The following is a 115,343-nucleotide window of genomic DNA, read 5'->3' as shown; positions in this document are numbered from 1 at the left end:
AGATAACCACCCTGCCCGTCCGACTGCGCGACAGCCGCCTCTTCGTCTTCATCCGGGAACTCACCAGCAATGGCTTCCAGAACGTCGGTCGGCGTCACGACACCTTCGAAAGAGCCATGCTCATCGACGACGACTGCGATCTGGACAGGTGAATTACGCAACTGCTCCATAACGCGCAGCACGTTTGCATTTTCATGCACGACAAGCGGCTGCTTTACGATCTTGTCCCAGTCGACAGGCTTCTTGTCACCAATGTCGAGCAAAAGGTCCCGGACCAACGCCACACCGATGAACTCGTCCACCTGACGGCGCGCGACGATGACGCGAGAATGTGACAGCTCCCGAATGGCCGCATCAAGTTCTGCTTCGTCTTCATCGAGGTCAAGCCACTCGATCTCGTTGCGCGGCGACATGATGGAACGCACAGGTCGATCAGCCAGATCAAGAACGCCGCGGATCATTTCCTTTTCTTCCGGCAGGAAGACATCACTGGCCGCTGTCTGCTGGGCAATCACGTCAACCGTGTCGGAAAGCGGGCTTTCGCCGCGACTGCCACCGAGTAGACGCAGGACGGCACCCGCAGTGCGCTCTCGCAGATCGTTGGTCGTGACCAGCTTTTCGCGATTGTGTCGCGACATCTGGTTGGCCGCTTCGATCAACACCGAGAAGCCGATCGCCGCATAAAGATATCCCTTTGGAATATGGAAGCCGAAACCCTCCACGACCAGACTGAAACCGATCATCATCAGGAAGCCAAGACACAGGATGACAACGGTGGGGTGTTTGTTGACAAAATCCATCAGCGGCTTGGAAGCAAGCATCATCACGCCGATGGCGATAATGACAGCAATCATCATGACCGGCAGATGCTGAACCATGCCCACAGCCGTGATGACACTATCCAGCGAGAACACGGCATCAAGCACGACAATCTGAACGATCACCTGCCAGAACACAGCATGTACGACCTTGGAACTCTTAGGCCCATGATCACCCTCCAGCCGCTCATGCAGCTCCATCGTGCCCTTGGCAAGGAGAAACAGACCACCAATTAGCATGATGATGTCTCGGCCCGAGAAAGACATTCCCATCAGCGAAACCAATGGCTCACGGAGGGTGACGATCCAGGAAATCGACGCCAGCAACACCAGACGCATCAAAAGAGCCAGAGTAAGGCCGATAAGTCGCGCGCGATTACGTTGGTGTGGGGGCAGTTTGTCGGCCAGAATGGCAATAAAGACGAGATTGTCGATACCGAGAACAATCTCGAGCACCACCAATGTCACCAAACCTATCCAGGCATTGGGGTCGGCAATCCAGTCCATGGACCAGTCCATGATGTGTCGGCTCCTTTAAAGATCAGCAGAAATGGAAATTGGGAAATTCGTCGCAACAGCTTTGTGACCGGGCTGCATTTGTGCAGTCCAGTCTCTTCCGGGCGCAGTCTATCGGGAATTGTTCAATGCGCTGGAAGCCCGAACACCCCTCCGGGGAATTCGGACTTCGAGAAGACGAATCGTCAGAACTGTCGTCGGGCATAAAGCGCGATGAACCTTATATGAGGTGTCGCGAGGCCTGAATCCTCAGCCACACCGGTTGCCACATGGAACATATGGTCTGTTATTATGCAGACCGAAGCCTGTAGCACAAGAGGTCGATTATTCGGCTGGAGAGACCTGAACGCGGCGCTTACGCTCCCGACGTGGACGAGCTTTGAAAAAGCGCACACCGATAACCGTCGCAATGATGGTGACGATAGTGATTCCGATCACGAACCAGAACATGTGATCGCCATCCATTCTGGCGAAAACGCCTGCTCCACGACCTGCCAGCCAGCCCGGAAGGAACATCAGCGGAGCCCATACAAGCGCGGAGAGGACATTGGCTGTCTGGAAGCGCGTCTGATCCATAGACATCATACCGGCAACCATCGGCACGGTACAGCGCACGGGGCCGAAGAAACGACCAAGGAACACTGCAGAAAAACCATAGCGACGGAAGAGAAGGCGTGCACGCGCCACACCGCTGCGGTGCTTGTTGAGCGGCCACTTGTGAATAATATTGCGGCCCAGCCACCAGCCCAGGAAATAGGAGATGATATCGCCAATCACTGCGCCGATAATCGCACCGATTATAACGGGAATGGGTTCGATGATTCCGGCACCCACGAGGCCGCCAATAGCGATCATGATCGGCGTAGCTGGAATGAACATTCCTATAATGGCGAGAGATTCGCCGAAGGCGATAACGCCCACGATAGGCCCAGCCCATGCCCGATGATCGGAAATAAACTGTCCGAGATCGCCTATTATACTTTCCATTCCGTCCTCAAATGTCGCGAACCGGATTTTGAAACGATATGAGCCGTTTCTGTTTTCTTCGGCAAGGGCAACCCGGTGCATAAAGCGCCTTGCTCTGACAAATCTTAGGGGCGGCGCCGGTGTCCGTGACTTCAGAACCACTACCAACCGATCAAGTCTTTTATATGCCGTAGTTTCTCAGACAAGCATCAATAATTGATGACATGGCTGCGACATTTGCAGCGTGACTCTACTCCCTGAACGAAACCTCCCCACCGCACGTATTAGTCCAGCATCGGCGAATATGGAGCCGCAGGGTTCCGCTTACAACGCCGAAAACGTGAAAAAATGAATCAAATCAAGAATCTCTCATTTTTGATTCTCAAAAGAGCGACCAGAAAACACAACCAGAATGCACATACCCTGAAAAAGACACCGGTAACGCGCAGATATGGATTTTCGGAAGGCCCGCATTTCCGGGCTTTTTACGCAAGCTGTTATTTTTTTCAGAAATTTTGCAGTTGGAGGCTGGACAGGTGGAAAAGAGGCCGTTATAGAACCGCTCACTTCACCGGGGCCGCTGCCTCGGCAAAGCGAGTGGGTGATTAGCTCAGTTGGTAGAGCAGCTGACTCTTAATCAGCGGGTCGTAGGTTCGATCCCTACATCACCCACCATTTTCTCTTCTGAAAACAAACGCTTCCGCTGATAACTGATCCTGATGGATCAGAAAAATTCTTCTCGCCCGAACGAATATGTGTCTCAGTGCCTGCGGATGATTTTTCGCTTTGGAGAATGCTTCAGCTCTGGTTTGCTCATACACTCCCCAATACATTACCGATAATTAATTGGCATATTCATATGCGGTTCATCTAAAAAGACAGACATTACTCGCACGCCTTTTAGCGGCGCCCCTGTAAAGAGTAATGGAGTCAAATTGCCATGAAATCGAAGACCGCATTTATCGCTGTAATTGCAACATCTTTGCTTGCTGTACCCGCACTGGCACAAGAAAATAGCAGTGCAAATACTGATAAACCGGCAGCAGAGACGGCCGTTGCCCCAAACAAGGACATGAAGGGCAAGCGTGGCCCTGTCGACCTTGATAAATTCTCACGCATGGATGACCTCAAGGCCGCCGATACCGATGGCGACGGCGTACTTTCTCGCGCCGAAATCGAAGCACTGGCACTCAAGCGCATCGTGAGCCGGGCAGCTGACCGCATGGAGCGTCGCCTCGACGTCAATGGTGATGGCAAGGTTACGCTTGCGGAAGTGGAAAATCAGCGCAAGAAGGAATTCGCTGCACTGGATCGAAATGAGGATGGCAAAATCGATCGTAGCGAAATGCGCGCCGCGAAGATGCATCACCAAGCCAGAGGCTCTCACCACAAAGGTCCACATCATATGGGCAACCACAAAGGTGGTGAGCACAAAGGCTCGATGAAGGATCAGGCAGAGAAGCCACAGGAATAAAGCTGAAATAAAAAAAACCCGGGCTCAATGCCCGGGTTTTTCATACACCGATGTCAATTTAACCGTTCAAGAGCGGATGACACCCTTCTTGAAAATGATATTGCCATAAAGCCGCTTCTCACCGGTCCGAATGATCGCGAACGCATCGCGAGCGCGGTGATAAAAAGCAAATCTTTCAACTGGATCGACGGAAATCTTTCGCCCTTCAGCCTTTTCTATGACCGATTCAAATTCCTTGAAAATCGCCGGCGTTTCATTGGGCGCCTGCATGACGGCGGCTGGCTTGTCGACAAAATCGTCCAAAGGCAACAGCGACAACACAGCCTCGGCCATATCCGTTGCAGTGATCCCCGGAAAGTCCAGCACGTGGACACCAGAGGACTGCGCCGGATAATTGGCATCAACAATCACGAGATCGTCTCCGTGCCCCATATCGGCAAGAACCTCGAGCAGCGAGCCGGTCAGCAATGGATTGATATTCTTCAACATAAGACGTCAGTTCCTATAAAAATTCTGTCGCCTCACACTAAACAACTCGCTTTCAGAATCGCAAGGTCCAAGTGTTGGAAGGTGACCGGTCTTATCTCGTGGTCGGGTCCAGCTTGTCGCGTAGCCAATCACCCACAAAGCTGATCGACAGCGTCGTGAACATGATCACAAATGACGGCGCGAGCATGATCCACGGTGCGCGAGTGAGATATTCGCGACCATAACCAACCATATTACCAAGGCTGGTCATCGGCGGCTGCACACCGAGGCCCAGAAACGAGAGGCTGCTTTCAAGGAGAATAATCTCCGGGAATGTCAGCGTCATCGAGACGATTAGCGTTGAAGCAATGTTCGGGAGGATGTGTTTGAGATACACTCGCGACGGCGTAGCGCCGAGCTGGGTAACCGCTGCTGCATAACCCTGTGCATTCGCTGAGACAGCCAGCCCACGCGCGATACGGGCATAACGTTCCCAGCCGTAGAAGCCCATCAGGCAGGTCAGCAAAAGAAGCGAGCTTCCGAAAAATGCCAGCACGGCAAGAGACAAAATCAGGAATGGCAACGCCGCCTGAAAATCAGCCAGCATGACCACAACCTGCTCCACCGCGCCTCGAAAATAAGCTGCGAGAAAACCGAGTGTCGTCCCGAACACCGCTGAAATGATCGTCGCACCAAACGCGATGAGCAGCGAAATGCGAATGGATTCGATAAGGCGTGAAAGCACGTCACGTCCCAGCTCATCGGTACCCAGCCAATGCTGTGCGTTCCCCGGCAGTGCGAGGCGGTTTTTCAGGTCAAAGGCTGTGATGTTGTAGGGTTTTATCCAGTCCGCAGTCAGCGCAATCAGGATCATTGCGGCGATCCAGATAAAGCCGATGATAACCATCAGCGGAATGCTTTTACGGCTCTTTTTCGGTTGCGTGGAAACAGTGGCAGTATTGGCGGTCATATCCGTCATCGGTTCAGCCTCACGCCTTGCCCTGCGCCTGACGCAGACGCGGATCGAGATAACCATAGAGAAGATCAACAATGAAATTGGAGATCACCATCGTCGCGGCCACGAGAAGCAATATGCATTGCACGATAGCAAGATCGCGATTGGCTACCGAAACCACGAGCAGTCTGCCCACGCCTGGCCAAGAAAAGAGCGATTCAACCACCACCGCACCTGCAATCAGCGATCCGACCATAAATCCGACGATAGTGACAATCGGAATGGCCGCGTTAGGCAGTGCATGACGCCAGACAACATTTCGCCAGGACACACCTTTGGCGCTCGCCGTGCGAATATAGGGCTGCCCCAGAATCTCGATCATTGCGCTGCGGGAGAACCGCGCCAGAATGGCCGCGCCGCCGAGCCCCATGGTGATTATGGGTAGAATGGCATGCATCCAGCTGTCCTGCCCGCCCGAGGGCAACCAGCCCAACGAAACCGAGAACACCAGCACGAGCAACAAGCCAAGTACAAAACTCGGTAAAGTGAAGCCGATGACGGCAGTAGCCATGACAGCCCGGTCTATGAAGCTGTTGCGATGCAACGCAGCATAAATTCCGGCCGGAATGCCAAGCCCAAGTTTGATCAACAATGCCGGTATCGTAAGTTGAAGCGTCGCGGGAATGCGCTCGGTCACCAGTGCGATTGCAGATTGACCATCGCGCATCGATATCCCAAGATCGCCGCGCACAATAGCGCCGAAATAGCGCAAATATTGCTGCCAGAGCGGATCATCGAGCCCCCAGTTCTTCCGGAAGGCAGCTATCGCTTCCGGTGGCGCGTCCGGTCCCATGATGATCTGGGCCGGATCACCGGACATACGCAAAACGACGAAAGCGAATGTCACCACAAGAAGAATGGTCACAAATGCGCGAACCCCGCGAACCATCAAAAATCTAAGCATGAATATTGTCCGTCTGCAGGCTTCCTGCAAAATGGCAGGCCACTTTGCGTCCCGCTGGCATGTCGAGAAGTTCAGGTGTCTCGCTGCTGCAGCGCGGAGCCGCGAAACGGCAACGGGGGTGAAACGCACAGCCATTAGGTCGCGCGGCAGGGTTCGGCGGCTCTCCCTGCAGGATGATGCGATTACTGAGAGGAATTCCAACGACAGGGACACTGGACACCAGCGCCTGCGTGTAGGGGTGAAGCGGTTTGGCAAAAATCTCGTCCGAGGACGCCTCTTCGACGATCCGGCCCAGATACATGACCGCAACACGATCCGAAATATTGCGTACCACCTTCAGATCATGGCTGATGAAAACCATGGCGATGCCTTCGCGTTCCTGCAAATCGCGCAAAAGATTCACAACCTGCGCCTGAATGGAAACATCCAGCGCCGATACAGGTTCGTCGCAAACAATGAGTTGCGGCTTGCATGCGATGGCGCGTGCAATGACGACACGCTGGCGCTGCCCGCCTGAAAGCTCATGCGGATAGCGCGAAGCCTGATCGGGACGAAGGCCGACCGCTCGCATCAGCTCTGCAACACGCGCTTTCTGCTCAGCAGCGATTCCAATTCCGTGAATCTCCAGTGGCTCAGCAATCTGACGGCCAATCGGCAACCGTCGGTCCAAAGCTGCCAGAGGGTCCTGATAGACAAGCTGCATACGCGCCCGCAAAGCGCGCCAGCTTGCGGTTTTCTGGCGAGGTAGGGCTGAACCTTCAAACGTCACCTCTCCCTCGCTGGGATCTTCCAGACCGAGAAGCAGCCGCCCGGTCGTGGATTTACCCGAACCGGACTCGCCAACAATGCCCAGTGTTGTCGCCGGAGCGACCGATATGGAAAGCCCGTCGACCGCGCGCACCGCGACCGGTTTTGCGAACGGACCTTTGCGCGATGTGTAGGTTTTGACAAGGTCGCGAGCTTCGATGAGAGCGGCTGTCATTGTGCTATTGCCCTTGTGCTCGCCGGGGTTGAAATATGGCCGCCGATGGACGGCAGCAAATACGACGCGGCCGAATAGGGATGAAAACAGGCGACCATACGCCCCTCACCGGCATCGTCCTGCGGAACACCGAGTCTGGGGAGGCTTCGCGCGCAGAGATCATTCGCGCTCAAGCAGCGTGGCGAAAATGCGCAACCTTGCGGAAGCTTGCCCGGCTCAGGAACTGTGCCCTCAATGGGGATCAGACGATTGCGCCCGCTATCAAGGTTCGGAATGGAATCGAACAGGCCGTGCGTATAAGGATGGCGCGGAGCAGCAAAGAGTGCTTCGGTCCGGGCCTGTTCAACGATACGCCCGGCATACATGACGGAAACACGTTCGCAAATTTGCGACACTGCACCAAGATCATGGCTGATAAAGACCACAGCCATGCCGGTTTCCGCACGCAATGCAGCCAATAGATCAAGAATTTGAGCCTGAATCGTAGCATCAAGTGCTGTCGTGGGCTCATCCGCGATAAGGATATCAGGATTGCCCGCCAGCGCCATGGCAATCATCAAACGCTGGTTCTGGCCACCGGAAAATTCGTGCGGATAATTATCGATGCGGCGACGGGCATCGGGTATTCCCACCAGTTCCATCAATCGCAAAACTTCTGATCGGGCTGCAGGTCCTCTCAAATTGCGATGAAGCCGCACGGCCTCCTCAATCTGGCGCCCGACCCGAATAACCGGATTTAGGGAACTCGATGGATCCTGAAAGATCATCGCAATACGGCCACCCCGAACACCTTCGAGCGTGCTGCGCGATGCGGTCAGCAATTCTGTTCCTTCAAGGAGAACACTACCGGAGATCGACGCCTTTTTCGGCAAGAGACCGAGCGCTGCCAGCCAGGTGACAGACTTGCCGCAGCCGGACTCCCCGACTAATCCGACAGCTTCGCCTCGCTCAATCGAAAGGTCGATACCATGCAGAACCGGTACGCCATCAAAGGCCACTTTGAGATTGGAAATTTCGACCAGCGGCATCATGCAATCCTTCTGGTTCATTCACAGTCGCGGGGTTTGAAACCCCAAAGGAAAAGCGAGCCCGATTGAACCGGGCTCGCCTCTACAAATGGATCAGGCCCAGTTGTTTTTGCGGAAGTCCATCGCGAAAGCGGGCGCCGCCTTCCACTTCAATGACTTCGGCTTGGCGGTGAAAGTCGCGTTCTGGTGGAGGACGGTGTAGGCTGGATCTTCACGTTCGCAGATTTCCAGCATCCGCTTGAATGCTTCCTTGCGCTTGGCGTGATCCGTGCTCGTTTCCATAATGACGGAAAGCTTGTTCGCCTCCTCATTCGTCCATTCACCAACCTGTTGCTGCTGACCGTTCGGACCATGCTGGCTGACGATAGACGAAACCGGATCGTTGAACGGTGCGGAGTTGGACCAGTCGCGTACGGCACGCCCCGGGCTCTTCTCCAGAACCTGCTGCCAGTTTTCCTGCATCTGAATTTCGACGTTCAGCCCCACCTGGTTCCACATCTCCACAAGGATCTGCGCGGTTGGGGTCTGGTTCGTGTAGTAGTTGTTGAGCAGGCGGTAAGGGATGGCATCGCCCTTGTAACCGGCTTCCTTCAGAAGCTGCTTGGCGAGATCCGGGTTATATTCCGGAACACTCCAGCCCTGAACGAACATATCGCCATAGTAGTCCCACTGGAGACCAGCCGGAACGACCGTACGACCGGCCCACAACGAATCCACGATCGCCTGACGGTCGATCGCATGGGTAAATGCGCGACGCACCAACGGATTTTCCAGCTGCGGATGGAACTTGTCGAACACAGTTAGACGGTGGTTGAGGATCGTACCGCCCTGAACCTCGAAAGCGTCATTCTTTTCGATACCTTCGATCTGATCCGGTGGAATATCGCAGGCAAACTGATATTCGCCCGAGAGCAGACCATTGATGCGGGAGGCAACTTCCGGCACCTCGATGAAACGGATTTGCTTCAGCGGTGGGCGTCCACCCCAATATTCGTCGTGAGCTTCGAGCACCAACATGTTGTCCGGCTTGAACTCGACAACCTTGTAGGGCCCGGTGGTAACCGGCTTGCGCGCCCAGTCGAGATAGCTAGGCGACTCTTCCCAGCCACGACGACTCATAATCTGGCTGCCGTAACGGGAGATACGGCCTTCCATGGTGACGTCTGGCGTACCGTTCTTGAAGCGCACCGTGTATTTGTCGACAATTTCGACACCCAGCAAGGCTGGCCAGGAACGACGGGCCGTCGCTGGCACTTCAAGCGGCAGTTCCTTGCTTTCACGACCGAGCGGATTTTTCTCCGTGACGTAAATCGTCTTGCCTTCGGCTGGTTGCGTGTCGCCAAACATGCGCTCCTTGCCAAAAGTGAAGGCAACGTCTTCGGCGGTCATCTCATCGCCATTGTGGAACTTCACCCCCTGACGGAGCTTTAGCTCAACCGTCTTGTCATCGATGCGGGTCCATTCGGTCGCAAGACCAGGCACAGCCGAAAGACCGCCCAGCCAGTCGCGGTCGATCAACGCCTCCCAGATACTGGAAAAGAAAACGCGTTCGCCGACATTCGACTGTTCGCGAAGAACGTCGAGCGTGTTGCTGTTTGCCACCTTCTGCACAGCAATAGTGATCGATGGGCGATTGTCAGCCTGTGCGATTGCAAATCGCGGCAGGACGAGCGAACCGGCGGCACCGGCTGAAAGGCCAAGCATCCCGCGTCGGGTCAGATTGATCATTTGGTTGCTCCTGAGATCAATGGTTGCGCGTTGTCAGCCCTTGCGGGCCGGATCTGTAATGGGTCAGTGTCCGGTCGGCATGAGACAGCCGCCACGACAAAGCCTTCTGGGCGTAGTCGCGAACGAGAGCCGCATAAGCGGGGTCTTCAGCCAGGTTGTTGAATTCGTGCGGGTCCGCCTTCAAATCGAAGAACAGCGGCGGCAGGGCCGCAAAATGCACGTACTTGTAGTTTTCGTCCTCGATCACACAGAGGCTGCAATCATCCTGGGAGAGCTGTACCGAGTTCTGCGGCTGATCGTAGAAGACGTCGCGGAAATCGAACTCGTAATGCAATTCTGTGCGCCAGTCGGCGGGTTTCCCCTCACCCAGAAACGGCAGCAGCGAACGCCCGTCGCAAGCGCGCGGCGTTTCCCCGCCGAGCCATTCGAGGATGGTTGGCATGACATCGATGCTTTCGGAAAACCCATCTTCGATCTGGCCAGCGTGCCGGTTCTCTCCCGCATCCTTTATAACCAAAGGAATACGGAAACTTTCGTCGTTGTAGCCGATCTTGCCGAGCAGATGATGATCGCCGAGCTGCTCGCCATGGTCGCTGGTGAAGATGATTAGTGTGTCGTCCCACTGACCAGTTTCATCAAGGTAAGCGAAGACCCGCCCCAGACAATCGTCGATTTCCGTAATCAGGCCGCAATAGGTGGCGCGCATCTGGCGAATCTCGCCTTCGTCCAGCGTTGCGCCGGAGCCTTCCGCCCCATGGAAAAACGAACCACGCCTGATATGATCGATATAGTGCTTCATAAGCGGGTGCTGTGCCGCTTCGGCGTCCGGACTTTCCGCGCGAACCGGCGCAGGCATATCTTCGGCCTTGTACATCGCATGATAAGGCGCGGAAGCGACGAATGGCGGGTGCGGGCGGTAGTAACCGAGATGCAGGAAGAAGGGCTTGCCGTCCCTGCCCTTCAGATATGTCAGCGCACGTTCGGTGAAGAATGTAGAATCCGAGAATTCCTTCGGGATACGCGACGGTTTGTCGGTAGCACCGGGAACGGAATGCTCACCTTCTGGCAGCCAGATATCTTCCCGGTTCTCCGGCAGTTCAAAACCGTTCTGCGCCACCCAGCCGAAATATCCGTCCATATTGGGTTCGAATGCGCCCACTGAGCGAAACCCGTCCATGATATCGCCAAGAACCGTGAAACGCGGATCTCTTGGGGACGTCGAACGCGGGTCAGGCGTCGTCGTCGTGTAACCAATGAGCGCGGGATCATAGCCGATGGCGCGGAGGGCTTTGCCGAGGTTCAAATGGCGCTGATCAAGCGGAACAGTGTTCTGCACTGCCCGATGGTTCATCAGGTAAAGGCCAGTAAGCAGGCTTGCCCTTGCTGGTCCACATGGCACACAGGTTGTGACGTGGTTGCGGAAGGTCAAGCCTTCCCGGCAAAGGCGATCAAGATTGGGAGTTTTGAGGAAGGGGTCGCACCCCTCCGCCCGCATCAGGTGGGGGATAAAATCTGCTCGCCATTGATCAACGACGATAAGCAGGACATTTTTTCTGGTCATGTTGGCCTCGTTATTTCCGAGGCTTACTAGGACCCTTATATATCAAGGGCATGACCCTTGTGTAATGTTTTGGTGAAGCTCTGATTACAGAAACGCCGGCCAAAGGCCGGCGTTTCGCTCAGATCAGCGGAATAGTCGATCATTCCGCCTTGGCTTCGATATCGACCTTGTCGAGCAGCAAGGTCGGATCCTGCGATGCAGCTACCATTTCGAGAGCGCCAATGCCTTTTTCGGCTTTCGACTTGACAGTCAGCTCGAAAATATTCGGCTTAGCCAGGAACGTCGAAAACGCCGTCGCAACATCCTGCAACTGTGGCTGCTCCGCTGCCAGCTCTTGCAGAGCGGCTGCAGCCATCAGAGACATCGTGCCGCGTACTTCGTCTTCCGACATATCTTTTTCTTCGGCATAAATTTTGATCGCGTTGGCGATAATGCCCTTTTCCTCAACCTTCAGGTTTACCTGCTTGGCCTTGAGCCCGAGCAGAGCGACCTGCATCATCACCTTATCGCCAGAGAAGAATTCCTTCGTCAGGCCGCCCATCAAACCAGACATGGATACGGAACCCATATCCTTACCGCTGATCGAAATGTCCTTGATGATCAGATCCTGATTTGCCTCATCCCAGCTTGCTTCGAAGTTTGAAGACATGGTGAGACTATCATAGCCAAGCTTCCGAAGCTGCTGGTAGAATTCGTCATCAGCCTGTGTCGGCACTTTGATCGACATGTCTTCGTACGCGACGCGCACATCGGTCGGAATACCGTTGTAAGGCTTGTTGAGAGCGACTTCATAGCTCTTCATGGCAAACTGAATGCGTTCAGGCAGCGAAGGAACCGACGATTCTTCGGTTGCAGCCTGCTCTCCCTCATCCGCATTTTCCTCGCCTGCGTCCACATCTTCAGACTTTTCGTATGGCAGATCGGCGTCGATCCCCACTACCCGAAGCGTGCCGAATTCCGGAAGCATGGTCGTGAAAGGGAAGTTTTCAACTTCGTCCTCATTCAGCGCCGCAAACTTCTTCAAGGCTTCGACTGAAGTCGCCCAGGAGAAGCCCTTCAAGGAAGCTTCCTCCATCTTCATGTAGTCCTGACCTTCGGAGAAGGCCAAGCCTTTGATGGTCGCATCCATCTTCTGATTGTCGAAAGCAACTGCGACGCGTTCGATACCGCCCTTGCCTTTCGATGCATCAGTTGGCTCGATCTTCATGCCGAGCATTTCGACATCGCCCTTACCGATCGTGTCGAACAGGGAACTCAACTGAAGAATAAGCTCGCGCGTCTCTTCCTGTGAAAGTTCGTCCGCATTTTCGAGAGACTGGAGCTTCTCCAAGGTTTCGGTGAACGGTACGGCGGGCATACGAGCCGTGAAACCGTTGCTGCGAATCTCATCGTAGCTGAAGTTCGCATCCTTCGTCTTCATGACGATGTTCTTCGCCGAAAACGGGCCATAGACCGGCTTTGCTTCCTTATCGTCCGGGCCTGCCTTTTCGGTATAGAGGCGGGCGAGGAAGACACCATCAATGTCTTTGCCCTCTGCGGCACCCATGGTGCCTGTCATCTTGTCCGTGACTTTTTCGCCGTCTTCACCCGGCACTTGGATCGTGAAGTCGAAAATCGTGCCGCCCGCCGTATAACGAGCAACCTTACCGAGGTTGATATCTTCCAGCGCAACGTCTTTATAGACGATGTTCTGTTCGTTATTCGCGACTGTCTGGACAACCTTGATTTCCTGCGCAGTCAGGCGCTTTGCCGAGAAACGACCAACGCGTTCCGGCAGCGTCAGACCACTATTGCCGAAAGTATCCTTCAGCATGGCTGTATCGAAATTAGCGTCTTCGATTGCCACGCTTGGAATGGAAATCTTGTAGTTTCCGATCTCCGTATCAATGCCCGACGCATTCAACATGCCGGTCAGGAACAGAAACTTGGGGCGACCGTCAACCGAAGCGATACGAACGTTGGAGCCATCCTTCAACGGCAACGTCACGTCGCGCAGATGAATACGTCCGAGAAAGTCGGCTTCGACGGAAGATGCTTTGCCGCCACGCTTCTCAAGCTGCGACGTGATCGTCTTCTCAAGTGTGATCTTGTATCCGGTCAAACCGGCGGCAGCGATAGCGATTACCGCAACTGCCGCCCACAGCGCCTTGCGCCCACCCTTACGGGTTCCGTTCTTTGCCTGCTCCACGATGCTGGTCCTTTCAGCGCAAATTAAAACGGTGTCTGTGCAAGCCATTGCCAGAACGAATTCGCTGACGAAAGGGAGGTTTCGACATCGCGTAAATACGGCTGAAACAACTGCTTAAAACACACAGCCTGAATCGGTCAGGCAGACAGATGCTCTAACTACCTGAAATTGCAAGCGCAAGCAGGATCGTAAAAGTTCCTCACAATATTTTTGGGCTTTCTCAAGCAATACTCGAACACGGCAACACAAAAATCATTGGTAATTTCAACGAAATACCTTCCGCGCCATTTCAGCTATTGAACCGGTTACTATCCCGTTCATTCAAACACACAGATACTATCAAACGCTCAAAGCGGCTGATCGGGATGCGGAGATGAACCGTAAGCGCCCCAAATGGATTGATCGAAATTCACGATAGCGCCAGTCATCAAGCCGGATTCTTCCGAAGCCAAAAATACTATCGCGCGGGCAACTTCGACTGGTTCAATCAGCCTTCCGAAAGGCTGGCTCTTAGCCGCTTCATCCAGCCAGTTCTCCGGCGCATTGTGAAACTCGCGTTGGATACGGTCTTCGCCGTCTGATGCCATCCAGCCAATATTCAGGCTATTGATGCGAATACGATTGCGCAAAACCGAATAGGCTACGTTGCGGGTCAGTGTGTCCAACGCCCCCTTGGAAGCGCAATAGGCTGCAATGAAAGGCTGGCCGCCCATGGACGACATCGAAGAAATATTGACAATCGTTCCCTCGATCTTGTCGCGCCGGAACAGCTCTATCGCTTCTTGAATGAGGAAGAATGGCGCTCGTGTATTCACCGCAAACAAACGGTCGAACAATTCCGGGCTCGTATCCAGAATAGTGCCCCGATCCGTCAAACCAGCAGCGTTTACGAGAACGTCAAGCCTTCCAAAAACACGGTCGGCTTCCGAAACGATCCTGCGGCAGTCTTCCACCTTCTCAAGATCAGCCTGCACGAAGACCGCTTTGGCTCCGAGATTTGCTAACTGATCGACTTGCGCTAGCCCTTTTTCAACCGAACGCCCGCATATAACGAGACCTTTGGCGCCTCTCTCTGCAAACAGTTTCGCAGTTGCTGCGCCAAGCCCTTGCGTGCTTCCGGTAATGACGGCAACTTTGCCATTGAATTGTCCGTTCATTCTACGCTCCGAAAATCCCGGTCAGACCCGACCGCCCAGTTCAGCAGTCAGGTCGGCGAGTTCCTGCCCACCTGCCATGAGGCTTTGCAATTCGTCCATGTCCACATCGTTCTTCGTTCGCGTTCCAAGCGTTATCCCGCGATTGAGAACTGTGAATTTGTCACCGACCGCATGAGCATGACGGACATTGTGCGTAATGAAGATCACACCCAGCCCGCGTGAGCGCACCAGATTGATGTATTTGAGAACCATCGCCGTTTGCCGGACCCCCAGCGCGGAGGTCGGTTCATCGAGGATCAGCACTTTCGCGCCGAAGTAGACGGCGCGGGCAATCGCCACACACTGCCGCTCACCGCCGGAAAGCGTTCCGACAGCCTGCTGCGGGTCACGGACATCGATCCCGATCTTGCGCATCTCCTCACGCGTAACTTCTTCCGCCTGCTGCGTATCGAACCAGCGTATTGGGCCGATGCCCTTGGTCGGTTCCCGTCCCAGAAAGAAATTCCGCATGACCGACATTAGCGGGATCATCGCAAGATCCTGATAAACTGTCGCAATCCCATGATCGAGCGCATCGCGCGGACTGTTGAAGGTGACGGGCTTTCCTTCGACCAGAAAGTCGCCGCTGGTCGGCTTGTGCACGCCAGAAAGCGTCTTGATCAGCGTTGATTTACCGGCACCATTGTCGCCAAGCAGGCAATGGACCTGCCCCGGCTCGACACTCAGCGAGACGCCGTTCAACGCTATGACGGGGCCGAAATGTTTAACGAGATTGCGAACTTCGATGATGGGTGTCGTCATGGCAAATCTCCCTCTCAGCGCTCGCCGGTCGCACGCTTGCGAATGAAATTGTTGAAGAGCACCGCGATCAGAAGCATTCCTCCCAGGAAGACCAAATACCAGTCCTGATCGATCTGGGTATAGGTCAGCCCGATCAGAACCATGCCGAAGATGATCGCGCCGAAGAACGCACCAATTGCAGAACCATAACCGCCGGTCAGCAGACAGCCGCCAATGACTGCAGCGATAATCGCCTCGAACTCCTTCTGGAAGCCACGGCGCGCATCGGTTGAACCGGCATCCAGAACGGTAAGAATAGCCACCAATGCCGCAGCCATTGCCGTGCACATGAATAGCGTTGTCTTGACGCGACGGACAGGAACACCGGAATTGCGTGCAGCCAGAGCATCACCGCCGGCCGCGAAAATCCAGTTGCCAAAGCGTGTGCGTACCAGCACATAGGTTGCAATAAGTGCGATGGCGATGAACCACAGAACCTCGACCGGCACGCCTTTTACCGAAGGCTCACCATTGGGAAATTTGTCAATCAGATCGTTTTCAGCCATCCAGGCGAAAAGTCCCTGAAAAGCATCGCCGGAAAACAGGCCTGCCAGATAACTGCCCGCTACAGCTTCCTTCACGCCACGCAGCTGCGTAGCGCCACCTGTTGCCCATTTCAGCCCGACCAGCGACAGACCACGCAAAATGAACAGGAATGCGAGCGTCACAATAAATGATGGCAATCCAGTACGGATAACAATCTGCGCATTCACCATCCCCACGAAAGCGGCGAACAGCAGCGTGACGATGATGGCGACACCGAGCGGCACCTGCCAGACGACCAGAGCAGCGGCAAAGATCAGGCCTGCAAAAGCTACCATCGAGCCGATAGACAGGTCGAATTCACCACCGATCATAAGAAGCGCTGCGGCGACTGCCAGAATGCCGAGCTGCGAAGCAGGAGCCATGAAGTTCATGATGCCGGCAGCAGTAAACATCGCCGGATTGGCAACTGAAACGAAAAAGACCGTAATTAGGATCAGGCCGGATACCGCTCCTAATTCCGGTCGGCTCAGGAGCCGTTGCATTGGGCTCGCCGACTGAAGCCGCTCATCCTTCGATAGCGCCGCTGTGTTGGCCTTTTCATGGGGAAGTGGCTCACTCATGATCTTCTCCTGATGCATTCTGGGCACAGAGACCCGTTCCCGCCCATTTTCATGGGCGGGTTCGATATCAGATAGTCGAAACAATGCTTACCGGATGCCCTTGGCCGAAAGTTCCACGACCTGCTTGGCCTTGTCCTTGGTGATCAGGTTCGGGCCCGATGGAACATTACCGCCCGGCATCAAACCGTACTTTGCATTAAGCGCGAGGAACGAGACCGGAAGGTAGCCTTGCAGGAACTGCTGCTGGTCGATGGCGAAGTCCGCCTGTCCCTTTTCAACAGCTTCCAGGAAGCCAGCCGACATGTCGAACGTCGCAACGTGGATTCCGCTGCGACCGCTTTCGGCAGCGGCTTTCACAGCCGGTTCTCCTGCAAGTGTCGCATTGAGCGTCAGGATTGTGTCGACGGCAGCATCAGATGCCAGAGCAGCGCGAACCTTGGCTTCGTTTTCAGCAGGATCGGTCGATGTCGGCAGAACCGTTACATCACCAAAGCCCTCCTTGAAGCCTGCGCAGCGCTGATCGAGCGAGACGTTACCCACTTCCTGGTTGACGCAAATGCCCTTCTTGCCGCCAGCATTCTTCAATGCTTCGCCTGCTACCTTACCGGCATCGAACTCATCCTGACCGACATGCAGCAGAGCGCCAAGCTTCTTCGAGGCATCGGAACCGGAATTCATGGAAATGACGGGAATACCGGCTGCTACAGCACGCTGGATCGATGGTCCAAGCGCATCCGCATCTGGAATGGAAACCACAATACCCTGCGGCTTCTGATTGATCGCCGCATCGATAAGCTGGGCCATCTGCACCATGTCAAAGGTTTCCGGTGCACGATAATCGACCTTTGCGCCCGTATCCTTTGCCGCTTCGGCGACGCCGTTCTTGACGACAGACCAGAACGGATCCGATGCCTGACCGTGACTGACGACAACGATATTAATATCGGCCGCGTGGGCTGCGAAAGACGCAGCCAGCAACGCCACCCCGGCCACTGCCGATTTCAATAGAGATTGCATGTTCACTCCTCCCTTGTCCGGCACTCCCCGCCGGTTTGCGTTAACGCTTTACCTTCCGCCTGCTGTATTCCGGCGCTCCTCCAAGCGTTTTACCCGTGAATACATGCAGATCGTGGATCTTTTCAATAGAATGAAACATTCATAACAAATTCTCGTAGAATTATAATTCCATTTCTGGTAGCTCATGTCAATCGCATAAGCTGCCGACGATATGCTTATTTCCCAAAGGAGTTGCGCAGCACCAAACGCTTCGACCATCGTTTCTGGAGGAATGACAATGGCTGATAGAGCTGAGGTTGTGGTGGCGGGCTTGATCGGGTCCGGCTTCATGGGCAAGACGCACGCCCTTGCGCTCGCTAACGTCAATCGCGTTTTCGACCTACCTATCGATGTGCAGCTTCACACATTGGCCGATGTGAATTCTGAAACGGCGTCAAAAGCCGCAAAACAACTGGGATTTGCAAATGCCACTGGAGATTGGCGGGAATTGATCACCAACCCGGATATCAATCTCATCGACATCACGACGCCAAACCGGTTTCACAAGGAGATGGCGCTCGCCGCCATTGAAGCGGGCAAACACGTTTATTGCGAAAAGCCGCTTGCACCCACCGCTGCCGAGTGCCTCGAAATGACGCTCGCCGCAGAACGGCGAGGTGTTCAGACAGCCGTTGGGTTCAACTATCTGAAAAACCCTATGATAAAACTGGCCAAGGAAATCATCGACAGCGGAGAGCTAGGTGAAATTCGCAGTTTTCGCGGTATTCATGCCGAAGATTTCATGGCCGATGCCCGCATTCCGTGGACCTGGCGGCTCTATCCGGCAGGTGGGGGCGGAGCATTAGCCGATATCGGCAGTCACATCATTGCCGCCGCGCGCTATCTCGTTGGGCCGATAACAACGGTCATGGGAGACGCCGTCACCATCATCAATGAACGCCCAGATAGTTTGAACCTTTCGCAGATGAAACCCGTGGAAACAGACGATGTCTGCCGCGCTTTCGTGCGTTTTGAAAACGGGGCAACGGGCACAATCGAAGCGAGCTGGATCGCCAGCGGTCGCAAGATGCAGCACGACTTCGAAATTTCCGGATCGAAAGGCTCCCTCTTCTTTTCACAGGAACGCTTCAATGAGCTCGACCTGTTTCTCTTTTCCGACAAAAAAGGACAACAAGGCTTTCGCAAGATCTTTGCTGGCCCCGAACACGAACCCTATGGCGCATTTTGCGTAGCGGGCGGCCACCAGATCGGCTTCAACGATCTCAAGACGATCGAAGTTCGCGACTTCCTGTTGGCCATTGCGGGGCAGAAGACCAATCACGCCGACTTCCGCGAGGGTTACGAAGTCCAGAAGGCTGTAGAAACCATCTACGCCTCTTCCCGCGAGCATCGGTGGAAAAATGTCTAGTGGTCTGATTCCGACATTTGTATCCCTCGGATATGAGCGCTGAGCAAATGTCGGAATCAAAAAGACCACTAGTAACTTTATGAATCTAGTGGATTTTTCGAATTTGACGTTTGAAACGAAATTTATATCGGACGGGTATCAAACGTCAAATTCAATCCACTAGCCAATACGTGAGGTCGGATGGACGATGAACTCGCCATCCACCGTCATGATTTTCGCTCGAATACCATAGACGTCGTGCAGCAACTGTGGCGTGAGAACTTTCGTTGGCTCCCCATCTGCAACGATACGTCCCTTGTCGAGCAAAATAAGGCGCGTGCAATGCTGTGCCGCAAGGCTCAGCTCATGCAATGAGGCGACAACAGTCCTCCCCTCTTTTGCAAGTTCGGCAAAACTTTCCATCAATCCAAGCTGATGAGAAGGGTCGAGCCCGGCCACCGGCTCATCGGCGAGTATTACGGGCGTATCCTGCGCCAGAACGCGCGCAATCAGCACGCGTGCCCGTTCTCCGCCGGAAAGCTCGATCGCCGACCGTTCCCGAAATCGGGTAACATCCATACGCTGCATTGCGGTCTCGATGAGCATTTTATCCTGTGCGCTCATGCTCGCAAAAACCGGCTTCAAGGCGGAGCGTCCCAAAGAAACAAGCATCTCCACGGATACCGGCCACGCGACATCACGCTCCTGCGGCAGATAAGCGAGGTTCTGTGCTTTTGTCGAAGCGCTCATGTGGCGCACATCGCCTGTGTCGAGCGAAATTTCCCCGCTGGACCTCACAAGTCCCAAAATGGCGCGCAACAATGTCGTCTTGCCAGCACCGTTAGGTCCGATCAGTCCGATGAATTCACCACCATGCATATCGAAACTTGCCTCGCTGAGTACTGCCTTCCCGCCAAGCGTAACGGAAAGATTCTTTATCGAAAGCGATGTCATACGAGTTGCCTCCGATACTTGAACACAAGCCACAGAAAGAATGGTGCGCCAATGATTGCCGTCAGGACGCCCAGTTTCAGTTCACGTCCCGGCATGACGATGCGCACCAACACATCAGCAGCCAACAATAGGGCAGCCCCGCCGAAACCGCTGGCAACCAGCAATCGTGACGGACGTGCACCGACAAGCGGTCGCAGAAGATGAGGAACCACCAGTCCCACAAAACCGATTGCACCGGCAACAGCGGTGGAAGCACCCACGCAGGCCGCTGTGCCCAGCACGGCAAAAAGCTGCACACGAGCCAGATTGACGCCCATCGTTGCCGCAGCATCAGCCCCCAGTGTCAGACTGTCGAGTGATCGCCCGAGTGCCAGAAGCATCGCCCAGCCAACAAGGATGAATGGTGCGGCGAGAGCCACATGCGTCATCGATCTGTCGGCCAGTGAACCGAGCATCCAGAAGACGATCTCCATTGCAGCAAAGGGGTTAGGTGACAGGTTGAGCGCCAGCGCCGTCAATGCACCGGCGAGACTGGTCACCGCGACACCGGCCAATATGACCGCAAGCGTACCAGCATTGCGCCCCGCCAGAAGCTTGACGAGAAACACCGACACAAAGGCACCTGCAAGCGCGAGGAGCGGCAAAGCCAGCGGGAACAGAAGCGAGAGACCGCTATAAATAGCAATAACAGCACCGAATGACGCGGATGCACTCACACCAAGCAGGCCGGGTTCCGCAAGTGGATTGCGCAGGTAACCCTGCAAGGCAGCACCGGACAAACCAAGAGAAGCGCCGATGAGGAGCGCGAGCAGTGCCCGCGGCAGGCGGATTTCGCGCATGACCAGTACGATCATCTCGCTGTCATCGCCGAAAAGCGCCCTGAGGCTGTCGGTCATACCGATCGCAGCAGGCCCCGTCAGCAACGAAACGATGAAAAGCAAAGCCACAAGCATGGCCAGTCCGACGAGCAGAAGATAGAAGCGGTTCCGTTCAGTCACGCGCCGCCTCCGCAAGTTCTGCCACAGCTTCGACGCTGAATGGCCCACCGCAAACCGTCAGATTATCCGCTATCGTCACCGCCCTCGCCTGTTTTTCAAGCACTCGCAACGCCGGATGTTCGAAATTCTCGAAAGCCAGCGCAGGCGCGCGATCTCTTGAACTACGCACCAGAATATCCGGCTTCTCGAGCACCAGCTTTTCCAGCGGCAGCAGAGCTGAACCGCTGACCCCCGCCTTGTCGGCCAGATTATCAAGTCCGGCAAGACGCACAGCCTCATCGACCAGCGTTCCCCGACCGGATGTGTAACTGTTGGCATAATAAAGCGCGACTGTCTTGCGACGGGTCGGAGGTTGGATTGCCGCCAGAGCGGTTTTCATTTTGTCGATTTCCCGGTCGGCTTCCGCCTGTCTTCCAAGCACCTCACCCATGCGACGCAGATGATCTTCTATATCGCCGAACGTGCGGGCGGGCGCGAACTCTTCCACACGGATACCCAGTCTGCGCAACAGCTCAACCGTTGCTCTCGACGAGAATGTGCCCGCCAGCACGAGATCAGGTTTCATCAGAAAGACTTCTTCTGCCTGCGCATGGTTGACCGGAAGCTCCCAGGCTTTCACAGCCATGACGGATAGTTCCGGGTCCTGCGACAAGTAAGAAACCGATCGCAACTGGCCCTCATTAGCCAGCAACAATGCCAGCTGATCGGTGCATACATTAATGGAAACGACGTGATGGGGAATGTCCCCCGCGTCTGCCGAATTTCGAACGAATAGGGCCAGCCCCGCCGCGAGGCAGAAGCTGGTGATCCATTTTGCGGATGCCCTTTTCATTCTCTGTTCAGCCTCAGAAATTCCGGGTCAATCCGAGATTGATCGTGCGTCCCGGTGCAATATAGCCAGAGCTGGTCTGATAGTCCTTGTCAAAAATATTCTCGACCGAGAACTTCAACTGCGATTGCTTGTCGATGGAATAGAGCGCCACAAAATCAGCCGTCACATAATCTCCGAGTTTCTTGCTATTTGCAGCATCTGCATAACGCGAACCGCCATAGATCAGCCTTGCGGTCAGATCGAGCTTTTCAATCGGCGTGAAATTGACCTCAGCCGCAGCCTTGAAACGTTCGCGATAAGGAAGATCCTTATCCGTATCGTCATCGATTGGCTGCTTCAGGTCGATAGAACCTTTGACGCCCCAGCGATCATCAAAACGATGCGCCAATGTGGCTTCGAAACCCGTAACCTTCGCGCTGGCAACATTATAAGGCAGATAGGATGGTGCGGTGCTCATGATCGCATCGCGCAACCATGTCTGGTAGAAAGCCATATCAAGGCTTGTCGAAGCCGTAGCCTGCCAGTTCAAGCCGATTTCATATGATCGGGACTTTTCCGGCTGCAAATCAGGATTGGCGAAGCCCGGATAATAAAGCTCGTTGAAAGTCGGCGCCCGAAAACCCGTGGCATAGGATGACCGCAAAACAAGGTCCGGCAGAACTTCATAACTCGTACCGAGATTGTAGGTCACGACATCGCCGAACTGCCCATTATGGTCGTAACGCAGCCCGCCATCGAAGCGCAGCGCCTCATACTCCAGCGAATACTGACCAAATACAGCAGCCAGATCGCGGCTGGTTTCATCATAAGCAACGGTGGTGTTGATCTCCTCGCGATAGGCTTCCACACCGGCGGTCACGGTGTGGTTAACCGTGCCGGTGTCGAAACTCTTCTCGGTCGAGGCAAAAACGCCATAACGCTTGGTTTCAAACCGGTCCGAACCGCTCACGTCTTTTCGGAAGTTACGGCTGTTGTCGATACCGGTGCTGAATTCCAGCGTGGATGACCAATCCGCCGTATGATCAATGCGTGTTCCGATCTTGCCCGTAAATGCGGTACTATCGGCCTGGTTCGGTGACGGTGCCTTGGCATCATACTGATTGCGCCCTCGGCTGAGGAGACCGTCCGCATAAATTTTACCCCAGTCGAAATCCTTCGACAGGGCAAAGTTGAACGAGCCCTGCAAGAATCCATCGCGATCTGGTTCATGGCCATAGGCATCCGATGTGGTGAAGTCATATCCTTGCGTGCCGGTTATGGCCGCACCAAAGGCATAGTCGACACCGTCGTTGCTTCTTCCCTGTATGGTCCCGGAAGCATATCCACCCCATGGATGGCTGACACCGGTAGAAAGACTGCCGCACCACGAGCGCTCACCGCAGGCTCCGCCTTGCTTGGTGATGATATTGATCACCCCGCCCATGGCATCGGCACCGTATTGCGCAGAATGAGAACCCTTGGCAATTTCAACACGGTCGATGGAACTCAGAGGAATGTTCGCAAGCGCAGTTGCTCCGGTTGTCGCCGACGCTGTGCGCACACCATTGATGAGAACAACCGTCTGCTTGGAAGACATGCCACGCATGTAAATGTCCGACGACGAGCCCTGCCCGCCGTTCGTCTTTATGGAGATACCGCTATAGGACTTCAGCAACGATTGGAGATCGGGAGCAGCCGACCGTTCGATATCCGCTGAATCGATAACCGTTACAGATGAGGTCGAGCGCTGCAGCGAAGACGCGCGGCGCAATGGCGTAACCACGATTGTATCGAGGACGACACTGTCAGCACCGTTCGGCAGACTTTGAGCAAGCGTCGTGGACGGCAGCGCAAGAACGCTGGCCGATACCAATAAAACAGATGATTTCAAAAGATGCATTTTTCCCTCAACCCGCCGAACCGAAGAACGATACCGGCTTTTCCTCGCACCGCAGGTTGAAGTGATCGTGGCACTGAAGGCCCTTCTTCCCGACGGCAACATTTCAACAATGTCACCGCCACGGACAGCCGCGCCTGGACACACCCCGTATCCATGCATGGGTGACCGGATACGGCAGGTCTCCTGACTTCCGGGTCTTCGCTTCCCCTCCGCCTTCCCGATCGCACCTAATGCTTTCAGTGGCTTTTACCGCTCACACGGCTGTGGAGGATAGCTCTCCGGTTACAGTTGCGGGGGCAGTCGCGGCATCAACCAGAATGGCTTCACCGTGTTCCCTTTTCATCCGCCTGAACAGCGGAACCGTTTCCTGAGAATTGCGATAGCAACATGGTTAAGGATTCGCAACTCCGCTAAAGCACAATCCGGCACAGAAAACTGAATCACATTGGCAAGGAATGGATTCAGCCTCCTGATTTTAAAGAATTTTCCTATCGCAGGAACGCACGGAAACGCTGAAGCGCGAAGTAGAACAGCACAGAGCCAATGACGATCAGCGCCAGAAATTGCGGCCAGACGACACCGAGCCCTGCTCCGCGAAACAGGATCGATTGGGCCAATATGACGAAATGCGTATTCGGCGCTGCCAGCATGATTGTCTGGATGATTTCAGGCATGCTTTCGCGAGGTGTTGTCCCTCCCGAAAGCACCTGCAAAGGCAGAAGCACCAGCATGAGCAGCATTCCGAACTGCGGCATCGAACCAGCCGCAGTTGCCAGAAAGATGCCAAGGCTGGTCGTCGCAAAAAGCTGGAGCGCTGCACCAACGAGAAACAGCGACACCGACCCATAGATAGGAACGGCAAGCAGCCCCTGCACCACGAAAACCAATGCAAATGCCGAGGCAACCAGCACGACCAGCCCCATGGACCAAATCTTGCTGACCATGATTTCAACCGGCGTCACGGGCATAACCAATAGATGTTCTATGGTTCCGTGTTCGCGTTCCCGAATGAGCGCCGCGCCCGTCAGGATGATCGATAACATCGTAACCGATGAAATCACATTGTTGATCGCGCCGAACCAGCCCTTGTTCAAATCCTGATTGAATCTCGCTCTGAGATTGAGTTCAACCGGCGTTTGTGCGCCACCGCGATAGCGATTTAGAAACTCGCCCACCTCACTCGACACAATCGACTGCACATAGCCGCCACCCGTAAAGGCCTGGCTCATTCGGGTTGCATCGACATTGAGCTGAATTGTCGGCGAACGACCCGCCAGAAGATCACGCTGGAAATTCGGCGGTATATTCAGAGCGAAAGTATCAAGCCCCTCATCCATCCGGACATCCATTTCATAGGATGAAATCAGCTTCGGAGGCACGAAATATGGCGGATAAAATGCCGTCGTGATCCGGCTCGAAACCGGCGACTGATCTTCGTCGACAATCGCTATCGCCGCATTGTTGAGGGTTTCGGGCATTGCTTTCGATGCCGTATAGATCGCAAGCGTAAAGGCATAGACAATCAGGATCAGCAGCATCGGATCGCGAGCCAAACCACGCAGTTCCTTCACGCCAAGCTGGAATATGTTAGATATCCGCATCTTAGCTCGCCTGTTTCTTGAGAAGAACGATAGCGAGCGCCATGAGAACCGGCACCGCGATCAACAACGGCAAAAACGAACCTGCCAGATCGGCAAAACCCAGTGCCTTGGAGAAAACCCCGCGAGAAATGGTCACAAAATAAGTCGCGGGATAGATTTTACCGATGAACGCGCCCGCACCTTGCAGCGACGATACGGGGTCAATGATACCGGAATATTGCACAGCCGGAATGAGTGTCAGAAGTGCCGTTCCGAAGATCGCTGCAATCTGGCTGTTCATGAAGGTGGACAGCACCAACCCCATGCCGGTCGCAATTGTGACATAGAGCAGCGCCGCCAGCGCATAAGTCGGAAAACTCCCTGTGAACGGCACCTGGAAAATAAACACCGCAAAGGCTGTCAGCATCAGGAAATTCAAAAATGCCAGCCCGATATAGGGTAACTGCTTGCCAAACAGAAACTCGAATTTCGTCACCGGCGTCACGTAAAAATTGATGATCGACCCCAGTTCCTTTTCCCGAACTACGCTCAATACCGCCAGCATCGAAGGGATCATGAGCAGCAGCAATGGAATCACCGCCGGCACCATAGCTACGAGGCTTTGCACATCCGGATTATAGCGGTAGCGTATCTCCAGATTGAAACTGCCAACATTCGCCGCATTGCCATAAAGCTCACGGGCTTTTTGCGTCAGCCAGTTGGCGTGCATGCCTTGAACATAGCCTTTGATCGTCTCGGCACGAGTGGGCATCGCACCGTCAATCCAGGCAGCAACTTCCACCGGGCGGCCGCGCATGACATTTGCGCCGAAATTTGGTGGTATCTCGATAGCCAGACTGATCTCGCCATCGCGCATTCGTCGGTCCAGATCGTCATAATCGGTTATGGGAACCTGTTCAGAAAAATATCGCGAGCCTGCAATCTGCTGCGTGTAATCGCGGCTGATCGTCGTATCGTCACGATCAAGCACGGCAAACTTCAAATCCTCGACATCCAGGTTAATACCGTAACCAATAACGAACATCAGGATAACGCTACCCAGAATAGCCAGCGTTGCGCGGATCGGATCACGCTTCAGTTCCAAAGCCTCACGTCGTGTGTACGCCAGCATTCGCCGCAGGTCCGGCCACCAGCCTGGAGCCTTCTTTGGATGTGCTTCACCTGCCTCTCCCATTTGATCTGAAATAGCTACCGGCAATGGCGCTGACTGTTCTGTCTCGCCAATAGCGTCCTGCAGATATGCGACGAAGGCTTCTTCCAGAGTTTCAGCATTGCGACTCTTGGTAATCGCCTTCGGCGTATCGCTGATCAGCACCTTGCCCGCATGCATCAGCGAAATCCGGTCGCAAAGCTCCGCTTCGTTCATGAAATGGGTAGAGACGAAAATCGTCACATTGTCCTTGCGCGACAGATCAGCGAGGATTTGCCAGAAAGCATCACGAGCGACCGGGTCCACACCCGATGTCGGCTCATCGAGAATGAGAATATCAGGTGAATGGATCAAAGCCACAGCCAGTGACAGGCGCTGGCGGATACCGAGCGGCAAGGCATCGGGTAAGGAATCCATGACCTCAATGAGATCAAAGCGTTCGGTCAATTCCTTGATACGGCGTTCGGTCAGATCCGGCGCCATATCGAACAATTTGGCGTGGAGTTCCAAATTCTGACGAACAGTCAACTCCGAATAAAGCGAAAACGCTTGCGACATATATCCGACATGGCGGCGTATATCGATATCCTTGGGATCGACCTCTCGCCCGAACAGTCGCGCCGTTCCGTCGCTGGCAGGCAACAGCCCGGTCAGAACCTTCATGGTCGTGGTCTTGCCGCAACCGTTGGAACCCAGAAAACCGAAGATTTCACCGCGCGGAATTCGAAAACTTACATTATTCACCGCAGTGAAGCTGCCAAAACGAACGGTGACGTGTTCTGTCTCAATCGCGATTTCAGCATCCGCACCGAAGTCGCGGTGCGGAATTTCGATATCCTGATGGCCTTTCCGCAATTCCTCCGGCAGGAGCGCAATGAAGGCCGCATCAAGATTTGGAGTGTTGGTGCGCTGCAGCAATTCCTGCGGTGTACCTGTCGCCAGAATCTGTCCATCATTCATCGCGACCAGCCAGTCGAAACGCTCGGCTTCTTCCATATAAGCGGTCGCGACAATGACGCTCATTCCGGGGCGATCCTTGCGGATATCATCAATCAGCTCCCAGAACTGGCGCCGGGATAAGGGGTCGACACCGGTCGTCGGCTCATCGAGTATGAGTAGATCGGGATCATGGATGAGCGAACAGCAGAGGCTGGTCTTCTGCTTCATGCCGCCCGATAGTTTGCCAGCCGGACGATCGGCGAAAGCCGACATACCCGTGCGCGCCAGAAGATCGGCGATACGACGCTCACGCTCTTTTCGATTATGCCCGAACAGCCGTCCGAAAAAGTCGATATTCTCGAACACCGAAAGCGTGGGATAGAGGTTCTTCCCAAGTCCCTGCGGCATATAGGCGATACGGGGATAGGCAGACTGAAGATGACGCTTGTCCGAAATATCACCGCCGAGAACCTCAATGCGTCCCTGTTGCATCGTTCGCGCTCCGGCGACCAACGATAACAGGCTTGATTTCCCGACCCCATCAGGTCCGATCAGACCGACCATGCAGCCGACGGGAATATCAACGTTGACGTTGCGCAGAGCACGCGTCTTCCCATAGGACAGCCCTACGCCTTGCGCCCGGACGACAAAGCTGTCGTCATTGGCGCCAGCTTTGACAGTAGAACCATTCATTTCACGGTTTCCGCGAGATTCTTCGGCCATTCGGCATTGGGGTCAAGCTTGACATAGGCCATGCCCGGCAATCCGGTTTTCACCTGTTGGATATATTTTTGAAGCAGTTCTTGCGGGATTTTAGCCTTCACGCGGAACATCAGCTTCTGGCGCTCTTCCTCCGTTTCTACGGTCTTCGGCGTAAATTGGGCCACATCGGCCACAAAGCTGATCTTTGCAGGAATGACATATTGCGGCGCGGCATCGAGAACAATCCGGGCGTCGGCCCCCATGGCCACCCGCCCGGCTTGCCCCGTCGGCAGGAAGAAAGTCATGTAAACGTCGCTGACGTCTACAAGATTGAGCACCCTCCCACCTGCGGAAAGCACTTCACCCGGTTGGGCAACGCGGTATTGAACACGTCCCGGCTTCGGCGCTCTCAAAGTGGCGTCGTTGATATCGGCTTCAATGCTCGCGATTGCCGCCTTGGCGGCTTCAACCGATGCTTCGGCATCCACGACCTGTGCCTTGGCAGCCCCAATGGCGGCCTCGGTGGCCGCAAGTTGCGCCTTGGCTGCACCGACAGCAGCTTCTGCACCCTGCGCAGTTGCACGGTCATCGTCCAGGACTTGCTGGGAAACCGTGCGCGATTGCGTCAATTGCTGGGAGCGGGCCAGACGGCGCTGGGCGGCATCCAGTTGCGCTTCGCGCTGTGCCACCGTCGCTTCTGCAGCCGTGTGTTCGGCTTCGCGCTGCGTGACAAGACTGCGCGCTGTCTCGATACCGATCTCTGCCCGGCGCAATTGCGCCTCAGCTTGCTTGCGCTGGCTTTCCAGCTGATCCGTATCCATACGTGCAAGAATATCATTTACCTGAACGAAATCCCCTTCATCTGCGAGGATTTCGCGAATGCGTCCCGGGCTCTTCGTCGAAATATCGATTTCAACCGCCTCGATGCGTCCATTGCCCTTGGCGATACCGTCCGGCAACCCATCGCCATTCAGCGTTTTCCAAGCATAGTACCCGCTTGCGGCAAGGACGATAATCGCTCCAGCCAATATCCATTGCTTACGGTTGAAAGCCATAATGAAACACCCTCATTGCCATCGTCGTCACAACGCCGTCTTCAAACGAAGCACCGGCAAGCAGTCGCCGCCTGCAAGGGTTTTGATTGTCCCCACCGCCCCGCCTCCGGCATCTGCCAGAACCTTCTCGGGAATGATATGGAACTACCTTTTCATTTAGCAACCGGTGAATTGGGGGAAGCGATCCAGAATCGCAAACTCCCGGTTAGACCTGCTCTAATCGGAGTAAAGGTTGCCCGCCTTGATTAGGATCAAGAACTGCTAAAATATAGAACAATGTTGCTAGAGACGCGGGTGCTGATTTTATGAAACAGAGGGGAGTAACGCCGACAGCACCCGCTGGCTGTCGATAGACGACGTTACAGAAAGATCGCGCTCATGCGCTCGACAGATTGATTTAGCCGGGGTGCCATTCGAGTAGGGCCTCGGCACCCCGGGTCACCGACTCTGGTGGAAACCGGCAACGATTGTTGGTTAGCACCCACTCAAACGAAGCTCTTTGATTTCAATCAAACAAACAACAATTCCGCAAATCGTCGTCGTTTTTTGCCGTTAGTTTTTCCGGGGCCTGCACTTGCCCCACGTCTTTTTCAGATAGTTCGACACACCTTTCAGCTTCGGGTCGGAGAGGAAACCCTGACGAAAGAGAATGCTCCCTTTCACCTCCGGCAAAGATTCATTGAATTCTAGCTGGCGCTTGATTTCGGTCACGCCCTCGCCCGCCTGCCAACTGGGTTCAAGTGTGGTTCCAGAACCGGCCCGATAGAGTGCCAAACCAATATAAAGATCGGTCTTCGTGCCGCGAACGGTATCGGCCCACCATTTCGCAATCGTCCCGTAAGACACATCCTTGCGGCCAAAGGACCAGTAAATCTGCGGCGCGATATAGTCGATCATGCCTTCTTTCACCCAACGCCGGGTGTCGGCAAAATCTCCGTCATAGTTCGTTTTCCCGGCGCGGGTTGCAGAACCGCGGGGATCGTCCGCAGCGTTGCGCCAAACGCCACTCGGGCTGATGCCGAAACGGACATTTGGTTTGATGGCTTTTATCTTGTCCGAAATCTCCCGCACCAATGTATGGGTATTGTAACGTCGCCATTCGTATTTGCTCGAAAAGCGTGTGCCAAACCGTGCATATGATTTGTCGTCGTCGAGTTTCGACGATGCGGTTTCGTAGTAGAAATAATCATCGAACTGAATCCCATCGACATCGTATTTCTGGACGACCTCTGCCGTCACATTCGTCACCCATTCACGGACAGCCGGAATGCCAGGATCAAGGACGTAACGGTCGGCTGAAACACCGACCCAGCCGGGATGGGACTTGAAAACACTGACTGGCGACTCGTTTGACGAATTCCGCAATTCCTTGCGGGTAGACGGCTTCGTATCCATCGAAACACGGTAGGGATTAAGCCATGCATGCAGTTCTATGCCGCGCTTATGCGCTTCCTGAATTGCAAATTTCAGCGGATCAAAGCCGGGATCTTTACCGAGAGTTCCAGTCAGATAGGACGACCACGGCAAATAGGATGACGGATAAAATGCATCGGCAGTCGGCGAAACCTGAAAGATGACAGCATTGATACCATGCTCAGATGCTTCATCGAAAAGTCTGAGCAGCTCTTCTTTCTGACGCTTTATGCGTTCGGCATCGTCCTCGATACGGGACGAACTGCGTGACGGCCAATCGAGATTGAGAACTGTCGCTATCCAGCTGGCATGAAATGCATCGCAGTCGAGGGGCATGAAATCGTTCCGTCTAAACAACTCGTCAGGCAAGGGTTTGAAATGGTTCTTTAACGCATCAGAGCGCCGTGGGTCCATTTGGACGCACAAAGGTCGCTCTAATTTACTGAAATTACGCATCGTGCTTTCCAAAAAATCGATCCCGATTTTTGGCCCGATGCTGTAGCTTAAAGATAGAAAAGCAACAGCGAGGGCAGCATGTACAAGAATATTCTCGTAACCACCGATGGGTCAGAATTTGCAGAGCGCGGGCTCGTCCACGCATTTAAACTGGCACGAACAGTCGGCGCGAAGGCGACGGTGCTGACTGTCACCGCTCCCTATTCCGTTTCGGGGCTTCCTGGCGGCTGGACTGATAGCCCTGCCTTCATCGAGCGCTTCGAACAAGAATGGAACGAGTATGCCGATAAATCCCTCGCTCGTGCGCGCGAACTGGCGGCTGAAACGGAAGTCGAAGTTCATACGCTGCATGTGGTTGCGCCACATCCGGCGACATCAATCATCGAAACTTCTAAAGAACTGCGCAACGATCTTATCGTCATGGCTTCCCATGGTCGTCGCGGACTGAAAGGTATGCTTCTTGGCAGTCAAACCTACGAGGTCCTGACGCGCAGCAACACACCGGTTCTAGTGGTAAAATAAAGCCACATCGAAAGGGCCCGAAATTATCGGACCTTCTTCCTTTTCAGCCAGTCTGGTGACCCGTCGCGCTTTCGATATCGATACGGAAGAAGATCGGTTCAAGTTTGCGTTCGTGTCCGTCCTTCGCGACCGTCTTTATGTATGCCGGTTCCCACCAGGTCGGTTCCGAAGCCATAAGCGCGACGATCGCATTTTTTTCGTCATCACCATCGATTTCCCGATAATGACCGTTCAGCACAACGGTGCGCCAGTTTGTCCGGGATTCGATATGATCGAAAAGAATACAAACTGCATCATTCTTGCGCAGGGCCTCGGTCTTCTGCCCATCGGTGGTAAAAGAATAGAGCGAGCCGCCGCTGAACCGGAAACTAAGCGGTACGATAAACGGGCGATTTTCGAGAACATAAGCCAGCCGCCCGAGATGGGTGTGCTGTATCATGTCCCGGATATCGTATTCCGACATTTCCCTGATCATCATGGCACGCCTCCGTTGTTTGTTTATCTGCCAACAAACTAACATAGGGCGGGCCTACAGCTTTGACTGCAATCAAAACACAAGCAGAGCTAATTTATCAGACGAACAAACGCCCTTCCGCGATCTTGACCGCCGTGCCTCCAATCCTCGCTCCTGTGAGCTGCTGCTTGGCAACGTCCAGTTCGAGACGGATCCGCGAAGGTCGCCCCATCTCCATTCCCTGCTCGATCCACCACTGCGAACTGCCGTCAACAGGTTTGTCGTTCTTCTGGATCATGCCTGCAAAGGCGGCTGCAGCCGAGCCCGTAGCCGGATCTTCATAGACATTCGCCCCCGTTACAAACATGCGCGCATGGAAATTGCTGTCGAACAAAATCGTTTCGCGGCAATAGACGTAAATCGGCAAAGGTCGGCCATCGACGTGTGGGAGGCTTTCGTTCACATAGACCGGGTCAATGGACACTTTTGCTGCGGCAATCAGATTGTGAACCGGCACGAGCAGATAAGGTGTACCCGCGCTCCAGACGCCAGGCACATGGTTCTCAAATCCGATCTCATGTGTACCGAGACCGATCGCAGCAGCGGCCTCCTCTTTCTCGACCTTGACATCAACTCGCTCTGGCAGGCGGGGCAAATCGAACTCGGCGAAGGCGCTATTCTCTCCCAATATCACACCGCAGCGAACAATACCGACCTTCTCTTCCAGAGCCACGAGCCTGTCGGTCTCATCACCCGTTTTACGACGGCGAGCCAGCGACACGGCAGCCCCTACTGTCGGGTGCCCGGCAAAGGGAAGCTCATAATCAGGCGTGAAGATACGCACCGCCGCTTCATGTGCGGGATTGTTCGGGGGAAAAATGAAAACCGTTTCGGAAAGATTGAACTCGCGTGCGATGGCCTGCATACGCGCATCGGTCAAACCTTCGCTATCATGGACGACAGCCAGCGGATTTCCAGCCAGAGCCTTGTCGGCGAAAACGTCGAAAACCTCATAGAATCTGCCGGAAACGGCGGCGTCATTCATCCCTTATTCTCTCCTCGACCTACACACAAAACCGACTGCGAGGTCGGTTTCACTCCAATGTCTCATGCTTCGCATTGTCTGCGAGCATAGCCAATTTCGCGCCGCTGTCATCTGCAAGTCTGGCCAAGCTTTAGAGATTGTTGAAATGCCAGTCGGCAAATGCTCGCACATAGGACGGTGTTGCGTCTCCCATCGTTTGAGCTGCCTTCACTGGTATGATCTCTGATAGTTCCGGTTCTTCCTCCGCAGAAAGATATCGTTCAATCCGTGATACCAGATCGGTTGACGGTGCATCGAAATAATAACGGCGGAAAAGCGCGATGCTACGGTTTCCTGTCACAAGATTGATCTGTCGCTCCGCACGTGCGTCAAGAAGATCAAGACCCGTTTCCTCGCGAACCTCCCGTTGCCGATTGGCGTCATAATCGACAGCTCCATCGACAATGTCATTATCATCCACTGAGCCTGCCGGAAAATAGACCCTTCCCGCCCCGGCATTTTGTGTGCTCATACGCCCGGCGATCAAATGTCCTTCGCTCGAGACAATCACACCGACACCGAAAATGTGCCACGGACGTTCCTGCGATACGTCATGCCGCCAGTGCATCAGCGTTGCAAAACTGGTGCGCTTGAAGCCGGCCTGAAACATGCCGCCAATCAGTTCTGCGTGTGGTGCCAGATAGAATTCGCCATCGAACAAAGTGGGGTTGGCTGCCCGCTCACGTGTCCAGTTCGAAGCAATCGCTTCGTGGTTATCCACGGTATATGATAAAGGACCGGGCAGTACCCGGACATCGGCACTGTCAATAATGTGGACAGTATTTTCCCGAACCTGCTTCATCGCTCAAACCATGTTCAATGTCACTGCAACCGGACAATGATCGCTTGCTTTCGGGCGATCCCAACCTGTTCTAGGATAACGCTCGATCTGCTGATCAGGTGGAAAAATCGTGCGCCAAGGCTGGCCACGCCGAATGATATTCGGAACCGCCTTCTCATTCTTCTTCGCAAAAGAAGGCGATGCCATGATGTAATCAAGCTGGCAAAGATGACGCTCCTGCGGCCCGCGCGTATGGTAAAGCGTCCAGCGGTCCATAACGGGACGGCGCTCGACCAGATTGACCGCAAACCCGTCGGCTAAGAGCACGTCCAACGCACTTTCTTCTTCAACCATTGGCGTGAACTGATAGCCGTTCCATTCATCGCCCCCGATAATGATCCGCTCACGATAATCATTGAAATCACCACAAATCAGCCAGCGGCGATCTGCAACATTGGATGGTCCGAACTTATCTTCGATGATACGGCGCATGGCGCGCGCCTCTGCGCGTCGCACCGGCAGAGATGCTGTCCGTCCGTCAAATCCGTTGCGCGCGCCCGTCATCGATTTCAGATGCGTAACGAAGAGCGATATGGGCTTCCCGGCAATGCGGATATCCACATTCAGGCAATCCCGCTTGAAGATTCGGTCATGGGGTTCCAGCCCAAGTTCCCCAAGTACGGGCTCGTAGAGGCCAAAATCATTATAGGTTACATAAGCATAGCTGGTGACTTCGTCGACTTCGATGGGCTGTCCGTCCCGTGTCGTGTCGCGCATCATAACGGCAACATCTATGCCGCGGCTGTCATTGCCATCTATGAGATATTTATGTCGGAAACCGTGGCCTATCATCTTGAAAAGATAGCCATATTCAAACGCATTCAACGCCGCCAGATTATCCACCTCTTGCAGGCAGAGAATATCAGCCCGCGTTTCGGCAATCGCCAGAGCCGTCATCTGGCGTGTGTCGTCTGCGTGCGCCACAGCGCGCGCCTGCTCAAGAAGGCGATACTGCGCCTCATCGTTGATCTCGAACAATTGCAGGGTGCGATCCTGATGCAATTCATTGCGAAAGCCGGAAAAATCAAACCGGCGCATCAGATTTTCGACATTGAAAGTAGCTATGGTAAACATGTCTTCGCAATCTCTCTGCTTGCTGGGCGATTGGCAAGAGGATGATTTCCGAAACCAATAAATTTCTGCCGAAGCGGTGACTTGGATATAAAGTATACCCATATATCGGGAGAACGATGATTAAAGCGAGCTGAAACGATGCGAAAAATTGTGCGCCTGACGATACTGACAGGGCTATTCGTTGCAGGCATTGCAAGTGTGGGTTCAGCCGTCGAACTGCGTAACAGCCAATATCTTCCCTCGCTGAAACCGAGCGGACCGTTGATTATCGGCGGTCAGGCGGGTGCCAATCGCACAGATCCGAGCGCTCGCAACTGCTACGGTTCAACGCTTTGCCGGGAAAGTGGAACTTATATCACCGAACATGGCGTATTAAACTACAAGAACGGCGATACTCTGCAATATCGACGCACGATGCAGCCACCGACCGCAGGCGCGCGCCCCAGCAGCAATCATATCCAGTGGTGTTCAAATCGGTATCGCAGTTACCGAACATCCGACAATACATTCCAGCCGTTGGCTGGTCCCAGGACAGGCTGCAATTCGCCATTCCAGTAAGAAAAAAGCCGGGTCTGAACCCGGCTTTTTTATTTCCACCAACCTAGGCGGCAGCGGATTTCGTATGAGCACGTATCAAACGACCAAGGCGCTTGATGCCTTCATCGATCATCTCATCGTTGGCGCATGAATAGCTGAGGCGCAGCGTGTTGGCACCGCTGCCATCAGCAAAAAATGCCCGCCCGGGAACAAACGCCACTTTCTCGCTATCAATGGATGCAGCAAGTAGCGCTGCGCCATCCATGCCTTCCGGCAGCGTGACCCAGATGAACATACCGCCTTCAGGCTTCGTCCAGCTTGTGGTTTCAGGCATATATTTCGCCAGCGCTTCGAGCATCTTGTCGCGACGGTGCTTATAAACCTTGTGCAGCTTCGCGACCTGAGTACCAAAGCCGCTGCTCGCAACACGCTGAATAGCGATCTGGTTGATCGTGGACGAATGAAGGTCCGCAGCCTGCTTCATGAGAACAAGCTTACGAATGACTGGCTTCGACGCAACCACATAGCCGACACGCAAACCCGGAGCCAGCGTCTTGGAGAAGGAACCGCAATAGATGGTGCGGGTCTTCTCGATGTCACTGCCATTGCGGGCAATGTCCAACGCCAGAATTGGCGAAATCGCATCGCCATTGTAGCGAAGATACTGGTAAGCCGCATCTTCGATAACCGGAATATCGAGCTCATCAGCCTGTGCGAGCAGTTTCTCACGACCGGCAAGATCGACGGTTTCCCCTGTCGGGTTGCTGAAATCGGCAGACAGATAAGCGAACTTGACCTGACCGCCGGCTTTCTTGGCAGCCTCTGCATAGGATTCCGGCGTGCGGTTGCCGTTGATCGCCAGCATATCGTAATTGGGCTCGTAAGCGTTGAAAGCCTGCAGCGCGCCAAGATAGGTCGGTGCGGTCACCAGTGCTGTGTCGGCGGGCGACAAAAACAGCTTGCCCAGATAATCGAGAGCCTGCTGCGAACCCGATGTGATGAACACATTGTCTTCCGTGCAGGGAATGCCAATCTTGGCAAGTTCTCCGACCAACCAGGTGCGCAGCGGCTTGTAGCCTTCCGAAACGGAATATTGCAGCGCTGCGTTGGCTTCTGGACCCGTAAGAATGTCCTTATAGGCTGCCTGGAATTCTTCGTGCGGGAAAAGAGCCGGATCAGGAATTCCGCCCGCAAACGAAATAATATCTGGGCGTTCCAGAAGCTTCAGCAGTTCGCGGATTTCCGATGCGCGCATACGTTTCGAGCGCGTTGCAAATACATTTTCCCAGTCCAACACGGGAAATCTCCTCAATTAGACTATCCGTACATTTTACGGAACTTGTAATAGCTAAGTCTCCTCAAAACTTGGCTATTGGATGTGAAGCTCTAGCGCACTTTTCGGCAAGCGAGAACAGCTTTTCCCATGCTTCTATGGAATAAAGATATTCGGAATTGTTTTGGGCCTCAAAGTGCACGAAACGAAAAATCTGGCACAGAATTTGGGTTCTTTTCGTTCGCCTTACGTTGACGATCAACCCGGCCATAGAGTGCCAACTACGAAGGGGGCGCAAGAAGCGCCCCCTCTTTTCGACCTTCATCGAGGCCGAAAACCAGATGGCATTCTGGTTCTGGCGCCCATGTCATTTGCAGACGGCCAGAACCTGAACCCCGCCGATTTTAGTTGCGAGCCTTGTCGACAAGCTTGTTCGCTGCGATCCATGGCATCATGCCGCGGAGCTTTTCGCCAACTTCTTCGATCTGGTGGCTATCGTTGTTGCGACGGATGCCCTTGAAGCGAGCAGCACCTGCGCGATATTCCTGCATCCAATCGGAAGTGAACTTGCCGGTCTGAATGTCTTTCAGAACACGCTTCATTTCTTCCTTGGTTTCGGCGGTGATGATGCGCGGACCAGTGACGTATTCGCCCCACTCTGCAGTGTTCGAGATCGAGTAGTTCATGTTGGCGATGCCGCCTTCGTAGATCAGGTCCACGATCAGCTTCATTTCGTGCAGGCACTCGAAGTAAGCCATTTCCGGCGCGTAGCCAGCTTCAACGAGAACCTCGAAACCGGTGCGGATCAACTCAACCACGCCGCCGCAGAGAACAGCCTGCTCGCCGAACAGATCGGTTTCGCACTCTTCCTTGAAGGTAGTTTCGATGACGCCTGAACGACCGCCGCCAACGCCCGAAGCGTAGGAGAGAGCCAGATCATGAGCATTGCCCGAGGCATCCTGATGAATGGCGATGAGGCAAGGAACGCCGCCGCCCTTCTGGTATTCGCCGCGCACCGTATGGCCTGGGCCCTTCGGTGCGATCATGACGACGTCAACCGACTTCTTCGGCTCGATGAGGCCAAAATGCACGTTGAGACCATGAGCGAAAGCGATTGCCGCGCCATCACGGAGATTGTCGTGAATGTGTTCCTTGTAGATGTCAGCCTGTAATTCGTCAGGCGTTGCCATCATCATGAGATCGGCCCACTTGGCGGCGTCAGCAACATTCATCACCTCGAAGCCGTCAGCCTGTGCCTTCTTCGCGGTCGCAGAACCTTCACGAAGGGCCACACGCACGTTAGCGGCACCGGAGTCTTTGAGGTTCAGCGCGTGGGCGCGGCCCTGGCTGCCATAACCGACGATAACCACCTTCTTCGACTTGATCAGGTTAACGTCTGCATCCCGATCGTAGTAAACGCGCATTTCCTTATTCCCTTCGTTCAGATTGTTCTTCGGCTTCCTTGCGTCCACCGATGTGATTAGGCCCCATAGAGGGCGAAAAACTGCTTGGTGGCGCGCCGGGCGTCCCGGATGACCACGTCGTCAGTCAGTTCGAGATGGTCGCCAAGCAGCAACCGTATTTGCATGTCCCGGACGACAAGCCCGAAAAACGTGCGAAATGCCTCATCGATATCGTCGAAGGCCAGCAAACGTGCCTCCTGCCCCATATGGAGAATGGGCTTGAGGCGCTTGGCCATGGCCACAGGACCGTTGGCCAGCACGATATCACCTAATGTGGACTTGCCGGACGCCGCATGGCTGACCGCCAGCCGGTTCAGGGCAATGGAGGTTTTTCCCGACAGCACCAGCAGCCAGTCGCGCGCGAAATGTTCCAGGCTCGAAAAAAGAGATTCCGCATCCAGCTTTTCACGGGTCAGCGGAACGACGCGAACTTTCGATGCCTGCCAGCGAACCATTGCCGTCAACAGACCGTCGCGATCGCCAAACCATTTATAGAGGCTTTCTTTCGAGCAGTTGGCGGCACGAGCAATACTTGCCGTCGTCAAAGCGCGGTCCCCGCCTTCCACTAGAAGGCGCAACGCCTGCTCCAGAACATCGTTCTGACGCGGCGAAAGAGCCTGCTGCTTTTGAGCCTGCATTTCGTCGCTGGTATCAGTCACGGGTCTTTTCCTCCACCTTGTACCGTACGGTACGGTTCCCAATTCATAATTACTGTTTCTTCAGCGGTCAAGCATGTTTTCAAAAATTACGGTCGCCTAAAGCGGGATTAATTTTCATCGACAACAAATGCAAAAAAGCGCCTCCCCAAAACCGGAAAAGCGCTCTTTAAAACTATCAATTCAGATGAGTTACAGATTCACCTGCGTTCCAATTTCCACAACACGACCGGTGGGAATCTGGAAATATTCGGTCGCGTCCGATGCCGTTCGGGCAAGCAGGATAAACAGCTTGTCCTGCCATAGCGGCAAGCCGGAATGAGCCGACGCCTTGAGCGAGCGGCGCGACAGGAAGAACGACGTCGTCATGATATCGAATTTCCAGCCAAGCTTTCGACAGATGCCGAGCGCTCGTGGAATATTCGGTTGCTGCATATAGCCGAAGGTAAGCGTCACCTGCATGAAGCGCTCGTTATATTGGGATACACGCGCGCGGTCGGCACTTGAAACCCACGGCTTCGATGCCGTCACAACCGTCAGTATGACGTTATTCTCGTGCAAAACCTTATAGTGCTTCAAGCTGTGCATGAGCGCAGTGGGAGCGCTTTTAGGGTCGCCCGTCAGAAACACAGCCGTGCCCGGCACGATGGTCGGCGGACGTTTGGTCATTTGTTGGACGATCAGATCCAGTGGAACTTCGGCCTTGCGGGTCTTGTTAAAGAGATGCCGCGTTCCGCGCACCCAGGTCCACATGATGAGAACAAGTATCGCGGCAATACCAATCGAAGCCCAACCACCCTCATGGACTTTGATGATATTTGCACCGAAGAACATAATATCGATGATCAGGAAGCCAACAATAATCGGCAGGGCGCGGCTCACGCGCCAATTCCAGATGCGTGTCATCACGATATAGAGAAGGACCGTCGTGACCAGCATGTTGCCGGTAACTGCAATGCCATATGCAGCGGCCAGATTGCTGGACTTCTCGAATCCGAGCACCAGAATAACCACCGCCAGCCCCAGAAGCAGGTTGACGCGCGGAATATAAATCTGGCCGTGCAGCTTTTCCGAGGTGTGCTGGATTTCAAGGCGCGGCAGAATGTTGAGCTGAACGGCCTGACGTGCCACCGAATAAGCGCCCGTAATAACTGCCTGGCTAGCGATAACAGTCGCTGCAGTTGCCAGCAGGACCATGGGCAACAGCGCGAAGCTCGGCATCATCTGGAAGAATGGCAATGCAGCGGCTTCGCCATGTGAAAGGATGAAGGCTGCCTGTCCAAAATAGTTGAGCAGAAGGCATGGGAACACGATCCAAAGCCATGCGCGAACGATTGGCTTGCGTCCAAAATGACCGAGATCGGCGTAAAGAGCTTCGGCACCGGTCATTGCGAGGAACACGGCACCAACCGTGATAAAGGCAATGCCCGGGCTGATCATCAGAAAGCGTACAGCATAATAGGGATTCAGCGCCACCATCACCGTAGGATCATCGAAAATATGCCAGAGACCCGACGCACCCAGCGCCAAAAACCACAATGCCATAATCGGTCCGAAGACGATGGCCACCTTGCCAGTGCCGAGTTTCTGCACCGAAAACAGCGTCACAAGAATAACGACAGTTATGGGAACGACGAACGGAGTAAGATCAGGAGCGACAATCTCAAGACCTTCCATCGCCGATAGAACGGAGATTGCGGGCGTGATGACCGCGTCGCCGAAGAACAGCGCCGCACCGCAGATGCCTACCCCCAAGATAAGGTCAGGCCGGCCTTTCAACGCACCTCTGACAAGAGCCATCAGCGAAAGAATGCCACCTTCACCGTTGTTATCAGCGCGCAGAACAAACAGCACATACTTGATGGTCACAACCAGCGTCAGGGCCCAGAAGATCAGAGAAACAACGCCCAGAATGTCACTGCGGGCGAGAATGCCATCGCTCGCCGCCGCATGAAGGGCTTCACGAAAAGCATAGATGGGGCTGGTGCCGATGTCACCGTAGACAACGCCCAGCGCCCCAAGCACCAGCGTTTTCATGCTCTCATTGTGCTGTTCGGCATCTTCAGCAAAAGCGACGCTTTCAGGAACACCAACGGCAGGCATAGCGGCCTGTGTGGGCGTGTCATTGCCATTTAGCTCGCCGCTCATATGCAGGCACCTCGCAACTTCCTGAAAAGATTCTGGCTGGAGTTACTGGAGATCGATTTCAGATAATGAGTGTATTCGCAAAAAGTTGCGAATTGCCGCATCGCCGCCGCACCGTTGCCCAAATCAGCTTTAATCATAAGCATGGTATCGATTGAACGTAGCAATTCGTCCAAACGCAACCGCAATAGAACTGCCTCGGCGCAGAAAGCAGACGTCGGAAAACTGCTTCAATGCTTCCCTCATACGATCCCGCGTCCCCCAACGCATCTGAATAGTGGCGGACGCCTAAAGCTTGTCTCACCCGAATGCAAATGCGCTTTTTGCAAAGCTTCAACCCGAGCCATGCACCAAGCGCATTGACTAACATCTTATGCCAATGCCGCAATATAGCGGCTTACAGTTACCGGCATTCCATACATGAGTGCATCGGCGGTCAATCCATGTCCAATGGAAACTTCACTCAACTGAGGGATACGTTTTACCAGCGCCGGCAGGTTGTCTACTGTAAGATCATGCCCCGCATTGATATCGAGGCCTAGCGCCGTAGCGGCATTTGCAGCCTTTTCCAGTCGATCCAGTTCACGTATTGCGGCTGCCCGGTCATCATAGGTCGCACCATAAGGGCCGGTATAGAGCTCCACACGGTCCACACCGATAGCAGCTGCGCGTTCGTATCCAAGCGGATCGGGGTCGGCGAACAATGACACCCGCATTCCGCCTACTTTCAAACGGGCCACGATAGGAGCCAGAAAGTCAGATTTCGACACGAAATCCCATCCATGATCCGAGGTCGCCTGTGTTGGATCATCAGGAACGAGCGTCACCTGCTCAGGCTGATGTTTCTCCACCAGATCGAGAAATGCTTCGCTTGGAAAACCTTCGATATTGAACTCCGCCTGCGGAAACTCGTCATCGATCAAAGCGCGTATATCACCCAGATCGGAAAACCGGATGTGACGCTGATCGGGACGCGGATGCACTGTCAATCCCGCAGCGCCTGCTGCAAGCGCAGCGCGGCCCAGACCGGTAACGCTTGGCCAAGGCAAATCACGCCGATTTCGCAGCATCGCAACAGCGTTGAGATTGACCGATAATTTCGCAGGCATTGGAGACTCCCGGATAGATATCCCGCTTTATAACGCCTGCCACGAAAAAATGTGAGTGCTTTGCCGTCGCACCGCAGCCGCAATCCCCAACCATGAAATCTGCCTGCAACAAACTGGGTTTGCATAGTTTTTCCAGTTCGCATCAATTTGGAGACTGTCCGCAACCTTTGCCCCCGCTTCGACGTTTAAATCTGATCAATGATGGAGGTCTATGATGCGAAATGAGGACATACCCGTCATTCGCCGCATTCCAACAAACCGGGAAGACGTTTTTGCTTTTGCAATTGAAGGACATCTCGACGATGCGTCATTGGAGAACCTCTACGGGCTTCTCGACGCAGCTTACGAAACGCATGAAGAAATTGACCTCCTGATCCGCCTCACCGGATATGAAGGTTTCGACTGGACGGCTGCGTTCTCGGAAAGCATGCTGTCCATGCGCTCCAAATCCCTGAAAAAGCTCCGACATTATGCAATCGTCGGTGGCCCCTTGTGGATACAAGCCAGCATAACCCTCATGCAGCCTTTCCTGTCCATAGAGCTTCGCGCTTTCGAAGCCGACGAAGAAAACGAGGCCTGGGAATGGCTGAGTGCCCGACCGACAGACGAATAATTATTTTACAATGGTCAAACGTTCGGCAGCCCGCGTGATCGCCGTATAAAGCCACCGCTCACGCGTATCGCGAAACGCAAAACTTTCATCGAAGAGCACGACTTCATCCCATTGGGAGCCCTGTGCCTTGTGCACAGTTAAAGCATAACCGTAATCGAAATCGTCGTAGCGTTTTTTGGTCTGCCACGGAATTTCACTGTCGGGGTCTTCGAACTGCGCCTTCAGCAGCTTGATCTTCGCCACACCGCGATCATCATCCTCAGGTGTAACCAGCAGATTGATACCGGGCTTCACCGTTTCCTTGGACGATGTCATCACCTTCCAGAGCGATCCGTTGAGAAGTCCCTTGGCAGGATCGTTGCGCAGGCAAACCAGTTTGTCGCCAGCCTGCGGGTAATCAGCAGTAAAGCCTTTTAGCTCCCGAAGGCGCTGGTTATAGCGGCGGCGCGTCCGGTTGGTACCGACGAGCACCTGATCGGCGGCTAACACCATCTCCTGATTGACGTCGCCTTTTCCGATAACCTTTGCAGCGCCATGGTCACCATAAGGAAGTTCACGCCCTTCCCGCACATCAAGCGCCATACGGATGATCGGATTGTCCTGCGCCTGACGATGAATCTCGGTCAGAAGATAATCCGGCTCGTGTTCCGTAAAAAAGCCGCCGCCGGAAATCGGCGGCAACTGCCCCGGATCGCCAAGAACGAGGATGGGCGTGCCGAAACTCATCAAATCCCGCCCCAGCGCCTCATCGACCATGGAACATTCGTCCACGACGATCATCGCGGCTTTGGCGACAGGGCTCTGCCGGTTAAGCGAGAAGGTCGGCGCGATGGAAGTCTTGCCAGTCGTTTCGTCCTCAATCGCTTCTTCGCCACGTGGGCGATAGATCAGCGAATGAAGCGTGCGTGCGTTGCTAGCGCCTTTCGAGCGCAGCACCTGTGCCGCCTTGCCGGTAAAGGCCGCAAACTGCACATCGCCATCCACATGCTCGGCAAAATAGCGGGCGAGCGTCGTCTTGCCCGTACCCGCATAGCCGAACAATCTGAAAATAGGGCTGCGGCCGTCTTTGAGCCACTGCCCGACGGCCTTCAGCGCCTGATCCTGTTCCGGTGAAAACTGCATGATCCTTTCAGACAGGATTCGCCGCCCGAAAACAAGATCAAACCGTGATCAAACGGTTTTGCTCACCAGTGCTGCAAATCTGTCGAGATCGACATTGCCACCACTGGCGATCACCCCTACACGCTTACCTTGCAGCTTCGACGCCATCTGTCGTGCGCCAGCAAAAGCGAGACAGCCTGTCGGTTCGACCACCATTTTCATCCGGCTGGCGAAGAATTTCATGCCGTCAACCAGTTCATCGTCGCTAACGGCCAGAATATCACGAACAGTTTCGCGGATGATGGCAAAGGTCATGTCGCCAAGAGCTTGCGTCTGGGCGCCGTCCGCCAAGGTCTTCGGCACGTCGATGTGCACAATCTTGCCGGAGCGGAGCGACTGCTGGCCATCATTTCCGGCCATCGGCTCGACACCGTAGACGTCGCATTCCGGCGACAAGGCTTTTGCCGCTAGCGCTGAACCGGCCAACAGGCCACCACCGCCAAGACAGACAAACAGGGCATCAAGGGGACCGGTTTCCTCAATCAATTCCTTTGCCGCAGTTCCCTGCCCCGCAATTATATCAGGATGATTGAATGGCGGAATGAGGGTCAGCCCACCCTCTTCGGCCAGGCGCTTCGAAAGCACATCGCGGTCTTCTTCATAACGGTTATAGGTAACAACCTTCGCGCCATAGCCTCGCGTTGCATCAAGTTTCGCGCGCGGCGCATCCTCAGGCATGATGATGGTCGCGCCAATACCGAGCAGTTTTGCCGCAAGCGCGATCGCCTGCGCGTGATTACCGGACGAAAAAGCCAGCACACCTCGCGCTTTTTGCTCATCCGTAAACCGCGACAGAGCATTGAAAGCACCACGAAATTTGAAGGCACCGATGCGCTGGAAGTTCTCGCATTTGAAAAAGAACTGAGCGCCGGTTTCGCGGTCGATAGTTGACGACGTGAACACCGGCGTATGGTGCGCGTATCCTTCGATCTGCTTTGCGGCCGAAATAACATCATCATAAGTTGGAAGCTGGTTCATCATTCGCCTCTTCATTCTCTATTTCAGCATCGGCCATAGGCTCAGAACGAGCAGCAGGGCCATGATAAGGTTGAACCATTTCAATCGAACAGGATCGGAAAGCCAGTTGCGCAGCAATGTGCCAAACCCTGCCCAGACCGAAACGCTCGGCAAATTCACAATCGCGAAGGCGGAGCTGACCAGGAGCACGGCGACATAATAGTTGTCGTGATTGGCATAGGTGGCAATTCCCGTGATCGCCATTACCCAGGCTTTCGGATTGACCCATTGGAATGCCGCTGCCTGCAAGAAAGTCATTGGCTCAGCTTTATCTCGATGCTTTGCCTCTCCGATGGAACGCGACATAGCAATCTTCCAGGCAAGGTAAAGCATATAGGCGCCACCAGCGAATTTCAGCGCGGCATAGAATGACGGCACCGTTTCGATCAAAGCGCCGAGCCCGAAGCCGATCGCAAGCAGCAACACGAAGAAGCCCACACCGATTCCCAGCATATGCGGGATCGTTCGACGGAAACCAAAATTTACGCCTGATGCCAGAAGCATGAGATTATTTGGCCCCGGCGTAACGGACGACACGAAGGCGAAGACAAGAAGCGCCAGAAAAATTTCAACAGACATAGGACGGCCCCAATTTATGGGGACAAATTAGCTCAATAAAAAACCGGCACAATCGAAACATTGTGCCGGTTTTCAAACATATTGTATCGATTTCAGTTGAAAGCTTTTACATGCCTTCCGGGCCACGGTTCATGGCTGCAACACCCGTACGGCAGGTCTCAACCAGTCCGAGTGGCTTCATGATCGAGATGAACTGATCAATCTTGGCAGTCTTCCCGGTGATCTCCAGGATGAAGTGATCTGTCGTCGCGTCAACCACCTTGGCCTTGAATGCGTCGGCAAGACGAAGCGTTTCCGCCCTCGCCTCGCCTTTGCCGGCAACCTTCACCAGTGCCAGTTCGCGTTCAACCGGACGGTCGTGGCCAAGCTCAGAGGCGCGATGGCTGAGATCAACGACGCGGTGAACCGGAACAATCCGGGCCAGCTGGTGGCGGATCTGGTCAAGCACGTGCGGCGTGCCGCGCGTCACGATCGTAATGCGCGACAGGTGCTTTTCATGCTCGGTTTCCGAAACCGTCAGGCTTTCAATATTGTAGCCACGTCCGGAGAAAAGACCGATCACACGGGCAAGGACACCCGGCTCATTGTCGACGAGTACCGCAAGCGTATGCGTTTCCGGCGTTTGCGTTTCGGCTGCAATGAAATAGGCCGATCCGGAAGCTAGGTTCTGTGCATTCATGATTTCTTTCCTCCGGATCAGACGAGCGCGCGGCCCTTGGCATCGATGGCGTTGGCGACAGCTTCATCCGTTGCTTCATCCGGCAACAACATTTCGTTATGCGCCTTACCCGATGGGATCATTGGGAAGCAGTTGGCGAGATTTGCCACGCGGCAATCGAAAATAACCGGCTTGTCGATGTCGATCATTTCCTGAATGGCGGCATCGAGGTTGCCCGGCTTGTCACAACGGATACCATGTGCGCCATAGGCTTCAGCCAGCTTCACGAAATCCGGCATCGCCTCGGTATATGAGTGCGACAGGCGATTGCCATGCAGGAGCTGCTGCCACTGGCGCACCATGCCCATATACTGGTTATTCAGGATGAATATCTTGATTGGCGCATTGTGCTGGATGGCAGCCGACATTTCCTGAATGCACATCTGGATCGAGGCATCGCCCGCGATATCGATAACCAGTGCATCAGGGTGTGCGATCTGTACTCCGAGCGCTGCCGGCAGTCCGTAACCCATGGTGCCGAGGCCACCAGAGGTCAGCCAGCGGTTCGGTTCCTCGAAGCCATAGAATTGCGCAGCCCACATCTGGTGCTGACCAACTTCCGTGGTGATGTAAGTCTTCCGATCCTTGGTCAGTTCATAAAGCCGCTGAATTGCATACTGCGGCATGATGACGTCCTTGTTCGGCGCATAGGCGAGTGAATTGCGGGCACGCCAGCGATCGATCTGTTCCCACCAGGCACCGATTGCCTGCTTTTCCGGCTTCTTGTCAGAGGCACGGAACTGCCGAACAATATCTTCCAGAACATGCGCAACATCGCCGATGATCGGAACATCAACGCGAACGCTTTTGTTGATGGAGGATGGGTCGATATCGATATGAATTTTCTTCGAGTTCGGAGAAAATGCGTTCAGACGTCCGGTAATACGGTCATCGAAACGGGCACCGACGCACAGCATGACATCGCAGTCATGCATGGTCATGTTGGCTTCGTAAGTGCCATGCATACCGAGCATACCGAGCCAGTTCTTGCCGGAGGCCGGATAGGCGCCCAGCCCCATCAGCGTGGATGTGATCGGGAAATTGCTGATCTCAACCAGCTCGCGCAGCAGACGGGAAGCTGCCGGGCCGGAATTGATCACACCGCCGCCAGAATAGATGACGGGCTTCTTTGCATTGACGAGCAGACGAACGGCGTCCGAAATTGCCTGCGCCTTGCCGTCGAGAACCGGACGGTAGCTGGTGCGCGGCGCGGTTTCCGGCGGCGTGTAAATACCCTTGGCGAACTGGATATCCTTAGGAATGTCGACCACAACGGGACCGGGACGACCGGTGGAAGCGACATGAAAGGCTTCGTGCAGGATGCGTGCCAGATCGTTGACGTCCTTCACCAGCCAGTTGTGCTTGGTGCAGGGGCGCGTGATACCGATCGTATCGCATTCCTGAAACGCATCGGAGCCGATCAGCGTTGTCGGAACCTGACCGGAAATGCAAACCAGCGGAATGGAGTCCATCAGGGCATCCTGCAGCGGCGTAACGGCATTGGTCGCACCCGGACCGGAGGTAACAAGCATCACACCAACTTTGCCGGTCGAACGCGCGTAGCCTTCCGCAGCGTGTCCTGCGCCCTGCTCGTGTCGGACCAGAACGTGCTGAACCTTGTCCTGCTGGAACAGTTCGTCATAGATCGGAAGCACAGCGCCGCCGGGATAACCGAAGATGCTCTCCACACCCTGATCGATCAAAGCCTGAATGACCATTTCTGCGCCGGTCATTTCGCGTGGATTGCTTGCTTCCTGCGTTTCTGCGGCGTTTGCGTCCGCCTCACGTTTACCTGCAGTCATTGTTCTCTTCCCGTCGTCTGCATTTCATTTCTGATTTGGATAATAAAAAAGGCCCCCGAGGGAGCCTGTCTTTCGCGCATGGGAGCTTTCGCCGGATGGTTACACCATCCTGCCCATGCGCGCCCGTACCACAAGAATAATAATCGTGTTCATGGTGGCGGACACTAATAGCCGGATTTGGCGTCGTCAACGCATAAATACATCGCCCGCGATATTTTCTTAGGCTCACCCGCCCCAAACGATAACTTTATTTCAACGGAAGATTCTTATCCTGACGCGAAACCTCCTGTTGAAAGTTGGGGCGGAGTGGGCAGCATGAGCGAAATCGGGGACAGTTCCAACGCGCGAGAACAGAGCGAATATGTGCAGCGCAATCGCACGGAAGGCTATGTCATCCAATGCGATGGCGAGAGTGCCATCGTCTCAGCGCTATCAGGCCCCTCTTCGGCAGCATCTGACGATTATTGGGCCGTAGGCCAGCTTATATCCATTCAGGCAGGCGACAATCGCGTCGTGGGACTCATCCGCAACGTGCTTGTTCCCGGTGATGTCTGGATACGCGGCGGTGACAACACGCTCCATGTCCATGTCGAGTTTCTGGGTGAAGTTCGCGTGCAACCGACCGGGCAGACCACTTTCAACGGCGGTATTTCGCAGTTTCCCCATCCCGGCGCTATTGCTCACCGTATCCGCGCCACCGACCTTGCTGCCATTTATGCGCAAACAGGTCACAGCAGCGTTTCAATCGGTACACTCACGCAGGACGCAACCGTTCCGGCTTACATATCGGTCGATGATCTTATCTCCCGACATTTCGCTATCGTCGGCACAACGGGCGTCGGCAAATCGAGCGCAGTCATCCTGCTGCTACGCCGGATCGTCGCCGAAAAGCCCAATCTGCGTGTGCTCATTCTTGATCCACACAATGAGTTCGCGAGCGCATTTCCCGATCTGGCCGTGGCGGTCGATCAGACGAATATCGAACTGCCATTCTGGATGCTGCGGCTGGATGAATTTGCAGATGTGATCTTTCGCGGGCGCGCGCCGGACCCGATGGAACTCGATATATTGCGTGATCTGGTTCAGCTAGCCCGCGAAAAAATGCAGGGCACAGAACTGTCAGCCGCGAAAACATTGCGACGGCAGCTTGCCGACCGCCAGAGCGTCAGCGCCGACACTCCCATCGCCTACCGTCTGCTTGACCTGATAGCCCTCATCGATGAGCGTATGGGTCTCCTCGACAGCAAGGCGGAACGTCCCTATCTGCGCAGCCTCAAAGCTCGGCTTGAATCGATCTCTGCCGATCCCCGCTTCCGTTTCATGTTCGCTGTAACTGGCGGCTCGGAAACAATGCGACAGGCCATTGGCCGGATTTTTCGCATCCCGCTGAACGGAAAACCCATCTGCACATTCCAGCTTGCAGGCTTACCATCCGAGGTTGTCAACGCTGTTGCTTCCGTCTTGTGCAGACTGGCATTCGATATCGCCCTTTCAAGTGAGGGCAGCCTACAGACACTGGTAATCTGCGAGGAAGCCCACCGCTATATTCCAACCGACCGCGACGCCGGGTTCTGGCCGACAAGGCAGGCAATATCCCGAATTGCCAAAGAAGGTCGAAAATACGGTTCCTATCTCGGAGTTATAAGCCAGCGCCCCGGCGAGCTTGATCCAACGATCCTCTCACAGTGCAATTCGATTTTTGCGATGCGGCTCGGTAATGAACGTGATCAGGAAATCATCAAAGGTGCCATTCGCGGCGGCGCACAGAGCATGGCAGGCTTCCTGTCATCCATCGCCAACCGCGAAGCGATAGCCTTCGGCGAAGCGTTCTCAACACCGATGCGTCTCACATTCGAAACCATCCCACCTCATCAGCTTCCCGGACGCAGCAAAAGCGAGAGCGCTCTTTCCAGCTGGCGCAACGACGAAAAGATATCCCTCGACCGTATCGTTGAAAAATTACGTGCTTTTGAGAACAGTTCACAGACGGAACCGGTGGACCAACTCGGAGACGAGGATAATCTGTGGGGCAGCCCAGTCTCCACCAGTCGCCGTGACCAAGCGCCTACCGACGAAGCTTACCATCGCTCATCTTCTTCGCCGAGGCCACAAACATCACTCAGTCTCGACACAAAACAGAGTATTGAGAAGATGGGCGAACTGGTGCGCAGCTTTCGCAAGGATCGCGAGCGCTAGATAGTGTAGCGAATCCGAAAGTCCTATCAGCCTGAAGCTAGGCGCAGACGCGGTTACGGCCCATATTCTTCGCGGCATAGAGCATCTTGTCAGCGCGACGATAGAGATCTTTCGAGGTCTCGCGCCGATCCCATATCGCAAGACCGATACTGACGGTAACGCCAAGCTTTTCATCGCCAAGATCGATTTCGAGCGTCGATATGGCCTTGCGAATACGATTAGCAAGCTTGATCATCAATTCCGCGTCCATGTTCGGCGCAAGGACTGCGAACTCCTCGCCACCAAGCCGGGCGACAACATCATGATACCGTGTATAGTCCTTGAGACACCGCGCCACCTCCTGCAGCACGACATCGCCAATGTCATGTCCGTAGGTATCGTTCACGGCCTTAAAGTGATCGAGATCGATAATCATCAGTCCGACAGGCCGCTGTATACGGTCGAACTGGACCAGATATTCCTTTAGCGCCTCGTCGAAATAGCGCCGGTTCTGCATACCGGTCAGGCTGTCCGTCAGCGCGGCATGTTCGAGGGTCTGCGACCGTTCGGAAAGATCCTGCGTGATGACCTGCAGTTTGCCGTGGTCCAGCGCATCGGTGCGAATTTGGGGATAGATCAGGAACAACCCGCAAGCGATTGTCGCAATCAGCACCCAGATTGTGACGTGGTTCAGTTGGTCGAGTCTCGAAACCAGCTCATAGGCGTTCGCATCAAGAGGCAATGTCTGCAATTGTCCGATGTCGACACGAGCTTGATAAAGCAACAGCCCGATACCGAACATCAAAACAATCAGAATAAAAAATGCCCGTTCCGATTTATGAAACCGCATAGCCCGCGCCCACCTCTCCTGTTTCAGAGAGTGCCAGCGAGTTATTTCGTTGTCGTTAATTGAGCGAAGGCATCATCGGAATTTGCGTGCGTGCACCAGCGATCATCAAGCTGATTTCGAAACCAGGTCGACTGACGCTTTGCATATTGCCGAGTGGCGATAACCGAACGTTCAATGGCTTCTTCCCGCGACATCGAGCCTTGCAAAAATGCCGTGATTTCACGCACACCGATGGCCTTCATTGCCGGCAATGCCGGGTCGAGATCAAGCACCAGCAATGCCTTCACTTCGTCAATCGCACCATTGTCCCACATCAGGGCAAACCGCCGGGCAATACGCTCTGAAAGCCATGTCCGGTCCGGCAGCAAGACGATCTTGCGGGCGCTATCATCGTCTACCAGTGCCTGTCCCTTCGTCTGTTGCCATACAAGAAGCGACTTTCCAGTGCCTTCAAAAACCTCCAGCGCCCGAACGATGCGCTGGCTGTCGAAAGGTTGAAGGGTTGCGGCCATCTCCGGGTCACGTTCGCTCAGAAGCCGGTGAAGAAGTTCCGGACCGTCCGTCTCCATACGTCCTCGCCAATAGGCGCGAACATCACCCGGCACCTCTGGCATCTGCGACAGTCCACCGAGAAGCGCTCTGAAATAAAGCCCCGTCCCGCCAACGAAGATCGGGGTCCTGTGCTTCATGGCAGGTTGCGTTAGCAGGTCAGCTACATTATCCAGCCATCGTCCGGTCGAATAGGACGTCGATGGCGCGACGTGTCCATAGAGATGATGTTCTGCCGCAGCGAGATCCGCTTTGTTCGGCCGCGCAGTCAGAAGGTCAAGAACATCGTAAACCTGCATGGAATCAGTGTTCACGATGAAACCGCCGGTCTCATGAGCCATGCGAATGGCAAGTGCCGACTTGCCGCTGGCCGTCGGGCCAGCTATCAGGATTGCATTCGTGATCGCACCCTCATTCATCGTCGGAATTGCTCTCCATGTCCCAACAGGTTTCTCTCGTCGCCACTTTGATTGCCAATCCGGCCAAGGCCTCGCTTGCATCAGCGCTTGGGATTAAAGCCTCAGCGGCAGTGAATGCAACTGGACTCTATTGGCTGGCCGACAACATTGCCTGCGACATTGCGCTTCCATCGGGGATCAGCAGTGACGAAGCCGAAACCCTGCTGCGCCATTCGCTTGATGGCGCGCCGGTCGACGTGGTGGTGCAGGAACAGGAGCACCGACGCAAGAAAATTCTGATTGCCGACATGGATTCCACGATGATCCAGCAGGAGTGCATCGATGAACTGGCAGAGGAAGCCGGGCTGCGCGAGCATGTGGCTGCAATCACCGCGCGCGCCATGAACGGCGAGATCGCTTTCGAACCAGCCTTGCGCGAGCGGGTCGCCTTGTTGAAAGGTCTGCCGCTCAACGTAATCGACAAGGTCATTTCAACCCGCATTACACTGATGCCCGGCGGCCCGGAACTCGTGCGCACCATGCGTAAACATGGCGCCTACACGGCGCTTGTGTCCGGCGGTTTCACCTCATTCACCCAGCGTATCGCCGAAATGATCGGCTTCAACGAAGATCGTGCGAACAGGCTGATCGACGATGGCTTGCATCTGACCGGGCTGGTCACAGAACCAATTCTCGGCCGGGAAGCCAAGGTCGAGAAACTCGAGGAAATCGCCGAACGTCTTGGCCTCACACCAGATGATGCAATCGCAGTAGGTGACGGGGCGAACGATCTCGGCATGATTCAGCTTGCAGGCACCGGCGTCGCACTCCACGCAAAGCCGACCGTAGCTGCGCAGGCCAGAATGCGGGTTGACCATGGCGACCTGACCGCCCTCCTCTATATTCAGGGCTATCGAAAGACGGATTTCGTTCAATGATCATTCTGGAAACGCCACGCCTCATCATCCGGAACTGGGAAGATCGCGACCGCAACCTTTTCCATGTCATCAATTCCGATGAAGAAGTCATGCGTTTCTTTCCCTTTCGCAGAAATCGCTCGCAATCGGATGAACTGTTCGACCACCTCCGGAAGATGATTTCTGAAACGGGTCTCGGTTTCTATGCGCTGGAAGAAAAAGAAGAAGGTCAGTGCATCGGTTTCGCCGGTCTCGCCCGCACTGACCTTGAACCTTATTTACCGGATGGCACCGTTGAAATCGGCTGGCGGCTGGCCCCTCCCTTTTGGGGCAAAGGCTATGTGACCGAAGCAGGCAAAGCGCTGATCGAATACGCTTTCGGCACCCTTGGCCTCACCGAAGTGGTTTCCTTCGCTGTCCATAATAATGAGCGGTCTACAGCCGTCATGCGCCGCATCGGCATGACCGGCGACCCGTCGAGCGATTTCGACCATCCCCGCGTGCCGGATGAAACTCCGCATTTGAAGCTTCATTCGGTCTACCGCATTCAAGCAGCCTGACCGGCCACCCAGCCCGAAGACCATGCCCACTGGAAATTATAGCCGCCGAGCCAGCCGGTAACATCGACGACTTCGCCGATGAAAAACAGGCCGGGAACGGATTTGGCTTCCATGGTCTTGGAGTCGAGATCGCGCGTATCGACCCCTCCAAGCGTAACCTCCGCCGTACGATAGCCTTCCGAACCGGCGGGCTTGATGCGCCAGTCGTTTATCACGGCCTCGACACGGCGGAACATCTTGTCGGACATATCCGCCAGATGACCGGTCACACCAATTTCCTCGGCTATGGTCTGCGCAAGTTTTCTCGGAAGATAAAGCGCCAGTGCGGTCTGCAATGCCTGCTTGCCGTTCTGTTTGCGCTGCTCACGCAGGGCTTCGAAAATGTCCGTCTCCGGTAGCATCGCAAGGCGGATTTCATCTCCTTCACGCCAGTAGGAAGAAATCTGCAGGATCGAAGGGCCACTGATACCGCGATGTGTAAAAAGCATCGCTTCGGCAAATTTCGTTTTGCCACAGGAGACAACGGCATCGACGGCAACACCGGCCAGCGGCTTCAGCCGTTCCAGCGTGTTGGGTTCAAATGTCAGCGGCACCAGTGCCGGGCGGGTTTCGACAATCCGCAATCCAAATTGTGTCGCGATATCGTAGCCGAAGCTTGTAGCTCCCATCTTCGGGATAGATTTCCCGCCACAGGCCACGACCAGTGATCGACAGCGAACCGGTCCATCCGTTAGCTGAAGCGTAAAACCATGTGCGGATTTTTCGACCGAACTGACACTGCAACCAAGCTTTAGTCGCGCGCCATGGCGCTTCATTTCCCCCAGCAACATTTCAATTATCTGCAACGCCGAGCCATCACAGAAGAGCTGCCCGAGTGTCTTCTCGTGATAGGCGATACGATGACGTTCCACGAGCGCAATGAAGTCGCGCTGCGTGTAGCGGCTCATAGCAGAGATACAAAAATGCGGGTTCTGCGAGAGATAATTTTTCGGACTTGCATGAAGATTGGTGAAATTGCAGCGACCACCGCCCGATATGCGGATTTTCTCACCGGCTGCCTTTGCGTGATCCACGACCAGCACGGAACGCCCGCGTTTGGCCGCCTCGATGGCACACATCATGCCTGCCGCGCCAGCGCCTATGACCACAATATCGACTGTTTCCAACTCACCCTACTCCGAATGGCGCCGGTCCATAGCATACCGGAGGCGAATGAAACAGAAGGCTCTGCCATTTCGAACGACAAATAAGGGAGTGCTCGAATCTCTTTGTACGGTTCTGGCGCCAAGTGGCTCAAACCGCAAAACAAAACGGCATTGCAGATTTCCCTGCAATGCCGCTTCAGCAGTACATTCAATTGAGGATCAATTGATCCGGACAGTCACGAAACGCAGTTCCCCCGAACGAGAAGCCAGCATCATAAGTGCATTCTTGCGTCCTTCTCGGCGCAGTGCGTCAATGCGCTTCTTCACGTCTTCCGGCGTCTTCACGTTCACCTGCCCGATATCGACGATAACATCGCCGGTTTCGATACGCTTCTCGCCAGCAGCTGAACCAGGAGAGACGTAAAGAACAGCAACGCCTTCTACATCTTCGGCAATGCCAAATTCTCCGCGAACATCGTCATTCAGCTCGCTGAGCTTCATTCCAAGAACGCTCGGGGCAGCGTCACTCTTCTGTTCTTTTTTTGACGTATCCGGCGTTTCCGCACCTTCATCACCGCCCTCGCCCTCGGGCAGCGGAGCCTGATCTTCCGTCGCAGCTTCGGTGCTCTTGTCATCCTCGACCAGACGTCCGAGCTTGACCTTCACCGTCTTTTCCTCACCCTGACGAACCACGACAATCTCGACTTCCTTGCCAACCGGGGTTTCTGCAACCAGTCGCGGCAGATCGCGGGCGGTATCGACCGGCTTGCCTTCGTAGCGGATCACGACATCTCCGGCTTCAATGGCCTTGTTGTCGACACCGGAATTTTCGATCAGCCCGGCAATCAGCGCGCCCTTGGCTTCCTTCAGTCCAAGGCTCTGAGCGATATCCTCGGTAACAGGCTGGATACGTACACCAAGCCAGCCACGGCGAACTTCACCGAACTCCTTGAGCTGGTCGATAACACCCACAGCCATTTCCGCAGGGATGGCAAAGCCGATACCGATAGAGCCGCCCGAGGGCGAGATGATTGCAGTGTTGATACCGATCACCTTGCCATCCATATCGAACAGCGGCCCACCGGAATTGCCACGGTTGATGGCCGCATCGGTCTGGATGAAGTCATCATAGGGACCGGAATTGATATCTCGCTTGCGGGCCGAAATAATGCCCGCAGTCACCGTTCCACCAAGACCGAAGGGATTGCCAATCGCAAGGACCCAGTCGCCGATACGCGCCTTTTCCGAATTACCGAACTCTACGGCCTTCAGCTTATGCTTGGACGGATCAACCTTGAGGATCGCCAGATCGGTCTTGATGTCTTTTCCGACCAGTTCCGCTTTCAGCTTGGACCCATCGTTGAAATTGACTTCGATCTCATCCGCATCGGCGATGACGTGATTGTTCGTGACGATGAAGCCCTTTTCGGCATCGATGACGAAGCCGGAACCCAGCGACTGGACCTTGCGTGATTCATCGCCTTGCGCGCCGCCCTTGTCACCGAAGAAGTCCTTGAAGTATTCCTGGAACGGAGAGCCTTCCGGCACCTGCGGCATCGGAACCGCACCGTCACCTTCGCCATCTTCCTTGACGGTCTGTGAGGTCGAGATGTTCACCACTGCATCCAGCAGCCCTTCGGCCAAATCGGCAACAGAAGCCGGCCCCTGAGCCGCGATTGCCGGAGGTGTTCCTACCGAAAGAGTGCCAGCGACGGTCATCGCCCCCAATGCCACGGTTGCGAAAAGGGTGCGAGCAAATCCCGCCTTTGGTGCAATTACCATGAAGCCCTGCTCCGTTCCTGTCTGCTTGCAGTCGTTTGATTAGCGATAGATGTACTAAGGCTTGATCGCTGCAAAATACGGCCTGTTTACGGCCCCGCATAGACTACAGACAATAAATAACGGAAGGAAAGCGGCTTATCCCCTGACAAGCCAGACAATGCCGACGCCGATTGCGAGCGCTGCAATCCCGGCAATGCGCAACATGTTCTCCGGCGTCTCACTCGCTTCACGAGCAAGCTTCTTCGCCAAGGAAGGAAAGCCGCCGTAGAGCAGCCCTTCGAGAACGAAGAGAAGACCTACGGCGGCTAGAAAATCGCTCATGAGCGTTTGACCCGGTTGTTACTGGGCAGGCGTTGCCAGCTTGCCGCCAGCATCGCGGAAGAACTTGAAGAACTCCGAGTCCGGCGAGAGAACCAGCGTTGTATCCGGGGTCTCAAGGGCTTCACGATAAGCAGACATCGAGCGGTAGAAGGCGAAGAAGCCAGGGTCCTTGCCTGCAGAGCCTGCGAATATCTCACTGCGCTGCGCATCGCCTTCACCACGAAGGATTTCCGATTCCTTGCGCGCTTCTGCAATCGTTTCGACGACCTGACGATCCGCGACAGCGCGGATGCGCTGGGCAGCTTCACGGCCACGGGCACGCAGGCGCTCTGCTTCGGCAAGACGCTCTGCCTTCATGCGGTCATAGGTCTGCTGCGAAACTTCAGCCGTCAGATCGGTACGACGGATACGCACATCGGCGATGGTCAAGCCAAGCGACGTCGCATCGGGACGAAGCTGGTCACGCACTTCGCGCATCATGTCGCCACGCTCTTCCGAAAGTGCCGCTTCGAATCCGCGCTGGCCGTAGACGCTACGCAATGCAGCATCAAGACGAGTACGAAGACGCTGCTCGGCAAGCAGCGTGCTGCCCGAAACGGTTTCACGGAACTTGCGCGCATCGGTAATGCGATAAACGAGGAACGCGTCGACGTCATAGAACTTGCCGCCCGAAACCTGAACGCGGATATCGTCCAGATCGAAGCGCAGCAGGCGATCATCGATCAACTGCACAGTATCTGCATCAAGGAAGCCAAAAGGTAGTTTGAAGTAGATGCCCGGTTCCGTCTTCACATCAACGATCTGACCGAAGCGAAGCACGATAGCCTGCTGACGCTCGGATACGATGAACGTGGCGGAGTAGATCAGGAAAGCGATGACGGCGATAATGCCGCCAATGATTGGGAGCCTGTTCTGAGCCATTACTGGTTACCTCCGCTCGGGGTCGTCGTGGTCGCATTCACGCCTGGGCGTGGCTGCTGGCGCATGAGTTCGTTCAGCGGCAGATAAGGCACGACATCCTTTCCAGGTTCGACAATGACTTTCTTGGTGCTCTTCAGCACCTGTTCCATGGTTTCGAGGAACAGACGGTTACGCGTTACTTCCGGCGCCTTCTGGTATTCACCCAGAACGGAGCTGAAACGCTGCGCCTCACCTTCCGCGTCCTGAACGACACGGTTCTTGTAAGCGGCTGCTTCTTCGCGAAGCTGGGCTGCTTCACCACGAGCCTGACCGAGCTTCTGGTTCGAATACTGGTTCGATTCTTCCACGAAACGGTCTTCGTCCTGTTCGGCACGCTGCACTTCATCGAAGGCATCAGCCACTTCACGCGGCGGTGCTGCATCTTCGATGGAAACGGCATTGATCTGGATACCCGTTTTGTAGGTATCGAGCGTCTGCTGAACAATATCGCGAACACTGGATGCGATTGCCGAACGGTTGTCGCGGAAAACGTCCTGAGCCGGTCGACGGCCAACGATTTCGCGGATCGCGCTTTCAGAAACCTGCTGCACCATCGCATCCGGATTATCGACGTTAAACAGATAGGCCTGCGGATCGGAAACGCGATACAAAACCGAGAACTGAACGTTGACGATGTTCTGGTCGCCCGTCAGCATCAGGCCCTGCGTCGCACTTCGGTTGCCCTGCCCACCGATATTGATCTGCTTTTCGACGATCTGCGCCTTTTCATAGGTTTCAATCGGCCACCAATGGAAATGCAGTCCCGGTTCGGACACTTCTTCCTTCGGCTTGCCGAAGCGCAATTCAACAGCGAGTTCGTCCGGCTGCACGGTATAGACGGACTGGAAGAGCCAGAAGCCGACAACTGCCGCGCCAATAAGGAAAAGAACGCCGCGATTGCTGCCGCCCTTGCCACCACCACCGGGGAAGACCTGCTTCAGACGATCTTGTCCTTTGCGCAGAATATCTTCGAGATCAGGTGGTGTGTTCTGGCCGCCGCCACGTGGGGCCTTTGGCCCTTGTCCCCAAGGACCGCCATTATTGTTGTTATTGTTGTTATTGTTGTTATTGTTATTATCGCCGCCGCCACCCCATGGGCCGCCGCCACCATTCTGATTACTCCAGGGCATCCTCACCTCTCGTCCAGGCGACGGGAAAGCGAGCTGCCCACTCCCGTCATCAACTAATGTTTCCGTTTTATAGGCATCGGGAGGTCCGCTTTCAACGCGAAGACGACAAAATTCGTGAACTATGCTTTACACAGCACGTTTTTCGTACACAAAATAGCGCGTTGGGTGACTATCCTTGTCACCAGCGGGCACATCCTCCTGCGAAACGACGCGCCAGATTTGGAGGTCGATTTCTGGAAAATGCGTATCTCCATCGATCTCGGCCAGCACGCGGGTCAGGTGAATATGGTCCGCGAGAGGCAAAGCCTGCGCATAAATTTTCCCGCCGCCTATGACGCAAACCTCTCCGACACCCAGGTCAGCGGCCAGTTTTTGTCCGAGCGCAATTGCCTCTTCGAGAGAACCGATAGCACTTGCACCTTCAGCCTGAAATCCGTTGTCCCTCGTCACGACAATATTGGGCCGTCCCGGCAAGGGGCGCCCAATAGATTCCCAAGTCCGCCGCCCCATGATAACCGGCTTGCCGAGCGTCAGGGCCTTGAAGCGTTTGAGATCGGTTGAAAGCCGCCACGGCATATCATTGTCGCGCCCAATGACGCCGTTTTCGGCGGCAGCAACAATGATCGAAACAATCGGTTCTTGTACGGACATGGAATGCCTCAAACAGCAATCGGCGCTTTGATCGTCGGATCGGCCTCGTAGCCCTCAAGCTGGAAGTCCTCGAAACGAAAGGCAAAGAGGTCCTTCACATCCGGATTGATCCACATTGTCGGCAATTTCTTTGGTATTCGGGTAAGCTGCAGGCGCGCCTGATCGAAATGATTGGCGTAAATATGCGCATCCCCGAGCGTATGGATGAACTCTCCCGGTTTCAGACCGGCAACCTGCGCGATCATCATCGTCAACAACGCATAGGAAGCGATATTGAACGGTTTTCCGACATCATCACTTTTTTTATAGCGTGGTACCATTTCCAATAGCCTTCCATCCACCAATCTAGCCCATTGATCCGCACTAACAGCGAATCATTGCATCTATTCCAAACTAGTATGTATCCGCCGCTAGGCGGATTCCGTTTAAAATTAGAAAGACTGAACGGCGGTGGATCAATGCTAAAGCCGATTCAGTCTTTCTAATCAAACAAAGCGACGGCCCGAGGGCCGTCTCGATTCGGCGTCAAGCCGAAAACGGACCCGGCGCAGCCGGGCTTTGAAAGCATGCATCAGCACAGCAACCCTTTTATCCAGGCCATAACACACGGCTAAATTGATTGCTAATCGTAGCTCTTACTAAGCTTGAATAAATGATGGAACATGGCGTCCAGTTTGCGTGATCGAATCGGAGGGGGCATGACCGGGTATTGGCAAAAAAAGACGGGTATGGCCGAGTATTTGCGTCTTTATATGCGCGAAGACAAATGGCTCGCTTGGGAAGACCAACCTGCCGATCCTAACGATCCAAGTAGCCGGACAATTCCCGGAGCGAAGAACAAGGTCGGAGAGACGCTTCGCAATGCTTTCAATTCTACAAATGTCATATTTCTCTTAGGGTCCGGTGCATCGTTCTCTGCTGTGAATTCGAGCGGCAGGGGGCAAGCCCCCGGCATGGCAACACTCTGGAAGGCTGTCCGCGATAAAATTGACAAGGAAACACTTAATAACGGTCAAAGCTTCGACGACATTGCCGAAGAATTACTCGGCATGTCGCCACCTAAACCGGAAGAGAAAAGTGCAGGCAATATCGAAAAGCTGCTCAGTCTCTGTAAAATGAAGCTGGAGTTGCTAAGCGTTAAGGCCACTGACGAACAATTTGAGCAGCTTGATTCCGAAGTCTCGGTACTTACAGATTTCATTTCGAAGGCCGAAACCGCTATTCTGAGCGAAGTTGGTTTCGTGGATGAGAAAACATCCCTGCCCGCTCATTCGAATTTGCTGAGAAAGTTTTCGAAGCGAAGTGCTGAGAAACCGCGTGTGAAGCTCTTTACCACCAACTATGATCTTTGTCTGGAAGAAGCTGGAGCGCGACTAGGTATTGTTTTTATTGACGGATTTTCGCACAGCGCCGAACAACGTTTCAATAGAGATTATTTTCAAACAGATATCGTACGAAGATCATCGTCTGGCACAAAGGCCGATTACATCGACAGCGTCTTTCATTTGTACAAAATGCATGGTTCCGTTGACTGGAGAAGAAGATCAGACGGCGCGGTTATTCGGCGAGCCAAAGGCGAAGGAAATGACCTAACTCCTGTGTTGATCTATCCGAGGTCTACAAAGTATCAGGAGGCGTTCGAGACGCCTTATTTAGATATGTTTGCCGCGTTTCAATCTGCGTTAAGAGAACCAGATACCACTATTTTCGTTGCAGGCTTTGGGTTCGCAGACGATCATATAAGCTCACCTATCTGGTCTGCCGTAGAATCCAACCTTTCCTTAAAACTAGTACTTGTTGATCCAGGCTTTATTGAAGAACAGAAGCTAGATGCTATCCAACCTGATCACGCTTTGAAAGCAGAGGAATTTCTACCCAATAAATATCAATTGAAACTGATGCGCTTGATCCAGCAAGGGGACAACAGACTAACGGTCCTTAACGGGCGCTTTGAAGATCTGGTTGACGCGATTCCTTCTGTGTCCGGCGAAACCGACCGCCAGAGGCTTTTAATGCGTTTGGAAGATCTGGGTGGCGTATAATGATTGCGACAAATAATTATGCCTTGATCGATCCCGATAAACGTGTGGGTACCGTAACCCGAGTGGGAGCCTCGTCTGTTGAGCTGACGGTTCCGCTAGGTCTAGCCATTTCCGGACAACGGGGGCTCGCTAGAGGTACTACAGGTGACTTTCTTTTTATTGATTGCGATGCAGCAATAGTTCTTGGTCGTCTGACGGATGTCGTTGTTCCTGAGAGACAACGTTCAGCGTTGGAGCGTCAACTGGAGCAGGAAATCGTCACCGATCCTCAAGGCCGAGCTCAATTATTGGCCACAATTGATAAAACGACGAAAGAGGTTTCTCGCGGTATCAACACCCAGCCTAGGATTGGAGACAGCGTCTATTTAGCGGAAGGACACGCACTCGCAGCGGCGATCCAATCTGCTCTTTCTGGCGAAACAGCAACGGAAAAAGGTGCTCAAAGCCTCATCGAGCTGGGACGCCTTTCTGGACTGAATGACGCTTATATTAAGATCCCGCCAGAAAAACTCTTTGGCAGACATTGCGGCATATTTGGTGCAACGGGTGGCGGGAAAAGCTGGACGCTATCGCGACTTGCTAACGAAGTGGTTCGTCTCAAAGGCAAATGTATATTGTTCGACCCGACTGGGGAGTTCGAAGGTAGAATAGCTGGGGCGAAGGAGTACCGTTTCTCGACAGGCGATGCGCAGCACCCGCTTGTAAGGTTTCCTTACAAGTATCTGTCGGAAACCGACCTGTACGGCCTTCTGACGCCTTCCACTCAGATGCAAGGTCCCAATTTACGAAGCGCAATTAAAAACCTCAGATTATCAGCACTATTACGAAGTGATCCGCAAAAATTTGGCGCTAAGAAACAAGCAAATGGTAACACAATATATTTGGAAGATAAAAACCACTTCATTGAGATCAGGGAAAGTGGAACGATCATAAAAGTTGGGCGAAGTCGGAGTTCCATTAGTAAGGCTCTGATCAATCATTCTTCCGATCTGGACTCGCAATTCTGCGACTTCGATATTCACCTACTCTCTGCCCAAATTCGGGACGAATGTGTTAAGCATAGTTCTTACGACGCCAATGTTAATGGATTTTATGGCAAGGTAGATGATGCCGCGCTAGGATTCTGTAATTCGTTGATCGTCAGAATAGAAAACTATCTTTCCTCTTCAGAAATGAGGTGCTTATTTTCTGAAGACGGCGAAGATGTATGTGAAATCATCAAAAGGTTTATCGATGACCCAAAACAGAATGCGCTTTTACTGTCGTTTGAACGCGTCAGTTTTAAATATAATACGCGCGAGATATTACTGAATACAATCGGTCGATACCTGCTGAATTTAGCACGAGAAGAAGCATTCAAAGAATGCCCGCTCATTTGCTTCCTGGATGAAGCTCATCAATTCGTGGGACGCTCTATAGGTGATGATACCAACCGTATCTCACTGGATGCTTTTGGATTGATTGCAAAAGAAGGCAGAAAATTTGGTCTAACGGCTGCTATTGCCACACAGCGACCGAGAGACGTCCCGACCGACGTTCTAAGCCAGTTGGGAACTCTTTTTGTACACCGCCTAACCAATGATCGCGACCGGGAGACAATTGAAAGAGCATGCGGCGATCTAGATCGTGATGCGGCAGCGTTCATTCCATCGTTGGCGCAAGGTGAGGCAATCATTGTCGGGCCCGATCTTCCTGCACCGTTACCAGTGATTATAACTCATCCCGAAAAGGCTCAGCAGCCAGAATCGAAGGGCCCAGATTATCAGCAATATTGGGGATAGCTCCGCTTGAGAGCAGACAAAGATATATAGTCTGCCGTGTGAAATCACATTGACGACTAGTTCCCTTGTTGTAAGTTAGAAAACGCAACTTGAACGCGAAGGGGGATTTTATGCGTAAACTGATGCTTGGGGTGATACTGTTTGTTTTTTCGGCCGGAGTGGCCTTGGCACATAGCGGCGGAACAGACGCCAACGGATGCCACACTAATCATAAAACGGGTGGCTATCACTGCCATTGATAAGCAAAATGAATGACGCAATTATCTCGTTTACTGAGTATTTGCGTCATTCAATCAATATTTTCTTTTTGAAACTCAATAAAACAAAATTGCTCAACACAATCAGTTTACTCACTCTGCAGCGTCATAAAACAATTCAAATAAACTAGTTTATAACGACGGTACACCTTAAGGATAAGGTAATTACAACCGTTCGCGTCTCGACGCAGTTGCCAGCTAATCCTATTCTAGACACGTCGATATCAGGAAGTCGGTGAACAGGAATGGGTTTTCAACTCATCAACCAGTTTCTGAAAGGTGCAATCTTCACTGCGCTTGCCTTGGCTATTGCCTTGCTTCAGCCATCGTATGCATCTGCTATGTACGTTGATATTAAGTCGAGCTATGAAACTATAGCGCCTGAGCCTGATAATACTCACCAACACTGCCATGCAGATTGCACAGATCTCCCTTCCAGCAAACATTCTGCCTATCTTTCACATGAGGTTCCCTCACAGGCAAGATTGATTAGTTTCAGGTCTGATCCTCCTTGCCACGCGGTCAATAGCGCCGAGCCGACCGTAACGTTGTCGAAAACCATATTTAGGCTAAAACGTCCTCCGCGAGCCTAGACTGTTGTCAGTTTGAACCAGTTCAAAAGACACTTTCAAAGGCACTCCCATGTTCCGACTATCTCTATTGATCGGGCATCTTGCATTGGTATGCGCTGCTCATCCGCCGACTTTTGTCCGTTTTTCAGACAGATCCTCCTTCGAACAAGTTCCACGACAGAATTTTCACGCCATAGGAGTGCAACCATGAAGATTGCACTTTTAGGCCAATTCGGATCCGGCAATTCCGGCAACGACGGTTCGCTGGAAGCAATGATTGACATTTTGCAGTCTCGAATCCCTGACGTAGAATTACATTCGATATGCGCCAATCCCCGTGCCGTTGCTGATCGCTACGGCATCGAAGCGAGTTGGCACGGGCGCTTGGTCCTGCAAAATTCACTCCTTTGTAAACTCAGCAAACTACTCGGGGACGTCCCCCGGAACGTTTTGAGTGTTTTCCAAATGATGAGAACGTTGAAAGGCGTACGATGGCTCGTCGTTCCAGGAACGGGAATACTTGATGACTTTCAGGATACAGCCTTTGGGTGGCCATTCGTGGTCTTCCGATGGTGCCTCATTGCACGGCTACTTCGCGTTAAAATCGCATTCGTAAGCATCGGTGCTGGCCCGCTACATCATCCTTTCAGCCGACGGTTTGCCAGATCAGCGTTGAAAGGGGCTTCCTATCGAAGCTATCGCGATGAATTTACGAAGAATTTTCTCGGATCAATCGGCGTTGAAGTAAAGGGCGATTTTGTCTTTCCGGACATTGCATTTAACTTGCCGCGTCCACCGATGCATCAGATCGACAGCACAGCGCATAAGACGGTAGGCGTAGGCGTAATGAACTATCGAGGCTGGACAAAAAACGACCCAAACGCAGAGCTAATCTATAAAACTTATCAAGAAAAGCTGTCTCGGTTCATCATTTATCTGATTGATCGGGGATTTCGAGTGCGTCTTCTGACTGGTGATATTGGCGATCAAGTAGCCGTCTCAGAAATGGCCCAGAAAGTCCGTGGCTCGATGAGTAAGGATGACACCGATAAAGGCGCGGTCATTTTCGAAGAGACAACTGATCTGCATCAACTGATGCAGCAGATTGAGCAAACCGACATGGTTGTCGCGTCGCGTTACCATAATATTGTCTGCGCTTTGAAAATGGGAAAGCCCCTTATCTCAATAGGCTACAATGACAAGAACGATTATCTGATGGCGGAATTCAATCAGATACCATTCTGCCAGCGTATCGAAACACTCGATTTGGATCGGCTGCAGGGACAATTCGAGAGGCTTCTTCAAAACTATTTTTTGATTAAATCGGAGATCAAAGCTGCCAACGTGGGCATTAGCATTCGAAGCAATGAACAGAACCACATTCTTCTGGAGAAAATTAACGCGCTCACACCCGTATCTTCAGAAAATGCAATGCTGGCGAGGACACGCTAATCCTGGGAAAACGGCCTCATCAGTGGGTCGAAACCCTCTTGATGAGGCCATCGGATCAACAATCCCGGCTCGGAATGATCAGCATGCCTGTCGAAGATCATCAATGGCTTCAGACATACACAAGAAGCGTTTGACGCTGTTGATCACATCACTTGCTTCAGATCTGAATATTCCCCGTTCGTCTTTAACGTCACGGTTACGTCATTGTCTGTCCTGTTGCGCCAGAACCAGCCGTGATTGCCAGTGAAAGCGGCTTCGAGAACACCGGAATCTTCTCCGACACCTCTGCCTTTTTCATAGGAGACCTTATTTCCGTTTCCGTCGCCATGTGTATCGAAGTTCACGACTGCGCCATTTGCCGTCCAGGCAAAATCGACTTTGTCGCCTTCCTCCATGACAAGCTTTACTTCAATCCCTTTCCCCGGTGACAATGTGAAGGATACCTCGTCCGTTCGGACAGGCGGCACGGAAGGAACTGCGGCAGTTGTTTCTGCTGAATCGACGTTGCCAAACCTCTCTCTGGTCGGTGCCGGATCAGTCGCCGCTGGCTTTGCTTGTTCAGGCAGCGAGGATGTGCGCTGTGGTTCAGCAGCGGGCGTTCCGTCCATCGAGGCGGCGATCATCATTTCGATGCGATCCAGGCGTTGAGATATAACCTTAATCTCGCCATTGGCGGCTTCAGCAGTTTCGCCATCAGACTGGGCGGCGGCAGCATCGTCAGCTGCTTCTTTCGCCAGCTGGGTCTTAATTTCACCCATTTCCGTCAACCCCAGGACGCGTCCCACGCCAAGCGGATCAATCGCGTACTCGGAAGGCAATACCACCGTGACCAGGATAGCGATTGCGCTCAGTCCAGCAAGAAATGTTGAGCGCTTTAGTTGGGCCGATGTCGGTAGGTCAGCCCGGTTTGGAAGATCAGTATTATACATTGAAAGCTCCTCAGGCAGCTACGAACAGTCCGGCCAGCTGATATCCGATCAGCACGAATCCGGCGCACATCATCATTACATTTGCGGTATAGGCGTATTTCCAGAAGCTACGCGTGCCGCGCCAATATCCCATCACGATGAGGATCATGCTGAGAGCCAGCAATTGTCCGATTTCCACCCCGACATTGAAGGCGAGCAAGTTCGGAACGAGGCCGTCAGGAGAGATATTGTACTCGATGATCTTGGTTGAGAGGCCGAAGCCGTGGAAGAAACCGAAAATAAGGGTGGCAACCTTGGTATTCGGCTGAAACCCGAGCCAACGCTGAAAAGCACCCATATTATCGAGCGCTTTATAAACCACGGACAATCCGATGATGGCGTCGATAATGTAGCTGTTGATTCCAATGTTAAAGTATACGCCGAGCAACATCGTGGTCGAATGACCAATGGCAAAGAGACTTACATAAATACCGATATGCTTCAGTCGGTACAGGAAGAAAATGACGCCGAACAGGAACAGGATATGATCGTAGCCAGTCACCATGTGCTTGGCACCGAGATAGATAAACGGCAGGATGTTGACGCCGCTTATTTCCTGAATATAGCCCTTGTCACCTTCTGCCACAGCGTGTGCGAAAGAACTGACTACGCCTGCGCAAAGCAGCAGGGTCGTTAAAAATGGCAGAAGCCATGGTCTTTGCCAAAACGTGGCAAAGAACCCATTTCGGGTTTCCGAATGGTGCATTGTGAACTCCAGAGTCCAATAATCGTGAAATTGCCGCCCGAGCGGCGCTTCAAGCGATTCAGATGGATCTGGGCGGACGCTCCAAAATCGGGCGATTGTCTATGATGCCACGATCAGCCAATGACAGGAGCCATCGCTGGCCGCCATCAATAAAGCCGATCATTGGGCGCTCTAGAAATGCAGGAACTTCATGGGAATGATCAGGACTATGTCCGTGACTGTGACCAACGTGTCCCTCGGATGAAGAAACATCATCATGCAGATGTTCGTTCGAAAAGGCTTCCGAGTGCATATCGTGATGGCGAGGGGATTCCGTCGCGAGCTCAATGGATCGTGTCGAATCTACCGCTGATCCCATGCTTACAGTCGAAAAGACGAGCGCAATCACAACCGCGATAGCAGCTGCAATAGAACAGACATGTCTCGTCAATCCGATCAACATGTCCCCTTCATAGTCACCAATTCGTTAATCGTCCATTATCTGGCGGCCAGATTCTGATTGTTATATCCCCTCCTGGGGGATAGGATCGATTCCATGAGCGAACATACCCACAGCCACGAAACCCATCCTGAGATCATAAAGCGCCTGAAGCGCGCCAACGGTCATCTGAAAAGTGTCATTGAGATGATCGAAGCTGGTCGCCCCTGTCTTGACCTTGCCCAGCAGTTGCATGCTGTCGAGAAAGCAATCAGTCAGGCAAAGCGGACACTCATTCAGGACCATCTGGATCATTGTCTGGAAGACGTCGTTGGGCCACTCGAAAAGGACCAACGCAAATCCATCGATGAATTCAAAGAAATCACACGCTATTTGTGAGCCAAATTCATGCCTTCCTTCGCAGAACTGTTACAGCAAGGCTCCGGCCATGCATGGCTCTTCATTCCCAGCGCTATCCTCCTGGGTGCATTGCACGGTCTTGAGCCCGGCCATTCCAAAACGATGATGGCCGCTTTTATCGTGGCGGTGCGCGGTACCGTTCTGCAGGCCGTTCTTCTTGGCCTGGCCGCAACCGCTTCACACACCGTTGTCGTGTGGGGTATCGCACTTAGCGGTATGTACATCTGGCAAGGTGTCGATGCAGAAACGTTCGAACCCTATTTCCAACTCGCCTCGGCGGCTATCATCATTTTTATCGCGCTCTGGATGTTCTGGCGAACCTGGACTGACCAGAAAAGAGCCAGACAGGCGTCCGGGCACGATCATGACCATCACAATCACGGCCACAGCGAAACGCGAGAAATAGATACGGGCCACGGTCTCATCAGCGTGGAGATCTTCGAAGAAGGCGTCCCGCCTCGCTGGCGCATAGGATCCGTTCGAGGTCATAAATGGGTTGCCGACGAGGTGACGCTTGAAACCGAACGCCCTGACGGAACGCGTCAGACATTCTTTTTTGTCGACAGGGATCATTACATCGAATCTTCGGACGAGATTCCTGAACCGCACGAGTTCATGGTCCGGCTGGAACTGACGCATGATCAGCATACGCACGCGTACGATCTGTCATTTTTCGAAGATCATGATCATGATCATGACCATGACCATATGCATGAAGAACTGCGCGGCCTTGATGTGACTAGCGGTGATTATCAGGACGCCCACGAATTGGCCCATGCGAACGATATCAGGCGAAAATTCGCAGACCGGAACGTGACAACGTGGCAGATTGTCCTGTTCGGCCTGACAGGTGGCCTCATTCCCTGCCCAGCCGCAATCACGATCCTGTTGCTTTGCCTTCAGCTCAAGGAATTCACCCTCGGATTCACGCTCGTACTCTGCTTCTCCATCGGGCTAGCAATCACACTTGTAACAGTGGGTGCCGTTGCCGCACTCAGTGTCCGCCACGCTACCAAGCGCTGGAGCTGGTTCTCGACGGTTGCGCGGAAAGCTCCTTACTTCTCAAGCCTGCTGATCATCGCTGTCGGTTTGTACGTCGGTTATCACGGTTGGGTTGGATTGGCTCAACAATCAGCAATCACACCGCCCGTCTAGGTCTCGGAACACATCATGCTTAGAATTCTGGGAAATCGCACCTATCGACACTTGTTTCTCGCCCAGGTCATAGCCCTGATTGGCACCGGGCTTGCAACTGTTGCCTTGGGCCTTCTCGCATTTGATCTGGCTGGCAACGAAGCAGGTGCGGTGCTGGGTACTGCATTGGCTATCAAAATGGTTGCCTATGTCGGTGTCGCACCAATCGCGGCTGCTTTTGCCGACCGCTTGCCACGAAGGACAATGCTCGTTTGTCTCGATCTGGTTCGCGCGGCCGTTGCGTTATTATTACCGTTCGTCACTGAAATCTGGCAGGTCTACGTCCTGATTTTCGTGCTTCAATCGGCATCAGCAGGCTTTACACCAACCTTTCAGGCGACCATTCCTGACGTTTTGCCTGACGAAAAGGAATACACACGGGCCTTGTCATTGTCGCGACTGGCCTATGATATGGAAAGTGTCGCCAGCCCAATGCTGGCCGCCGCTCTATTGACAGTCATTAGCTTTCACAGCCTGTTTGCAGGGACTGTCGTCGGATTTCTTGCGTCAGCCGCCCTGGTTGTCTCTGTTGTTCTTCCGAGTCCCAAGCCAACAGAAAAACGCGGCATTTATGACCGTACCACGCGGGGGATGCGAATTTATCTCGCCACTCCACGCCTAAGAGGTCTGTTAGCGCTCAATCTGGCGGTTGCCGCAGCAAGTGCCATGGTGATCGTCAATACGGTTGTTATCGTGCAGGGCATCTTTGGGCTTGATCAGCGATCTATGGCGGTCGCTCTCGCCGCCTTTGGAGCAGGCTCGATGATCGCAGCCTTCATTCTTCCTCGACTGCTCGATGATGTTGCTGATCGCCGAGCAATGTTTGCAGGCGCGACAATTCTCATAGCAGGACTGTTCGTCGGAACGCTCGTTTCCAATTATTGGTATCTGTTGCCACTCTGGTTTATCCTCGGGCTAGGCTATTCGCTAACCCAGACGCCATCCGGACGATTGTTGCGCCGATCTGCTCAACCTGAAGATCGTCCAGCGATATTTGCAGCGCAATTTGCTCTTTCACATGCTTGCTGGCTTATCACCTATCCCGTCGCCGGTTGGTTTGGTGCGAAAGCTGGTATGCCGATAACATTTGCGATCCTGGCAATTGTCGCCGCATTTGCGCTGGCAATCGCGGCCTATGTCTGGCCAGCCTCCGATCCTGACGAGGTGGAGCATACCCACACCGGCCTAGATGATGATCATCCTCATCTCGCCGATGCAACACCAGTGGGTCAGGGCCATAAACACTCGCATGTTTATGTGATTGATAGTCATCACCCTCAATGGCCAGGCTCACCGATGAGAGATGACGCAGTCGAATGACAGATTTGCTATCGTATACTGGACTTTTCTTCAGTGCGCTTATTGCCGCCACGATCTTGCCGATGCAATCTGAAGCTGTTTTGGTTGGACTGCTCACCAGCGAAAAATTGTCGCCTGTTCTCCTTGTGACAGTTGCAAGTCTGGGAAATGTGATCGGCGCGCTCATTAACTGGACGCTCGGTCGAGGCATCGAGCATTACAAGGATCGTCCCTGGTTTCCAGCGAGTGAGAATTCGCTGGCTCGGGCGCAGAGCTGGTACGGCCGATCCGGGAAATGGTCATTGCTCTTCAGCTGGCTCCCGGTTGTTGGCGATCCTCTGACTGTAGTTGCAGGCATAATGCGTGAGCCTCTGCCTTCTTTCATAATTCTGGTGGCAATAGGAAAAGTTGGTCGGTATGTCGCGCTAAGCGTGGCGACCTTGAAGCTGATATGATGGGCCTGTTCCAGGATCTGATCAGTTTTCAACGTGAGATTTATTATGCGTTCGCAAGGCATATTCAGTCTTTTGCCGATGCGCGAGACTGGGCATCGTTCCTGGCTTATCTGCCCATGGGCATCTTGTTTGGCGCGGCACATGCGCTGACGCCTGGTCACAGCAAAACTCTTTTGGCCACTTATCTGACCGCGTCTCCGTTGAGCGCCTTGAGGGCTCTGGCAGTTTCTGCCGCATTGTCGGTTACGCATGTGGGCCTTTCTGTCGTAATTGCGCTTTTGTCATTGCCGCTCATTTCGGTCACGCTGGGGAGCGTGGGACGCGCACCACTTCTGGAAGGGATAAGCCGAAGCCTGATGGGCCTGATTGGCGCGTGGATGATATTCCGCGCGTTGAGAGGACGTCTTCATAAGCATGATCAGGGTGAAGGATTGGCATTTGGATTTTTCGCAGGCCTGATCCCCTGTCCCCTGACGCTCTTCATAATGACCTATTCGATTACGCGTGGCGTTCCCGAGGCCGGAATAGCTTTCGCGTTCGCCATGATGATCGGAATTTGCGTCGTGCTATCATTACTCGCCTTGATGACGGTGCTATTCAGGCAAGGCGTCGCCCATCTCGTGGAGAACAGATCCCATCTGCTGGAGCGGTTGTCACGTGCCATCGAAGTGCTGGTCGGTTTAATATTGATTGCTGTCGCCATTAGGGAAGTTTCCAGTTGAGAACGTTGCAATTTCTGCATCTGCGAGCCTATTGCCAGTCGATCTGGATTGGTGCTAAAATTTCATCTAAGGGGTTGATCGCGGTTACCCCGTGAGGCGGCAGCCCAAATATCGCGTCCTCTGACCCTTTTGAGGGAGTGGACGTCTATGCCGTCGAACACAGAAATCACCACATCTCAATTAATTCGCCTGATCGGAATGCCTGACGCACCGAGGATAATCGACGTTCGCAGCGCCGACGATCTGGGGAGAGACCCACGTGTCATTCCAGGCGCAGTCAATCGAGACGCTCTTGCGGTCGAAACCTGGGCTGATGAGTTCCATGGCAAACAGGTCATCATATATTGTCAGAAAGGCCAAAAGCTCTGTCAGGGAGCGGCTTCCTGGCTCAGACACAAGGCAATCGAAGCAGAGACGCTCGAAGGCGGCTATGAGGCCTGGATCGCGTCAAATGCTTCTGTGGTCAACCTTGAACGGTTGCCAAACCGCGATCATCAGAACAGAACCGTATGGGTAACACGCGCACGCCCAAAGATTGACCGTATTGCCTGTCCATGGCTGATAAAGCGCTTCATCGATCCCGACGCGGTATTCCTGTTTGTTAGTGCGCAGGAAGTTCTTGAGGTAGCAGACAAGTTTGACGCGACCCCTTTTGATGTTGAAGGGATTTTCTGGAGCCATCGCCGGGATTTGTGCACTTTCGACGTCATGATCGAAGAATTCGAGCTGAAAACACCTTCGCTGCACAGACTGGCAACCATTGTACGAGGTGCAGACACAGCGCGGCTTGATCTGGCTCCCCAGTGTTCAGGTCTGCTTGCGGCCTCTCTTGGTCTGTCTCGAATGTTCAAGGATGATCTGGAACAATTGAACGCAGGATTGTTGCTCTATGACGCATTTTATCGATGGGCGCGTGATGCTGTTGACGAAACCCACAATTGGCCCTCTGGCAAGCCAGGAGGTCAATAATGAACGTGTCTGTGAATCAATCCCGTATCCAAACGCCAACATCTGCTCCTGATCATGGAATTCCGTTCGGAGAAGCATTGCGTGTATGGGCGCGAGTAGCGGCACTGAGCTTCGGAGGGCCTGCAGGTCAGATCGCGGTGATGCACCGAATTATCGTCGAGGAAAAGCGATGGATCGGGGAAGACCGATTTCTGCATGCCCTCAACTACTGCATGCTTTTGCCAGGTCCGGAAGCGCATCAGCTTGCCATCTATATTGGCTGGCTTCTTCATAAAACCAGAGGTGGTCTGGTCGCTGGAATTCTCTTTGTCCTGCCAGGCTTCCTGTCCATCCTGATTTTGAGCCTGACCTATGTGGCGTTCGGCCATGTGACAGCGATTGCAGGTTTCCTTTTTGGATTGAAAGCAGCCGTGCTGACAGTCGTGATCCAGGCTGTCCTGCGTATAGGACAAAGGGCCCTCAGAAATAATGCGTTGATTGCTATCGCGGTCTCTGCGTTTCTGGCGATATTTCTATTCAGTTTTCCTTTCCCGTTGATCGTAGCTATGGCGGGAACAATCGGCTTGATCGCGGCACATTTTGGATCGACGAGCTTTCAAATAGGCGGTGGTCATAAGCGTGCTGCCAACGCTCTTGCAGACAAGGATTCTGTCATCGGAGAAAACACTCCGGACCACGCGACACCCAATCTGCGATGGTCGATCAGCATTTCTCTGGTGCTTTTGTCTTTGTGGCTCGGCCCGGTGCTCGCCTTATATGTCGGACTTGGCCCGCAAAATGTCTTTTCCCAGATCGCAATTTTCTTCAGCAAAATGGCGATGGTTACGTTCGGAGGAGCCTATGCTGTTCTCTCTTACGTAGCTCAGGAAGCCGTCCAACGTTTTGGCTGGGTCACAGCAGGCGAGATGCTCGATGGTCTCGGCATGGCGGAAACGACGCCAGGACCGTTGATCCAGGTCGTTCAGTTCGTCGGATTTCTCGGCGCTTATCGTTCTCCAGGCGACCTGCATCCATACATGGCGGCAACATTGGCGGCTGTTCTGACCACATGGGTGACGTTTCTGCCCTGCTTTCTCTGGATATTCCTCGGTGCCCCATTCATCGAAACATTACGCGGGAACAAGGCAATTTCGGCGGCGCTCACGGCGATAACCGCATCTGTCGTCGGCGTAATAATGAACCTTGCTATCTGGTTCGCCATGCATGTGCTGTTTCAGGAGGTCGTGAAGCACCAGTATGACTGGATCGGCGTATGGAGTCCGGTTTGGGATACGTTGAATGTGCCAGCTCTCGTATTGACAGTCGCCAGCCTCATCGCGGCATTCGTGCTTCGGATGAAAATGATCCCGTTGCTCTTGCTCAGTTCGTTAGCTGGGCTGGCTTGGTATGTACTCCATCAATAACGATGGAAACTGTGGTTTCTAAGTACGGTTATTGAAGAGGAAATTATCGGATGCCTCTGCCCGCTCCACGACGTGCGGTCTGGGCAGAGGCTGTGGATACTGCCTTAATCAATGTGAAATGCGCGAATGCAATGGCAGATGTTCCCGATCTGTTCTATACACAGTTGATGACCAGTACGATCAAAACACTTGGACAGGCTACACGGCATCGATTGTTCGTAATGGCCGAGTGCCGCACATGCAAACGGAGTGCCCGGTTTCTGGCCAGCGATCTCGCATCAATCTTTGGCCATGGAAGGAACCCCTATACCCTCAAGTTTAAATGCACGAACTGCGACTCCTCCAATTGTACTTCGACATTGGAATGGCCAGATTTTGAACGTACTCACGAGCATTATGTTTGGCGGCCCATAAAAGTTAAGGGCGACGATTTCTTATGAAAAAGCTAAATTAATTTAAATTAAAGTTTATGAAGGCCAGCTTTTCGGCATTATTAAACCGAAACCCTTGGATTTATCTCTATAGATAAAGGTTACACCCCTTCGCTCAAGCGCTGCTTGAATTTTGCGTTGGGTTTCAATTTTGACGCCTGCATTTCTCTCAAAGCTTCCGATGGTACGCACGCTTACACCCGCTTCTCCAGCGAGTTCTTCTCGACTTAAGTCGAGTGCGAGTCTTGCAGCCCGCAAAAGTGCAATCGGTATATCCATCCTTTTCTTTTAATTCAGGGAGTATGCAACCGCCACACCCCCTAATTTGCCTTAAATCGGTATTTATTTGCCTTATTTAGGAATTTAATTGCCTATTTATGGCAATTCTGACATAAGCCGCACTATCGCTCACACAGACACCGAATCAGTGAGTTGAAGATTTGATGAAATTAGGCGGATTACCCATTTTGTCCGCTGATGACGTCATCGTCTGAACTGGTTTCACATAAATTTGGCGCATGTAACCCATGTGCTGGACAGGAGAACTTATGCCTGAAAACTCCACAATAGGTCATGTTATTCTCATGAAAAATGAAGTTCCACGACGGCATCCAGGACGTGGATTGAATGCGGCTTTGCAGCTAAGTGAACTTCACAATCGCATTAACAAGCAAGAACGCGATCTTCAGAGTACGGAGCGTTTCGACGAATATTTTCGTTACGCAATCTGGAGCGAAGGAGAAAAAATCATCGGTTTCATTGAAAGTATGATTTCGGCAACTGATGAACGAACTTCCACTTCGACATCAGGAATCCCAATATTATCGCGTAGCGTTGATCAGTTGGCGGCGGTTCTTTCTCAGGAACCCGAATGCAATAAATTCCAAGGGCCCTCTCTGACGACGACTCATTTATCAGGCGGCTTTGCTTTCGATCTCATCGTTTACGATAAGCAACAAAAATGCTTGCGTTATATTCATATCGCCTACGGGATTGGCGCTGAACGAAATGCGCTAATTCAGTACGAAGAAGACAAGGCGAAGCTCGCAAGCTTTTTGCCTCGCCTGGCGGCACAGTACTTTGGCGTTGAGATAGAACGAACAGAGTTCGTCATTATAGATCCGTTACTCAGCGAGACAAAATATCTGGACGGCGTTTGGGCGCTTCACGATTTGGATCAGTTAACTGGTAGATCGGGTACTGCACAACACTTGCTGGAAATTCAGAGACAGCAACGGCACATGCTGAGCTTTTGGTTTAGTAACAGCATTTCCACTGATGAGACGGAACAACATCGAAAGATCGATTCGATCATCAATCGGCTGGCGCTTGAAGAACTGACACGAGCGAAACCTTTGCACTTCCACACACTCGTTCCAGATCAAGCCCAGTAAGCGGGGCTCCTGAGCCATTCTCCGACTGTTGCATGTTCCACGCTGAACGGTTCAGCGTTTGCTCGCAACATTAATCAAACACGTTGAACAAGAAACGCCATTCCACGGGCGCGTTGTAGCGCGCCCGAATGGTCCCTCATTTCTTCATACTTCAGGATCTTATTATGGCTGTCATAATCAAAAACGGAAAATACAATCGCGAACAACTGGAAATCGAAATCGATATGCTGAAGGCCTTGGTCACGGATCTTGAACGCATATTCAACGGTGAACATCCAGATGAGCGCCAACTTTCAAATTCTCCAGCAATAACTTGCTGGAAGCTCAGCGCACGCCGCGCAACTTGCTTAGAGGGTGTATTATTCGAACATCCTCGGCTCGGACAAATCGTGCCTAATGGCATCACTTCAGAACTTTGGCTTCTCGATCTCGACAGAAACTACGCTCGCACATTCAGCCGTTTTTACCGACTGGGCCAAAAAGACATCGGTAATTGAGAAAAACGTACATCGTGCTGCACGTCGTCGACTGACATCGCAGTTTGAGTTTCGCTGCGTACAAACTGAAAGACGTCAGCGCCTGCCAGAGGAAATCTGGCATGAGAACTGTCGGCAATTGCGGACAGCAAAGGGATAAGGGAATGAAACTTTGGATCTGGTCTGACGTCCACCATGAACTGCAAGAAGTCGACTATCCGTCGCGTGAGAACGCGCCAGAATGCGATTTGATAATAATCGCTGGCGATCTCAACGCAGCGCCTGATCTTCACATTACTCTAGAATTCTTGATCAGACGCTTTGAAAAGCCGATTATTTATGTGCCCGGAAATCATGAATTCTACCAAAACAAGTGGCTCATGAATGATCGAGAACGCTCGCTTGAAAGCGACAGGCAAACGATCAAGGCAATCGAAGCCCTTTCTCAGGATTGGCCGCAGCGATTTTACTGCCTTGATCAGGACGAGGTGATTAATGACAACATCCGATTTGTTGGAGCTAGCTTGTGGGTGGATTTCCAGATGAAGCTCTCCAAGAAGTCTGATCTGGCGCAGCGTATGCAAGAAGCGCGGGCAATACTGAATGACTTCCGTGCGATCCGTATGGAAACTGGGAAGCTATTCACGCCTCAGGATATGCTCGATCTGCACCTTTCAGATGCTGCTTACATTCGACAAAAACTGGCAGAACCATTTGACGGACGCACAGTGGTGCTTACCCATCACATGCCGCATCCCGATTGCACACCACCCGTCTATGCAAACTCAATCGGCAACTATTTGTTCGCCTCCGGATCAAACGCTTTCGATGACATCCTTCACTCCGAACGAGCACCTGATTTATGGATTTGCGGCCATACACATCATGCTTTCGACGTTTTCGTCGGTCGAAGCCGGATTATTTGCAATCCGTTTGGTTACAAGTGGGAACAAGGATTAAATGGATTTCGGTGGGATTTGGTGATCAGTACAGAATGAGCAGTATATTATGAGCACAAACTACGCCACATTTTGAAGCAGACTATTCGCCATGGAAAGTTAGTCATCTAAGGATTCAAACGCACTTGCAAGCGAACGAAGCGATTCTGCCGCCGCCTTTTTCTCGCCTTGCCTAATTAAACTGGCAATGCGAGATAACTCAGTGTCGCTTTTGAGTAAGCGTGTTTCCTGAACATCTAACAAGCGCCTTTCGCGCTGAGCGCCGTTTTCCTTGTTCTTCTGATATGTCGGTGAGAGATCCACACGGCGTTTCAACAGTAACTGCAAATATGGTCTTAAAGATTCAATTGAACTATGCCCCATCATTTCTTGCGCCATGGTAAGAGCAGTCTCATGCCAGTTTGATGTTCCGCCAACCGCTATCCCAGCATCTTCAAGTGCGTCCAGCGCTGCCTCGACCATATTCTGCGCGAACTTTGCTCTCAGTCGATGGATGTTTGCATTCTCGACGCCTGCTGCCCTAAAAATCTTTCCTACGATCCTAGTAACACTATCAGTTGAAAGCACCCGTCCTTTTTCCGAGAGAAACACGTATTTACAATCACCACGCTGTCTCCCGCAGATTTGAGCCGCTAGTTCCGCACGTTCTGTTTTTATATATACGATGGTACGGCGGATCAGATCCGATGAGGGGCGTAAAACTCCTCGTTTTTCTTTACCTCCCTTGCGTTTGACCGATATCGGCCAGAAATCCATCTCGTGCATCCTTCGCAACTCATCATCAGTCTGAGGTAGGTCCGATAAGCGGAGCTGCAGTATCTCGTGATTGCGGCCTCCTGTATCAAGGGCCCACGAAAGCAACAATGAGTTTCGGGTCCCATGTCGGAGATCATCAATCGCTATATCAAAAATACTGTCAATCTGATCGGCGGTCGGCGTGTGCCTTTTATTATGACTGGAGGTGACACCGGTCGTAAAAACTGACGTCCGCCAAGCAGTCGTGATCAAACCGTTTCTTCGTTGTTGAACTCTTCTACTGGAGATCGGAAACTTAAAGCTCTTCAAATGGTCGGGGAGAAACTGTCGTTCAACGATCTCTACATGGTCCTTAAGCCTACCAGTTTCCTCCGCCCACCTATAAAAATCATATACTGTATTGATAGAACTATTGATGCGCTTTGCTCCCACCCCATCTAATTTCATTTCAGCAAGCCAAGCACGTAGAGTATCGTCATTCACGTCATCCCAACGATGATTATTTCGATCTCTAAAATTAACAAACTTGCGATATACTTTCGCATATTCTTCTACGGTACTGAAAGGTCTATTGCGCTTTATTGCAATGTTGCGCAGCCAATCTGAAGCAACAGCATCGATGCCGGATGGCCAGACCAGCGTAGGAATGCGATACTCGATTCCATCGAACTTCACTATTGAAGTAATTATTCGTCCCGTTTGTACAGTCTTTCTAAAAGATAGGATTTTGCTATCCGTTGCTTCGCAATAACCATCTTTCTCATAATCGCGTTCACGTACAACGGCATCCCGCGAGTCATCTAGTTTGGCGAGGTAATCATATTCAAAATGGCTCATTCGTTCTTGTAGCGATGACATTCGGCTAAGCTTGCTTTCGCTGATCCCCAGCGCCTTTGCAAGACTCGCTCGATGAAGCTTACCATTGAACTTCGGCGCGTGCCCGCGAAGCAAGTAGGTTTCAAGGATTCCTTCCAGCAGACCGAGATTATCCGACATCATTTGGTCTCAGAAGACGAATTGAACCGTCGCGACTTGCCAGTTCTCTACGCGCCTCGGAAAGCTGGGCTTCTAGCGCCGAATTTTTATCCGCCAGTAATCGATTACTCAACTCCAGATGTTCAATTTTTGCACTGGCTTTTCGCAATGCTTCCCGCTCTTCGTGCCATTGCGAAGTGACCTTAGCCAACAATATCTCGTTTTCACGAAGCTTGGTTTGGGCAAGGACGCGTCTGCTTGACTCAGATCGATAGTGAGGTGTTCTGTTAGACCTCTGAGGTTTCAACGACTTGAGAAGCTCGTCGATTTCTTTCACGTCGTCGCCCCACAAGCGATGTGTCTTCGTAAAGTCACGCTTGGAGCCGATTTTCTCAATACCAAGATCAGGTTTTTCCCACTCTCTGATTTTGTTTAAGCTTGTTGGCAACTTAACGTCCGACGGAAATCCTGTTCTCGACCACTCCTGCAACAGATACTTAATCCGGAGTATTCGGTTATGAACAGATGTTTTCGCGTCTCTATTCATATAAGAACCTAACTTGGCCGCTTTGCTCGAAAAGCTTGTAAAGAGACGAGATTAGCCGCTTGTAGTTCGCCAAATAGCGTGATGGGTTCGTTCGGCTCGCTCACTGATAAATCATCAATCACTCGTTTGATGTAATCTCTATTATGGGGTGTCGTGAGTTCCCAGGGGCATCCGCCGCAAACGGTCGGGCCTGCGTTTGCGAATCTTGGGCCAAAGTGACTAGCTTGCGCAGAATCCATCCGTCTGCAGGAAGCTTTCGACGCCCCTTTTTCTGTGTTTGGACACGCACAAATCACCCATGGCTTCGGTGTAAAAATATAATGCTGACGGTCCATGATGCGCAGCGTCATTTCTATGATCTCCTCCTCCACTACAACCAAAGAACCGTAAAACTTCTCAACCAGTTTCTTAGCCGTTTTCTTCAAGCGGTCACCAACCGCACCAGAGTAAGAAGTGTCACCGGTTGCAATTGCGGTTGCAAGTTTCTTCTTAAACCCCCATTCTTCATTCAGCCATATTGCACTCAATTCAGGATCGAGAGTCAGATACGACCGCGTCATTTCCAAGTTAAAATGCCGCAAATGATGTGACAGTGCCTCAATACTGCCCTGATATCTGTAAAGAAATAGAACCGCGAAGAATCTGCGAAACTGCCTTGTTTGCCAATGCCATTCACGCGAAGTTTCTTCAGAGTCTAAGTATGAACAAGCATTCACCGAGCTTGCATAGTTATCAAGAGTCAAATGGATGTGAAAATGCGATACTCTATTTAGTATCGGATCAAAAAACCTGAACAACGGATCGGTAGGCGCTAGATTACATTGAAAATCCAGATTTTGCATAGACTTAACTGCCTTAGCAACAATATTGGGAACCGGTATCCAAGTCTTGTTCTTATGGTTTTTAACGATAAAAACCTTCATCCACCAGCCGAATTGGTCATTACCAGCAAGGCAATCTCGCTCAATTAGCCGAATTTCTTCTGTCCGCCGAGCCGTGAATGCAGCTATTAGAACATAGCATGCTGATGCAAATTTTATTAACTGCTTTCTCGCGGCAATGGCTTCGAAATGCTTATAGTTACCGTTCAGCCGACCTAATACCGACGTCTTGTAATCAGAAAGGGCAATATCGGCCGTGCCCGTTACTACAATGACACTTTCTTCCAGCAGTTTCAAAACCAGATTTATTGGTGCAATGGGCACCTTTGTCGCTGATCTGCCGAGCGTTTTTGCTGCCGCATCAACGCCATTCGGAAAAGGTTTAAAAAGAAGACCTTCGGCTCGCATGAACTGTCGGAAAACAAATAATGCTTCAATAACTGTTAAATAAGATCTTAAGCGAGTGTCTGTTAACATCTCGTCAAAATACTGTGGGCGTTGCGGAAGGTTGTTTCCGTTTAGCCTTGCAGCTGCATATTCGAACTCAAAATTTAGCTTCGGAGTTCTCCATTTCGGCAGATTACACGCAGCAATCACAGCGTCTCGCTCGAACTCTCTGCCTTTACGAAATTTGTTCGGAATACTTTCCCACGTATCGTAGCGGGATAAGAACGTGCGGACTTTCGTCGATGCACCATAAACGCGATCAGCCCCAAAGGCCGCCGCACCCACCATCTCTTCGATATCGAGAGCGCTCAGTTCTGCAAAGGATGATCGCCGACGTTCGACCACCCAATAGCAAAGTTGAACGACTATTGAATAATAATTGCGATGCGTAAATACCTCTGTAAAACTAGTGTAGATATCTTCACGTAGCCAGAACACTAATTCCTTTGCTGTTTGATATAGTCGTGTATGTTCAGAAAGCAGCTTTCCATCGGGCATGGGCACTGCAAAGTCCAACTCTCGCGTCTTATTTTGACCACCTGTATCATGGACTTTCCAGCAATCACATTCATAAGGTGTACCTGCATCTAACCACGCCCGAATACGATCTGACCCTAGTAATTGCTGATGAAGTGTGTTTGGAGAAATACCTGACATTTCACCACGGTTTCTTAGGAAGAAAATCTGGGGAATTTATAATCTTGTCCGCTAAGCGGCCTGCATCTCGCCAAATTCTCCGAAATTTGAATTTCATTCTCGCTTCGACGGCGTCAACGAAACAAAGCCAAGGAAGCCAAACTGCCTCCCAGCGCTCTGGATGGTCTCTTAACCAGTCTCCTTCAACGTCTCTAAGAGTCAATTGCCAGATTCGAAGAAGTGCTATTTCTTCCACTTTTGCCAAGAGAATAAGTTGCGGACAATCGTAACAATCGAGCGTCGTACAACGCAATCCCTGAGCTCCGGGCTTACCATCCGGATCGCGGCAAAATGTACCCAATCCTGTCCTGGCGATGGAGTCGAGAACCTTGGCAAACTCATGAGCTTCAACGCCCAGTATAATGTGGGCGCTCTCTATGTTCTGTACCACCAAGGTCTCATAGAACCGGTTGAAAAGCGCAATTTCACTGTCATGCATCAACAGGAGTGGGTATCGACCTGTGTAACGTTGATTAACATGCTCACCATGTTGTCCTAACGTAACGCTTGTTCTCACCCGTCCGTCTTCTTCCAAAGCCGCCAACAAAAGAATAGTTGGCCTCAACATACCCGGGGTGATGCGAAGGTTATGAAGTTCAGGTACCGTGGAAATGAGTTTTTTGAAGAACACACGAAACCATTCGTCGGGCATAAGCTGAAAAGTAGTGTTCGTGCGTAGCACGTGGAACATGCCAGCATTTTCCGGGGAAATAGGTATTTTATGATTTCGGCGGACGCCTGCCAGCCAAAGTAAAGCCTTTGCAGCAGGGCAATTTGCTGGAATCTCTGAGTATATTGGTTTTCCACCAGCTTTGATCTTGGAAGAATTCAAGCTGATGTAACCGGCCTCTGGGCTGGGCCTAATGGTGTCGGCGGGCATTACTCGACCGACCACGGGGTTCGCACCTGTTTGAATTAGATAAAGCACCAATGCGGCACCAAACGCTTCAGGCGAAGGCCACAACGACGCCTGCAAGTCAACGAACCCGTCGTTCTCCAATGCTCGCTTCTGTAAGAATGAATACTCAGGTTCGGTAACAGTTTTGCGTGTCGGGACGAGACAATCAAATCTAAGTTCCAAAAGTTTCAGCAGGTTCGCCTTTGCTTGATCAGGTGCATCAAGAGGAAACCATTTTCGAAGCCTCTTCCTGTATGCAGCTTTTCCTTCGCGGACCATGGTTAGCATCCGCCAGTCCTTAGAACAGTCGCGCCCAACAGAGATGAGCTGCTGTCCCCGCTCATAAGTATCCTTGTAAAATTCAAACTTTTGCAGTGCTGCAGTCTCAATTAACTCCAGTCTGCGACGCATCAAATTTCTTATTATTTCTGCCGGGTTATTTCCACGCTTGATGTCTGTTTTGCCGAGTTCCGATCTAAGACTATGAACAAAGGCGCTTTGTTCACGGGCATCAACCTCGATGCCTTTGGCAGCGCCAGCTTGACTAAGCATTTCCGTAGCAAAAAGTAGGTAGTCGTCCGCACTCGTCTCGTTATTCCGATTTACGGGAGCTAGTTTGTGTTTGGCTTCAGCCAATGTTGGATAATGCCCGGATGCTTTTGGACGTCTGGATCTGAATGAAATTGGTATGTGCGCTACCAATCCCTCAGTTGCCATTGCCCGAAGAAGATTTTGCACGTGAAATAGATTTCTGCGGGAAGGAGTTCCAAGGAGCAATGAATTGTAAGATAAAAGTGCTTCTAGCCAGTCGGATTGGCTTGGGTGCACACCATCGTTCACATTCTTAAATACTCTACGGACTACCTCAGTTTTTGTTTCTGCAAACCAACTGAGAAATTGAACGGTCGCTAAGTATGCCCCCTCAACACTAGTTTTGGGTCTTTCGCAAAATGTATTCTGAAAAACTTGTACGATTCTTTGGAGGACGCCGCTGTTCCACCCCATACCAACCAAATTGCTAAACAGAAATACTCTCCCATGAAAAAATCCGGTGAGACCTTCCGCTCGCAATTCTTTCTCGTATTTTACTTCTGCTTCACTGATTAAGTCGACAAGGGGTGGTTGTCTTAACCTATGTTTTGAAATCCTTATCGCCTTGCCAATCTTCGCGCAGTCGAAGGAAAGACCGTTCTTGTGAATTTCCTTTTTCCCATCAGCAAGAAAAGCCTTAAGCCGTTCCAAGGAAGCCACAACATCTCGACGTTTGTAGTCAATGGCTTTAACATGGGCATCAGCAGTTCGATAAAAATCGATCAGCTGCGGAAATCGATCCATGATGGACGTTACTGCCTTGATACCAGCTAGATCGCCAATCTGTTTTCGATCAACCTTGCCGTTACGGACATTTAAAGTACCGTCCTCAATAAGTTTTTGGACGACGGCTTCCATACGCGGAATCGCAGCATCAATGGGATGTAAAATTCCGATCTTATTCTCGTAAGTTTCGAGAATATCTCTATGTGGTGTCAGATATGAGCCAGGTACTCCCAGCATGCAGGCAAGCTGATTTCGCGCGATTTTTCCATATCTGTTTCGTGGAATGGTGCCTTGGCAAAAAAGTTGCGACAGCAACGTTTCCAATCTGTCACGTAAAGACATGCCTCACCTGTTGTCCCGGCACCACTCTCCTGACTGTACGTGAGTCGATTCTGCGAACGACACGTCAGGTCGAGCGCTAAACTAAACCGCGACTGGGGCTTCGATTGCCGGATGAGGATCATAGCCAGTTACGATGAAGTCACTGATCTTATAGTCGTCAATACTATCGGGTTTACGAGCCAATTCGAGCTTAGGGAACGGCTTTGGTTGCCTAGATATGATTGTTTCGGCTAGATGAATGTGGTCTAGGTATAGGTGGACGTCTCCGCCAGTCCAAATCAAATCTCCAGGCAGCATGTCAACTTGTTGAGCCACCATTGCGAGTAATGCCGCCTGTTGCGCGACGTTAAATGGATTGCCCAAGCCCATGTCACTTGAACGCTGAGTTACCATCAACGATAGCCGCGCCGGAGCCGCACCATCAATACCAGAGGCAAAAAATTGATAAGTCATATGGCACGGAGATAATGCCATCTGTTTCAATTCAGGCACGTTCCATGCATGAAACAACATTCGACGACTCGCTGGATCTTTTCTAAGCAACTCAATAACCTCAGCAAGCTGGTCATACTCTGTCCCGTCCGCTGCTCGCCAACGACGCCATTGCTTTCCGTATACCGGTCCCAAATCCCCCCACTCATTGGCGAAGTCTTCATCCAAAAGAATTTTGGTCTCGAACTCTTCTTGAGATAATGAAGTACCCGTAGCTTTTCGATACTTCGCCAAAGGCCAATCTGACCAAATCCGAACATTCTCCTGTAACAATGTGCGAATATTGGTTTGCCCCGACAGAAACCATAGCATCTCTTTAACAGCAGTCTTCCAATATACGCGCTTAGTCGTGTAGACGGGAAAACTGCCGTCAGACATGTCGAAACGCATCATTGAACCGAACATTGCCAATGTCCCGGTACCTGTCCTGTCCATACGTCTGTCACCGTGCTGTAATAACTGGCGAAGGATACTGATATACTGGAACTCGGGATGATTGCTCATTTTTTCCGTCTTCTGCTATTTGATCCGATTGTGCATAACGAGGCCGATACGTGCAATACCGCTCAGTCGTGCAAAAGATAATTTGAATGTCGATTTCGTTTCCTGTTGCGGTACCGGTACCATACGATCCGCGAAGAAAGCCTTTTTCTTTCAAGCCGCTCGGGCGAAAGGTACCGTCTCGATGTCGGAAAACATCTGCACGCCCAGAAATATGTCCGCAGAGCGTTGATAAAGCTGGCAGGAGAGTTTTCCATCGGCGACATAGAACTGGAAAAGACAGTGGCATGGCGGCAAAGCCATTTCATCGACCAGCGCCGGGTTCCATGCCGATACAATCAGTCGCCGCGAATTGGGATTTCCATGCAGCATCTTGAGAAGATTCGCGATCTGATCGATATGACGACCATCCGGCGCTGGCCAGGAGCGCCACTGATAACCATAAACCGGGCCCAAGTCGCCATTCTCGTCTGCCCATTCATCCCAGATCGAGACGCCATTTTCCTTCAGATAGGCGATATTCGTATCACCTTTCAGAAACCAGAGCAGCTCATGGATGATCGAGCGAAGATGCAGCTTCTTGGTCGTGAGAACCGGAAACCCCTCTTCGAGATTGAAGCGCATCTGATGTCCGAAAACCGATCGCGTACCTGTACCCGTGCGGTCACCACGGTCGGTGCCGTTATCCAGCACATGTTGAAGAAGATCGAGATAGGTGCGCATGGGGGATGATCCAGAATCCGATTCGTTTAAGCCACTATAAAGAAAAACCCCGGTGTAAGGCACCGGGGCTTCGGATTCACCAGATCGCTGTGGATCAAAGGCCGCCGAGTTTTCCGAGCTGCTTGGCGACCAGATAATAGAAGGTAACGCGATTCTTGTTGCGATCACCCTTCATGACTTCCGCAACATGCGCGACGACTTCGTCACCCTTAGCTTCGTCATCAACGCCGAGTTTCTTGGCAACCCAATTGGTGCGGACGCGCTTCAATTCTTCCGGGTCCGTTGCCGAAACGAGCGAGGAATCGCGATTGCGCAGCGCAATACCCAGATGCTTGACGATCTTGTCGACTACAGCTTCATCGGCACCGGCATCGTAGCGACGGACATCCGCGAGATATTCACTCATATATCCACTCTCCTTCGAATGGGGTATCAGCACCCCGTTTCAGCCACGGAATCCGGCTATATAAGAATTTACTTGCCGACCCCGATATGTTGCGAGGATTGACCAGCAAATGCAGGCTGTCAATGAAAAATGAACACAAGGGCTGGTTGTCGGGAGCCTATTGGCAAAACCCGTTAAAAACTACGCACCCTCTTCCAATCATGATCAACCGCGCCTATATACGGCGTGTCGGCGCAAGCTGACTATGGTGATAAATGGACGGTGTAATAAACCCATTGGACCCGGGGGCGGTACCCGGCGCCTCCACCAGAATACAAATCAGCCTATCGGTTTGTATTGTGGCGGGGGCGAAACAGGATCGACAAGGGTGTAAAGATCGCTCTTTTACTCGGCATGATACCACCGTTATCGGGTCAATTGAGTAGTTGCAAATGACAACAAAGCTCAGGGTTATGCTCTCGCTGCCTAATGGCGGTGCGGGAAACCCACTCTAAAGTCCTTAGGGTTAGCCCCTTAAGGCGGGGTTCGGAGGCACCTGGCAACAGAAGCCTCCACTTTCCCTTTCACATTGCTTATGCAGCGGCGGCTTCCGTATCGAGTTCACTTGCCTTGCGCGAAAGAACGATCTGCGTCAGCACGAAGGCTGTGAGCGCACAACCGGCAATTCCGCCGACCATCGGCACAGCCGTTCCGTCAAAGAACGAGCCTGTCACACCAATGGCAACGCCGCCAATCACGAAATGCAGCGTACCCATCAGCGCAGAAGCAGTTCCTGCAATCTCGCCGTGGTCTTCCAGAGCCAGCACCGCCGTTGTCGGGATGACAAGGCCAAGGAAACCATAGCCAACGAACAGGAAGCCTGCGATCAACCAGAGCGACTGATGCCCCATGAGTGCGGCGGCGAACATGGCGAGCATTGCCGCTGCAAATCCGGAAACGGCGAATCGCATGACACGGCGAAGCCCGAAGCGTGCCCCCAACCAGCCGTTCAACTGCGAAACGCCAAAGAACGATACTGCATTGGCCGAAAACGCGATGGCATATTGCGTCGGCGTCAGGCCGTAATGGTCGATAAGCACGAAGGACGAGTTGGCGAGATAGACGAAAAAGGACGCGATGCCAAAGCCGCCAACAAAGACCAGTCCGAGGAAATAGCGATCCTTAAGCAGACGACCGTAGCCGCGCAAGGCGCTGCCCAGATTGCTTTCAAGCCGGGCCTCTGCTGTCCGCGTCTCTTTCTGTGCAGTGGCCACCAGAATGATACCAATAACGGCAGCGACCAGAACCGCCCAGAAAACACCACGCCAGCCAAAGAAGCTGATGATGACGGAACCGGTCAGCGGCGCCAGAATCGGCGAAATGGAGAAAACCAGCATCAGAAGCGACATCAGACGCGCTGCCTCGATACCTGTGTGAAGGTCTCGCACGACGGCGCGCGGGATGACCATACCAGCTGCGGCACCCAGCCCCTGAACGAAGCGGAAAAGCACGAGCACATCTATATCGGTCGCGACGGCGGAGCCAATGCTGCCGATACCGAACAAGACCAGACCGCCATAGAGCGGAAGTTTACGCCCGACCATATCGGACAGCGGCCCGCAGAAAAGCTGCGCAACCGCGAGAGCAATGAAAAAGGCCAGAAGGCTCATCTGCACCGCACCAGTTTCCGCGTGCAAATCGGCGGCAATGGTGGGCAGAGCTGGCAGATACATATCGATCGCAAATGGGCCAATGGCGGAAAGAAGGCCAAGAACAATGGCATTGCGCACAAGACTGGAAGCCATGGGGGACGCGCTTTCATCAATGTTTCGTGAGGTTCCCGCACCGATTTCGGATCTCCGGTTTTGCTTGGGAGGATGGCGCCGTCGGGCTCGCAAAACCGGTACAGGACAGATAAATATTTGTATTCGCTACCGGTTTTCGTTCCATCTTAACGATATCGACCTGTTTTCCATTACGGTCGACACTTGAAAACTCTGTAGCGAAAGGCATTCTATACGCATGGTCAAAACAGATTTGACACTGATGTCAAATTAGACACCATTGTCCAAAACGTCAAGCTATCTTATGTTGGAGTCATGAAGCCTACTGACATTATCGACATGGCCGCCCTGCCCGAGAAGCGTGCTGCATCCGAAAAGGGCCTGAATTCCGCGGTAATAAAGCCCGGACAGTGCATGAAGCGCGACTTCATTTTGTGCTCTGCTGCGCGTGTTTTCAATCGCGACGGATTTCAAGGCGCGAGCATAGACCTCATTGCCAACGAAGCGGGCGTGTCACGTCAAACCATCTATAATCACTATCGCGATAAGGAAGCTTTGCTTGCTGCCGTCGTCGAGGATGCGCTTGCACGTATGAACGCGAGCCTGTTCGCAGTTCTGGCCACTTTCCCCCAGACTGGCGAAAATCTGGAGCATGATCTGGTGGCTTTCTCGATCCGTATGAGCCGGAATTGCATATACGATTCGTCCGGTGCGTTTCTGCGCAAGGTAATGCAGACCAATGAGACCAACCTGCCGCTTGCAGCCAATATTTGCAGCACCAAAGGCCCGGCACAAGCCATCCCGGCCATAGCAGCCCGTCTGGCGCGCCTCGCCATGGATGGTCATCTGCGCGTCGACGATCCGGACCTTGCCGCACGCCATTTCATGGCGCTTATCAATGCCGACACGCACTACCATATGCTAACCGGTCAGGGTGTGGACGATGCAATCATCGAAAAGAGCGCCGTCAACGGAGTACGCACGTTCCTGATGGCCTTCGGAAGTCGATAGAGGCAAGCGCACCCTATTGCGTTCAAAAATTGCACATCTTTCCGCCACAGGCGTCGCCCTATTGCTTTTTCAGATCATATATCATCCGTTCCGGCGAGAACGAACTTGACATCGACCTCCGAATCCGTGGGATAAGCAAACCATGGTACAGGACCTAATCCGTTACGATATTCTCGCTCAGGAAGCCCTACGCGGCGTCATTCGCAAGGTTCTTGCGGAAGTGGCCAAGGCTGGCTTGCCAGGCAACCATCATTTCTTCATCACGTTCCTGACTGGAGCGCCCGGTGTGCGAATTTCCTCGCGCCTGAAGGAGAAATATCCCGAGCAGATGACAATCGTTTTACAGCATCAGTTCTGGGACATGCTCGTTACGGATCAGTTGTTCGAAGTCGGTCTGTCTTTCGGTGACATTCCTGAAAAGCTGACTGTACCTTTTTCTGCCGTCCGTGGTTTCTACGACCCTTCGGTCAATTTCGAACTCGAATTCGATGTCGCGATCGCACAGCCAGAAAGCGACAATGACGAAGGCGGCAATGTAGCCCCTATCGAAATCCTCCCCACGGAAGCACCGGTCGAGAAGGCAGAAAAGCCTAAATCGAAGTCGCGCAAGACTGCAGCCGAAAAAGAAGCCGCTGCGGCCAAAGACAACAATCCAGATGATGGCACCGACAAGGAAGCCAAACCTTCTGCCGATGTTGTTTCACTGGATGCTTTCCGGAAAAAGTAATTCCGCACACACCATCCTCATGTGAATAATGGGCCAGAAACCCGTTTGTTTGATTGGACAGTTCCGTTTCACTGTTGATCGTGATCAATGGTGAAAAGCAAACCGGCGCTTTATACTCTGTTCTGACGGCAACCAGTTCAGGATTGAGTTCGATGATTCGTGCAATTGCTCAGGCAGTATTGTGGGTAAGCGGCATTGTCGCGGCTTTCTTCGTGGCAAAAGACGAACCCAACTTTCCGCTTCTGCAGATGACAGTTGGGCTTATACTTCTTATTCTGGCGTCCTTGGCCATCTGGTGGTTCACCAACCCCAAAGATCCACAGAAGTAGAACCAGCCTATTACGAGCTTGCGAGACAGGGCCGAAACGCGGTAATTTTTCAGGAGCCTTCAACATTTCCGCGTGGTTCCATGAGCGATATCGTCAATCTCAGACAGTTCAAAAAGCAGAAAGCCCGCGCTGAAAAAGAAAAGCAGGCTGACCAGAACCGCATTCAATTCGGTCGTACGAAGACCGAAAAAGCTTTCGCTCGCACGGAGACGACAAAAGCGGAACGTTTTCTGGATCAGAACCGTCTGGAAAAAAACGATAAGCCGGACGAGACAAAGTGAACTCGTCAGGACGTTTACGCAAACATTCCGTCAGTATTCGCGGGCACGCAACCAGCTATACGCTTGAAGACCCGTTTTTCGAACTGGTTGAGGAAATTGCGGCCACACGGGAGCTTTCCGTAGCGGCCCTGATCGCAGAAGTCGACAGCAAGCGTGACAGATCAATCAATCTGTCTTCCGCACTTAGACTTCATGTTCTGGATTGGCTCAAATCCAGAGTAACTCAAGGCTGAGGTACAGGCACCACAGGCGTCGTTTCCAGACTTTTCAGGAATTCGTTGAGGGATTGACCACCTTCCGGCGATGCCAGAGGATCTTTCGATCCACCCGCCGGTCCGCCTTGCGGCTTCTCAGCCTCAAGCCGTTGAGCTTCCGCGGCGGTTTTCCGAGCCGCTTCGCGCGCACTGGCTTCGGCACGACGTCTCACCTCGTCCTCACGCTGCGAACGATCACGTTCCACTTCATCTGCTTCGAACAGCCCAAGCTGACGACGAAGGCGCTGCTTCTCCATCAAACTCGCCTGCATGGATTCAACACGTTCCTGTTCGCGTTCAAGCGCACGCTGGGTCAGAAACTGAACGAGCGGCTGCTTGTCGAATGACACCTCCGGCGCGCTATAACTTCCGCCGAGAGAAAAGGCCACCTGCGGAGAAATACCTGTATCGGCGCCATCCCCGTTCTGGAACGTCAAAGTACCGTTTCCGCCAATTCCCAGTGTCGACAGATCGAATTGCAGATCGCTGAGAAGAGCCGCATTTCCATCGCTCAGATTTGCCGCAGCCATACGCGCGACACCGCCGCTGATCGTAAAGTCAAACCGCGTGTTGCCTGGCGCAAATGTGCCCTGCCCGGCTGCCTTGTCGGCAATGCCGACAAATTGCTTGGAAGCAAGCTTGTCGGAACCGGAGAACTGATCGCCCGTTGCATCGGCCGCCGCTATCATTGCAGGCAATGCCGCCCCATCCAGACCGTCGACGGTGAAATTCTCCACGTCAAAACTTGCCGCTCCCGCCAGCGATCCGACCAGCGCCGCAACGCTCTCGCCGCTACCATTCAGATTGACGGCAGCTTTCACCACACCGCCCAGCGGTGCAGAACCGTTCTCTAGCTGGTAAAAATCCTTGAGCTTTGCGCCACTCCATTTGAGCTCTGTCGAGAGGAGTGCATTCTTGTCGCTATTGCTCAGAGAAACATTTCCAACCAGATATCCACCTGCCCAGTTGCCGGTCAATTCGTTCAACTGAAGACTATCCATGGTCTTCAGAAGCCGTGTTGAAAACTCCGTAGCGGTCCCGAACCCTTCCATATGAGCTTGCGCCACGTTGAGCTTCATATCCAGCAATAACGGCAGGGACGGACGGACCGCGAATGCACCACGTGGCCAGATTGTCTTCGCGGTGGGCTTTGCCGGCTCAAATGCATCCTGCCCAAGCATGATAGCAGCAAGACTATCAACCTCGAGCGTCGCGAGCTTTGCCTCACCCTTCAACTGCGGCAGGCCGCTATCGGCAAAATTGGCCTCCAGCCGCGCGGAAACATCTTCGCCATCCAGCTTTCCTGTCAGATTGGGAAACCGCAAGATACCCTTTGCGAACTGAAAATCGCTGGTAAGGTCTGCTGAAAGACCTTCACCAAATCCGGGCAGCGCGAAACCGACCGTTGCGATGAATGGTTGCAGATCGGCGGAACTCAGCTGGGCCTTGCCACTGGCAGCGATATCCCCTCCGACCAGCGAAATCACGCCATCAGTTGTGGCCGTCCCGTCAGGCGCCGCCAGTTTGAGTAATGTCCGCATACCTGCACTCGGCGCGCCCTGCATGCTCAGGTCGGCGGTAAGTTCACCAGCCAGCCCCAAGGGCAAGGCGGGCATACCGATCAACGCAAGTACCACTTCACCTTGATCCGATGTAGCAGTGCCGTTCAATTGCATCTGCAACGGCTCGCTCTCACCCTCGCCACCGCTCGCCGTGCCCGACAGGTCCAGCTTCATGCCGCCTGTTTTTCCGGTAACACTGAACGAAAACTCCCCGACACCGGGAGCGCTTTTGGTGTTCGCCTCAGCAGGCCGGGCACTCTTACCCTTGGATGCCGCGCCTTTAGCAGGTGTCTTGTCCGCCACTGGCACGGACGGCGCCACCGCATTGGCGATGACATTGATCTCGCTATCCTCGAACAGCCCAGGGAAATTTGCCGCGCGCAACGAAAGCGCATGAAACAGCGGTAGCTGGGGATAGCGGTTGGCCATCAGCGAGAGGAAACGCGAAAGATCTCCAGACAGTATCGTCGCATCGAGCGAGCCGGAAGGCGTATTGGAGAAGGGTTCGTAGGTGCCTGTTGCAGTAAGCGTCGTGCCCGCTACATCGCCAACCAGCAGCCGGTCGAAATCGAAGCGCCCGTCATGCAGCCGGAGCGCCATGTCGACATTGGCCGCTTCCATGTCCTGATAGCGGACAGGCCCTGCCTTGAATGCCAGGTTCAGCGATTGGCCATCGAGAAAATCCAGCCCGTCACCACTGGAAAAAAAGGCTGTAAAAGCTTGCAGCGCTTCGCTTTCCACCGCTCCACCATTGAGGGCGAGCGTAATTGCAGGCTGTGCCAGACCCTTTACTTCGCGAACAAACGAACCTTTGAGTGTGGTTTTCCCCAACGCAATTTCGAGATTGTTGATCCGCTGCATTCCGTCGCGAAGATCGACCTGTCCTGAAAAACCCGCGCCTTCGAGCTTGCGCACGGAATCGTCAACGGTCTCGTTCAGCCAGCTTGCGAGACCGGACGGCTGACGCGAGGCAACGAGCATATCCCCCTTGAAGCCGAAATCCTTGCCAACCGAGAGCGTACCCTTGGCTTCCACCTTGGTTCGCCCCGGAAGATCAGCAGCGAACTGACGAATATTCCAGTTCTTTCCGTCAGGTTCCGCGCTCACTGTGACCGAGCGTATCGTTGTGCCGCCCGCGATGACGGCAGGAAGGCGCAAATCCACATTGCCGGGTATGGTGGGAATGGGAAGTTGTTCGAGAACGCGGCGCGCTATCGCAATACGATCAGTAACCGGCACGGCAGAACCGGATTGTTCTTCGCTGGCGGCTTCATTCGGGCCCCAGAAAAGCTGCTGTCCGTCGGCGCTGACCTCGAAACGCGGCTTGGCGCCATAATCAATGAATGCCTTGCCATTCACCACATAAGGATTGTCGGCAGGCCCCTGCTCCATCCGGAATTCGCTGGCATCGAAGCGACTGCGATCCGCCTTGAATTTACCGGTTACGCGTACACCACTGAAAAAAGGCGTTATCGTCGGTGTCTTCTGATCCTTAGCCGTCTTGGCAACCATATCGGAAGAGCGGAGCGAAAAATCACCGGCGTAGTCGAGCCGACCTTCGGTCACGGTCACATCGCCATCGGTCTCGAAAGTAGCCGGGATTGCCTCCGGCGAAATGCGAGCGCGTACGCGCAGCGAACCGTCCGGCTTCGCCTCGCCGCTTGTAAGGTCGATCGCCAGCTTTTCGCCCTGAAGAACGAGACTTCCGTTTGCCTGCCACGGACCTGCAAGACTGTTTGCGGAGATCACGGCATTGAGTCCGGTAGCTGTATGACTGCGGCCGCTTGCCTCTTCGCGAAGGGTAATTGTTCCGTCACTAACGGAAAGCCGCTCCAGCTTGATTTTCGTCGGATCGAGCGGTGTCGACGGGCGGATCGCCCAATCGACCTTGCCGCTTTTGTCCAGGGAAATCGTGGCTCGCGGGCGATCCACGCGCATATCGAAAATCAGAAGTTGGCCGCGCAGAAACGGCATCAGTTCAGCATCCATCGAAAACGTATCGACGGTCATCACCGGATGAGCAGCATCGGCCCCGACGCGCACATCGGAGAAAGCGACAGAGGGAAACGGCAAAAATCGGGCGTTGACGTCACCAGCGACCTTGACAGGGCGCCCCAGAACACGGCTCGCCTCGCGCTCGAAATCGGCACGATAGCCGCTCCAGTCAACAAAAGGCGGCACGACAAGTGCTGCCGTCAACAGCAGCACGAGAAGCCCGCCGACGATGACGAATATGCGGCCCAAGAACCAGCTCCGGTCAAACAGATTGTAAGTTAGCGCGAAACAAAGAGTGAATCACGCTGTCTTTATCTGCGCAACATAACGGCATCGATCCGGCGACAACAAGGCAAATTGCATCACAGCCATATCGATATGCACGCCTGCCTGAATCAAACTCTTGGCAAACCCGCCCAAACAGCTGAATTGAATCAGGAAATCAGTATTTTGCCCGGATTCATGATGTTGTCTGGATCAAGCGCTTTCTTGATGGCCCGCATGTAGTCCGTGGCTTCACCCAGCTCCATGGCCAGATACTTCATCTTGCCTTGCCCGATGCCATGTTCGCCGGTGCAGGTTCCCTCCATGGCAATGGCACGTTTTGCCAATCGGTCCATGAATGCTTCGGCACGCTCCATTTCGCTCATATCATCCGTGTCCAAAAGCAGGAGAAGATGGAAATTACCATCCCCCACATGCCCGACAATTGGTGCTATCAGGCCTGTTTCGGCAAGGTCTTTTTCCGTCTCGCCGATGCAATCGGCCAGACGCGAAATCGGTACGCAGACATCAGTGGAAACACCCTTGCAACCGGGCCTCAGCAAAAAAGATGCAAGATAGGCGTCGTGACGCGCCCGCCATAGCCGGTCGCGTTCCTCGGCATCGTGGGTCCACTGGAAATTGCCACCACCATTGCCTGCAGCAATTTCTCCAAACAATTCCGCCTGTTCGGCAACGCCGCTTTCCGTGCCGTGGAACTCGACAAACAGATAGGGCTGCGCCTCATAAGGCAGTTTGGAGTGGAGGATCAACGCCTGCATCTGAAGCGTGTTTACAAGCTCGATACGTGCAACGGGGATACCCATCTGGATGGTTTCGATCACCGTGCGGCAAGCCGAAGCCACATCCGGGAAAGGACAGATACCGCCGGAAATTGCCTGCGGAATCCCCTGCAGTTTCAATGTCAGCTCGGTGATGATGCCAAGTGTTCCCTCGGCTCCGACAAGCAGCCTCGTGAGATCGTAACCCGCAGCCGTCTTCTTCACGCGTTTGGAGGTCTCGATCAGCCGTCCATCCGGCATCACGGCTTTCAGAGCCAGCACGTTCTCACGCATAGTCCCATAACGCACCGCATTCGTACCGGACGCACGGGTGGAAGCCATACCGCCCAGTGTGGCATTGGCGCCCGGATCAATTGGAAAGAACAGTCCGGTATCGCGCAGATATTCATTCAATTCCCGGCGCGTAATACCCGGTTCCACCACGCAATCCAGATCTTCCGCATGTACGGCAATCACCCTGTTCATGCGCGTAAGGTCAAGAGAGACACCACCAGCGGGCGCGTTCACCTGCCCTTCGAGCGACGAACCGGCACCGAAGGCGATAACCGGAACGCGATGTTCAGCACAGATGCGGACTACATCCTGCACCTCCTGTGCGGTCTGGGCAAAGATGACGATGTCCGGCGCCTGCGTCGGCACATAGGTCGTCGTGTGACCGTGTTGTTCGCGGATAGCCTGACCGGTCTGCGCACGCTCACCGAAACGCTGCTTGAGAATACCCACTGCTGCGGCAATACCGTCCTCATTGCGTGCAAGCGCAACAACATTTTCAAGCGACATCGTTCATTCTCCGAAATTCATAGTCAAACGACAGGCAACGCCAATGCGACCGGGTCTTGTCCAAGATGCTCGGCAACGGCGCGGATCACCAGATTATGGTCCTCGCGCTGCGGCAGCCCCGATACGATTACGGCGCCGATCACGCCTGCCCCTGCAACGCGGATCGGAAATCCGCCGCCCGCCAGCGCGTAATCTTCGACATTCAATGCTTTATGGAGAGCAAACATGCGATCGTCGCGATTCTGCTCCAGAACAAGACGATAGGTCGAAGCATGAAAGCGGCGCACGACATTGAACTTACGGCGCAACCATTCCTGATTGTCCACTGTGCTTCCGGCGGTCGTCGCATAAAACAATTGCCGGTCCCACAGGGAAATTTCGGTGGCAATGCCGAGCTTTTCCTTCACGGCGATATCGCGAATGCGATGACCAAGCGCGAATGCTTCATTCTCGTCAAATGACGGAAAAATAAGCGCCTGTTCCTGCCGAATGATCTGCGCAATCGCCTGCTTGCTGTCGTCGCCCTGTGCCATTCTCTGCATTTCCCCGATGAGCTGCACGAAATCTGTGCGTTCCTTGTGCGCCTTCGATCACGTGATTGCAATAAGGGTTGTCCGCCATCAAACTTGATTGATCGGATGCAATCCACTAGTGGAGCCCTATGGTTCAGAACCCCAATATAGATGTGCCTCTGAAAGGCGATCAAATACCGGAATTTGTCGAAACCGCCGTATTCAAGCGCGACGTGTTCTCGGAAACGCATGCCGGTTATTTCATAGGCAACCCCGAGACCCGCATCATTCGGCGCGTCGTAAGCGCTGCTCCATGGTGGTCGAAGCCGCTGGCATGGATATTGGCCCGGCGCGAAATCCGCGGCCTCAAGACGGTACGCGGCATCGAAGGTGTCCCACAGCTCCTCGCCATCGACAAGGACGGGCTGTATCGATCCTGGACGGAAGGCACACCGCTGCATCTTGCGCGGCCTTCCGATCCGAAATGGTATCGCACCGCGCACCGCATCCTGCGCGATATGCGTCGTCTTGGTGTCACCCACAACGACCTCGCCAAACCGCAAAACTGGCTGATGACACCCGAAGGTGAAGCAGCGGTCATCGATTTCCAGCTTGCAAGCGTTCATCGTCGTCGTGGCGCGCTCTATCGCCTGATGGCCTATGAAGACTTCCGCCATCTCATCAAGCAGAAGCGTGCTTTCGCAAAAGACCTGATGACACCGACGGAAAAGCGCATTCTGGCGCGCCGTTCTCTGCCGTCGCGCATCTGGCTGGCGACAGGCAAGAAAGTCTACAACTTCATCACTCGCGGCATTTTCAGCTGGTCGGACGGTGAAGGCACTGGTGACCGGATCGACAATGAAGGCCCTGCAATTCAGGCTGCCCTCAAATCCGATCCACGCGTGACCGATGTAGCGCTCGCGCTCTATTCACTGCCAGCCAAGGGCGTCGGCATCTACGCTTTTGTGGAAACACTGAACGCCGATGAGAAAAGTCTGCGTGCAAGGCTCAAAGGCCAAAAGGTTGAACTGATCCAGCCGGTTGCGCATCTGCCGCGGCGCGCCGATGGGACCATCCGAGACGACATTCTGCGGCTAATCGCAATGAACCAGATGACGGAGCTCGATGATCTTCTGCAGCGTGAACCGGAACTGCGTGGACTGGTTGAAGCACTGGCCTCGCATCGCCTGAACTTTACGGATCGTCGCGTTACTCAATTAGAGTAGTCGAATATTTTAACCCTTTCGCTGGTCTTTCAGCCGCGAATCATTACATTCGGGTCAAATGTCTGACTTTCCCGACGATATGCCGTTTTTCGGCGATGACGACGCTCCGGCAGGCCGCACGCCTGCTCCCGGTGGCATTGCCGCACGTGCCATGGCAGCACGCAACCAGCAGCGTGGCGAACCCGATTACCTAAAAGGGCTGAACCCGGAACAGCGTCAGGCTGTCCTGACGACAGAGGGTCCTGTTCTGGTGCTTGCCGGTGCGGGCACGGGAAAAACGCGCGTTCTGACAACGCGTATCGCACATATTCTGACCACCGGCCTTGCCTATCCAAGCCAGATTCTCGCCGTGACTTTCACGAACAAGGCCGCGCGCGAAATGAAGGAGCGTATCGGTCATCTGGTCGGCGGCGCAGTCGAAGGCATGCCGTGGCTCGGCACGTTCCACTCGATCGGTGTTAAGCTTTTGCGCCGCCATGCGGAACTTGCAAATCTGACATCGGATTTCACCATCCTCGACACTGATGACGTGATCCGCCTCATCAAGCAACTCATTCAGGCTGAAGGCCTCGATGACAAGCGCTGGCCTGCCCGCACCTTCGCCAACATGATCGATGGCTGGAAGAACAAGGGATTCGGACCATCCGATATTCCAGAAGGCGATGCACGCTCGTTCGGCAATGGTCGCGGACGCGAGCTTTATCAGGCCTATCAGGAACGCCTGCGCACATTGAACGCCTGCGATTTCGGCGATCTTCTGCTGCATCCGATCCGTATCTTCCGCAATCATCCGGATATCCTGCGCGAATATCACGCGAAATTCCGCTACATTCTGGTGGATGAATATCAGGATACGAATACGGCGCAATATTTGTGGCTGCGTCTGCTGGCGCAACGACCAAAATCACGAACGACAGCGCCAACGCGGGCCGGAGGCTCGCCGGTACAGCCCGCCAAGGCATCCGAAGCCTCCCGCAGGACCGATGAGCGCAGCGAATTCGGCGTGAGCGGAGATAAAGTCAATCTGTGTTGCGTCGGCGACGACGATCAGTCGATTTACGGCTGGCGCGGAGCAGAAGTGGACAATATTCTTCGCTTCGAAAAGGATTTTCCGGGCGCAGTCGTCATCAAGCTTGAGCGCAATTACCGCTCCACAGCGCATATCCTCGGTGCAGCCGCCCACCTGATCGCACATAACGAGGGTCGCCTTGGCAAAACGCTGTTTACCGAAGCACCCAATCCGGACGATCCACGGGTCAAAGTTCATGCGGCCTGGGACTCGGAAGAGGAAGCCCGTGCTGTCGGCGAAGCCATTGAGCAGGCCCAGCGTCAGGGGCATCTCCTCAACAACATGGCGATCCTCGTCCGCGCTTCTTTCCAGATGCGTGAATTCGAAGACCGTTTTGTCACACTCGGTCTCAACTACCGCGTCATCGGCGGCCCGCGCTTCTACGAGCGGCTCGAAATCCGTGATGCGATGGCCTATCTGCGTGTCGTTGCACAACCGGCCGACGATCTGGCGCTGGAGCGCATCATCAACACGCCGAAGCGTGGTCTGGGTGAAGCCGCCATCCGCCAGATCCATGATTATGCCCGCGCACGCGATATTTCGATGTTTTCTGCGGCCTGCGATCTCATTGAAACCGAGGAATTGAAGCCGAAGCCACGTTCCGCACTGCGCGAAGTGGTCGAGAACTTCCTGCGCTGGCAGTCCCTGATCGACAACACGCCGCATACCGAACTGGCCGAAACCATCCTTGATGAATCCGGCTATACGGGCATGTGGCAGAACGACAAATCAGCAGAAGCACCGGGCCGGCTTGAAAACCTCAAGGAACTGATCCGTTCCATGGAGGAATATGAAAGCTTGCGCGGTTTCCTTGAGCACGTTGCACTCGTGATGGACGCCGAGCAGAATGAGGATCTGGATGCCGTCAACATCATGACGCTGCATTCGGCCAAAGGTCTGGAATTTGAAACCGTCTTCCTTCCCGGCTGGGAAGAAGGCTTGTTTCCACACCAGCGCGCGCTTGATGAAGGCGGGCGTTCCGGCCTTGAGGAAGAGCGCCGCCTCGCCTATGTCGGCGTGACCCGCGCCAAGAAAAACCTGCATATCTGGTTCGTTTCCAACCGACGCATCCACGGCATGTGGCAATCGACCATTCCTTCCCGTTTTCTGGAAGAACTACCGGAAGCGCATGTGGAAGTGGCCGAACTGGAAGGCAATTACGGCGGTTACGGCGGTGGCTATGGACAGTCCCGCTTCGACAAGGCTGATCCATTCCAGAATTCCTATTCGACACCCGGCTGGCAGCGCGCGCAGCAGAATCGCTCCGATGCCACCCGTAACAACTGGGGTTCTCGTTCGGGCAGCAAAGTGGAACGCATCGGCTATGGCGAGACCGATTCCGGTTTTGGAGCTGGTCGTGGCTCCATCAAGGGACGCACGATTGACGGTGAACTGGTGGCCAAGTCAGTGGCCGACAAGCCATCGGCCTTCAAGGCGGGCGACCGCGTGTTCCATATCAAGTTCGGCAACGGAACGATCTCGCTTATTGACGGCAACAAGCTGACCATCGATTTCGACAAGGCCGGACAGAAGCGCGTTCTCGATAGTTTCGTCCAGCCGATCTAGTTTCCATCACAGATGAAGGATCAGGGCAGCCGGATTATTCCGGCTTGCCCTTCGCCCATGTTACATCACCCTTGTAAAGCGGCACGGTTGAAAGCGACGTTTTCGCTGAACCATCCTGAACCTGTGTCGCATGGGCGAGATAGAGCAGAGTATTGTTTGTCTTGTCGTATATGCGCGTGATGACAAGCTTCTTCCAGATCAAGCTTGTACGCTCGGAGAACACCCGTTCCCCGCCCTTACCGAGATCGATATCTGCGATAGTGATCGGCCCTGTCTGCTCGCAAGAGATGGAAGCATTGGACGGGTCCTCGAACCAGTTGCCTTTTTGCAGCCGGTCGATCATGCCGCGCGAAAACGACGCCAGATGACAGGTTACGCCCTGCACTTTCGGGTCCTGTACCGCATCGATGACAATATCGTTTCCAAGCCAGTCGACGCCAACCTTGCCAACTTCTTCGGCCGGAGCGGCCGAAGCCGCAACGACCAGCATGGGAGCAAGCAACAACCCGGCAAAACGCTTCAGTCCGACCATATCTTCCAGCCTCCAGAACTGTTGTGATGCCAAGGTGGGTAAACAATTGCGGCTTTGCAAGAGCCGGAATTCAGCTGCTCCACTTTTCCAGAAACGCCTCGATTTCGAGCGTCTGGATGTCTGGAACCGCTTCATAGAGCTTTTCCACCGACCAGTTCCACCATTCGAGTTCGAGCAGTCGGTCTATGACAGCATTATCGAAGCGTTTGCGGATGAAACGAGCGGGAACACCGCCGACCACATGATAGGGTGGCACATTCTTCGTCACGACCGCATTCGCACCAATCACGGCACCGTGGCCAATCTGAACGCCCGGTGTGATGACCGCGCCGTGGCCGATCCATACATCGTTGCCGATGATCACGCGCTGCTCCTGACGCCTTGCCCGGAACTCGCCATCAACGCCCAGATAACGAAAATACTCATTCGGTCGATAACTGACTTTATGAGTCGTGAGCCGCTCCATCGGGTGTTCGAGCGCATTGATGCGAACATTCGCGGCAATAGAACAGAACTTGCCGATCTCGGCATAGATTCCCTCGCCGTTCCGCTCGAAATAAGTGAAGTCGCCGACCATGACTTCACGAAGAATCACACGCTCGCCAATATCGGCATACCGTCCCAGCTTGACGGATTTCAGTTGAGCCGTCGAATGAATGCGGGGTTCACTGTTCTGGAAACGGAGATCATCTGACGACATCATTGCAAACTCACCTCAAGCTTCCCTGCAGCGCAGTCAGCTCTGGAACGAACTGCTTAAGCCGCTTCCTGCGAACTATCTTGCTCGCCGGAAAGATAATCCTTGATAACATTCGGCAGAACATCGTCAAACTTCGCAATGAGGGTCTGGTGAATTTGGGCTCGAAATGCGGGATCGAAACGCTCAAAACCCTGCACGCAGCCGAAGGGCGCTGAACCGGCCTCGATCGCCTCAAGTTCTTCCGCCCAATGTTTTTCCTGGACAAAATCCAGATAAGCCAGTTCTCTCGCCGGACGAACAGAAGCTTTGTGCCGCAAAATCTCCAGATGATTGGCGAGAGCAACCGTATTGAACTGTTCGATATCGCGATATCGGAAACTGACCTGCTTATTCAGAACGCCGGGTTTCTCGGTGAAAAAAGCCGCCAGCGTGTTGCGCCGCAACGGATGTGGGTGATGATGGATCGACATGAATCGATCCTTCATGCCAGCAGTGACAGCGCCTTTCCATTGCGCCATGCGGAATTTCGGAAACGTATATTCATACCGCGATATCTTGCCAAGCAAATGGCGCAGCTTGTACTTCCAGCGGGTGTTTTCAGGCCGCACCCAATCGCCATGAAGAACAGGGCGCTCGTTCTCATAAAGATCGGATACTGTCAGCGGAGCATTCACGAAGAAATCGTCGTTGGAATAAATAAAATGCTCCGACAGCCCGGGTATCCGCCACATCGCACCTTCAATAGCGCGGGCGTTGAACGAAGGGCGAGCAGCCGGCAAACCATCAAAAATATCATCATGTGATACGATCTGAATAAAAGAAGCATCACATTTGCCCTCATGCTTGAATGCATCGAGGAAACGTGGCTTCTGATGATCGGTGATGATGAAAATGCGCTTGATGAACGGGGCGAATTTGATGACGGAAGCGATGTTATAATAAATCTCGCCATTATCGAGATAACGTTCGTTTGTAACGGCTTCGAAATGCGTGCGATCAGAATTTGGCGCGAACCTTTTTCTGGCAGCCGTATGCGCGGGATCCTGCCCGTCAACCCAAGCGATTACGTAATCGACTTCCAATATTGCTCTCACAAGAAATTGCAATTTTATGACCGAAATATATCAGTTCGATCAACCTTGCAAAAAGAAAGAACGAAGAAGCTGTTCAACTTTGGTCACGCGAATGAGACAGGAGCCAAACTGTGCGAAGAGCCATTTCCACCGCGCGACAAATAGTCAAAAGTTTCAGAAATTATTGAAAATTGAGCAAATGGCCGTACATTACCGCCATGCTCTTCATGATGCAGGATGCGGCTATATCGACCGTTCTGCAACGCATAAAGAAAAGATAGATTGTTGATCAGCGCATCAAGGCGCGTTCGGAAATTCAAGGCTGACTGGACATGAAAAAATTCCTGCCCATCTTCATCATCGCCTTCATCGTCGTTATCGTCGGCGCTGCGGGTCTCAATCTTTTCCGAGACAAGGAAGCGGCTAAAGAACCCTTCGGCGGTCCGCTTAACCTTGTGACCATGGATGGCACGCCTTTCACCGAGAACGACCTGCGCGCTGCGCCAGCAGCAATCTTTTTCGGCTTCACCCATTGCCCGGACGTCTGTCCCACCACGCTCTATGAGCTTGATGGCTGGCTGAAGCAGCTTGGGCCGGAAGCCAGTGACATCAAGGCTTATTTCATCACCGTTGATCCGGAACGCGACACGCAGGAAGTCATGAAGACCTATGTCGGCAACGTTTCCGACCGCATCATTGGCATCACCGGTACACCACAGAATATTGCTGATATGGTCAAATCCTACCACGTCTATGCCAAGAAGGTTCCGGGCGAAGACGGCGAATATACGATGGATCATACAGCATCGGTATTTCTGCTCGACAAAGGCGGTCGCTTCCGCAGCACAATCGCCTATCAGGAAAACCCGGATACGGCTCTGGAAAAGTTGAAGAATCTGGCCAAAGGCGCTGCAAAGAGCTAAATAGAATCTACGAAGCATTTCCATCGGAAATGCGTCAGAGCCTGAATCAAAAAGCGGCATGTATGTGCGAAAATGGTGATTTTCGAGTACCGGAACGCAATGTACTTCTGAGCATGGTCCCGAAAAGTTGCAGACTTTACGGATAAGACTATGCACCCGAGAAAGCTACATGAGCACCGGAACGCAGAAAAATTGCCATTTGCAGCCATACAGGTCGGCTTTTGGTACAGACTCTCAAAGATAGAGAGCTTTATTACTTCATGGCCCAGTCACGACTTTTCTTTTCGGCGGATAAGGCGGAAGCCGAGCGCGTCTACAACATTCTCGAACAGACTTTCGAGGAAGACGGCTTCCCCATCGCTATCACCGAAATCGATGAAGACCGGCAGATTTTCGAGGTGTCGGTCTATGTCGAGGACGATGCCGAAGATGTCGCCAAGCGGATCGATGCGTTGGTCGGTGCGGACATTTTCTCCGTCGAAGAACTGCCTGACATCGACTGGGTCACGCATTCGCTGGAAGGTCTGAAGCCTGTCAGAGCCGGGCATTTCTTTGTCCATGGCTCGCACGACCGCGACAAGATCGAAGCAGGCGACATCCCCATTGAAATCGATGCTGGTCTTGCCTTCGGCACCGGCCATCACGGAACGACGGCAGGATGCCTTGAACTGATCGAGGAAACTGTCAACGGCGAACATCCGACCAATGCGCTCGACCTTGGCACCGGCAGCGCTGTTCTTGCCATCGCCATAGCCAAGCTCGCTCCCATTCCTGTACTGGCTACCGATATCGATCCTGTCGCTGTCACCGTCGCCGCAGAAAATGCCGCCAAGAACGGTGTGGCAGAACATATCGTTACGGCAACGGCGGAAGGCTTCAGTCACCCGATCTTCCGTTCCTATTCGCCATTCGACCTGATCGTCGCCAACATTCTTGCCAATCCGCTTATCGAGCTGGCACCTTCCCTCAAGGAGCATCTGGCATCCGGCGGTTCCATTGTTCTTTCCGGAATACTTGACAGTCAACACGATGCAGTGCTCGCTGCCTATCAGGCACAGGGACTCACCCACCAAAAGACGCTGCATCGCGAAGGCTGGGTAGCAATTCATCTGAAATAACAGGCCGTTTGAACCACGGCGTATTCCTGTTTTGAGCGAGTTAAACCTATGGCTTTTCAGAGTTTCGACGTCACCACAAATCCGGCCAATGGCGGCCCACGCGTTGCGAAGCTGCGCGCGAAAATGGCCGAACTTGGCCTTGACGGATTTCTGGTTCCTCGCGCAGACGAGCATCAGGGTGAATATGTTCCGCCCCATGCGCAGCGCCTTGCCTGGCTGACCGGCTTCACCGGATCGGCTGGTGCCGCGCTCATCCTCGAGAACAGCGCCTATATCTTCGTCGATGGACGTTATGAACTGCAGGTCCGCGCCCAGACCGACCCGAAGGTCTTCTCCTATGAAAGCCTTGTCACAAATCCACCGGCTTCCTGGCTGGCAGAAAACGGCAAAGGCCTGAATATAGGCTTCGATCCCTGGCTCCATACAATTTCCGAAGCCCGCGCCTTGCGCGAAGCGCTTGAAAATCAGGGCGGTCAGCTCGTTCCCGTCGAAATCAATCTTGTTGACGCCGTATGGAACGATCAGCCTGAAGTGCCAACGGCAGAGGTGACGATCCAGCCTGCCCGCTTCTCCGGCCATGAAGCGGAAGACAAGATCAAGGAAATGCAGGCGGCAGTCGCCGCAAGCGGCGCCAGCGCAACTGTCCTGACCGATCCGTCATCAGTTGCATGGGTGTTCAATATCCGCGGCAAAGACGTGTCCAACACACCACTGCCGCTGAGCTTTGCCATTATCCCTGCAAAGGGCGAACCAGAGCTTTTCATTGATGAACGCAAGCTCGCCATCGAACCACGCGCCTATCTGACCCAGCTCGCCAAGCTCTCGGCACCGAGCGATCTGGAAGGGCACCTCAGTGCTCTCGCGGCCAAGGCAGAAGCTATTCTTCTCGACCCGACCCTTGCGGCTGAACAGCTCCGCCTCGTTGTCACCAGCGCAGGCGGCAGTGTGATCGAAGGCAAAGACCCTGCCCGTATTCCACGCGCAATCAAGAACAAGGCGGAACTTGATGGCTCACGCGCCGCCCATGAGCGCGACGGTGTGGCTATGGTCAATTTCCTCTCATGGGTCGACGGCCAGAAGCCCGGCACAATCGATGAAATCAGCGCAGCGCAGAAGCTGGAAGAATCGCGTGCCGATGCCGGGCGCGACTTCCAAATGCCGCTGGAAGACATATCCTTCGACACGATCTCCGGTGCGGGGCCAAATGGCGCAATCATCCATTATCGCGTCAATACCGACACCAACAGAACGCTTGAAGATGGCGAGCTTTATCTGGTCGATTCCGGCGCACAATATCGCGACGGCACCACCGACATTACCCGCACCGTCCCCATCGGCAAGGTAACGCCAGAGACGATCAAGGCATTCACGCTCGTGTTGAAAGGTGTGATTGCGATCACGACGGCGCGTTTCCCGAAAGGCACACGCGGGCAGGATATCGACGTTCTGGCGCGCATCGCACTATGGAAGTATGGTTTTGACTATGCGCACGGAACCGGTCATGGCGTCGGCTCCTACCTGTCAGTGCACGAAGGCCCACAGAGCATTTCGAAAAAGGGCGCGCAGGAACTGCTGCCGGGCATGATCCTTTCCAATGAACCGGGCTATTACAAACCCGGTTCATTCGGCATCCGCATCGAAAACCTCATCATCGTCACCGAACCGGAAGTGCCGGAAGGCGGCGACATTCCGATGATGGGCTTCGAGACACTGACTTTCTGCCCTATCGACCGGCGCCTGATCGACAAGTCACTTTTCACGCACGAGGAAATCGACTGGCTGAACAGCTACCATGCCAGCGTGCGCGAGAAGCTTTCAGGCCACCTCAAGGACGCTGAACGCAAATGGCTTGAAGCGGCAACCGCGCCGCTTTGATAATGCATTCACACCGTGAAATGGCGTAGCGCGATCAAAAGCGCTACGCCAGCAAAGAACATGGTCATCATGCTGAGCCGCAACGAAAGCACGATGCAAACCGCGAGTACGAGCAGTTCCCGCCAGCCATGATCCGAAGCAGGCGCAGCCACGATGGCCGTCAGAACGGCTGCAGGCACGGCGTTGAGCGCCGCTTCCACCCGGTAATGCACACGGCTGAAGCGTGACAGGACCAGATGCCCACCAATACGGGTGAGATAAGTGCAGAGCGCGCCCGCAAGAATGATCCAGATTGTGGTGGACATTTACGCCTCCCCTTCGCGTGGCTTGGCAATAATCGCCGCAAGAACAATGCCGCCAAGTGCGCCCAGCGATACATGCCACGGAGATCCCACGAACTTGTAGGCCGCCACGGCTGAAATCGCACTGACGATAACGACCGGCAGCCAGTTCTGTCGGTGACGGAAACTCATCACCATGCCGAGAAAATAGATCGGCAGCAGAAAGTCGATGCCGAAGGCGTAGGGATTCGTGATCAGATTGCCGAACAGCCCGCCAATCAGCGCTTCGAGAACCCAGGTCAGATAGAATGTGAGCCCGATGGCCATATACCAGACGAAGGTGACCGGCTTACCGGCTTCCGCTCGCTGTTCAACTTCCGCATACTGGATGTCTACCAGTACGAAAAAGGCCAGTGCCTTCTGCCATGGCTTGAAGTGACGGATACGCCGACCTGTGCTCGCCGAGTAAAGCACGTGCCGGAAATTGACGGCGAAGATCGACATGACAATCATCCACGGCGCAATGTTCTGGCCGAAAAGATCTAGCCCGACCATCTGGCTGGCACCGGCATAGATGATGGAACTCATGAACACCGCTTCGGCGAGCGACAATCCGTTATCGACAGCAAGCGCACCGAACAGCAGGCCAAAGGGCGCGCCGGCAACGACAAGCGGAAGTCCGCGCCGGACACCGTCAATAATATCGGCGCGCGCTGAAGCCCTTACGGGCCGAAAAGTCTGATCCACGAATATTCACTCCTCCGAATGAAGAGTAGTTAGGAAATTCTGGGGCCTGTTGGAATATGATTTCCCAAAAAATCATACTATTAAACAGGAATGCCGCATTTGCGCATCACTCATAAATCCGGCTGATGCATTCATGAACGATCATGATTGTTGCGGAACTGTCTTTTCGATTTTGTGCATCCAGTCTACGAGCGGACGAGCCCGTTCGGTGAAGTCGACAAGACGATCCGCCAGATCGGCACGGGTAATCGTTTCAGGGTCGATTTCCATCCGCACCGAGAAATGCCGATTGCGAATTGCTTCCAGCAAATCATCATCAGTGACGGCCTCGAAACCACGTGGCGTGCGTTTCAGCCGGTCGTAATCGCTGATTTTCAAACCGTTTTTCTTGAGTTTCGCGACCATGGCGCGGAATTCTTCCGGCTTCTCGGCAATGGCCGTACGTATAGCCAGAAGCAGCTCTTTTCTCGCTCCCCACCAAGCCACACAGGCGTAGCAGTCGCGAACACCCGGCAGGCCGATACAGACATAGAAGCAGCCGCTCTCGTCCCATTTTGTACCCGATTGCGACAGCAGCGCAGACAGGTGACGGTTATAGGGGGCCTTGTCCTTGGAAAACCGCGTATCGCGTTTGATACGGAACTGCGATTTCACCCGGTCGCCCTTGAACGGCAGACCGGCCTTTGCAAAACGACCTGTCAGTTCCTCGACAAGATCGCCAAGCGGTTCCTTCAATTGCTGCTCGAAAAGATCCTTGTTCTCGACGAACCATTCGCGATTCTGGTGAAAATCCAGAGCTTTCAGAAACGGGATCGCTTTTTCACCAAAACCGCTGAACGGGGCCATTATTCTTCTCCGACCAGTGTGAACCAGGCGTCTTCATCGATGACTTCGATACCCAACTCGGACGCCTTGGCGAGTTTGGAACCAGCGCCCGGTCCGGCCACCACAAGATCGGTCTTTTTCGAAACCGATCCAGCCGTCTTTGCCCCATAGCGCTCGGCCATGGCTTTCGCCTCATCGCGCGACATACGTTCCAGACTGCCGGTAAATACCACCGTCTTGCCTTCGACCGGCGAACCGGTGGCAACACGTGCTTCCTCGTCAAGCGGCGTCACTTCGGCGAGAAGAGCCGCCAACACTTGCACGTTATGCGGCTCCGCATAAAAATCCACGACTGCCTCTGCAACGATGGAACCGATGCCCTCAACCGCAATCAATTCCTGCCAGGCGTCGTTACCCTTGTCGGTGCGGTCGCCTTCTTTTGGCGGAACCGCTTCCAGAGCCGCTTTTTCAAAGGCGGTATAAGACAGATAGGCGCGCGCAAAGCGCTTGGCATTCACCTCACCAACATGACGGATACCAAGGCCGAACAGAAAGCGATGCAGGGCAATCTCGCGCCGATCATTGATCGCATCATAAAGCTTCTTCACGGAAGTCGCGCCGAAACCTTCAATGTTCTCCAGTTTCTTGAGAGGCGAATCCGCCTGTCGCTTTTGCAGCGTGAAGATATCGGCAGGCGATTTGATCTTCAGGCTGTCATCTTCTGCATGGAAGAAGAACTCGACCTGCTTCTCGCCAAGGCCTTCAATATCGAACGCATTGCGCGATACGAAATGACGAATGCGCTCGACCGCCTGCGCAGCACAGGTCAGGCCGCCGGTGCAACGATAGACCGCCTCGCCCTCTTCACGCACAGCATGGCTGTGACAGACCGGGCATTCATGCGGGAACACAAACGGCGTTGCATCGGCTTTGCGCTTCTCCAGCACGACATCGACAATCTGCGGGATCACATCACCTGCGCGCTGCACGATTACCGTATCGCCGACGCGAATATCATGCTCATCAGCACGAATACGCTCACCCTTGAGGCCGATACCCTTGATATAGTCCTCGTTGTGCAGCGTCGCATTGGTCACGACCACGCCACCGACAGTGATCGGCTCCAGCCGCGCCACTGGCGTCAGCGCGCCGGTGCGCCCGACCTGAATGTCGATGCCGCGCAAGATCGTCGTAGCCTGTTCTGCCGGAAACTTGTGCGCAATGGCCCATCGTGGGCTGCGCGAGCGGAAACCGAGCCGCGTCTGCAGATCGAGCCGATCAACCTTATAGACGACACCGTCAATGTCGTAGTCGAGCTGAGCGCGCTCAAGGCCAATGGCACGGTAATGCGCAAGCAATTCATCTGCACCGTGAAGCCGCTTCGTCAGCGGATTGACCGGGAAACCCCATTCGCGAAAAACCTCGACCATACCCGTCTGCGTATCGGCAGGCATGTCCGACATCTCACCCCAGGCATAGGCAAAGAATTTCAGCTTGCGGCTCGCCGTCACCTTGGCATCGAGCTGGCGCAGGGAACCTGCTGCCGTGTTGCGCGGGTTCACATAGGTCTGCTTGCCTTCAGCGGCCATCTGTTCGTTGAGCGCGAGGAAGTCACTTTTAGCCATATAGACCTCACCGCGTACTTCAACGACGGAAGGCGCTCCAGCCGGAAGCCGGTTCGGAATTTCGGCAATGGTGCGGATATTCGCCGTCACATTCTCGCCGGTCGTGCCGTCACCACGCGTCGCACCGCTAACCAGAATTCCATTCTCATAGCGGATCGACATGGAAAGCCCGTCGATCTTCGGTTCAGCGGTAAATGCGATGGAATTATCCGGCAGATGCCCCAGAAAGCGATAGACACTGCCCACGAAATCGCGGACGTCATCGTCTGAAAACGCATTGCCGAGCGAAAGCATCGGGCGTGCATGAACAACCTGCGCAAATTTGGAAACAGGTGCTGTACCAACACGCAAGGACGGGCTGTCTGTCCGCACCAGATGCGGGAAGCGCGCTTCAATCGCATCGTTACGCCGCTTCAGCGCATCATACTCGGCATCCGAAATCTCTGGCCGGTCATTGGCATGATAGAGCTCATCATGATGCGCAATTTCACGCGCCAGCCGTTCCAGTTCTGAAGCGGCTTCAGGTTCAGTCAGTTTTTCGACGGGAGTATCGGTCATAAGCGGAGCAAAACCTGCTGATTCAATTTTGCTCAACATAACCAAGAAATGGCATCGCGCCTACACCGGCCCGACATTACGAACATGCATATCCCCTGACAGCGTCATGTCAGGAGACGAGCGCACTATCTCTTTGTTTGTACGCATTATCCGACGCATCGAAGCGGGATCAGAAATCAGTCCAGTGGACTGATTTCCCCGCGTAGGCGCTTCGCACTTTTGCTGGAAATGCTCAATTCTCAGCCAGCAGGCGTTCTGCTGCTGCGCGCGCTTCGTCGGTAATGCTGGCACCGGCCAGCATGCGGGCAATCTCTTCCTGCCGCTCATCCACCCCGATGGAACGGATCGAGGTAGACATACGGTCTTCATTGGTCGCAGACTTGGCAATCAGGAAATGCGTGGAAGCACGCGCTGCCACCTGCGGCGCATGTGTGACCGAAAGCACCTGTACGCGACCAGAAAGCCGTGCAAGGCGCTGCCCGATGGCATCTGCCACCGCACCGCCCACGCCGGTATCGATTTCATCGAATACGAGCGTCGGAGCAGAACCGCGATCCGCAAGCGCCACCTTCAGTGCCAACAGGAAACGTGAAAGCTCGCCACCCGAGGCGACCTTCATCATCGGCCCGGCCCGTGTGCCCGGATTGGTGCGCACCCAGTACTCGACAGTATCGATGCCTTCAGCCGCCCGTGCTTGCGCGTCGGTCGTCATCTCGACAATGAATTCGGCGCGCTCAAGCTTCAGCGCCGGCAATTCGGTCATTACTGCAACCTTTAGATGCTCTGCTGTTTCCTTACGCAAACTGGAAAGCTTGGCCGCCGCCGTGTCATAGGCCACCCGCATTTCGGCCGCCTGACTTTCAAGCTGGATCAGCTTTTCTGCTCCGGCATCCAGATCGGCAAGATCAGCATCCATCTTGTCACGCAGCGCAGGCAATCCCTCTACTGCGACAGAATATTTGCGTGCGGCGGCGCGCAAAGCAAAAAGCCGCTCCTCAACCTGTTCCAGCACGCGCGGATCGAAATCGATTTCGCGCATGGCATGATCTATACCGTCCTGCGCGAGAGCCAGACTGTTGAGCGCCTCGTCAATTGCCTTGCAAACCGGCTCCAGCAGATGCGGCGCTTCCGGGATCTTGCGCTCCAGACGACGCACAAGGCTTGCCAGAGACGGCACAGGTGATCCCTGCCCCGACAGTAACTCACCGGCTTCGTTCACATCACCCGCGATCTTTTCGGATTTCATCATGATCGCGCGGCGCTCGGCGAGCTCTTCTTCCTCGCCGGGCTGCGGATCCAGCTTGGTCAGTTCTTCAACTGAAGACCGCAGGTAATCGCCTTCACGCTCGGCCTGCTCGACGCGGGCACGATGCTTGGCAAGTGCTGTTTCCGCATCGCGCCAAGCCTTGTGACGCTCGCGAACCACTGCGGCCTCTGGCTCGAGACCGCCAAAAGCATCCAGCAATGTACGGTGAAGATCGGTATCGATCAGCGCGCGGTCGTCATGCTGGCCATGGATTTCCACCAGCCTGCGTCCGAGATCACGAAGAAGCGCGACGCTCGCCGCCTGATCGTTGATGAAGACGCGCGTGCGACCATCACCCATCTGCAGGCGACGCAGAATGATGTCGCCATCATCGTCAAAACCGTTGTCACGCAGAAAAATCCGAGCCGGATGCGCGCCCGGCACATCGAACACTGCAGTCACCTGCCCTTGATCGGCACCATGACGCACCAACGAGGCGTCGCCACGTGCGCCAAGTGCCAGTGAAAGCGAATCAAGCAAAATAGACTTGCCCGCCCCGGTTTCACCGGTAAGTACGGACAAGCCTGTCTTGAACTCGATGTCGAGCCTTTCAATCAGAACAATATCGCGGATCGACAGGTGCGACAGCATGTGAGAATCAGCTTATGAGCCGCCGCCGGTGATGAGCGACGAAGCCTTGGCCAGCCACGAATTACCGTTTTCGCGTGGCTCAAGACCACCGCTCTGCAGAAGCTTGTAGCTGTCCTTGTACCACGGACTGTCCGGATAGTTCTTGCCGAGAACCGAAGCGGCCATCTGGGCTTCCGACGTCAAGCCAAGCGCATAGTAGGCTTCGACGAGACGAGCCAGTGCTTCTTCCACCTGACGGGTATTGGAATATTCCTCCACAACGCCGCGGAAGCGCTTGATAGAGGCAAGGTATTCCTTGCGTTCCAGATAATAGCGGCCAACCTGCATTTCCTTGCCAGCGAGCTGGTCGCGGGCGAAGCGGATCTTGGCCTTGGCATCATCCGTATATTCGGAATCCGGGAAACGATCGACCACTTCCTGCATCGCAGCGATTGCGCGACGGCTTGCAGCCTGATCGCGGGTCACGTCCGGAATCTGGCGGAAGTAGGAAAGACCGATGATGTAATAGGCATAGGCCGATTCAGGCGAAGTCGGGTAAAGCGTGTTGTAACGCTTCGCCATCGAGATCGCTTCTTCGTAATTGCCCTTGCGGTAGTTGGTGAAGGCAGCCATCACGAGCGACTTGCGTGCCCATTCCGTGTAGGGATGCTGGCGATCGACGGCGGCGAACTTCTTCGCAGCTTCATCAAGGCGACCTGCGTCCAGATTGGCGAGACCTTCATTGTAGGTTTTGTCGGCAGGATCAATCGTCTCGACATACTTGGTGAGATCGATGTCGTCGTCCTTGCTGGCACAACCGGCGAGCGGGATAAGAACGGCGATAGCGCCAGTCAGCAGCGCGGTTTTCGTCACACCCTTGAATTTGAAACTCGTCATGCGGTCTCCGGCCTTCTGACAGCGTCATTCCTGTTTGGAGTTGCGTGCTTCTAGCACTGCACGGCAGCTCCATCCATACAAATCATTCAGCTTCAGCGAATGTACGAACATAGCTGACGCTGTTTTGGCCGTCCATAAACCACATGCAGGCGAAATCGGCAATCGTCTAGTGGTCTGAATCCGCCGGACGGCGTATCGAAACGCGTAACCAGTGTGAATTGGCCCCGGTATTGGCTACCCGTATGGGTAGTTGCTCCCCGATCAATCCACCGTAGAACGGCGCACCGACTCAATTGTGAGGTGAACCGGCGAACACGGCTCAATTAAGGCCATGCGCCGATACATACTATTTCTTGGCTAAATTTAGAGCGCCCATGGAGCCGCTATATTCGGCTTCACAGCAACGAAATCCGATGCTCTCGAGTTCTGGCGAACACCGGAAGCCTCGACAATATCGAACGCCGTCTTGTCCGACAGCAGCGCCTTCACCGTTTCCGCATTCAGCCTGTGACCACTGCGGTAGGAACGGAAACAGCCGATGAACGGCAGACCGGCAAGTGCCAGATCGCCGACGGCATCGAGCGTCTTGTGACGAACGAATTCGTCCTTGAAACGCAGCCCGCCCGGATTGATGACAGAATTGTCGTCACCAATGACAAGCGAATTGTCGAGCGACGAGCCAAGCGCATGGCCGGAAGCCCAGAGGCGTTCCACATCCTTCATGAAACCGAAAGTCCGCGCGGTGGAAAGCTCCTTGCGGAAGGTCGCTTCGTCCACATCGTCTGCAAACTTCTGCCGACCGATCAGCGGGCATTCGAAGTCGATCTCAACTTCAAACCGCGTACCGGCGAAGGGGCGGAATTCACCCCAGGAACCGCCAGCTTCGACGCGGACCGTTTTCAGAATGCGAATAAAGCGTCGTTTTGCTTCCTGTGTGACAACACCCGCCTCATCGAAAGCTTCGATAAAACGCGCAGAAGTACCGTCGAGAATGGGAACTTCAGGACCGTCGATTTCAACGACAAGGTTATCAATGCCCAGTGCGGCGACCGCCGCCATCAGGTGCTCAACCGTGTCGATCTTGGATTCTTTCGGTCCGAGCGACGTGCAGAGGTCAGTGGCGCCAATCTGTGAAACATGGGCCCGTACTTCCGGCGCCTTTCCCTTCAGATCTGAACGCTGGAATACGATTCCCGTATCGGCATCGGCCGGGAAAAACGTCGCCGAAGCTGGAGCTCCGCCATGAACGCCGACGCCCGAAAGCGTAACCGCACGACCAATTGTCTTTTGATAAGCGCTCAAGAGAGTTCCAATCTGCTGAATAAAATGAATACAGGCCGTTTAAACGGAATTTCAACACAGCCCATTTCGCAATTCTTTGCGTCTATATGGATAGATATAGCTAAAATTGCGACAGGAAATACAGAGGGTTCACCAACTCGTGCTGCCCGGACCATACTCCGTTACAATTAAAATAATAATTTGCGTGACTTGAAGAAAATCACGCTTTCTTACGAATGTTTTGATTTTGTTTACTGAAACGAAAAAGCCGCGGGGGTTACCCGCGGCTTTCCTATTCACTCACCGAAATGGCTCAGTTCGACTGACGGCGCAGGAAGGCCGGGATTTCGAGCTGATCTTCTTCCGAAGCTGCG

General features: G+C 53.6%; 101 protein-coding genes, 1 tRNA gene, 1 other RNA gene, 2 pseudogenes and 1 riboswitch (2 of these 106 only partly in view). Of the genes and pseudogenes, 35 read left to right on the top strand and 70 right to left on the bottom strand.

Translation table 11 applies throughout. The features are described 5' to 3' along the window. A protein-coding gene (locus FG152_RS19075) for a TerC family protein (RefSeq protein ID WP_010659813.1) crosses the window boundary here: on the bottom strand, positions 1–1,337 show its 5' portion. The gene continues 232 nt to the left of window position 1, outside the view; 1,337 of the gene's 1,569 nt are visible here — the first part of the coding sequence; its start codon is at positions 1,335–1,337; its stop codon lies beyond the left edge, outside the window. 321 nt (positions 1,338–1,658) lie between these two features. Beyond that, positions 1,659–2,321 carry a DedA family protein gene (locus tag FG152_RS19070; RefSeq protein WP_010659812.1) on the bottom strand — a complete coding sequence of 221 codons (663 nt, stop codon included), beginning with the start codon at positions 2,319–2,321 and terminating at the stop codon, positions 1,659–1,661. Between the two features lie 578 nt (positions 2,322–2,899). Here FG152_RS19070 and FG152_RS19065 point away from each other — a divergent pair. Further along, positions 2,900–2,975: transfer RNA gene (locus tag FG152_RS19065), tRNA-Lys, on the top strand. A 265-nt stretch (positions 2,976–3,240) separates the two neighbouring features. Then, the gene (locus FG152_RS19060; RefSeq protein WP_010659811.1) at positions 3,241–3,774 is read left to right on the top strand and encodes an EF-hand domain-containing protein; all 534 of its coding nucleotides are present in this window, start codon (positions 3,241–3,243) and stop codon (positions 3,772–3,774) included. 66 nt (positions 3,775–3,840) lie between these two features. Here the strand turns inward: FG152_RS19060 and FG152_RS19055 are convergent, their stop codons facing one another. From FG152_RS19055 to FG152_RS19000, 12 genes are all read right to left on the bottom strand, one after another. Then, positions 3,841–4,263: an RbsD/FucU family protein gene (locus FG152_RS19055; RefSeq protein WP_010659810.1), complete on the bottom strand. Its 423-nt coding sequence runs from the start codon at positions 4,261–4,263 to the stop codon at positions 3,841–3,843. A 91-nt stretch (positions 4,264–4,354) separates the two neighbouring features. After that, positions 4,355–5,221, bottom strand: coding sequence for an ABC transporter permease (locus FG152_RS19050; RefSeq protein ID WP_010659809.1), 867 nt, complete (start codon positions 5,219–5,221; stop codon positions 4,355–4,357). 10 nt (positions 5,222–5,231) lie between these two features. After that, positions 5,232–6,161: an ABC transporter permease gene (locus FG152_RS19045; protein ID WP_010659808.1), complete on the bottom strand. Its 930-nt coding sequence runs from the start codon at positions 6,159–6,161 to the stop codon at positions 5,232–5,234. Further along, complete coding sequence (locus tag FG152_RS19040; protein ID WP_498987975.1) at positions 6,154–7,143, bottom strand: ABC transporter ATP-binding protein; 990 nt, start codon at positions 7,141–7,143, stop codon at positions 6,154–6,156. The genes FG152_RS19045 and FG152_RS19040 overlap by 8 nt, the downstream gene beginning before the upstream one ends. Further along, a complete protein-coding gene (locus FG152_RS19035; protein ID WP_010659806.1) occupies positions 7,140–8,174 on the bottom strand; it encodes an ABC transporter ATP-binding protein in 1,035 nt (344 codons plus the stop codon). Before FG152_RS19035 ends, FG152_RS19040 begins: the two co-directional genes overlap by 4 nt. A 90-nt stretch (positions 8,175–8,264) precedes the next feature. Then, entirely contained in the window at positions 8,265–9,899 is a 1,635-nt protein-coding gene (locus tag FG152_RS19030; protein ID WP_010659805.1) for an ABC transporter substrate-binding protein, read from the bottom strand. Between the two features lie 16 nt (positions 9,900–9,915). Next, positions 9,916–11,460, bottom strand: coding sequence for a phosphoric/sulfuric ester hydrolase PehA (gene pehA, locus FG152_RS19025; protein WP_029376076.1), 1,545 nt, complete (start codon positions 11,458–11,460; stop codon positions 9,916–9,918). 139 nt (positions 11,461–11,599) lie between these two features. After that, on the bottom strand, positions 11,600–13,648 hold the full coding sequence (locus FG152_RS19020) for an aq_1923 C-terminal domain (protein WP_010659802.1): 2,049 nt from the start codon (positions 13,646–13,648) through the stop codon (positions 11,600–11,602). Positions 13,649–13,995: 347 nt separating this feature from the next. After that, entirely contained in the window at positions 13,996–14,805 is an 810-nt protein-coding gene (locus FG152_RS19015; RefSeq protein ID WP_010659801.1) for an SDR family oxidoreductase, read from the bottom strand. Positions 14,806–14,826: 21 nt separating this feature from the next. After that, complete coding sequence (locus FG152_RS19010) at positions 14,827–15,606, bottom strand: ATP-binding cassette domain-containing protein (protein WP_010659800.1); 780 nt, start codon at positions 15,604–15,606, stop codon at positions 14,827–14,829. 14 nt (positions 15,607–15,620) lie between these two features. After that, a complete protein-coding gene (locus FG152_RS19005) occupies positions 15,621–16,751 on the bottom strand; it encodes an ABC transporter permease (RefSeq protein WP_010659799.1) in 1,131 nt (376 codons plus the stop codon). Between the two features lie 87 nt (positions 16,752–16,838). Then, positions 16,839–17,768, bottom strand: coding sequence for a sugar ABC transporter substrate-binding protein (locus tag FG152_RS19000; RefSeq protein ID WP_012091817.1), 930 nt, complete (start codon positions 17,766–17,768; stop codon positions 16,839–16,841). A gap of 277 nt (positions 17,769–18,045) precedes the next feature. Here FG152_RS19000 and FG152_RS18995 point away from each other — a divergent pair, with 277 nt between their 5' ends. Further along, positions 18,046–19,176, top strand: coding sequence for a Gfo/Idh/MocA family protein (locus tag FG152_RS18995; RefSeq protein WP_010659797.1), 1,131 nt, complete (start codon positions 18,046–18,048; stop codon positions 19,174–19,176). A gap of 159 nt (positions 19,177–19,335) precedes the next feature. Here the strand turns inward: FG152_RS18995 and FG152_RS18990 are convergent, their stop codons facing one another. From FG152_RS18990 to FG152_RS18955, 8 genes are all read right to left on the bottom strand, one after another. Then, positions 19,336–20,109, bottom strand: a complete 774-nt coding sequence (locus tag FG152_RS18990; RefSeq protein ID WP_010659796.1) for an ABC transporter ATP-binding protein — start codon at positions 20,107–20,109, stop codon at positions 19,336–19,338. Next, positions 20,106–21,107, bottom strand: coding sequence for a FecCD family ABC transporter permease (locus FG152_RS18985; protein ID WP_010659795.1), 1,002 nt, complete (start codon positions 21,105–21,107; stop codon positions 20,106–20,108). The genes FG152_RS18990 and FG152_RS18985 overlap by 4 nt, the downstream gene beginning before the upstream one ends. Beyond that, entirely contained in the window at positions 21,100–21,939 is an 840-nt protein-coding gene (locus FG152_RS18980; RefSeq protein ID WP_010659794.1) for an ABC transporter substrate-binding protein, read from the bottom strand. Before FG152_RS18980 ends, FG152_RS18985 begins: the two co-directional genes overlap by 8 nt. A gap of 13 nt (positions 21,940–21,952) precedes the next feature. Next, on the bottom strand, positions 21,953–23,818 hold the full coding sequence (locus FG152_RS18975) for a TonB-dependent receptor domain-containing protein (RefSeq protein ID WP_010659793.1): 1,866 nt from the start codon (positions 23,816–23,818) through the stop codon (positions 21,953–21,955). Between the two features lie 156 nt (positions 23,819–23,974). Then, positions 23,975–24,198, bottom strand: a riboswitch (cobalamin riboswitch). A 108-nt stretch (positions 24,199–24,306) separates the two neighbouring features. Next, on the bottom strand, positions 24,307–25,419 hold the full coding sequence (locus tag FG152_RS18970; protein ID WP_010659792.1) for an ABC transporter permease: 1,113 nt from the start codon (positions 25,417–25,419) through the stop codon (positions 24,307–24,309). 1 nt (position 25,420) lies between these two features. Then, positions 25,421–28,201: a ribosome-associated ATPase/putative transporter RbbA gene (rbbA, locus tag FG152_RS18965; RefSeq protein WP_010659791.1), complete on the bottom strand. Its 2,781-nt coding sequence runs from the start codon at positions 28,199–28,201 to the stop codon at positions 25,421–25,423. Then, positions 28,198–29,265, bottom strand: coding sequence for an HlyD family secretion protein (locus FG152_RS18960; protein WP_010659790.1), 1,068 nt, complete (start codon positions 29,263–29,265; stop codon positions 28,198–28,200). Before FG152_RS18960 ends, rbbA begins: the two co-directional genes overlap by 4 nt. A 552-nt stretch (positions 29,266–29,817) precedes the next feature. Further along, on the bottom strand, positions 29,818–31,014 hold the full coding sequence (locus FG152_RS18955) for a glycoside hydrolase family 10-like protein (protein WP_010659789.1): 1,197 nt from the start codon (positions 31,012–31,014) through the stop codon (positions 29,818–29,820). Positions 31,015–31,212: 198 nt separating this feature from the next. Here FG152_RS18955 and FG152_RS18950 point away from each other — a divergent pair, with 198 nt between their 5' ends. Then, on the top strand, positions 31,213–31,656 hold the full coding sequence (locus tag FG152_RS18950; RefSeq protein WP_010659788.1) for a universal stress protein: 444 nt from the start codon (positions 31,213–31,215) through the stop codon (positions 31,654–31,656). A gap of 43 nt (positions 31,657–31,699) precedes the next feature. Here the strand turns inward: FG152_RS18950 and FG152_RS18945 are convergent, their stop codons facing one another. From FG152_RS18945 to FG152_RS18930, 4 genes are all read right to left on the bottom strand, one after another. Then, the gene (locus FG152_RS18945) at positions 31,700–32,134 is read right to left on the bottom strand and encodes a pyridoxamine 5'-phosphate oxidase family protein (protein ID WP_010659787.1); all 435 of its coding nucleotides are present in this window, start codon (positions 32,132–32,134) and stop codon (positions 31,700–31,702) included. A gap of 94 nt (positions 32,135–32,228) precedes the next feature. Then, positions 32,229–33,155 carry a PhzF family phenazine biosynthesis protein gene (locus tag FG152_RS18940; protein ID WP_010659786.1) on the bottom strand — a complete coding sequence of 309 codons (927 nt, stop codon included), beginning with the start codon at positions 33,153–33,155 and terminating at the stop codon, positions 32,229–32,231. A 130-nt stretch (positions 33,156–33,285) separates the two neighbouring features. Next, the gene (locus FG152_RS18935) at positions 33,286–33,996 is read right to left on the bottom strand and encodes an NUDIX hydrolase (RefSeq protein WP_010659785.1); all 711 of its coding nucleotides are present in this window, start codon (positions 33,994–33,996) and stop codon (positions 33,286–33,288) included. A gap of 3 nt (positions 33,997–33,999) precedes the next feature. Continuing rightward, positions 34,000–35,109, bottom strand: coding sequence for an endonuclease/exonuclease/phosphatase family protein (locus FG152_RS18930; RefSeq protein ID WP_010659784.1), 1,110 nt, complete (start codon positions 35,107–35,109; stop codon positions 34,000–34,002). A gap of 138 nt (positions 35,110–35,247) precedes the next feature. Between FG152_RS18930 and FG152_RS18925 the strand changes: the two genes are divergently transcribed. Next, complete coding sequence (locus FG152_RS18925) at positions 35,248–35,667, top strand: BA14K family protein (RefSeq protein ID WP_010659783.1); 420 nt, start codon at positions 35,248–35,250, stop codon at positions 35,665–35,667. Between the two features lie 43 nt (positions 35,668–35,710). On the opposite strand, the gene FG152_RS18920 is transcribed toward FG152_RS18925, so the two are convergent. From FG152_RS18920 to FG152_RS18900, 5 genes are all read right to left on the bottom strand, one after another. After that, positions 35,711–36,943: an aminotransferase-like domain-containing protein gene (locus FG152_RS18920; RefSeq protein WP_010659782.1), complete on the bottom strand. Its 1,233-nt coding sequence runs from the start codon at positions 36,941–36,943 to the stop codon at positions 35,711–35,713. A 380-nt stretch (positions 36,944–37,323) separates the two neighbouring features. Beyond that, positions 37,324–38,343: a ketol-acid reductoisomerase gene (ilvC, locus tag FG152_RS18915; protein WP_010659781.1), complete on the bottom strand. Its 1,020-nt coding sequence runs from the start codon at positions 38,341–38,343 to the stop codon at positions 37,324–37,326. A 56-nt stretch (positions 38,344–38,399) separates the two neighbouring features. Then, on the bottom strand, positions 38,400–39,041 hold the full coding sequence (locus FG152_RS18910; RefSeq protein WP_010659780.1) for a TetR/AcrR family transcriptional regulator: 642 nt from the start codon (positions 39,039–39,041) through the stop codon (positions 38,400–38,402). Between the two features lie 189 nt (positions 39,042–39,230). Then, entirely contained in the window at positions 39,231–41,186 is a 1,956-nt protein-coding gene (locus tag FG152_RS18905; protein WP_010659779.1) for a potassium transporter Kup, read from the bottom strand. A 368-nt stretch (positions 41,187–41,554) separates the two neighbouring features. Continuing rightward, complete coding sequence (locus FG152_RS18900; RefSeq protein ID WP_010659778.1) at positions 41,555–42,292, bottom strand: pyridoxine 5'-phosphate synthase; 738 nt, start codon at positions 42,290–42,292, stop codon at positions 41,555–41,557. A 214-nt stretch (positions 42,293–42,506) separates the two neighbouring features. On the opposite strand from FG152_RS18900, the gene FG152_RS18895 reads away from it, so the two are divergent. Then, a complete protein-coding gene (locus tag FG152_RS18895) occupies positions 42,507–42,905 on the top strand; it encodes a SpoIIAA family protein (protein WP_012091800.1) in 399 nt (132 codons plus the stop codon). Here the strand turns inward: FG152_RS18895 and FG152_RS18890 are convergent, their stop codons facing one another. From FG152_RS18890 to FG152_RS18870, 5 genes are all read right to left on the bottom strand, one after another. Continuing rightward, a complete protein-coding gene (locus FG152_RS18890; RefSeq protein WP_010659776.1) occupies positions 42,906–44,027 on the bottom strand; it encodes an ATP-dependent DNA helicase in 1,122 nt (373 codons plus the stop codon). A 48-nt stretch (positions 44,028–44,075) separates the two neighbouring features. Beyond that, positions 44,076–45,044 carry a threo-3-hydroxy-L-aspartate ammonia-lyase gene (locus tag FG152_RS18885; RefSeq protein ID WP_010659775.1) on the bottom strand — a complete coding sequence of 323 codons (969 nt, stop codon included), beginning with the start codon at positions 45,042–45,044 and terminating at the stop codon, positions 44,076–44,078. Between the two features lie 18 nt (positions 45,045–45,062). Beyond that, entirely contained in the window at positions 45,063–45,662 is a 600-nt protein-coding gene (locus FG152_RS18880) for a LysE family translocator (protein ID WP_010659774.1), read from the bottom strand. 106 nt (positions 45,663–45,768) lie between these two features. Next, positions 45,769–46,341, bottom strand: coding sequence for an acetolactate synthase small subunit (ilvN, locus tag FG152_RS18875; RefSeq protein ID WP_010659773.1), 573 nt, complete (start codon positions 46,339–46,341; stop codon positions 45,769–45,771). Between the two features lie 17 nt (positions 46,342–46,358). Then, positions 46,359–48,182 carry an acetolactate synthase 3 large subunit gene (locus tag FG152_RS18870; protein ID WP_012091798.1) on the bottom strand — a complete coding sequence of 608 codons (1,824 nt, stop codon included), beginning with the start codon at positions 48,180–48,182 and terminating at the stop codon, positions 46,359–46,361. 315 nt (positions 48,183–48,497) lie between these two features. Between FG152_RS18870 and FG152_RS18865 the strand changes: the two genes are divergently transcribed. Beyond that, entirely contained in the window at positions 48,498–50,378 is a 1,881-nt protein-coding gene (locus tag FG152_RS18865) for an ATP-binding protein (RefSeq protein ID WP_010659771.1), read from the top strand. Between the two features lie 37 nt (positions 50,379–50,415). On the opposite strand, the gene FG152_RS18860 is transcribed toward FG152_RS18865, so the two are convergent. Both FG152_RS18860 and miaA read right to left on the bottom strand, forming a co-directional pair. Continuing rightward, entirely contained in the window at positions 50,416–51,207 is a 792-nt protein-coding gene (locus FG152_RS18860) for a GGDEF domain-containing protein (protein WP_010659770.1), read from the bottom strand. 41 nt (positions 51,208–51,248) lie between these two features. Further along, entirely contained in the window at positions 51,249–52,175 is a 927-nt protein-coding gene (gene miaA, locus FG152_RS18855) for a tRNA (adenosine(37)-N6)-dimethylallyltransferase MiaA (RefSeq protein WP_010659769.1), read from the bottom strand. Between the two features lie 17 nt (positions 52,176–52,192). Between miaA and serB the strand changes: the two genes are divergently transcribed. After that, entirely contained in the window at positions 52,193–53,092 is a 900-nt protein-coding gene (gene serB / locus FG152_RS18850) for a phosphoserine phosphatase SerB (protein WP_010659768.1), read from the top strand. Continuing rightward, the gene (locus FG152_RS18845) at positions 53,089–53,631 is read left to right on the top strand and encodes a GNAT family N-acetyltransferase (RefSeq protein ID WP_010659767.1); all 543 of its coding nucleotides are present in this window, start codon (positions 53,089–53,091) and stop codon (positions 53,629–53,631) included. Before serB ends, FG152_RS18845 begins: the two co-directional genes overlap by 4 nt. On the opposite strand, the gene FG152_RS18840 is transcribed toward FG152_RS18845, so the two are convergent. The 7 genes and pseudogenes from FG152_RS18840 to thyA (FG152_RS18810) all read right to left on the bottom strand — a co-directional run. Then, the gene (locus FG152_RS18840; RefSeq protein ID WP_010659766.1) at positions 53,619–54,797 is read right to left on the bottom strand and encodes a BaiN/RdsA family NAD(P)/FAD-dependent oxidoreductase; all 1,179 of its coding nucleotides are present in this window, start codon (positions 54,795–54,797) and stop codon (positions 53,619–53,621) included. The genes FG152_RS18845 and FG152_RS18840 overlap by 13 nt on opposite strands. A 198-nt stretch (positions 54,798–54,995) precedes the next feature. Beyond that, positions 54,996–56,558 (bottom strand): Do family serine endopeptidase, encoded by a 1,563-nt coding sequence (locus tag FG152_RS18835; RefSeq protein ID WP_010659765.1) that lies wholly within the window; start codon positions 56,556–56,558, stop codon positions 54,996–54,998. 135 nt (positions 56,559–56,693) lie between these two features. Next, entirely contained in the window at positions 56,694–56,879 is a 186-nt protein-coding gene (locus FG152_RS18830; RefSeq protein ID WP_006467185.1) for a DUF2065 domain-containing protein, read from the bottom strand. A gap of 18 nt (positions 56,880–56,897) precedes the next feature. After that, complete coding sequence (hflC, locus tag FG152_RS18825) at positions 56,898–57,800, bottom strand: protease modulator HflC (RefSeq protein ID WP_010659764.1); 903 nt, start codon at positions 57,798–57,800, stop codon at positions 56,898–56,900. Then, positions 57,800–58,969: an FtsH protease activity modulator HflK gene (gene hflK, locus FG152_RS18820; RefSeq protein WP_498987952.1), complete on the bottom strand. Its 1,170-nt coding sequence runs from the start codon at positions 58,967–58,969 to the stop codon at positions 57,800–57,802. Before hflK ends, hflC begins: the two co-directional genes overlap by 1 nt. A 126-nt stretch (positions 58,970–59,095) precedes the next feature. Continuing rightward, on the bottom strand, positions 59,096–59,620 hold the full coding sequence (locus tag FG152_RS18815) for a dihydrofolate reductase (protein WP_010659762.1): 525 nt from the start codon (positions 59,618–59,620) through the stop codon (positions 59,096–59,098). An 8-nt stretch (positions 59,621–59,628) separates the two neighbouring features. Next, a pseudogene (gene thyA / locus FG152_RS18810) lies at positions 59,629–59,922 on the bottom strand (thymidylate synthase); the annotation flags it as partial. A 396-nt stretch (positions 59,923–60,318) separates the two neighbouring features. Between thyA (FG152_RS18810) and FG152_RS18805 the strand changes: the two are divergent. From FG152_RS18805 to FG152_RS18790, 4 genes are all read left to right on the top strand, one after another. After that, a complete protein-coding gene (locus tag FG152_RS18805) occupies positions 60,319–61,662 on the top strand; it encodes an SIR2 family protein (RefSeq protein ID WP_151617398.1) in 1,344 nt (447 codons plus the stop codon). Next, positions 61,662–63,443 (top strand): ATP-binding protein, encoded by a 1,782-nt coding sequence (locus FG152_RS18800; RefSeq protein ID WP_151617399.1) that lies wholly within the window; start codon positions 61,662–61,664, stop codon positions 63,441–63,443. Before FG152_RS18805 ends, FG152_RS18800 begins: the two co-directional genes overlap by 1 nt. 110 nt (positions 63,444–63,553) lie before the next feature. Beyond that, on the top strand, positions 63,554–63,682 hold the full coding sequence (locus tag FG152_RS18795; RefSeq protein ID WP_151617400.1) for a YHYH domain-containing protein: 129 nt from the start codon (positions 63,554–63,556) through the stop codon (positions 63,680–63,682). A gap of 797 nt (positions 63,683–64,479) precedes the next feature. Next, positions 64,480–65,724, top strand: a complete 1,245-nt coding sequence (locus FG152_RS18790) for a polysaccharide pyruvyl transferase family protein (RefSeq protein ID WP_192798810.1) — start codon at positions 64,480–64,482, stop codon at positions 65,722–65,724. 143 nt (positions 65,725–65,867) lie between these two features. On the opposite strand, the gene FG152_RS18785 is transcribed toward FG152_RS18790, so the two are convergent. Both FG152_RS18785 and FG152_RS18780 read right to left on the bottom strand, forming a co-directional pair. Next, complete coding sequence (locus FG152_RS18785; protein ID WP_151617402.1) at positions 65,868–66,653, bottom strand: hypothetical protein; 786 nt, start codon at positions 66,651–66,653, stop codon at positions 65,868–65,870. A gap of 10 nt (positions 66,654–66,663) precedes the next feature. Then, on the bottom strand, positions 66,664–67,398 hold the full coding sequence (locus FG152_RS18780) for a HupE/UreJ family protein (RefSeq protein WP_151617403.1): 735 nt from the start codon (positions 67,396–67,398) through the stop codon (positions 66,664–66,666). Between the two features lie 535 nt (positions 67,399–67,933). On the opposite strand from FG152_RS18780, the gene FG152_RS18775 reads away from it, so the two are divergent. From FG152_RS18775 to chrA, 7 genes are all read left to right on the top strand, one after another. Further along, positions 67,934–68,215: a metal-sensing transcriptional repressor gene (locus FG152_RS18775; RefSeq protein WP_151617404.1), complete on the top strand. Its 282-nt coding sequence runs from the start codon at positions 67,934–67,936 to the stop codon at positions 68,213–68,215. 9 nt (positions 68,216–68,224) lie between these two features. Next, the gene (locus FG152_RS18770) at positions 68,225–69,391 is read left to right on the top strand and encodes a nickel/cobalt efflux transporter (RefSeq protein ID WP_151617405.1); all 1,167 of its coding nucleotides are present in this window, start codon (positions 68,225–68,227) and stop codon (positions 69,389–69,391) included. A gap of 15 nt (positions 69,392–69,406) precedes the next feature. Then, positions 69,407–70,750, top strand: coding sequence for an MFS transporter (locus FG152_RS18765; RefSeq protein WP_151617406.1), 1,344 nt, complete (start codon positions 69,407–69,409; stop codon positions 70,748–70,750). Further along, the gene (locus FG152_RS18760) at positions 70,747–71,184 is read left to right on the top strand and encodes a YqaA family protein (RefSeq protein ID WP_151617407.1); all 438 of its coding nucleotides are present in this window, start codon (positions 70,747–70,749) and stop codon (positions 71,182–71,184) included. Before FG152_RS18765 ends, FG152_RS18760 begins: the two co-directional genes overlap by 4 nt. 5 nt (positions 71,185–71,189) lie before the next feature. Then, positions 71,190–71,906, top strand: a complete 717-nt coding sequence (locus tag FG152_RS18755; protein ID WP_151617447.1) for an urease accessory protein UreH domain-containing protein — start codon at positions 71,190–71,192, stop codon at positions 71,904–71,906. Between the two features lie 147 nt (positions 71,907–72,053). After that, the gene (locus tag FG152_RS18750) at positions 72,054–72,875 is read left to right on the top strand and encodes a chromate resistance protein ChrB domain-containing protein (RefSeq protein ID WP_151617408.1); all 822 of its coding nucleotides are present in this window, start codon (positions 72,054–72,056) and stop codon (positions 72,873–72,875) included. Further along, positions 72,875–74,278 carry a chromate efflux transporter gene (gene chrA / locus FG152_RS18745; protein ID WP_151617448.1) on the top strand — a complete coding sequence of 468 codons (1,404 nt, stop codon included), beginning with the start codon at positions 72,875–72,877 and terminating at the stop codon, positions 74,276–74,278. Before FG152_RS18750 ends, chrA begins: the two co-directional genes overlap by 1 nt. 467 nt (positions 74,279–74,745) lie before the next feature. On the opposite strand, the gene FG152_RS18740 is transcribed toward chrA, so the two are convergent. After that, positions 74,746–74,988 carry a helix-turn-helix domain-containing protein gene (locus tag FG152_RS18740; RefSeq protein WP_151617409.1) on the bottom strand — a complete coding sequence of 81 codons (243 nt, stop codon included), beginning with the start codon at positions 74,986–74,988 and terminating at the stop codon, positions 74,746–74,748. Between the two features lie 269 nt (positions 74,989–75,257). On the opposite strand from FG152_RS18740, the gene FG152_RS18735 reads away from it, so the two are divergent. From FG152_RS18735 to FG152_RS18725, 3 genes are all read left to right on the top strand, one after another. Next, positions 75,258–76,103: a hypothetical protein gene (locus FG152_RS18735; protein ID WP_151617410.1), complete on the top strand. Its 846-nt coding sequence runs from the start codon at positions 75,258–75,260 to the stop codon at positions 76,101–76,103. A gap of 164 nt (positions 76,104–76,267) precedes the next feature. Then, positions 76,268–76,600, top strand: a complete 333-nt coding sequence (locus tag FG152_RS18730) for a hypothetical protein (RefSeq protein WP_235909067.1) — start codon at positions 76,268–76,270, stop codon at positions 76,598–76,600. 143 nt (positions 76,601–76,743) lie between these two features. Further along, positions 76,744–77,577, top strand: coding sequence for a metallophosphoesterase (locus FG152_RS18725; RefSeq protein WP_151617449.1), 834 nt, complete (start codon positions 76,744–76,746; stop codon positions 77,575–77,577). 60 nt (positions 77,578–77,637) lie between these two features. Here the strand turns inward: FG152_RS18725 and FG152_RS18720 are convergent, their stop codons facing one another. From FG152_RS18720 to FG152_RS18690, 7 genes and pseudogenes are all read right to left on the bottom strand, one after another. Continuing rightward, the gene (locus FG152_RS18720) at positions 77,638–79,290 is read right to left on the bottom strand and encodes a tyrosine-type recombinase/integrase (RefSeq protein WP_313733481.1); all 1,653 of its coding nucleotides are present in this window, start codon (positions 79,288–79,290) and stop codon (positions 77,638–77,640) included. After that, the gene (locus FG152_RS18715) at positions 79,280–79,759 is read right to left on the bottom strand and encodes a hypothetical protein (protein WP_192799066.1); all 480 of its coding nucleotides are present in this window, start codon (positions 79,757–79,759) and stop codon (positions 79,280–79,282) included. The genes FG152_RS18720 and FG152_RS18715 overlap by 11 nt, the downstream gene beginning before the upstream one ends. 65 nt (positions 79,760–79,824) lie before the next feature. Continuing rightward, on the bottom strand, positions 79,825–81,801 hold the full coding sequence (locus tag FG152_RS18710; protein ID WP_151617414.1) for a site-specific integrase: 1,977 nt from the start codon (positions 81,799–81,801) through the stop codon (positions 79,825–79,827). A gap of 1 nt (position 81,802) precedes the next feature. Continuing rightward, on the bottom strand, positions 81,803–84,397 hold the full coding sequence (locus FG152_RS18705; protein ID WP_151617415.1) for a hypothetical protein: 2,595 nt from the start codon (positions 84,395–84,397) through the stop codon (positions 81,803–81,805). A gap of 81 nt (positions 84,398–84,478) precedes the next feature. Further along, positions 84,479–85,393, bottom strand: a complete 915-nt coding sequence (gene thyA / locus FG152_RS18700; RefSeq protein ID WP_151617416.1) for a thymidylate synthase — start codon at positions 85,391–85,393, stop codon at positions 84,479–84,481. 198 nt (positions 85,394–85,591) lie between these two features. Next, positions 85,592–86,113, bottom strand: a pseudogene (locus FG152_RS18695) (thymidylate synthase); the annotation flags it as partial. Between the two features lie 94 nt (positions 86,114–86,207). After that, the gene (locus tag FG152_RS18690; RefSeq protein WP_010659760.1) at positions 86,208–86,519 is read right to left on the bottom strand and encodes a DUF2853 family protein; all 312 of its coding nucleotides are present in this window, start codon (positions 86,517–86,519) and stop codon (positions 86,208–86,210) included. Positions 86,520–86,707: 188 nt separating this feature from the next. On the opposite strand from FG152_RS18690, the gene ssrA reads away from it, so the two are divergent. After that, positions 86,708–87,075, top strand: a transfer-messenger RNA (tmRNA) gene (ssrA, locus tag FG152_RS18685). Between the two features lie 16 nt (positions 87,076–87,091). On the opposite strand, the gene FG152_RS18680 is transcribed toward ssrA, so the two are convergent. Further along, the gene (locus tag FG152_RS18680; protein ID WP_010659759.1) at positions 87,092–88,303 is read right to left on the bottom strand and encodes a multidrug effflux MFS transporter; all 1,212 of its coding nucleotides are present in this window, start codon (positions 88,301–88,303) and stop codon (positions 87,092–87,094) included. A gap of 294 nt (positions 88,304–88,597) precedes the next feature. On the opposite strand from FG152_RS18680, the gene FG152_RS18675 reads away from it, so the two are divergent. From FG152_RS18675 to FG152_RS18655, 5 genes are all read left to right on the top strand, one after another. Beyond that, on the top strand, positions 88,598–89,293 hold the full coding sequence (locus tag FG152_RS18675; protein ID WP_029376072.1) for a TetR/AcrR family transcriptional regulator: 696 nt from the start codon (positions 88,598–88,600) through the stop codon (positions 89,291–89,293). Between the two features lie 142 nt (positions 89,294–89,435). Then, positions 89,436–90,020, top strand: coding sequence for an SspB family protein (locus FG152_RS18670; protein WP_010659757.1), 585 nt, complete (start codon positions 89,436–89,438; stop codon positions 90,018–90,020). Between the two features lie 74 nt (positions 90,021–90,094). Next, entirely contained in the window at positions 90,095–90,349 is a 255-nt protein-coding gene (locus tag FG152_RS18665) for a hypothetical protein (protein ID WP_115179278.1), read from the top strand. Between the two features lie 80 nt (positions 90,350–90,429). After that, on the top strand, positions 90,430–90,630 hold the full coding sequence (locus tag FG152_RS18660) for a DUF4169 family protein (protein ID WP_010659755.1): 201 nt from the start codon (positions 90,430–90,432) through the stop codon (positions 90,628–90,630). Next, the gene (locus tag FG152_RS18655; RefSeq protein WP_010659754.1) at positions 90,627–90,863 is read left to right on the top strand and encodes a ribbon-helix-helix domain-containing protein; all 237 of its coding nucleotides are present in this window, start codon (positions 90,627–90,629) and stop codon (positions 90,861–90,863) included. Before FG152_RS18660 ends, FG152_RS18655 begins: the two co-directional genes overlap by 4 nt. On the opposite strand, the gene FG152_RS18650 is transcribed toward FG152_RS18655, so the two are convergent. From FG152_RS18650 to FG152_RS18640, 3 genes are all read right to left on the bottom strand, one after another. After that, on the bottom strand, positions 90,854–94,690 hold the full coding sequence (locus FG152_RS18650) for an AsmA family protein (protein WP_010659753.1): 3,837 nt from the start codon (positions 94,688–94,690) through the stop codon (positions 90,854–90,856). The two genes, FG152_RS18655 and FG152_RS18650, sit on opposite strands and share 10 nt — an antisense overlap. Before the next feature lie 185 nt (positions 94,691–94,875). Beyond that, a complete protein-coding gene (locus FG152_RS18645; RefSeq protein WP_010659752.1) occupies positions 94,876–96,285 on the bottom strand; it encodes an FAD-binding oxidoreductase in 1,410 nt (469 codons plus the stop codon). A gap of 23 nt (positions 96,286–96,308) precedes the next feature. Continuing rightward, complete coding sequence (locus FG152_RS18640; protein ID WP_010659751.1) at positions 96,309–96,818, bottom strand: heme-degrading domain-containing protein; 510 nt, start codon at positions 96,816–96,818, stop codon at positions 96,309–96,311. 128 nt (positions 96,819–96,946) lie between these two features. On the opposite strand from FG152_RS18640, the gene FG152_RS18635 reads away from it, so the two are divergent. Together FG152_RS18635 and FG152_RS18630 are read left to right on the top strand one after the other, a co-directional pair. Then, positions 96,947–98,023 carry a serine/threonine protein kinase gene (locus FG152_RS18635; RefSeq protein ID WP_010659750.1) on the top strand — a complete coding sequence of 359 codons (1,077 nt, stop codon included), beginning with the start codon at positions 96,947–96,949 and terminating at the stop codon, positions 98,021–98,023. A 58-nt stretch (positions 98,024–98,081) separates the two neighbouring features. Further along, a complete protein-coding gene (locus FG152_RS18630) occupies positions 98,082–100,658 on the top strand; it encodes an ATP-dependent helicase (protein WP_010659749.1) in 2,577 nt (858 codons plus the stop codon). 34 nt (positions 100,659–100,692) lie between these two features. Here FG152_RS18630 and FG152_RS18625 read toward each other — a convergent pair whose 3' ends face one another. From FG152_RS18625 to FG152_RS18615, 3 genes are all read right to left on the bottom strand, one after another. Then, complete coding sequence (locus tag FG152_RS18625; RefSeq protein WP_010659748.1) at positions 100,693–101,190, bottom strand: CreA family protein; 498 nt, start codon at positions 101,188–101,190, stop codon at positions 100,693–100,695. A 70-nt stretch (positions 101,191–101,260) separates the two neighbouring features. Continuing rightward, positions 101,261–101,893: a DapH/DapD/GlmU-related protein gene (locus FG152_RS18620; RefSeq protein ID WP_010659747.1), complete on the bottom strand. Its 633-nt coding sequence runs from the start codon at positions 101,891–101,893 to the stop codon at positions 101,261–101,263. Positions 101,894–101,946: 53 nt separating this feature from the next. Next, positions 101,947–102,810, bottom strand: a complete 864-nt coding sequence (locus FG152_RS18615) for a stealth family protein (protein ID WP_235691771.1) — start codon at positions 102,808–102,810, stop codon at positions 101,947–101,949. Here FG152_RS18615 and FG152_RS18610 point away from each other — a divergent pair. The 4 genes from FG152_RS18610 (at position 102,763) to FG152_RS18595 (ending at position 106,879) form a co-directional block, all read left to right on the top strand. Further along, positions 102,763–103,128, top strand: a complete 366-nt coding sequence (locus tag FG152_RS18610) for a hypothetical protein (protein ID WP_226622316.1) — start codon at positions 102,763–102,765, stop codon at positions 103,126–103,128. The two genes, FG152_RS18615 and FG152_RS18610, sit on opposite strands and share 48 nt — an antisense overlap. A 167-nt stretch (positions 103,129–103,295) precedes the next feature. Then, positions 103,296–103,886: an SCO family protein gene (locus FG152_RS18605; RefSeq protein ID WP_010659745.1), complete on the top strand. Its 591-nt coding sequence runs from the start codon at positions 103,296–103,298 to the stop codon at positions 103,884–103,886. A gap of 260 nt (positions 103,887–104,146) precedes the next feature. Then, positions 104,147–105,004, top strand: coding sequence for a 50S ribosomal protein L11 methyltransferase (locus tag FG152_RS18600; RefSeq protein ID WP_010659744.1), 858 nt, complete (start codon positions 104,147–104,149; stop codon positions 105,002–105,004). Between the two features lie 48 nt (positions 105,005–105,052). Then, positions 105,053–106,879, top strand: a complete 1,827-nt coding sequence (locus tag FG152_RS18595) for an aminopeptidase P family protein (protein ID WP_010659743.1) — start codon at positions 105,053–105,055, stop codon at positions 106,877–106,879. A gap of 8 nt (positions 106,880–106,887) precedes the next feature. Here FG152_RS18595 and FG152_RS18590 read toward each other — a convergent pair whose 3' ends face one another. From FG152_RS18590 to ftsZ, 8 genes are all read right to left on the bottom strand, one after another. Further along, entirely contained in the window at positions 106,888–107,184 is a 297-nt protein-coding gene (locus FG152_RS18590) for an AzlD family protein (RefSeq protein WP_010659742.1), read from the bottom strand. Next, entirely contained in the window at positions 107,185–107,907 is a 723-nt protein-coding gene (locus FG152_RS18585) for an AzlC family ABC transporter permease (RefSeq protein ID WP_010659741.1), read from the bottom strand. A gap of 141 nt (positions 107,908–108,048) precedes the next feature. Beyond that, a complete protein-coding gene (locus FG152_RS18580; protein ID WP_010659740.1) occupies positions 108,049–108,753 on the bottom strand; it encodes a DUF2461 domain-containing protein in 705 nt (234 codons plus the stop codon). Next, entirely contained in the window at positions 108,753–110,915 is a 2,163-nt protein-coding gene (gene ligA / locus FG152_RS18575; RefSeq protein ID WP_010659739.1) for an NAD-dependent DNA ligase LigA, read from the bottom strand. Before ligA ends, FG152_RS18580 begins: the two co-directional genes overlap by 1 nt. 232 nt (positions 110,916–111,147) lie before the next feature. Then, positions 111,148–112,812, bottom strand: coding sequence for a DNA repair protein RecN (gene recN / locus FG152_RS18570; protein ID WP_010659738.1), 1,665 nt, complete (start codon positions 112,810–112,812; stop codon positions 111,148–111,150). A 12-nt stretch (positions 112,813–112,824) separates the two neighbouring features. Beyond that, on the bottom strand, positions 112,825–113,688 hold the full coding sequence (locus FG152_RS18565; RefSeq protein WP_010659737.1) for an outer membrane protein assembly factor BamD: 864 nt from the start codon (positions 113,686–113,688) through the stop codon (positions 112,825–112,827). Between the two features lie 363 nt (positions 113,689–114,051). After that, on the bottom strand, positions 114,052–114,990 hold the full coding sequence (lpxC, locus tag FG152_RS18560) for a UDP-3-O-acyl-N-acetylglucosamine deacetylase (RefSeq protein WP_010659736.1): 939 nt from the start codon (positions 114,988–114,990) through the stop codon (positions 114,052–114,054). Between the two features lie 292 nt (positions 114,991–115,282). Then, positions 115,283–115,343, bottom strand: partial view of a cell division protein FtsZ gene (ftsZ, locus tag FG152_RS18555; protein ID WP_010659735.1) — the 3' end only. It continues 1,637 nt past the right edge of the window; 61 of the gene's 1,698 nt are visible here — the last part of the coding sequence; its start codon lies beyond the right edge, outside the window; it ends in the stop codon at positions 115,283–115,285.

It is taken from the genome of Ochrobactrum sp. XJ1 (genome assembly GCF_024701725.1).
Taxonomy (GTDB): Bacteria; Pseudomonadota; Alphaproteobacteria; order Rhizobiales; family Rhizobiaceae; genus Brucella; species Brucella anthropi.
This window is presented reverse-complemented; position numbering and strand designations above follow the sequence as displayed.

What these genes read in the sequence shown, in the direction of transcription:
- FG152_RS19070 (WP_010659812.1), bottom strand. Translation starts at nt 2,321, where the DNA reads ATGGAAAGTATAATAGGCGATCTCGGACAGTTTATTTCCGATCATCGG.
- FG152_RS19060 (WP_010659811.1), top strand. Translation starts at nt 3,241, where the DNA reads ATGAAATCGAAGACCGCATTTATCGCTGTAATTGCAACATCTTTGCTT.
- FG152_RS19055 (WP_010659810.1), bottom strand. Translation starts at nt 4,263, where the DNA reads ATGTTGAAGAATATCAATCCATTGCTGACCGGCTCGCTGCTCGAGGTT.
- FG152_RS19050 (WP_010659809.1), bottom strand. Translation starts at nt 5,221, where the DNA reads ATGACGGATATGACCGCCAATACTGCCACTGTTTCCACGCAACCGAAA.
- FG152_RS19045 (WP_010659808.1), bottom strand. Translation starts at nt 6,161, where the DNA reads ATGCTTAGATTTTTGATGGTTCGCGGGGTTCGCGCATTTGTGACCATT.
- FG152_RS19040 (WP_498987975.1), bottom strand. Translation starts at nt 7,143, where the DNA reads ATGACAGCCGCTCTCATCGAAGCTCGCGACCTTGTCAAAACCTACACA.
- FG152_RS19035 (WP_010659806.1), bottom strand. Translation starts at nt 8,174, where the DNA reads ATGATGCCGCTGGTCGAAATTTCCAATCTCAAAGTGGCCTTTGATGGC.
- FG152_RS19030 (WP_010659805.1), bottom strand. Translation starts at nt 9,899, where the DNA reads ATGATCAATCTGACCCGACGCGGGATGCTTGGCCTTTCAGCCGGTGCC.
- pehA (WP_029376076.1), bottom strand. Translation starts at nt 11,460, where the DNA reads ATGACCAGAAAAAATGTCCTGCTTATCGTCGTTGATCAATGGCGAGCA.
- FG152_RS19015 (WP_010659801.1), bottom strand. Translation starts at nt 14,805, where the DNA reads ATGAACGGACAATTCAATGGCAAAGTTGCCGTCATTACCGGAAGCACG.
- FG152_RS19010 (WP_010659800.1), bottom strand. Translation starts at nt 15,606, where the DNA reads ATGACGACACCCATCATCGAAGTTCGCAATCTCGTTAAACATTTCGGC.
- FG152_RS19005 (WP_010659799.1), bottom strand. Translation starts at nt 16,751, where the DNA reads ATGAGTGAGCCACTTCCCCATGAAAAGGCCAACACAGCGGCGCTATCG.
- FG152_RS19000 (WP_012091817.1), bottom strand. Translation starts at nt 17,768, where the DNA reads ATGCAATCTCTATTGAAATCGGCAGTGGCCGGGGTGGCGTTGCTGGCT.
- FG152_RS18995 (WP_010659797.1), top strand. Translation starts at nt 18,046, where the DNA reads ATGGCTGATAGAGCTGAGGTTGTGGTGGCGGGCTTGATCGGGTCCGGC.
- FG152_RS18990 (WP_010659796.1), bottom strand. Translation starts at nt 20,109, where the DNA reads ATGACATCGCTTTCGATAAAGAATCTTTCCGTTACGCTTGGCGGGAAG.
- FG152_RS18980 (WP_010659794.1), bottom strand. Translation starts at nt 21,939, where the DNA reads ATGAAAAGGGCATCCGCAAAATGGATCACCAGCTTCTGCCTCGCGGCG.
- FG152_RS18975 (WP_010659793.1), bottom strand. Translation starts at nt 23,818, where the DNA reads ATGCATCTTTTGAAATCATCTGTTTTATTGGTATCGGCCAGCGTTCTT.
- FG152_RS18970 (WP_010659792.1), bottom strand. Translation starts at nt 25,419, where the DNA reads ATGCGGATATCTAACATATTCCAGCTTGGCGTGAAGGAACTGCGTGGT.
- rbbA (WP_010659791.1), bottom strand. Translation starts at nt 28,201, where the DNA reads ATGAATGGTTCTACTGTCAAAGCTGGCGCCAATGACGACAGCTTTGTC.
- FG152_RS18960 (WP_010659790.1), bottom strand. Translation starts at nt 29,265, where the DNA reads ATGGCTTTCAACCGTAAGCAATGGATATTGGCTGGAGCGATTATCGTC.
- FG152_RS18955 (WP_010659789.1), bottom strand. Translation starts at nt 31,014, where the DNA reads ATGCCCCTCGACTGCGATGCATTTCATGCCAGCTGGATAGCGACAGTT.
- FG152_RS18950 (WP_010659788.1), top strand. Translation starts at nt 31,213, where the DNA reads ATGTACAAGAATATTCTCGTAACCACCGATGGGTCAGAATTTGCAGAG.
- FG152_RS18945 (WP_010659787.1), bottom strand. Translation starts at nt 32,134, where the DNA reads ATGATGATCAGGGAAATGTCGGAATACGATATCCGGGACATGATACAG.
- FG152_RS18940 (WP_010659786.1), bottom strand. Translation starts at nt 33,155, where the DNA reads ATGAATGACGCCGCCGTTTCCGGCAGATTCTATGAGGTTTTCGACGTT.
- FG152_RS18935 (WP_010659785.1), bottom strand. Translation starts at nt 33,996, where the DNA reads ATGAAGCAGGTTCGGGAAAATACTGTCCACATTATTGACAGTGCCGAT.
- FG152_RS18930 (WP_010659784.1), bottom strand. Translation starts at nt 35,109, where the DNA reads ATGTTTACCATAGCTACTTTCAATGTCGAAAATCTGATGCGCCGGTTT.
- FG152_RS18925 (WP_010659783.1), top strand. Translation starts at nt 35,248, where the DNA reads ATGCGAAAAATTGTGCGCCTGACGATACTGACAGGGCTATTCGTTGCA.
- ilvC (WP_010659781.1), bottom strand. Translation starts at nt 38,343, where the DNA reads ATGCGCGTTTACTACGATCGGGATGCAGACGTTAACCTGATCAAGTCG.
- FG152_RS18905 (WP_010659779.1), bottom strand. Translation starts at nt 41,186, where the DNA reads ATGAGCGGCGAGCTAAATGGCAATGACACGCCCACACAGGCCGCTATG.
- FG152_RS18900 (WP_010659778.1), bottom strand. Translation starts at nt 42,292, where the DNA reads ATGCCTGCGAAATTATCGGTCAATCTCAACGCTGTTGCGATGCTGCGA.
- FG152_RS18895 (WP_012091800.1), top strand. Translation starts at nt 42,507, where the DNA reads ATGCGAAATGAGGACATACCCGTCATTCGCCGCATTCCAACAAACCGG.
- FG152_RS18890 (WP_010659776.1), bottom strand. Translation starts at nt 44,027, where the DNA reads ATGCAGTTTTCACCGGAACAGGATCAGGCGCTGAAGGCCGTCGGGCAG.
- FG152_RS18885 (WP_010659775.1), bottom strand. Translation starts at nt 45,044, where the DNA reads ATGAACCAGCTTCCAACTTATGATGATGTTATTTCGGCCGCAAAGCAG.
- FG152_RS18880 (WP_010659774.1), bottom strand. Translation starts at nt 45,662, where the DNA reads ATGTCTGTTGAAATTTTTCTGGCGCTTCTTGTCTTCGCCTTCGTGTCG.
- ilvN (WP_010659773.1), bottom strand. Translation starts at nt 46,341, where the DNA reads ATGAATGCACAGAACCTAGCTTCCGGATCGGCCTATTTCATTGCAGCC.
- FG152_RS18870 (WP_012091798.1), bottom strand. Translation starts at nt 48,182, where the DNA reads ATGACTGCAGGTAAACGTGAGGCGGACGCAAACGCCGCAGAAACGCAG.
- FG152_RS18865 (WP_010659771.1), top strand. Translation starts at nt 48,498, where the DNA reads ATGAGCGAAATCGGGGACAGTTCCAACGCGCGAGAACAGAGCGAATAT.
- FG152_RS18860 (WP_010659770.1), bottom strand. Translation starts at nt 51,207, where the DNA reads ATGCGGTTTCATAAATCGGAACGGGCATTTTTTATTCTGATTGTTTTG.
- miaA (WP_010659769.1), bottom strand. Translation starts at nt 52,175, where the DNA reads ATGAATGAGGGTGCGATCACGAATGCAATCCTGATAGCTGGCCCGACG.
- serB (WP_010659768.1), top strand. Translation starts at nt 52,193, where the DNA reads ATGTCCCAACAGGTTTCTCTCGTCGCCACTTTGATTGCCAATCCGGCC.
- FG152_RS18845 (WP_010659767.1), top strand. Translation starts at nt 53,089, where the DNA reads ATGATCATTCTGGAAACGCCACGCCTCATCATCCGGAACTGGGAAGAT.
- FG152_RS18835 (WP_010659765.1), bottom strand. Translation starts at nt 56,558, where the DNA reads ATGGTAATTGCACCAAAGGCGGGATTTGCTCGCACCCTTTTCGCAACC.
- FG152_RS18830 (WP_006467185.1), bottom strand. Translation starts at nt 56,879, where the DNA reads ATGAGCGATTTTCTAGCCGCCGTAGGTCTTCTCTTCGTTCTCGAAGGG.
- hflC (WP_010659764.1), bottom strand. Translation starts at nt 57,800, where the DNA reads ATGGCTCAGAACAGGCTCCCAATCATTGGCGGCATTATCGCCGTCATC.
- hflK (WP_498987952.1), bottom strand. Translation starts at nt 58,969, where the DNA reads ATGCCCTGGAGTAATCAGAATGGTGGCGGCGGCCCATGGGGTGGCGGC.
- FG152_RS18815 (WP_010659762.1), bottom strand. Translation starts at nt 59,620, where the DNA reads ATGTCCGTACAAGAACCGATTGTTTCGATCATTGTTGCTGCCGCCGAA.
- FG152_RS18805 (WP_151617398.1), top strand. Translation starts at nt 60,319, where the DNA reads ATGACCGGGTATTGGCAAAAAAAGACGGGTATGGCCGAGTATTTGCGT.
- FG152_RS18800 (WP_151617399.1), top strand. Translation starts at nt 61,662, where the DNA reads ATGATTGCGACAAATAATTATGCCTTGATCGATCCCGATAAACGTGTG.
- FG152_RS18795 (WP_151617400.1), top strand. Translation starts at nt 63,554, where the DNA reads ATGCGTAAACTGATGCTTGGGGTGATACTGTTTGTTTTTTCGGCCGGA.
- FG152_RS18790 (WP_192798810.1), top strand. Translation starts at nt 64,480, where the DNA reads ATGAAGATTGCACTTTTAGGCCAATTCGGATCCGGCAATTCCGGCAAC.
- FG152_RS18785 (WP_151617402.1), bottom strand. Translation starts at nt 66,653, where the DNA reads ATGTATAATACTGATCTTCCAAACCGGGCTGACCTACCGACATCGGCC.
- FG152_RS18780 (WP_151617403.1), bottom strand. Translation starts at nt 67,398, where the DNA reads ATGCACCATTCGGAAACCCGAAATGGGTTCTTTGCCACGTTTTGGCAA.
- FG152_RS18775 (WP_151617404.1), top strand. Translation starts at nt 67,934, where the DNA reads ATGAGCGAACATACCCACAGCCACGAAACCCATCCTGAGATCATAAAG.
- FG152_RS18770 (WP_151617405.1), top strand. Translation starts at nt 68,225, where the DNA reads ATGCCTTCCTTCGCAGAACTGTTACAGCAAGGCTCCGGCCATGCATGG.
- FG152_RS18765 (WP_151617406.1), top strand. Translation starts at nt 69,407, where the DNA reads ATGCTTAGAATTCTGGGAAATCGCACCTATCGACACTTGTTTCTCGCC.
- FG152_RS18760 (WP_151617407.1), top strand. Translation starts at nt 70,747, where the DNA reads ATGACAGATTTGCTATCGTATACTGGACTTTTCTTCAGTGCGCTTATT.
- FG152_RS18750 (WP_151617408.1), top strand. Translation starts at nt 72,054, where the DNA reads ATGCCGTCGAACACAGAAATCACCACATCTCAATTAATTCGCCTGATC.
- chrA (WP_151617448.1), top strand. Translation starts at nt 72,875, where the DNA reads ATGAACGTGTCTGTGAATCAATCCCGTATCCAAACGCCAACATCTGCT.
- FG152_RS18740 (WP_151617409.1), bottom strand. Translation starts at nt 74,988, where the DNA reads ATGGATATACCGATTGCACTTTTGCGGGCTGCAAGACTCGCACTCGAC.
- FG152_RS18735 (WP_151617410.1), top strand. Translation starts at nt 75,258, where the DNA reads ATGCCTGAAAACTCCACAATAGGTCATGTTATTCTCATGAAAAATGAA.
- FG152_RS18730 (WP_235909067.1), top strand. Translation starts at nt 76,268, where the DNA reads ATGGCTGTCATAATCAAAAACGGAAAATACAATCGCGAACAACTGGAA.
- FG152_RS18725 (WP_151617449.1), top strand. Translation starts at nt 76,744, where the DNA reads ATGAAACTTTGGATCTGGTCTGACGTCCACCATGAACTGCAAGAAGTC.
- FG152_RS18720 (WP_313733481.1), bottom strand. Translation starts at nt 79,290, where the DNA reads ATGTCGGATAATCTCGGTCTGCTGGAAGGAATCCTTGAAACCTACTTG.
- FG152_RS18710 (WP_151617414.1), bottom strand. Translation starts at nt 81,801, where the DNA reads ATGTCAGGTATTTCTCCAAACACACTTCATCAGCAATTACTAGGGTCA.
- FG152_RS18705 (WP_151617415.1), bottom strand. Translation starts at nt 84,397, where the DNA reads ATGTCTTTACGTGACAGATTGGAAACGTTGCTGTCGCAACTTTTTTGC.
- thyA (WP_151617416.1), bottom strand. Translation starts at nt 85,393, where the DNA reads ATGAGCAATCATCCCGAGTTCCAGTATATCAGTATCCTTCGCCAGTTA.
- FG152_RS18690 (WP_010659760.1), bottom strand. Translation starts at nt 86,519, where the DNA reads ATGAGTGAATATCTCGCGGATGTCCGTCGCTACGATGCCGGTGCCGAT.
- FG152_RS18680 (WP_010659759.1), bottom strand. Translation starts at nt 88,303, where the DNA reads ATGGCTTCCAGTCTTGTGCGCAATGCCATTGTTCTTGGCCTTCTTTCC.
- FG152_RS18675 (WP_029376072.1), top strand. Translation starts at nt 88,598, where the DNA reads ATGAAGCCTACTGACATTATCGACATGGCCGCCCTGCCCGAGAAGCGT.
- FG152_RS18670 (WP_010659757.1), top strand. Translation starts at nt 89,436, where the DNA reads ATGGTACAGGACCTAATCCGTTACGATATTCTCGCTCAGGAAGCCCTA.
- FG152_RS18660 (WP_010659755.1), top strand. Translation starts at nt 90,430, where the DNA reads ATGAGCGATATCGTCAATCTCAGACAGTTCAAAAAGCAGAAAGCCCGC.
- FG152_RS18645 (WP_010659752.1), bottom strand. Translation starts at nt 96,285, where the DNA reads ATGTCGCTTGAAAATGTTGTTGCGCTTGCACGCAATGAGGACGGTATT.
- FG152_RS18640 (WP_010659751.1), bottom strand. Translation starts at nt 96,818, where the DNA reads ATGGCACAGGGCGACGACAGCAAGCAGGCGATTGCGCAGATCATTCGG.
- FG152_RS18635 (WP_010659750.1), top strand. Translation starts at nt 96,947, where the DNA reads ATGGTTCAGAACCCCAATATAGATGTGCCTCTGAAAGGCGATCAAATA.
- FG152_RS18630 (WP_010659749.1), top strand. Translation starts at nt 98,082, where the DNA reads ATGTCTGACTTTCCCGACGATATGCCGTTTTTCGGCGATGACGACGCT.
- FG152_RS18625 (WP_010659748.1), bottom strand. Translation starts at nt 101,190, where the DNA reads ATGGTCGGACTGAAGCGTTTTGCCGGGTTGTTGCTTGCTCCCATGCTG.
- FG152_RS18620 (WP_010659747.1), bottom strand. Translation starts at nt 101,893, where the DNA reads ATGATGTCGTCAGATGATCTCCGTTTCCAGAACAGTGAACCCCGCATT.
- FG152_RS18610 (WP_226622316.1), top strand. Translation starts at nt 102,763, where the DNA reads ATGATCGGTGATGATGAAAATGCGCTTGATGAACGGGGCGAATTTGAT.
- FG152_RS18605 (WP_010659745.1), top strand. Translation starts at nt 103,296, where the DNA reads ATGAAAAAATTCCTGCCCATCTTCATCATCGCCTTCATCGTCGTTATC.
- FG152_RS18600 (WP_010659744.1), top strand. Translation starts at nt 104,147, where the DNA reads ATGGCCCAGTCACGACTTTTCTTTTCGGCGGATAAGGCGGAAGCCGAG.
- FG152_RS18595 (WP_010659743.1), top strand. Translation starts at nt 105,053, where the DNA reads ATGGCTTTTCAGAGTTTCGACGTCACCACAAATCCGGCCAATGGCGGC.
- FG152_RS18590 (WP_010659742.1), bottom strand. Translation starts at nt 107,184, where the DNA reads ATGTCCACCACAATCTGGATCATTCTTGCGGGCGCGCTCTGCACTTAT.
- FG152_RS18580 (WP_010659740.1), bottom strand. Translation starts at nt 108,753, where the DNA reads ATGGCCCCGTTCAGCGGTTTTGGTGAAAAAGCGATCCCGTTTCTGAAA.
- ligA (WP_010659739.1), bottom strand. Translation starts at nt 110,915, where the DNA reads ATGACCGATACTCCCGTCGAAAAACTGACTGAACCTGAAGCCGCTTCA.
- recN (WP_010659738.1), bottom strand. Translation starts at nt 112,812, where the DNA reads ATGCTGTCGCACCTGTCGATCCGCGATATTGTTCTGATTGAAAGGCTC.
- FG152_RS18565 (WP_010659737.1), bottom strand. Translation starts at nt 113,688, where the DNA reads ATGACGAGTTTCAAATTCAAGGGTGTGACGAAAACCGCGCTGCTGACT.